This is a genomic window from Amycolatopsis sp. DSM 110486, assembly GCF_019468465.1.
In the GTDB taxonomy this organism is placed as follows: Bacteria; Actinomycetota; Actinomycetes; order Mycobacteriales; family Pseudonocardiaceae; genus Amycolatopsis.
Genome location: NZ_CP080519.1, coordinates 3,549,895 through 3,662,928 on the forward strand (window position 1 = coordinate 3,549,895; position 113,034 = coordinate 3,662,928).

At 69.6% G+C, this 113,034-nt stretch carries 112 protein-coding genes and 1 pseudogene (3 of these 113 running past the window's edge); 61 read left to right on the forward strand and 52 right to left on the reverse strand.

The window, feature by feature from the left end:
* On the forward strand, positions 1-3 hold the final stretch of the coding sequence (locus K1T34_RS17185) for a substrate-binding domain-containing protein (RefSeq protein ID WP_220245263.1). 1,023 nt of this gene lie to the left of the window's left edge; the window shows 3 of its 1,026 coding nt (coding positions 1,024-1,026); its start codon lies off the left edge, out of view; it ends in the stop codon at positions 1-3.
* A protein-coding gene (locus K1T34_RS17190; RefSeq protein ID WP_220245264.1) for an ABC transporter permease crosses the window boundary here: on the forward strand, positions 1-995 show its 3' portion. 1 nt of this gene lie to the left of the window's left edge; only the last 995 of its 996 coding nucleotides appear in the window; the start codon is cut by the window's left edge — 2 of its three bases fall inside, at positions 1-2; it ends in the stop codon at positions 993-995. Before K1T34_RS17185 ends, K1T34_RS17190 begins: the two co-directional genes overlap by 4 nt.
* Positions 992-1,834 carry an ATP-binding cassette domain-containing protein gene (locus tag K1T34_RS17195; protein ID WP_220245265.1) on the forward strand — a complete coding sequence of 281 codons (843 nt, stop codon included), beginning with the start codon at positions 992-994 and terminating at the stop codon, positions 1,832-1,834. Before K1T34_RS17190 ends, K1T34_RS17195 begins: the two co-directional genes overlap by 4 nt.
* Before the next feature lie 7 nt (positions 1,835-1,841).
* Entirely contained in the window at positions 1,842-2,705 is an 864-nt protein-coding gene (locus K1T34_RS17200) for a PfkB family carbohydrate kinase (protein ID WP_220247251.1), read from the forward strand.
* Positions 2,702-3,337, forward strand: coding sequence for a nucleoside/nucleotide kinase family protein (locus K1T34_RS17205; RefSeq protein WP_220245266.1), 636 nt, complete (start codon positions 2,702-2,704; stop codon positions 3,335-3,337). The genes K1T34_RS17200 and K1T34_RS17205 overlap by 4 nt, the downstream gene beginning before the upstream one ends.
* A complete protein-coding gene (locus K1T34_RS17210) occupies positions 3,334-4,080 on the forward strand; it encodes an SDR family oxidoreductase (protein WP_220245267.1) in 747 nt (248 codons plus the stop codon). Before K1T34_RS17205 ends, K1T34_RS17210 begins: the two co-directional genes overlap by 4 nt.
* 294 nt (positions 4,081-4,374) lie before the next feature.
* Complete coding sequence (locus K1T34_RS17215) at positions 4,375-4,788, forward strand: VOC family protein (protein WP_220245268.1); 414 nt, start codon at positions 4,375-4,377, stop codon at positions 4,786-4,788.
* A gap of 15 nt (positions 4,789-4,803) precedes the next feature.
* Here K1T34_RS17215 and K1T34_RS17220 read toward each other — a convergent pair whose 3' ends face one another.
* The 5 genes from K1T34_RS17220 to K1T34_RS17240 all read right to left on the reverse strand — a co-directional run bounded on the left by K1T34_RS17220 (position 4,804) and on the right by K1T34_RS17240 (position 10,726).
* Complete coding sequence (locus K1T34_RS17220) at positions 4,804-5,745, reverse strand: hypothetical protein (protein ID WP_220245269.1); 942 nt, start codon at positions 5,743-5,745, stop codon at positions 4,804-4,806.
* Positions 5,746-5,921: 176 nt separating this feature from the next.
* Positions 5,922-6,590 (reverse strand): DedA family protein, encoded by a 669-nt coding sequence (locus K1T34_RS17225; protein ID WP_220245270.1) that lies wholly within the window; start codon positions 6,588-6,590, stop codon positions 5,922-5,924.
* A 161-nt stretch (positions 6,591-6,751) separates the two neighbouring features.
* Complete coding sequence (locus tag K1T34_RS17230; protein WP_220245271.1) at positions 6,752-7,576, reverse strand: YceI family protein; 825 nt, start codon at positions 7,574-7,576, stop codon at positions 6,752-6,754.
* The gene (locus tag K1T34_RS17235; protein ID WP_220245272.1) at positions 7,573-10,194 is read right to left on the reverse strand and encodes an MFS transporter; all 2,622 of its coding nucleotides are present in this window, start codon (positions 10,192-10,194) and stop codon (positions 7,573-7,575) included. Before K1T34_RS17235 ends, K1T34_RS17230 begins: the two co-directional genes overlap by 4 nt.
* Positions 10,195-10,201: 7 nt before the next feature.
* Complete coding sequence (locus K1T34_RS17240; RefSeq protein ID WP_220245273.1) at positions 10,202-10,726, reverse strand: MarR family winged helix-turn-helix transcriptional regulator; 525 nt, start codon at positions 10,724-10,726, stop codon at positions 10,202-10,204.
* A 246-nt stretch (positions 10,727-10,972) separates the two neighbouring features.
* Between K1T34_RS17240 and K1T34_RS17245 the strand changes: the two genes are divergently transcribed.
* A complete protein-coding gene (locus K1T34_RS17245) occupies positions 10,973-11,398 on the forward strand; it encodes a PPOX class F420-dependent oxidoreductase (protein ID WP_220245274.1) in 426 nt (141 codons plus the stop codon).
* A 107-nt stretch (positions 11,399-11,505) separates the two neighbouring features.
* Complete coding sequence (locus K1T34_RS17250) at positions 11,506-12,900, forward strand: FAD-binding oxidoreductase (protein WP_220245275.1); 1,395 nt, start codon at positions 11,506-11,508, stop codon at positions 12,898-12,900.
* A 75-nt stretch (positions 12,901-12,975) separates the two neighbouring features.
* Here the strand turns inward: K1T34_RS17250 and K1T34_RS17255 are convergent, their stop codons facing one another.
* The 4 genes from K1T34_RS17255 to K1T34_RS17270 all read right to left on the reverse strand — a co-directional run bounded on the left by K1T34_RS17255 (position 12,976) and on the right by K1T34_RS17270 (position 16,039).
* Entirely contained in the window at positions 12,976-13,689 is a 714-nt protein-coding gene (locus K1T34_RS17255; protein ID WP_220245276.1) for a DedA family protein, read from the reverse strand.
* Positions 13,690-13,766: 77 nt separating this feature from the next.
* Positions 13,767-14,174 carry a hypothetical protein gene (locus K1T34_RS17260; protein WP_220245277.1) on the reverse strand — a complete coding sequence of 136 codons (408 nt, stop codon included), beginning with the start codon at positions 14,172-14,174 and terminating at the stop codon, positions 13,767-13,769.
* 39 nt (positions 14,175-14,213) lie between these two features.
* Positions 14,214-15,404, reverse strand: coding sequence for an N-acetylglucosamine-6-phosphate deacetylase (nagA, locus tag K1T34_RS17265; protein ID WP_220245278.1), 1,191 nt, complete (start codon positions 15,402-15,404; stop codon positions 14,214-14,216).
* A 59-nt stretch (positions 15,405-15,463) separates the two neighbouring features.
* The gene (locus K1T34_RS17270) at positions 15,464-16,039 is read right to left on the reverse strand and encodes a SigE family RNA polymerase sigma factor (RefSeq protein ID WP_220245279.1); all 576 of its coding nucleotides are present in this window, start codon (positions 16,037-16,039) and stop codon (positions 15,464-15,466) included.
* A gap of 170 nt (positions 16,040-16,209) precedes the next feature.
* Here K1T34_RS17270 and K1T34_RS17275 point away from each other — a divergent pair, with 170 nt between their 5' ends.
* Positions 16,210-16,491 carry a YciI family protein gene (locus tag K1T34_RS17275; protein WP_220247252.1) on the forward strand — a complete coding sequence of 94 codons (282 nt, stop codon included), beginning with the start codon at positions 16,210-16,212 and terminating at the stop codon, positions 16,489-16,491.
* Between the two features lie 3 nt (positions 16,492-16,494).
* Here K1T34_RS17275 and K1T34_RS17280 read toward each other — a convergent pair whose 3' ends face one another.
* From K1T34_RS17280 to K1T34_RS17300, 5 genes and pseudogenes are all read right to left on the reverse strand, one after another.
* Entirely contained in the window at positions 16,495-17,502 is a 1,008-nt protein-coding gene (locus K1T34_RS17280) for a PDR/VanB family oxidoreductase (RefSeq protein WP_220245280.1), read from the reverse strand.
* A gap of 10 nt (positions 17,503-17,512) precedes the next feature.
* The gene (locus K1T34_RS17285) at positions 17,513-18,385 is read right to left on the reverse strand and encodes a metal-dependent hydrolase (protein ID WP_220245281.1); all 873 of its coding nucleotides are present in this window, start codon (positions 18,383-18,385) and stop codon (positions 17,513-17,515) included.
* Positions 18,382-19,855, reverse strand: a pseudogene (locus K1T34_RS17290) (flavin-containing monooxygenase). The gene K1T34_RS17285 and the pseudogene K1T34_RS17290 overlap by 4 nt, the downstream one beginning before the upstream one ends.
* A gap of 81 nt (positions 19,856-19,936) precedes the next feature.
* Positions 19,937-20,410: a pyridoxamine 5'-phosphate oxidase family protein gene (locus tag K1T34_RS17295; RefSeq protein WP_220245282.1), complete on the reverse strand. Its 474-nt coding sequence runs from the start codon at positions 20,408-20,410 to the stop codon at positions 19,937-19,939.
* Between the two features lie 8 nt (positions 20,411-20,418).
* Positions 20,419-21,321, reverse strand: coding sequence for an SDR family oxidoreductase (locus K1T34_RS17300; protein ID WP_220245283.1), 903 nt, complete (start codon positions 21,319-21,321; stop codon positions 20,419-20,421).
* 106 nt (positions 21,322-21,427) lie between these two features.
* Here K1T34_RS17300 and K1T34_RS17305 point away from each other — a divergent pair, with 106 nt between their 5' ends.
* Positions 21,428-22,072, forward strand: a complete 645-nt coding sequence (locus tag K1T34_RS17305; protein ID WP_220245284.1) for a maleylpyruvate isomerase N-terminal domain-containing protein — start codon at positions 21,428-21,430, stop codon at positions 22,070-22,072.
* Here K1T34_RS17305 and K1T34_RS17310 read toward each other — a convergent pair.
* The gene (locus K1T34_RS17310; RefSeq protein WP_220245285.1) at positions 22,069-22,983 is read right to left on the reverse strand and encodes an aldo/keto reductase; all 915 of its coding nucleotides are present in this window, start codon (positions 22,981-22,983) and stop codon (positions 22,069-22,071) included. The genes K1T34_RS17305 and K1T34_RS17310 overlap by 4 nt on opposite strands.
* 61 nt (positions 22,984-23,044) lie before the next feature.
* Between K1T34_RS17310 and K1T34_RS17315 the strand changes: the two genes are divergently transcribed.
* Together K1T34_RS17315 and fbaA are read left to right on the forward strand one after the other, a co-directional pair.
* Positions 23,045-23,866: an LLM class F420-dependent oxidoreductase gene (locus K1T34_RS17315; RefSeq protein ID WP_220245286.1), complete on the forward strand. Its 822-nt coding sequence runs from the start codon at positions 23,045-23,047 to the stop codon at positions 23,864-23,866.
* A gap of 113 nt (positions 23,867-23,979) precedes the next feature.
* Complete coding sequence (gene fbaA, locus K1T34_RS17320; protein ID WP_220245287.1) at positions 23,980-25,011, forward strand: class II fructose-bisphosphate aldolase; 1,032 nt, start codon at positions 23,980-23,982, stop codon at positions 25,009-25,011.
* Between the two features lie 81 nt (positions 25,012-25,092).
* On the opposite strand, the gene K1T34_RS17325 is transcribed toward fbaA, so the two are convergent.
* Entirely contained in the window at positions 25,093-26,283 is a 1,191-nt protein-coding gene (locus K1T34_RS17325) for a hypothetical protein (RefSeq protein ID WP_370643708.1), read from the reverse strand.
* A 235-nt stretch (positions 26,284-26,518) separates the two neighbouring features.
* On the opposite strand from K1T34_RS17325, the gene K1T34_RS17330 reads away from it, so the two are divergent.
* The 3 genes from K1T34_RS17330 to K1T34_RS17340 all read left to right on the forward strand — a co-directional run bounded on the left by K1T34_RS17330 (position 26,519) and on the right by K1T34_RS17340 (position 28,172).
* The gene (locus tag K1T34_RS17330) at positions 26,519-26,929 is read left to right on the forward strand and encodes a DUF3151 domain-containing protein (protein ID WP_220245289.1); all 411 of its coding nucleotides are present in this window, start codon (positions 26,519-26,521) and stop codon (positions 26,927-26,929) included.
* A gap of 231 nt (positions 26,930-27,160) precedes the next feature.
* Entirely contained in the window at positions 27,161-27,658 is a 498-nt protein-coding gene (locus tag K1T34_RS17335) for a DNA topology modulation protein FlaR (protein WP_220245290.1), read from the forward strand.
* Positions 27,659-27,707: 49 nt separating this feature from the next.
* Positions 27,708-28,172, forward strand: coding sequence for an FxsA family protein (locus tag K1T34_RS17340; protein ID WP_220245291.1), 465 nt, complete (start codon positions 27,708-27,710; stop codon positions 28,170-28,172).
* Between the two features lie 79 nt (positions 28,173-28,251).
* Here K1T34_RS17340 and K1T34_RS17345 read toward each other — a convergent pair whose 3' ends face one another.
* A complete protein-coding gene (locus K1T34_RS17345; protein WP_255638554.1) occupies positions 28,252-28,704 on the reverse strand; it encodes a very short patch repair endonuclease in 453 nt (150 codons plus the stop codon).
* Between the two features lie 88 nt (positions 28,705-28,792).
* Here K1T34_RS17345 and K1T34_RS17350 point away from each other — a divergent pair, with 88 nt between their 5' ends.
* The gene (locus tag K1T34_RS17350; RefSeq protein WP_220245292.1) at positions 28,793-30,073 is read left to right on the forward strand and encodes a DNA cytosine methyltransferase; all 1,281 of its coding nucleotides are present in this window, start codon (positions 28,793-28,795) and stop codon (positions 30,071-30,073) included.
* Between the two features lie 40 nt (positions 30,074-30,113).
* Here the strand turns inward: K1T34_RS17350 and K1T34_RS17355 are convergent, their stop codons facing one another.
* From K1T34_RS17355 to K1T34_RS17365, 3 genes are read right to left on the reverse strand one after another with little or no spacing between them, the layout of a single operon-like run.
* Positions 30,114-31,088: a NaeI family type II restriction endonuclease gene (locus K1T34_RS17355; protein WP_220245293.1), complete on the reverse strand. Its 975-nt coding sequence runs from the start codon at positions 31,086-31,088 to the stop codon at positions 30,114-30,116.
* Between the two features lie 54 nt (positions 31,089-31,142).
* Entirely contained in the window at positions 31,143-31,742 is a 600-nt protein-coding gene (locus K1T34_RS17360; protein WP_220245294.1) for an SCP2 sterol-binding domain-containing protein, read from the reverse strand.
* 19 nt (positions 31,743-31,761) lie between these two features.
* Positions 31,762-32,394, reverse strand: coding sequence for an SCP2 sterol-binding domain-containing protein (locus K1T34_RS17365; RefSeq protein WP_220245295.1), 633 nt, complete (start codon positions 32,392-32,394; stop codon positions 31,762-31,764).
* Positions 32,395-32,510: 116 nt separating this feature from the next.
* Here K1T34_RS17365 and K1T34_RS17370 point away from each other — a divergent pair, with 116 nt between their 5' ends.
* The gene (locus K1T34_RS17370; protein ID WP_220245296.1) at positions 32,511-33,185 is read left to right on the forward strand and encodes a TetR/AcrR family transcriptional regulator; all 675 of its coding nucleotides are present in this window, start codon (positions 32,511-32,513) and stop codon (positions 33,183-33,185) included.
* On the opposite strand, the gene K1T34_RS17375 is transcribed toward K1T34_RS17370, so the two are convergent.
* Both K1T34_RS17375 and K1T34_RS17380 read right to left on the reverse strand, forming a co-directional pair.
* On the reverse strand, positions 33,174-34,010 hold the full coding sequence (locus K1T34_RS17375) for a MaoC/PaaZ C-terminal domain-containing protein (RefSeq protein ID WP_220247254.1): 837 nt from the start codon (positions 34,008-34,010) through the stop codon (positions 33,174-33,176). The genes K1T34_RS17370 and K1T34_RS17375 overlap by 12 nt on opposite strands.
* Positions 34,011-34,012: 2 nt before the next feature.
* Positions 34,013-35,347: a 3-oxoacyl-ACP reductase gene (locus tag K1T34_RS17380; RefSeq protein ID WP_220245297.1), complete on the reverse strand. Its 1,335-nt coding sequence runs from the start codon at positions 35,345-35,347 to the stop codon at positions 34,013-34,015.
* A 94-nt stretch (positions 35,348-35,441) separates the two neighbouring features.
* On the opposite strand from K1T34_RS17380, the gene K1T34_RS17385 reads away from it, so the two are divergent.
* Positions 35,442-36,731 (forward strand): acetyl-CoA C-acetyltransferase, encoded by a 1,290-nt coding sequence (locus K1T34_RS17385; protein ID WP_220245298.1) that lies wholly within the window; start codon positions 35,442-35,444, stop codon positions 36,729-36,731.
* A gap of 35 nt (positions 36,732-36,766) precedes the next feature.
* On the opposite strand, the gene K1T34_RS17390 is transcribed toward K1T34_RS17385, so the two are convergent.
* On the reverse strand, positions 36,767-37,270 hold the full coding sequence (locus K1T34_RS17390; protein WP_220245299.1) for a DoxX family protein: 504 nt from the start codon (positions 37,268-37,270) through the stop codon (positions 36,767-36,769).
* A gap of 197 nt (positions 37,271-37,467) precedes the next feature.
* Here K1T34_RS17390 and K1T34_RS17395 point away from each other — a divergent pair, with 197 nt between their 5' ends.
* The 5 genes from K1T34_RS17395 (at position 37,468) to K1T34_RS17415 (ending at position 41,878) form a co-directional block, all read left to right on the forward strand.
* Positions 37,468-38,217 carry a MerR family transcriptional regulator gene (locus K1T34_RS17395; RefSeq protein WP_220245300.1) on the forward strand — a complete coding sequence of 250 codons (750 nt, stop codon included), beginning with the start codon at positions 37,468-37,470 and terminating at the stop codon, positions 38,215-38,217.
* Positions 38,218-38,818: 601 nt separating this feature from the next.
* Entirely contained in the window at positions 38,819-40,009 is a 1,191-nt protein-coding gene (locus tag K1T34_RS17400) for an ATP-binding protein (RefSeq protein ID WP_220245301.1), read from the forward strand.
* 256 nt (positions 40,010-40,265) lie between these two features.
* Positions 40,266-40,415 (forward strand): hypothetical protein, encoded by a 150-nt coding sequence (locus K1T34_RS17405; protein WP_162836041.1) that lies wholly within the window; start codon positions 40,266-40,268, stop codon positions 40,413-40,415.
* Between the two features lie 245 nt (positions 40,416-40,660).
* Positions 40,661-41,590 carry a bifunctional helix-turn-helix transcriptional regulator/GNAT family N-acetyltransferase gene (locus K1T34_RS17410; protein WP_220245302.1) on the forward strand — a complete coding sequence of 310 codons (930 nt, stop codon included), beginning with the start codon at positions 40,661-40,663 and terminating at the stop codon, positions 41,588-41,590.
* Positions 41,591-41,878, forward strand: coding sequence for a hypothetical protein (locus tag K1T34_RS17415; protein ID WP_220245303.1), 288 nt, complete (start codon positions 41,591-41,593; stop codon positions 41,876-41,878).
* Here the strand turns inward: K1T34_RS17415 and K1T34_RS17420 are convergent.
* Positions 41,866-42,435: a peroxidase-related enzyme gene (locus tag K1T34_RS17420; protein ID WP_220245304.1), complete on the reverse strand. Its 570-nt coding sequence runs from the start codon at positions 42,433-42,435 to the stop codon at positions 41,866-41,868. The genes K1T34_RS17415 and K1T34_RS17420 overlap by 13 nt on opposite strands.
* Positions 42,436-42,608: 173 nt before the next feature.
* Between K1T34_RS17420 and K1T34_RS17425 the strand changes: the two genes are divergently transcribed.
* Positions 42,609-43,262 carry a hypothetical protein gene (locus K1T34_RS17425; protein ID WP_220245305.1) on the forward strand — a complete coding sequence of 218 codons (654 nt, stop codon included), beginning with the start codon at positions 42,609-42,611 and terminating at the stop codon, positions 43,260-43,262.
* Positions 43,263-43,277: 15 nt separating this feature from the next.
* Here K1T34_RS17425 and mctP read toward each other — a convergent pair whose 3' ends face one another.
* Positions 43,278-44,939 (reverse strand): monocarboxylate uptake permease MctP, encoded by a 1,662-nt coding sequence (gene mctP / locus K1T34_RS17430; protein ID WP_220245306.1) that lies wholly within the window; start codon positions 44,937-44,939, stop codon positions 43,278-43,280.
* Positions 44,936-45,214: a DUF3311 domain-containing protein gene (locus K1T34_RS17435; protein WP_220245307.1), complete on the reverse strand. Its 279-nt coding sequence runs from the start codon at positions 45,212-45,214 to the stop codon at positions 44,936-44,938. The genes mctP and K1T34_RS17435 overlap by 4 nt, the downstream gene beginning before the upstream one ends.
* A gap of 282 nt (positions 45,215-45,496) precedes the next feature.
* Between K1T34_RS17435 and K1T34_RS17440 the strand changes: the two genes are divergently transcribed.
* On the forward strand, positions 45,497-45,784 hold the full coding sequence (locus K1T34_RS17440; RefSeq protein WP_220245308.1) for a helix-turn-helix domain-containing protein: 288 nt from the start codon (positions 45,497-45,499) through the stop codon (positions 45,782-45,784).
* On the opposite strand, the gene K1T34_RS17445 is transcribed toward K1T34_RS17440, so the two are convergent.
* From K1T34_RS17445 to K1T34_RS17485, 9 genes are all read right to left on the reverse strand, one after another.
* Positions 45,781-46,356 (reverse strand): EndoU domain-containing protein, encoded by a 576-nt coding sequence (locus K1T34_RS17445; RefSeq protein ID WP_220245309.1) that lies wholly within the window; start codon positions 46,354-46,356, stop codon positions 45,781-45,783. The genes K1T34_RS17440 and K1T34_RS17445 overlap by 4 nt on opposite strands.
* A 45-nt stretch (positions 46,357-46,401) precedes the next feature.
* Positions 46,402-47,679 carry a DUF6297 family protein gene (locus K1T34_RS17450; RefSeq protein WP_220245310.1) on the reverse strand — a complete coding sequence of 426 codons (1,278 nt, stop codon included), beginning with the start codon at positions 47,677-47,679 and terminating at the stop codon, positions 46,402-46,404.
* A 43-nt stretch (positions 47,680-47,722) separates the two neighbouring features.
* Positions 47,723-48,328, reverse strand: a complete 606-nt coding sequence (locus tag K1T34_RS17455) for an ABC transporter ATP-binding protein (protein ID WP_220247255.1) — start codon at positions 48,326-48,328, stop codon at positions 47,723-47,725.
* A 140-nt stretch (positions 48,329-48,468) separates the two neighbouring features.
* Positions 48,469-50,289: a phosphoenolpyruvate carboxykinase (GTP) gene (locus K1T34_RS17460; protein WP_220245311.1), complete on the reverse strand. Its 1,821-nt coding sequence runs from the start codon at positions 50,287-50,289 to the stop codon at positions 48,469-48,471.
* A 347-nt stretch (positions 50,290-50,636) separates the two neighbouring features.
* Positions 50,637-51,332 carry a hypothetical protein gene (locus tag K1T34_RS17465; protein ID WP_220245312.1) on the reverse strand — a complete coding sequence of 232 codons (696 nt, stop codon included), beginning with the start codon at positions 51,330-51,332 and terminating at the stop codon, positions 50,637-50,639.
* A gap of 99 nt (positions 51,333-51,431) precedes the next feature.
* Positions 51,432-53,258 carry a dynamin family protein gene (locus K1T34_RS17470; RefSeq protein ID WP_220245313.1) on the reverse strand — a complete coding sequence of 609 codons (1,827 nt, stop codon included), beginning with the start codon at positions 53,256-53,258 and terminating at the stop codon, positions 51,432-51,434.
* On the reverse strand, positions 53,255-53,668 hold the full coding sequence (locus K1T34_RS17475) for a nucleotide exchange factor GrpE (RefSeq protein ID WP_255638556.1): 414 nt from the start codon (positions 53,666-53,668) through the stop codon (positions 53,255-53,257). The genes K1T34_RS17470 and K1T34_RS17475 overlap by 4 nt, the downstream gene beginning before the upstream one ends.
* Positions 53,669-53,788: 120 nt before the next feature.
* Complete coding sequence (locus K1T34_RS17480) at positions 53,789-54,415, reverse strand: hypothetical protein (protein ID WP_220245314.1); 627 nt, start codon at positions 54,413-54,415, stop codon at positions 53,789-53,791.
* A gap of 32 nt (positions 54,416-54,447) precedes the next feature.
* Positions 54,448-55,947 (reverse strand): dynamin family protein, encoded by a 1,500-nt coding sequence (locus K1T34_RS17485; RefSeq protein ID WP_220247257.1) that lies wholly within the window; start codon positions 55,945-55,947, stop codon positions 54,448-54,450.
* A 200-nt stretch (positions 55,948-56,147) separates the two neighbouring features.
* Between K1T34_RS17485 and K1T34_RS17490 the strand changes: the two genes are divergently transcribed.
* The 8 genes from K1T34_RS17490 to trmB all read left to right on the forward strand — a co-directional run bounded on the left by K1T34_RS17490 (position 56,148) and on the right by trmB (position 63,436).
* On the forward strand, positions 56,148-57,350 hold the full coding sequence (locus tag K1T34_RS17490) for a sensor histidine kinase (RefSeq protein ID WP_220247258.1): 1,203 nt from the start codon (positions 56,148-56,150) through the stop codon (positions 57,348-57,350).
* The gene (locus tag K1T34_RS17495; RefSeq protein WP_220245315.1) at positions 57,347-58,003 is read left to right on the forward strand and encodes a response regulator transcription factor; all 657 of its coding nucleotides are present in this window, start codon (positions 57,347-57,349) and stop codon (positions 58,001-58,003) included. The genes K1T34_RS17490 and K1T34_RS17495 overlap by 4 nt, the downstream gene beginning before the upstream one ends.
* Before the next feature lie 214 nt (positions 58,004-58,217).
* Positions 58,218-59,159, forward strand: a complete 942-nt coding sequence (locus K1T34_RS17500; RefSeq protein ID WP_220245316.1) for an ABC transporter ATP-binding protein — start codon at positions 58,218-58,220, stop codon at positions 59,157-59,159.
* A 38-nt stretch (positions 59,160-59,197) separates the two neighbouring features.
* Positions 59,198-59,947 carry an ABC transporter permease gene (locus tag K1T34_RS17505; RefSeq protein ID WP_220245317.1) on the forward strand — a complete coding sequence of 250 codons (750 nt, stop codon included), beginning with the start codon at positions 59,198-59,200 and terminating at the stop codon, positions 59,945-59,947.
* A 160-nt stretch (positions 59,948-60,107) separates the two neighbouring features.
* Complete coding sequence (locus tag K1T34_RS17510; RefSeq protein WP_220245318.1) at positions 60,108-61,016, forward strand: ABC transporter ATP-binding protein; 909 nt, start codon at positions 60,108-60,110, stop codon at positions 61,014-61,016.
* Positions 61,013-61,756: a hypothetical protein gene (locus K1T34_RS17515; protein WP_220245319.1), complete on the forward strand. Its 744-nt coding sequence runs from the start codon at positions 61,013-61,015 to the stop codon at positions 61,754-61,756. The genes K1T34_RS17510 and K1T34_RS17515 overlap by 4 nt, the downstream gene beginning before the upstream one ends.
* Positions 61,757-62,112: 356 nt before the next feature.
* Positions 62,113-62,607: a hypothetical protein gene (locus K1T34_RS17520; RefSeq protein ID WP_220245320.1), complete on the forward strand. Its 495-nt coding sequence runs from the start codon at positions 62,113-62,115 to the stop codon at positions 62,605-62,607.
* A gap of 121 nt (positions 62,608-62,728) precedes the next feature.
* Entirely contained in the window at positions 62,729-63,436 is a 708-nt protein-coding gene (gene trmB, locus K1T34_RS17525; protein WP_255638557.1) for a tRNA (guanosine(46)-N7)-methyltransferase TrmB, read from the forward strand.
* Positions 63,437-63,560: 124 nt separating this feature from the next.
* On the opposite strand, the gene K1T34_RS17530 is transcribed toward trmB, so the two are convergent.
* Together K1T34_RS17530 and K1T34_RS17535 are read right to left on the reverse strand one after the other, a co-directional pair.
* Positions 63,561-65,822, reverse strand: a complete 2,262-nt coding sequence (locus tag K1T34_RS17530) for an ABC transporter permease (protein WP_220245321.1) — start codon at positions 65,820-65,822, stop codon at positions 63,561-63,563.
* Entirely contained in the window at positions 65,819-66,529 is a 711-nt protein-coding gene (locus K1T34_RS17535; RefSeq protein ID WP_220245322.1) for an ABC transporter ATP-binding protein, read from the reverse strand. The genes K1T34_RS17530 and K1T34_RS17535 overlap by 4 nt, the downstream gene beginning before the upstream one ends.
* A gap of 179 nt (positions 66,530-66,708) precedes the next feature.
* On the opposite strand from K1T34_RS17535, the gene K1T34_RS17540 reads away from it, so the two are divergent.
* Both K1T34_RS17540 and K1T34_RS17545 read left to right on the forward strand, forming a co-directional pair.
* On the forward strand, positions 66,709-68,508 hold the full coding sequence (locus K1T34_RS17540; protein ID WP_220245323.1) for a sensor histidine kinase: 1,800 nt from the start codon (positions 66,709-66,711) through the stop codon (positions 68,506-68,508).
* Positions 68,505-69,158 carry a response regulator transcription factor gene (locus K1T34_RS17545; protein WP_220245324.1) on the forward strand — a complete coding sequence of 218 codons (654 nt, stop codon included), beginning with the start codon at positions 68,505-68,507 and terminating at the stop codon, positions 69,156-69,158. Before K1T34_RS17540 ends, K1T34_RS17545 begins: the two co-directional genes overlap by 4 nt.
* A 60-nt stretch (positions 69,159-69,218) precedes the next feature.
* Here K1T34_RS17545 and K1T34_RS17550 read toward each other — a convergent pair whose 3' ends face one another.
* Positions 69,219-70,232, reverse strand: a complete 1,014-nt coding sequence (locus K1T34_RS17550) for a CHRD domain-containing protein (RefSeq protein WP_220245325.1) — start codon at positions 70,230-70,232, stop codon at positions 69,219-69,221.
* Positions 70,233-70,373: 141 nt separating this feature from the next.
* On the opposite strand from K1T34_RS17550, the gene K1T34_RS17555 reads away from it, so the two are divergent.
* Both K1T34_RS17555 and K1T34_RS17560 read left to right on the forward strand, forming a co-directional pair.
* The gene (locus tag K1T34_RS17555; protein ID WP_220245326.1) at positions 70,374-70,853 is read left to right on the forward strand and encodes a hypothetical protein; all 480 of its coding nucleotides are present in this window, start codon (positions 70,374-70,376) and stop codon (positions 70,851-70,853) included.
* A gap of 34 nt (positions 70,854-70,887) precedes the next feature.
* Positions 70,888-72,195: an amidohydrolase family protein gene (locus K1T34_RS17560; RefSeq protein WP_220245327.1), complete on the forward strand. Its 1,308-nt coding sequence runs from the start codon at positions 70,888-70,890 to the stop codon at positions 72,193-72,195.
* Between the two features lie 24 nt (positions 72,196-72,219).
* Here the strand turns inward: K1T34_RS17560 and K1T34_RS17565 are convergent, their stop codons facing one another.
* The 6 genes from K1T34_RS17565 to K1T34_RS17590 all read right to left on the reverse strand — a co-directional run bounded on the left by K1T34_RS17565 (position 72,220) and on the right by K1T34_RS17590 (position 80,098).
* Positions 72,220-72,897 (reverse strand): SDR family oxidoreductase, encoded by a 678-nt coding sequence (locus K1T34_RS17565; protein WP_220245328.1) that lies wholly within the window; start codon positions 72,895-72,897, stop codon positions 72,220-72,222.
* A gap of 17 nt (positions 72,898-72,914) precedes the next feature.
* Positions 72,915-74,585: a hypothetical protein gene (locus tag K1T34_RS17570; RefSeq protein ID WP_220245329.1), complete on the reverse strand. Its 1,671-nt coding sequence runs from the start codon at positions 74,583-74,585 to the stop codon at positions 72,915-72,917.
* A gap of 88 nt (positions 74,586-74,673) precedes the next feature.
* Entirely contained in the window at positions 74,674-76,125 is a 1,452-nt protein-coding gene (locus K1T34_RS17575; protein ID WP_220245330.1) for an SdrD B-like domain-containing protein, read from the reverse strand.
* Positions 76,126-76,180: 55 nt separating this feature from the next.
* Positions 76,181-78,289 (reverse strand): PhoX family phosphatase, encoded by a 2,109-nt coding sequence (locus K1T34_RS17580; RefSeq protein ID WP_220245331.1) that lies wholly within the window; start codon positions 78,287-78,289, stop codon positions 76,181-76,183.
* A gap of 92 nt (positions 78,290-78,381) precedes the next feature.
* Positions 78,382-79,602: an MFS transporter gene (locus tag K1T34_RS17585; RefSeq protein ID WP_220245332.1), complete on the reverse strand. Its 1,221-nt coding sequence runs from the start codon at positions 79,600-79,602 to the stop codon at positions 78,382-78,384.
* The gene (locus tag K1T34_RS17590; protein WP_220245333.1) at positions 79,592-80,098 is read right to left on the reverse strand and encodes a MarR family winged helix-turn-helix transcriptional regulator; all 507 of its coding nucleotides are present in this window, start codon (positions 80,096-80,098) and stop codon (positions 79,592-79,594) included. The genes K1T34_RS17585 and K1T34_RS17590 overlap by 11 nt, the downstream gene beginning before the upstream one ends.
* Positions 80,099-80,163: 65 nt before the next feature.
* On the opposite strand from K1T34_RS17590, the gene K1T34_RS17595 reads away from it, so the two are divergent.
* Positions 80,164-80,805, forward strand: coding sequence for an HAD family phosphatase (locus tag K1T34_RS17595; RefSeq protein WP_220245334.1), 642 nt, complete (start codon positions 80,164-80,166; stop codon positions 80,803-80,805).
* A gap of 58 nt (positions 80,806-80,863) precedes the next feature.
* On the opposite strand, the gene K1T34_RS17600 is transcribed toward K1T34_RS17595, so the two are convergent.
* Together K1T34_RS17600 and K1T34_RS17605 are read right to left on the reverse strand one after the other, a co-directional pair.
* The gene (locus K1T34_RS17600) at positions 80,864-81,952 is read right to left on the reverse strand and encodes an inositol-3-phosphate synthase (RefSeq protein WP_220245335.1); all 1,089 of its coding nucleotides are present in this window, start codon (positions 81,950-81,952) and stop codon (positions 80,864-80,866) included.
* 72 nt (positions 81,953-82,024) lie between these two features.
* Entirely contained in the window at positions 82,025-82,570 is a 546-nt protein-coding gene (locus K1T34_RS17605) for a PadR family transcriptional regulator (RefSeq protein WP_220245336.1), read from the reverse strand.
* A gap of 267 nt (positions 82,571-82,837) precedes the next feature.
* Between K1T34_RS17605 and K1T34_RS17610 the strand changes: the two genes are divergently transcribed.
* The 3 genes from K1T34_RS17610 to K1T34_RS17620 all read left to right on the forward strand — a co-directional run bounded on the left by K1T34_RS17610 (position 82,838) and on the right by K1T34_RS17620 (position 89,249).
* Entirely contained in the window at positions 82,838-83,239 is a 402-nt protein-coding gene (locus K1T34_RS17610; RefSeq protein WP_220245337.1) for a DUF5318 domain-containing protein, read from the forward strand.
* Between the two features lie 502 nt (positions 83,240-83,741).
* Entirely contained in the window at positions 83,742-86,357 is a 2,616-nt protein-coding gene (locus K1T34_RS17615) for a transglycosylase domain-containing protein (RefSeq protein ID WP_266118257.1), read from the forward strand.
* Between the two features lie 261 nt (positions 86,358-86,618).
* Positions 86,619-89,249: a transglycosylase domain-containing protein gene (locus K1T34_RS17620; protein ID WP_220245338.1), complete on the forward strand. Its 2,631-nt coding sequence runs from the start codon at positions 86,619-86,621 to the stop codon at positions 89,247-89,249.
* A gap of 131 nt (positions 89,250-89,380) precedes the next feature.
* Here K1T34_RS17620 and K1T34_RS17625 read toward each other — a convergent pair whose 3' ends face one another.
* Positions 89,381-90,445, reverse strand: a complete 1,065-nt coding sequence (locus tag K1T34_RS17625) for a Gfo/Idh/MocA family oxidoreductase (protein ID WP_220245339.1) — start codon at positions 90,443-90,445, stop codon at positions 89,381-89,383.
* A gap of 57 nt (positions 90,446-90,502) precedes the next feature.
* Between K1T34_RS17625 and K1T34_RS17630 the strand changes: the two genes are divergently transcribed.
* Together K1T34_RS17630 and K1T34_RS17635 are read left to right on the forward strand one after the other, a co-directional pair.
* Complete coding sequence (locus tag K1T34_RS17630) at positions 90,503-91,570, forward strand: ROK family transcriptional regulator (RefSeq protein ID WP_220245340.1); 1,068 nt, start codon at positions 90,503-90,505, stop codon at positions 91,568-91,570.
* A 36-nt stretch (positions 91,571-91,606) separates the two neighbouring features.
* The gene (locus K1T34_RS17635; protein ID WP_220245341.1) at positions 91,607-93,181 is read left to right on the forward strand and encodes a glycosyltransferase family 87 protein; all 1,575 of its coding nucleotides are present in this window, start codon (positions 91,607-91,609) and stop codon (positions 93,179-93,181) included.
* On the opposite strand, the gene K1T34_RS17640 is transcribed toward K1T34_RS17635, so the two are convergent.
* Positions 93,178-93,951: a deoxyribonuclease IV gene (locus K1T34_RS17640; RefSeq protein WP_220245342.1), complete on the reverse strand. Its 774-nt coding sequence runs from the start codon at positions 93,949-93,951 to the stop codon at positions 93,178-93,180. The two genes, K1T34_RS17635 and K1T34_RS17640, sit on opposite strands and share 4 nt — an antisense overlap.
* A gap of 111 nt (positions 93,952-94,062) precedes the next feature.
* On the opposite strand from K1T34_RS17640, the gene K1T34_RS17645 reads away from it, so the two are divergent.
* The 13 genes from K1T34_RS17645 (at position 94,063) to K1T34_RS17715 (ending at position 104,741) form a co-directional block, all read left to right on the forward strand.
* Positions 94,063-94,905 carry a hypothetical protein gene (locus K1T34_RS17645; protein WP_220245343.1) on the forward strand — a complete coding sequence of 281 codons (843 nt, stop codon included), beginning with the start codon at positions 94,063-94,065 and terminating at the stop codon, positions 94,903-94,905.
* 129 nt (positions 94,906-95,034) lie between these two features.
* Complete coding sequence (locus tag K1T34_RS17650; RefSeq protein WP_220245344.1) at positions 95,035-95,970, forward strand: hypothetical protein; 936 nt, start codon at positions 95,035-95,037, stop codon at positions 95,968-95,970.
* A gap of 85 nt (positions 95,971-96,055) precedes the next feature.
* Complete coding sequence (locus tag K1T34_RS17655) at positions 96,056-96,955, forward strand: hypothetical protein (RefSeq protein ID WP_255638559.1); 900 nt, start codon at positions 96,056-96,058, stop codon at positions 96,953-96,955.
* Between the two features lie 92 nt (positions 96,956-97,047).
* Entirely contained in the window at positions 97,048-97,374 is a 327-nt protein-coding gene (gene rpsF, locus K1T34_RS17660; RefSeq protein WP_220245346.1) for a 30S ribosomal protein S6, read from the forward strand.
* Between the two features lie 17 nt (positions 97,375-97,391).
* Positions 97,392-97,910, forward strand: a complete 519-nt coding sequence (locus K1T34_RS17665; protein WP_220245347.1) for a single-stranded DNA-binding protein — start codon at positions 97,392-97,394, stop codon at positions 97,908-97,910.
* A gap of 43 nt (positions 97,911-97,953) precedes the next feature.
* The gene (rpsR, locus tag K1T34_RS17670; protein WP_003098744.1) at positions 97,954-98,202 is read left to right on the forward strand and encodes a 30S ribosomal protein S18; all 249 of its coding nucleotides are present in this window, start codon (positions 97,954-97,956) and stop codon (positions 98,200-98,202) included.
* An 11-nt stretch (positions 98,203-98,213) separates the two neighbouring features.
* Complete coding sequence (gene rplI / locus K1T34_RS17675) at positions 98,214-98,675, forward strand: 50S ribosomal protein L9 (protein ID WP_220245348.1); 462 nt, start codon at positions 98,214-98,216, stop codon at positions 98,673-98,675.
* Between the two features lie 211 nt (positions 98,676-98,886).
* Positions 98,887-99,246, forward strand: coding sequence for a hypothetical protein (locus tag K1T34_RS17680; RefSeq protein ID WP_220245349.1), 360 nt, complete (start codon positions 98,887-98,889; stop codon positions 99,244-99,246).
* Positions 99,247-99,253: 7 nt separating this feature from the next.
* Positions 99,254-99,853 (forward strand): DUF3558 domain-containing protein, encoded by a 600-nt coding sequence (locus K1T34_RS17685; RefSeq protein ID WP_220245350.1) that lies wholly within the window; start codon positions 99,254-99,256, stop codon positions 99,851-99,853.
* 36 nt (positions 99,854-99,889) lie between these two features.
* Positions 99,890-101,266 (forward strand): hypothetical protein, encoded by a 1,377-nt coding sequence (locus K1T34_RS53385; RefSeq protein ID WP_255638560.1) that lies wholly within the window; start codon positions 99,890-99,892, stop codon positions 101,264-101,266.
* 11 nt (positions 101,267-101,277) lie between these two features.
* A complete protein-coding gene (locus K1T34_RS17705; RefSeq protein WP_255638561.1) occupies positions 101,278-102,081 on the forward strand; it encodes an ESX secretion-associated protein EspG in 804 nt (267 codons plus the stop codon).
* A gap of 700 nt (positions 102,082-102,781) precedes the next feature.
* Entirely contained in the window at positions 102,782-104,188 is a 1,407-nt protein-coding gene (dnaB, locus tag K1T34_RS17710) for a replicative DNA helicase (protein WP_220245354.1), read from the forward strand.
* Positions 104,189-104,225: 37 nt separating this feature from the next.
* Positions 104,226-104,741 carry a GNAT family N-acetyltransferase gene (locus K1T34_RS17715; protein WP_255638562.1) on the forward strand — a complete coding sequence of 172 codons (516 nt, stop codon included), beginning with the start codon at positions 104,226-104,228 and terminating at the stop codon, positions 104,739-104,741.
* An 81-nt stretch (positions 104,742-104,822) separates the two neighbouring features.
* On the opposite strand, the gene K1T34_RS17720 is transcribed toward K1T34_RS17715, so the two are convergent.
* On the reverse strand, positions 104,823-105,278 hold the full coding sequence (locus K1T34_RS17720) for a MarR family winged helix-turn-helix transcriptional regulator (protein WP_220245355.1): 456 nt from the start codon (positions 105,276-105,278) through the stop codon (positions 104,823-104,825).
* 104 nt (positions 105,279-105,382) lie between these two features.
* Complete coding sequence (locus K1T34_RS53390; RefSeq protein ID WP_255638563.1) at positions 105,383-105,529, reverse strand: hypothetical protein; 147 nt, start codon at positions 105,527-105,529, stop codon at positions 105,383-105,385.
* Between K1T34_RS53390 and K1T34_RS53395 the strand changes: the two genes are divergently transcribed.
* Positions 105,528-105,728: a hypothetical protein gene (locus K1T34_RS53395; RefSeq protein ID WP_255638564.1), complete on the forward strand. Its 201-nt coding sequence runs from the start codon at positions 105,528-105,530 to the stop codon at positions 105,726-105,728. The two genes, K1T34_RS53390 and K1T34_RS53395, sit on opposite strands and share 2 nt — an antisense overlap.
* A gap of 69 nt (positions 105,729-105,797) precedes the next feature.
* Positions 105,798-106,565, forward strand: coding sequence for a dioxygenase (locus K1T34_RS17730; RefSeq protein WP_220245356.1), 768 nt, complete (start codon positions 105,798-105,800; stop codon positions 106,563-106,565).
* A 64-nt stretch (positions 106,566-106,629) separates the two neighbouring features.
* Here the strand turns inward: K1T34_RS17730 and K1T34_RS17735 are convergent, their stop codons facing one another.
* A complete protein-coding gene (locus K1T34_RS17735; RefSeq protein ID WP_255638565.1) occupies positions 106,630-109,767 on the reverse strand; it encodes a PE-PGRS family protein in 3,138 nt (1,045 codons plus the stop codon).
* Positions 109,768-109,988: 221 nt separating this feature from the next.
* Entirely contained in the window at positions 109,989-111,035 is a 1,047-nt protein-coding gene (locus K1T34_RS17740; RefSeq protein ID WP_220245358.1) for a hypothetical protein, read from the reverse strand.
* A gap of 311 nt (positions 111,036-111,346) precedes the next feature.
* On the opposite strand from K1T34_RS17740, the gene K1T34_RS17745 reads away from it, so the two are divergent.
* The gene (locus tag K1T34_RS17745; RefSeq protein ID WP_220245359.1) at positions 111,347-112,588 is read left to right on the forward strand and encodes an AI-2E family transporter; all 1,242 of its coding nucleotides are present in this window, start codon (positions 111,347-111,349) and stop codon (positions 112,586-112,588) included.
* On the forward strand, positions 112,585-113,034 hold the start of the coding sequence (gene macS, locus K1T34_RS17750) for a MacS family sensor histidine kinase (RefSeq protein WP_220245360.1). It continues 753 nt past the right edge of the window; 450 of the gene's 1,203 nt are visible here — the first part of the coding sequence; its start codon is at positions 112,585-112,587; the stop codon falls past the right edge of the window. Before K1T34_RS17745 ends, macS begins: the two co-directional genes overlap by 4 nt.

The window sequence follows — 113,034 nt, forward strand, 5'->3', positions numbered from 1 at the left end:
TGACCACCGCGACGGTGAACGGGACCCGTGAGCGCGAGTCGCTCGGCGAGTTCCTCCTGCGCGCGCCCGCGGTCGGCCCCGCGCTCGCGCTGATCGTGGCAATCGTGGTCTTCTCACTGGCCACGGACACGTTCTTCGACCTCGACAACCTGTCCACAGTGGTCCAGCAGTCACTGGTCGTCGGCACGCTCGCGCTCGGCCAGACGCTGATCATCCTCATCGCCGGCATCGACCTGTCCAACGCGTCGTCGATGGTCGTGGCCACGCTGATCATGGCGAAGCTCGCCGCGGCGGGCACCAACGGCTTCGTGGCGCTGCTCGCCGGAATCGCGCTGACGGTGCTCGTCGGTCTGTTCATCGGCACTCTCGCCACGCGGATCAAACTGCCCGCCTTCATCATCACGCTCGGCACGTTCACCGGCCTGACCGCCGTGGCGAAGCTGATCGCGGGCGGCCAGGCCGTGCCGGTCACCGACGGGCTCCTGCAGTGGCTCGGCACGAAGCGCTACCTCTTCGGCGGCATCCCGATCACCTACGGCATGACGCTCGCGCTGCTCATGTTCCTCATCGTCTGGTACTCGCTCACGAAAACCGCGTGGGGCAAGCACGTCTACGCGGTGGGCAACGCGCCGGAGTCCGCGCGCCTGTCCGGCATCAAGGTCAACCGCACGGTGATCTCCGTGTACCTGGTCGCGGGTTTCTGCTTCGGCATCGCCGCGTGGCAGGCGCTCGGCCGCACACCCAACGCCGACCCGAACCAGTTCCAGCTCGGCAACCTCGACTCGATCACCGCCGTGGTCCTGGGCGGCACGAGCCTCTTCGGTGGCCGCGGTTCGGTGCTCGGCACGCTGTTCGGCGCACTCGTCGTGGCGGTGCTGCGCTCGGGCCTCACGCAGATGGGTGTGGACGGCAACTACCAGGACCTGGCGACCGGCGCGCTGCTCATCGCCGCCGTGGTCGTCGACCGGATCGCACGGAGGCAGCAGCAGTCATGACTTCCACAGAGCAGTCCGTAGAGCACAACGGGCAGCAGACCACGCTTTCCGCGCGCGGCCTCGTGAAGCGCTACGGCCGCGTAACCGCCATCAACGGCGCCGACTTCGACCTCTACCCCGGCGAGGTGCTCGCCGTCGTCGGCGACAACGGCGCCGGGAAATCCAGCCTCATCAAGGCGTTGTCCGGTGCGCTGATCCCCGACGAGGGCGAGATCCGCGTCGACGGCCAGGTCGTGCACTTCAAGTCCCCTTTGGACGCTCGCCACCACGGGATCGAGACGGTGTACCAGGACCTGGCCGTGGCTCCGGCGCTCGACATCGCGTCGAACATGTTCCTGGGCCGGGAAAAGCGCCTGCGCGGGCCGTTCGGCGGGCTGGCGCGCAAGCTCGACACGGGCGAGATGCGCAAGGAGGCGCAGCGGATCCTCGACCAGCTGGGCATCAACGTCAAGTCCATCTCGCAGCTCGTGGAGACGCTCTCGGGCGGCCAGCGCCAGGGGGTCGCGGTGGCGCGCGCGGCGGCGTTCGGCACGAAGGCCGTGATCATGGACGAACCGACGGCCGCGCTCGGCGTCGCGGAGTCGGCGAAGGTGCTGGAGCTGATCGGGCGCATCCGCGACCGCGGGCTGCCGGTGGTGCTGATCAGCCACAACATGCCGCACGTGTTCGACATCGCCGACCGGATCCACGTGCACCGGCTCGGCAAGCGCGTGGCCGTGGTGTCGCCGAAAACACACACGATGAACCAGGTCGTCGGCCTGCTCACCGGTGCGCTGCAACTCGACGACGGTGGCGAGGTCGTGGAGGTCGCGGCCGCCACGCACGCCGGGCTGACCTGACGTGCGCGTGCTGCTGGCGGGGCTGTGCACCGTCGACGTCGTGCAACGGGTGTCGCACTTCCCGGCGCCGGGCGAGAAGGTGCAGTCGCTGCGGGTGGACGTCGCGGCCGGTGGGCCGGCGACCAACGCCGCGGTGACCGTGGCCGCGCTCGGGGCCGCCGCGACGCTCGTGACGGTCGTCGGCGCCCACCCGCTGGCAGCGCTCGCGCACACCGACCTGATCGCGTACGGCGTCGATGTCGTGGACCTCGATCCGGCCCGCACCGATTCGCCGCCGGTGAGCGCCGTGGTCGTGCGCGATTCCGACGGGGAGCGAACGGTCGTCTCGCGCAACGCGGCTTCCGGTGCGCCGGTGGCGGTTCCGGATCTCACGGACCTCACAGGGCTCGTGCGCGAAGCGAATGCGGTGCTCGTCGACGGTCACCACCCCGAGCTCGCGCTGGCCGTCGCGCGGGCCGCACGATCACTCGGCGTGCCCGTCGTGCTCGACGCCGGCAGCTGGAAACCGGTGCTGGAAGACCTGTTGCCGCTGGTGGACGTCGCCGCGTGCTCCGCGCACTTCGCCATGCCCGGGCCGGGCCTGCGTGAACGCGGAGTACCCGTCGTGATCAGGACCGCGGGGCCGGATCCCGTTCGCTGGAGCACTGCGGAAGACTCAGGCCAGGTGCCTGTCAACGATGTCGAGGCGCGAGACACACTGGCGGCCGGTGACGTGTGGCACGGCGCGCTCGCGCACGCGGTCGCGGCCGGTGGAAGCTCAGTGGACGGGTGGATCCGGCACGCGAACGCGGTGGCCGGCGAGCGCGTCCGCCACGTGGGGCCGCGGTCTTGGACGGCGGCGATCTCGAAGTTGGGACAAGGAGTGCGATGACGGCGTTCGAAGACCTCCTGGCACGGGCCGAAGGGCTCGCCAAGCCGCGGCAGCGCAGCGTGCTCGGCATCATCGGCGCGCCCGCGTCCGGCAAGACCACGCTGGCCTGGGCGATCGCCAACGCGCTCGGCTCCCGCGCGGCCGTCGTCGGGATGGACGGGTTCCACCTCGCGCAGGTGGAGCTGCGCCGGCTCGGGCGAGCCGAGCGCAAAGGCGCGCCCGACACGTTCGACGCGGCGGGCTACGTCCACCTCATCCGCCGGCTCGCGAAGGGCAAGGAAACCGTTTACGCACCGGAGTTCCGCCGCGAGATCGAGGAGCCCATCGCCGGTGCGGTCGCGGTGGCACCCGAGGTGCAGCTCCTGATCACGGAGGGCAACTACCTGCTGCTGCCCGACGACCCGTGGAGCGGCCTGCGCCAGTACCTCACCGAGGCGTGGTTCCTCGCGCCCGACGAGCCCGAGCGGATCGAACGGCTGGTTTCGCGCCACCGTCGTTACGGCCGGTCACTCGTCGAGGCGCGCCAGCGTGCGCTCGGCTCGGACCAGCGCAACGCCGACCTCATCGCGAGCACCCGTGACCGTGCCGACCTCGTGCTGGAGAACCTGCCGCTCGTGAACTTCGCCCTGTGAGCGGAGTTCTCGTCGTCACGGGCGGCAGCCGGGGGATCGGCGCGGCGATCTGCACGCTCGCGGCCGAGCGCGGCTACGACGTGGTGGTCAACTACTCCGGCGACTCCGAGCCGGCGGCCGAGGTCGTTTCGCAGGTCCGGGCGCACGGACGCAAGGCGCTGGCGGTGCGCGCCGACGTCGCCGACGAGCGGCAGGTCCGCAAGCTCTTCGGCACCGCCGGGGAGATGGGGTCGCTGGTCGGCGTGGTCAACAACGCGGCCATCACCGGCAACACACCGGGGCGCCTGGACGAGCAGAGCGCGGCCACCGTGCGGCGCGTGCTGGAGGTCAACGTCGGCGGGGTGTTCCTGTGCTGCCGCGAGGCCGTGCGGCGGCTCTCGACGCGGTACGGCGGTCCCGGCGGCGCCATCGTCAACGTCTCGTCCACAGCCGCGCGCACGGGCTCGGCGGGCGAGTGGGTGCACTACGCCGCGACGAAGGCCGCGGTGGACACGCTCACGTACGGGCTCGCGCAGGAGGTGGCGGGCGAGGGAATCCGGGTGAACGCCGTCGCGCCGGGCCTGGTGGCCACCGGCCTGCACTCCGCGGCCGGCCTGCCGGACCGGCTGTCGAGGCTGGCGCCCGGGATTCCGCTCGGCCGGCCGGGCGAACCGGGGGAGATCGCCGAAGCGGTGCTGTGGCTTCTGTCACCGGCGTCGTCGTTCACGGTCGGCGCCGTCCTGGAGGTCGGCGGCGGCCGCTGAATAGCGTCCCACCATGTGGTCTTCGCCCATTTCGGCGTTCCGCTGGGGTGGTACTCGTGTTCACGTCATCCCGGCTTGTGGGACGCCGGGCGACGAGGAGATCACGATTCGTGGCGGAAGTCGGTGAATCCGTCCGCCCGATCGGAGCGGCTGTGTCACTCTGGTGGAGCCTCCGGGGCCAGTTGGACGACCGGGGCCGCGGCGGCGCCGGTTCACGGGGTGGGTGACGAGCGCCCCGCGTCGCAAACGCACGGAGTGCGCAGCCGGGGGTCGGAAAGGACGGCCGCAAAAGTCATGCCCAAGCTCACGTCTGTGCACCATCTGGCGCTCACCGTGACCGATGTCGAACGCAGCGTCCCGTGGTACGCCCGGGTGCTCGACCTCGAGGAGAGCCACCGCCGCGAAGACCCTGAAACCGGGGTCCACAAGGTCGTGCTGAGGTCCGCCGGCGACGGGTTTTCCGTCGTCCTGGTCCAGCATCCGGACACCGACCGCCGTTGTTTCGACGAGCGCCGGACGGGGCTGGATCACGTCGCGTTCTCGGTGTCGTCGAAGGCGGAACTCGGTGAGTGGGAGGACCGGCTCTCGGAGTACGGGGTGTCGTACCTGCCGCCTCGGGAGTCGCGGACCTTCGAGGGGTCGTCGGTGATCGTGTTCCGGGATCCGGATGGGATTCAGCTGGAGATCTGGTCGGATCCGGAGTTGTAGGGCGGGTTTCGCGGCTCAGCCGTTGTGCGGCAGGGCGAACATGTGCGTCATCGCCGAGTCGTGTGTGCCGGCGCTGCCCGTGCTGTCCGTGAGTTTCGACCCGCCGCCGAGGAGCCCGACGTTGCCGGCCAGATAAGTGCTCGTCACCTGCGCGTGCAGGTGCGTGCACCCGGGCTTGACGACCACCGTCGTGTACAGCGGGATCGCGGCGTGGTTGACGCCTTGCTGCACGTACTCGTCGGTCTGCGCCACCGGCCCACTCGCGCAACTCGCACCGCCGGAGGTGGTCGCGGTGAGCGCGAAACGGGCCTGCGAGAAATTCGGATCCGTCGGAGGGCTGCAACGCCCAGCGCACCAATGGAACTCCACGTCCGCGACCACGTCGACCTTGCTGTAGCCGGCCGGGATGTCCCGATCGATCACCGGCGCCACGAGCGTTGAGCTGAGCGGAGTGGTGCCCACCGGGAGCGACGTTTGCATCGCCACGCCATTCACGTCACCGGGGATCGAGTACGACGCGAACCGCACGTTCCCCTGAACCGTCTCCTGGGAGCCTGCTTTCCCCGTCGACGAGGTGCGCAGGTAGAGCGTGCACGTGATCACGCCCGCGTGGGTCGCGGTGACCAGGAACCGGGTGACGACCGTGATATTCCGGTGCGCGGCGTCGCCGGTCGGCGGAAGCACGTTTTCGCCCATCACAACGCTGGACCCACCCGCACCCGAGCAGCGGATCTCGTTGTCGATCAGGTTCACGTCGGTGGCCCCGGAAGCCTTCAGCTCGGAGTACACGTACGCGTTCGAGCCCGCGGCCAGCGCCGGTGAATCGATCGTCGCCAGCGGGATGACCTGTTGCGTGGTGGGAATGCCGCTGATGACTTTCGGCCCGAAGTCCTGTGACTCCGCGGCTAGTGCCGGCGTCGCGGCAACTATGAGGGCGGCGAGTGACAAGCCTGCCACGGCCAGTTTGCCAAGTCTGCTACTGAACCCCAGGATCACGACGTTTCCCCCTCGGCACGATCGCGCCGAGTCATTGTCGAGTTGGCTGGGCAGCCCGTCAATGGGGCCGGTGTCAGGTTGGTCCGATCAGGCGGTGCGCCCCGCAGCTGAACGGTTGGGCAGCCGCACCAACCGCGTCACGCGTGCGCGTCGTCCGGTTCGTCGACCGGTCGGCGCATCTCCTGCCGGTACCGCAGCACCCCGTACCCCGTCCCCAGCACGAAGAACGCCACCGAAATCCACAGGGCCGCCGTCTTCAGCCACGGCAGGGCGTCCAGCAGGCCGGCGCCGTAGTAGCCCAGCAGGACCAGAGTGGGGACCCACAGCAGGCCACCCAGGCTGGTGGCGAGCAAGAACCGCCGGGGGTCCATGCGGGCGGCGCCGGCGATGAGCGGGGCGAGTGTGCGGATCCACGGGATCCACCGCGCCGCGACGATCGCGAAGAAGCCCTTGCGGTCCAGAAACCGTTGGGCGCGGTCGAGGTTGTGGCGATTGAGCACCTTGCCGCCGCGGCGGGCGATGAAGCGGGTGCCCGTGCTGCGGCCGATGTAGTAGCCCACCTGGTTGCCGCCGACGGCCACCACGAGTGCGGCGCCGGACAGGAGCCACGCGTTCGCGTCGGAGCCGTGCTGGGCGAGCACCACGCCGGCACCGAAGAGGAGCGAGTCGCCCGGCAGGAAGAGGCCGACGATGAGCGCGCATTCCACGAACACGAAGGAAAGCACGATCACCCAGACGAGCAGCGGGCCGGCGGTGTCGAGCCAGCTCACGCCGACTCCGGCGGCCTCGATGCTTGCGGGGTTCACGCGAAGAGCCTACGTGGCCACGATCGACGGAAAAAAGGAACCATCGAATCCAGCCTTCCGGTCACTTTCGGTATTCCTGGAATGAACTGCGCGTTCACCAACGGCTCAAACGAACGGGCCGCCCGGGACAGTTCCCGGGCGGCCCGAATCGAACAAAACGTCTAGAACTGCGGCAGGGACTCGCCTTGCACCGCTTCGATGTCCAGCTCCACCTTGACCGTGGTGCCGATCGCGGCGACGCCCGCGCGGACCATCGCGCTGTAGTTGATCGCGAAGTCGTTGCGGTGCAGCTGGGTCTCGGCGTGGAACGCGGCGCGCACGCCGCCCCACGGGTCCGGGCCGTGGCCCTGGTAGCGCAGGTCGAGCTCGACCTGGCGGCGTTCGCCGTGCAGGGTGAGCTCGCCGAGCAGCGCCCAGGTGTCCGTGCCGCGCTGCGAAATGCCCGTGCTCTCGAACGTGATCAGCGGGAAGGCCTCCACGTCGAGGAACTCGGCCGAACGCAGGTGGTCGTCGCGCATTTTGATGCCGGTCTCGATGCTGCCCGCCTTGATCTCGGCGAACACCGTCGAACGCTCCACCGGGCGGCGGATGTCGATGCGCCCGCCGACGTCGGGGAACCGCACCTTGATGCTGGCGATGCCCATGTGGCGCGCGGTCGCGACCACCGACGTGTGGACCGGGTCGATCGTCCACGGACCGGGCGGTGGCAGCTCCACGGCCTCGGCCACGGGGGCCAGGGCGATGTCGCCGAGCAGCCCGGCGCCGTCGGAACCGACCTGCACGGTGCGGGCCATCGGCGTGTACCCGGGCGCCGTGATCACGGCGGTGTAGACGCCCGGGGGCAGCGGATCAGTCGCCACCGCCCCCTTCGCGTCCGTGACCTGGCGCGCGATCTGACGGCCGTTGAGGTCGGTCACCGTGAGCACGGCGTTCTCGACCGGCCAGCCCCCACTGGCGCGGAGCTGTGCGCGCAGGCCCCCGCTCATGAGCGGTCGACCAACTCGTCGAGAGCCTGGTCGTAGCTCAGGCGGACGTCGTGCTCTGCCTCGCCGTCGGTGAGGCTCACCTGGCTGGTGGCCGGCGGGTAACCGCTCGCCACCACCGTGTACGAGCCCACCGGCAGGTCGCTCACCACGTAGCGGCCTTCACCGTCCGTGCGCGCGACCGCCGCGACGTTGCCGTTCGCGTCGAGCACGGTGATCCGCGCGTCCGGCACGATCCGGTCGCCCTCGGTGCGCGCGATGCCCTGCATCAGCACGGCACCGGCCAGCTCGACGTCGTGGCGCAGCACGCCGCTGTCGGGCACGGTCAGGGTGACCGCCACCGGGCGGTACTGCGGGCCGCTCGCGACCAGCGTGTACTGCCCGGCACCGACACCGCTGAAGGTGTAGACGCCGTCGTCGGCCGTGATGAACGCGCCGTTGACCTCTCCGCGCGAATCGGTGAGCGTCACGGTGGCGTTGGCCAGCGGGGAACCGATCCCCACGGACCGCACGACACCGGTCAGCTCGCCCGAGCCGGTGAGCGTCACGTCGAGCTTCGCCGGTCCGCCACCGACCACCACGCTGGAGGCCTGCGGCTGGTGGCCGGGAGCGGCCACGATCAGCACGTAGGTGCCCGGGCCCTGCGTCGGCACGGAGTAGCTGCCGTCGCCGTTACCGGTCGCCCGGGCCACCTGACGGCCCTGCTGGTCGATCAGCGTCAGCGCGGCGGCGGCCACGTGGCTGCCGTCCTGCCGGCGCACGTGCCCGGTCACCGGGGGACCGCCCGCGCCCAGCGGGAGGTCGATGCCCGCACCCGCGGCCGAGTTGGTGATCGGCATGGGCAGTGAGCCCGAAATCGCCTGCGGGTCGCCGTGACCGTTGCCGTTCATCGAATGCCTTCCCCCTGCGCCGACGAGAACGGGTTCTCGCGACTGTTCTTCGAAGAGCGAGCCCGGCTTGGCCGCCTGGTCGACGATGTCCGTCGGCGTCTCGCTCTCCTCGAGCAGCGCCTCGCCGCCCTCCACCGCCGCGGCGGCCGGGTTCATGCCCGCGAGCGGGATCTCCTTCAGGAAACACAGCACGATCGTCGCCAGCAGCGCGACCGCGCCTGCCACCCAGAAGACCGTGGTGATCGACTCGGTGAAGCCGATCAGGATCGGCGTCTTCAACGCGTCGGGCAGGGTCTGGATCACGCTGGTGTTGGTCTGCAGGTCGGCCAGTTGCGCACCGGCACCAGCCGGCGGGTTGCCGCCGAACGCCTTGGTGATGTTGCCCGGCAGCACGTTGAACAGAATCGTCAGGAACACCGCGACACCGGCCGTACCACCGATCTGGCGGAAGAACGTGGCCGACGCCGTGGAGGCGCCCATGTCGCTGCGCGGGCCGGCGTTCTGCACCGCGATGACCAGAGTCTGCATGCACTGGCCGAGGCCGAGGCCGATGATGGCCGCGGCGACCAGCGGGTGCCACAGCGGCGAGTTGTACTGCACCTGCGCGAAGAAGAACGCGCCGCCGGCGATGAGCAGGGTGCCGACGATCGGGAACACCTTGTAGCGCCCGGTCTTCGACATGATCCGGCCGGAGCCGATCGAGCTCAGCATCAGGCCGCCCATCAGCGGCAGCATCAGCAGACCCGACTCGGTCGGCGTGTAGCCCTGAACGACCTGCATGAACTGCGGGATCATCGTGATCGCGCCGAACATGGCGACGCCGACGATGACACCACCGATGATCGCGACGGTGAACGTCGAGTTCTTGAACAGCCGCAACGGGATCAGCGCGGCGTCCTTCATCAGCTTCTCGACCACGATGAACGAGATGATGCCGATCGCGCCGACGGCGTAGCAGAGGATCGCCTTGCCGTCGCCCCAGCCCCAGGTCTGGCCCTGTTCCGCGACGATCAGGAACGGCACCACAGCCACGACGAGCGAAAGCGCGCCCCACCAGTCGATCTTGTGCTTCTGTGGCACGTGCGGCACGTTCAGCACCTTGGCGACCACGAACAGCGCGACGATGCCGATCGGCACGTTGATCAGGAAGACCCAGCGCCAGCCGGAGATGCCGCCGAGCGTGTCGAAGCCGGCGAAGAAGCCGCCGAGCACCGGACCGAGCACAGTGGACAGACCGAAGACGGCGAGGATGTAACCCTGGTACCGCGGGCGTTCGCGCGGCGGCACCACGTCACCGATGATGGTCATCGCCAGCGACATCAGACCGCCGGCGCCGAGGCCCTGCACCGCGCGGAACGCGGCGAGCTCGTACATCGACTGCGAGAACGTCGAAGCCAGCGAACCGGCGACGAAGATCGAGATCGCGGCGAGGTAGAACGGCTTGCGGCCGTAGATGTCCGACAGCTTGCCGTAGATCGGCGTGACGATCGTCGACGTGATCAGGTACGCCGTGGTGGCCCACGCCTGCAGGTCGAAACCGTGCAGGTCGTTGGCGATCTTGACGATCGAGGTACCCACGATCGTCTGGTCCAGTGCGGCGAGGAACATGCCGCACATGAGTCCGCTCAGGATCGTCACGATCTGGCGGTGACTCAGCCGCGGCACACCGGCCGCGTCGACGACGGGTGCTCCCCCCCGCTGCTGAGGTTGTTTCTCGACGGTGGTGCTCATGCTGTTCCTAGGCCCCCTTGGAGTGCACCGAGTCCGCCGGCGCGGAGTCGGTCATGTCTGGAAAGTTGTTCTCGATACCGGTGTTGAGCCGCCCGAACAGCTCGTTGAGGGTCTCGCGATCCTCCTGGGTCCAGTCGCCGAGCACGTCGGCGAGCCAGAGGTTGCGCTGCTTGCGGTTCTCGTCGAAGACCCGCAGGCCTTCGGCGGTGGGCGCCAGCAAGCAGGCGCGGCCGTCTTCGGGGTCGGCCTGACGTTCCACCAATCCGTGCTGCACGAGCGCGCTCGACTGCCTGCTGATGGTGGAGATCTCGGAGTGCAGGAACTCGGCGAGCTTGCTGGTGCGCTGCGGCCCCTCGTGGATGAGGCAGAAGAGGATCGCGTACGCGGCCCGCTCGATGCCGTCCGGACCCTGCTTGGAGACCTGCGACTTCGCCTTGGTGATCAGGCGCATGAAACGGACCAGCTCGTGTCCGAGCTGGTCGGCCAGGTCGAGCTCGTCCTTGGGCCGGGTGGCGGCGCTGTTCGGTGCCATTCGGTCGATCTTTCTCGCGGTGAAACGAACCGTTGTTTGGCGGCTGCAACTAGTTGCCTTTAGCAAGAGTGTGCCTGATCCGTGCTTCGCGCAAGCTCGCGGACCCCGGTTGTGTCGCATCACACTTTAGTTGTTGCATGCAAGCAGATATTCACCGGAGGGTGTTCGTCCGTTTTCTCCCGGGTCCGAAGGCCCTGGTCAGGGTCCCGGCGGAACAAGACGCAGGGTGACGGGTTGGATAGGGGTATGACCGACGACACACCGCTGTACGACCTCATCGGCTCCCGCCGCAACGGCGTGCTGGCCACGCTCAAGCGCGACGGGCGGCCCCAGTTGTCCACCGTCAGCCACCACTTCGACGCCGCCGAGCGCAAGATCCTCGTGTCGATCACCGAGACGCGGGCGAAGACGAAGAACATGCGCCGCGACGCGCGCGTGAGCTACCACGTGGGCAGCGAGAACGGCTGGTCGTACGCGGTGGCGGAGGGCGAGGCCGTGCTGACGCCGGTCGCCGCGGCCAAGGACGACGCGACGGTGGAGGCCCTCATCGACCTGTACCGGAAGGTCGGCGGCGAGCACCCCGACTGGGACGAGTACCGCGAGGCGATGGTCGCGGACCAGCGGCTGGTGCTGACGATCAACGTCGACCGGGTCTACGGCGTGGTGCGCTGACGGGTCGGCTGGATGCGCAGCCGGATGGCGCCGGGCAAGTCGCCATCCGGCTGAAATCCGGAAATTCTATTCCGCACTGCGGAGATATTTGTGCCTACGATGAAGCCATGAGCACTGACGCCCTCCTGCAGCGACTCCGCGACGAGCTCGGCAAGGAGGCCGTGCTCACCGACGCCGACGTGACCGCGAGCTACTCGCGCGACATGATGCCGCTCGCCCCGTCCGGGAAACCGCTGGCCGTGGTGCTGCCCGCGAACACCGCGGGGGTGCAGGCCGTGGTCAAGGCGTGCGCCGAGGCGAAGGTGCCCGTCGTGCCGCGCGGGGCGGGCAGCGGCCTGTCCGGCGCGGCCAACGCCATCGACGGCTGCGTGGTGCTCGTGCTCACGAAGCTCGACGAGATCGTGGAGATCGACCCCGGCAACCGCCTCGCCGTGGTGCAGCCCGGAGTGGTCAACCTTGACTTCCGCAACACCGTGGAGAAGCACGGCCTGTTCTACCCGCCCGACCCGTCGAGCTACGACTGGTGCACGATCGGCGGCAACCTCTCCACCAACGCCGGCGGCCTGTGCTGCGTGAAGTACGGCGTGACCACCGACTCCGTGCTCGGCCTCGAGGTCGTGCTGGCCGACGGGTCGCTGCTCAAGACCGGCCGCCGCACCGTGAAGGGCGTGGCGGGCTACGACCTGACGAAGCTGTTCATCGGCAGCGAGGGCACGCTCGGCGTGATCACGCAGGCCACCGTGGCGTTGCGCCCGCTACCGCAGGCGCCGGCGACGCTCGTCGCGGGCTTCAGCACCACGGAGGCGGCGGGTGAGGCCGTGGCTCGGGTCGTGCGCGAGGGACTCGTGCCGTCGCTGCTGGAGATCATGGACGCGGCGTCGATCAAGGCGTCGGAGACCTACCTCAAGACCGACCTCGGTGCGGGTTCCGACTGCCAGGCGCTGCTTCTCGCGCAGTCCGACGTCGGCGGCGAGGCCGCGCTGCGCGAGCTCGCCGTGCTGGAGCAGATCTGCGCCGACTGCGGCGCCGACCTGGTCTACGCCACCGATGACCTCGAAGAGGGCAAGATGCTGCTGCAGGCCCGGCGCGTGGTCCTGACCGCGCTGGAGACTTACGGCATCTGGCTCACCGACGACGTCAGCGTGCCGCGCACCCGCATCGCCGAGCTGATCCGCGGCTGCGAGCAGGTGAGCGAGAAGGTGGGCCTGAAGATCGCCGTGGTCGGCCACGCCGGCGACGGCAACATGCACCCGACGATCGTCTACGCGCCCGACAACGAGGACGAGTTCGCCCGCGCGCGGCAAGCGTTCGACGACATCCTGGAGATCGGCCTCTCGCTCGGCGGCACGGTGACGGGCGAGCACGGCGTCGGCAAGATCAAGCGCGACTGGCTGGCGCGCGAGATCGGGCCTGTCGGGATGCGAGTGCACCGGCAGATCAAGCAGGCGCTGGACCCGGAGAACCTGTTCAACCCGGGGTCGATGTTCTCGATGACGGACTGAGGTCTCACGAAAACGGCGCCGGTCCCTTGCTCGGGGCCGGCGCCGTTTTCTGCGTTTCGGTCAGTCGCGTTTCGGTCAGTCGCGCACGCGCGGGATCCGCTGCGTCACCTCGGCGGCGTTCTCCTCCGGCGCGCCCGCGCGGGCCTTCTTCTCGCGGCGGCTCTTGAGGTACTCGAGCAGGATCGGCACCACGGACACGAGCACGATCAGCACGAAGATGGCGTCGACGTTGTCGCGGATGAAGCCGATGTTGCCCAGCAGCGAGCCCAGCACCGTGATGCCCGCGGCCCAGACGATGCCGCCCAGCACCGTGTAGGTGAAGTACCGCTTCGGGTCCATGCGGCCGATGCCGGCGATCCAGGTGATGAACGTCCGCACGAACGGCACGAACCGCGCCAGCACCACGGCTTTGGGCCCGTGGTGGTCGAGGAAAGCGTGCGTCTTGTCGACGTATTCCTTCTTGAAGAACTTCGAATCGGGCCGGTTGAACAGCTTCGGGCCGACGAAGTAGCCGATGTAGTACCCGCAGACGTTGCCGAGCAGCGCCGCCACCGTCACCAGCACGCACACCACCCACAGGGGCGCCTGCAGCGTGCCGTTGGCGATGAACAGGCCCGCCGTGAACAGCAGCGAGTCACCCGGCAGCACCGGGAAGATGCTGCTCTCGATGAAGATGATCAGGCAGAGCACCGCGATGACCGGCACGGTCAGGCCGGACAGCAGCTGCTCCGGGTCCAGCCACGACGGCAGGATGGACATGGTCGTCACTGTGCTCTGGGCGAGAATCACACCGAAAACGGTACAGGGTGACGCTGAGTGCCTTCACAGGGAGAACCACCGCAGGTAATGGGGGTTTTCCGGAATTGTCAGACGAGGGTGAGCAGTCCGATGACCGAGCCCGCGGCCAAGCCCAGCAGGAGAGCCAGCAGCAGCACCCAGTGCGCGGGCAGCGGCGCGGGGCCGGGCGCGGCCTGGCGGACCGTCGCGGGGTCCGGTGCGGGAACGGGCCGAACTCCCGAAGAGACCGGCGTCGTCCGCTGGCCGGAGGCGTCGTCCAGGGCCGCGCGTTCGCGTTCGAGGGAGTCGGCGCCCGCGCCGGAGAGCAGGCCGTAGCGGGGTGGGAGCTCCTCGGTGGGGCCGGTCGCGCCGGCGGAGCCCGTGGAGTCCGGGGAGCCGGAAGACGCGGCGGGCTGCGAGCTGGTGTGCGGGGCGAACACGGCCTGGGCGCGCAGGGCGTCGGCGAGCAGTCGCTCCGGGTCCTTCGGCTCGCTCATCCCTCTCCGTACTTCCCCGCGGGCGGCCCGCGTAGTCGCTTACGTGCTCAAGGTAGCCCGGCCGACCTCGGCGACCCACTCGCCCCGGCGCAGCACCCGGACCGGCCGCAGGTCGTCGTCGAGGATCACGACGTCGGCGGCGAGGCCCGGCCGCAGCGAACCCGTGCGGTCGGCGATGCCCAGCAGCTCGGCGGGCCGGCCGGAGGTCGCCCGGACGGCGTCGAGGACACCGAGTTTGGCACCCTTCACGAGGTTGCGGAAGGCGTTGTCCATCGTCAACGTGCTGCCGGCCAGTGATCCGTTGTCCAGCGTCGCCACGCCGTCGTGCACGTCGACTTCGAGGCGGCCCAGCGTGTAGCGGCCGTCGGCGGCGTCGGTGGCCGACATGGCGTCGGTGATCAGCACGGTCCGGCCGCGGCCCGCGTGCTGTGCCGCGAGGCGGACCACCGTCGGGTGCAGGTGCACGAGGTCGCAGATGAGCTCGACCGTCACGCGCTCGTCGTCCAGCAGCACGCCGACCGGGCCCGGTTCGCGGTGGTGCAGGGGGCGCATGCCGTTGAACAGGTGCGTCGCCACGGTGGCGCCCGCGTCGATGGCCGGCACGAGCTGCTCGGCGAGGCCGTCGGTGTGCCCGATCGCGGCCGTCACGCCCGATTCGGCGAGCTGGCGCACGGCCTTCACGCCGCCGTTGAGCTCCGGCGCGAGCGTGACCATGCGGATCGCGCCGGCGCCCGCGCGCAGCAGCTTCTCGACGGTGCCGGTGTCCGGTTCACGCAGCGTGTCCGGATCGTGCGCGCCGCAGCGGGCGCGTGAGATGAACGGCCCTTCCAGGTGGATGCCGGCGAGCTCGCCGTCCTGCACGAGTTCGCGCAGGGCCGCGATCTGCTCGGTCAGCAGGTCGATCGGGTCCGAGACCAGGCTCGCGAGCGTGGTCGTGGTGCCGTGGCGCCGGTGCGCGCGCACTGCCGTGAGGATCTCGTCGGGGTCCAGTGTGGAGAACGAAGCGCCGCCCCCGCCGTGGCAGTGGGTGTCGACGAACCCGGGCACCACGAGTGCTCCGCCCACGTCGACGACCTCGGTCTCGGGGCCGCCCGGCGGCGTCCCCGTGCCGACCGCGGCGATGCGCCCGTCGGAGACGGCGAGCCAGCCGTCGTCGAGTACGCGGTCCGGGGCGACGACCCGGCCGCCCGTGATGACGAAGTCTCCGGCGTGCTTCACGCCCTCCAGCATATATTGGTCTGGACCAGACATGGCTACGCAACTCGGTGATCGGGATTGGTCCACCCGGGTCACTGTGGGGTCTGCATCGCCTTCTGCAGGGCCTCCAGCGCCCGGCTGGCGGTCGATTTAACGGTACCCTTCGAGATGCCCGCGGCCTCTGAAATCTCGGCCTCGGAAAGCCCCCCGTAGTACCTGAGCACCAGCACCTCGCGCTGGCGCGGCGGGAGCTTCGAAAGGGCGCTGACCACGGCTTGGTGCTCGCTCGACAGCATCGCGAGGCTCTCCGCGGAACGCGCGTTCACGGCGTGCGGAGGCACGTATTCACGGGCGGTTTTCCGCCGTCGCAGCACGCTGCGCGAGCCGTTGACCACGGCCGTGCGCAGGTATCCGACGGCCGCGGCCGCGTCGCGCAGCCGGCCCCAGTTGCGGTGCAGACCGGTGAACGCCTCCTGCACCACGTCCTCGGCCGTCGCCGGCTCGTCGACCAGCAGGATCGCGAGCCGGACGAGCCGCATCCGGTGCTGGCGGTACAGGTCCTCCAGGTTCAGCGGTGCGGCCGGCTGCTGCGGCGGCACCGGCCCGTCCATGGTCCGCAGGTGTCCGAGGGTCGCCTCGACACTGCGTTCCGCGTTGCCCTCCAGCATGTACCCCTGCCTGCCTGTTCTCGACCCCTGTGGTGCCCCTGCGCCAAGCTGCTGACGCAGCCCTAGCGTATCGGGTGAGCTCTGTCCCGCCACTGGTCGGATGCTGGGACCACAGGGTGTTGCCCGGTAGCGTCGACAGCGTCACCAACGCACCCACCCGGGAGATCCACATGGCCTGGTACCTGGTCGAAATCCGTTACGTGCAGGAGAAGGTGGCCGACGTCCGGCCCCGTCACCGTGAGTGGTTGAGCCAGCACGCCGCCGACGGCCGCGTGGCCGTCGCGGGACCGCTCGCCGACGGCTCCGGTGGTCTGGTCCTGTGGCAGGCCGAGGACGAGGCGGCGCTCGAGGAGCTGATCGGCAAGGACCCGTACCAGCTCGAAGGCGTGGTCGCCGATCGCTCGATCCGCGAGTACAAGCCGGTGCTCGGCGCTTGGGTCCCGCAGGCGTAGCACCTAGAGCTCCAGGACGGCGGGTCCGCGGTCCACGCAGATCCGCACCGACCCGCCGTCCGGGGTCGCCACGGCGCACGTGCCGCAGAAGCCCTGGCGGCAGGAGAACGCCACGTCAGGCAGCACTTCGCGCACGACGTCGAGCGTCGAACGGTCCGCCGGCACGGCGAGCGTGTGACCGCTGCGGCGCAGGACCACGGTGTACGGCAGGCCGCCGACGATCGGCGGGGTCGAGAAGCGTTCGAAGTACACGGCCTTGGCGCCGGTGAGCTCGAGGTCCACGCGGACGCCGGTGATCATCGGCGCCGGCCCGCAGCAGTAGACCGAGGCGCCGTCGGGGACGCCCTCCAGCAGCTCCGCGCCCGAGGCGGGGATGCCGTACTCGGTGTCCGGGCGGAACCACACGCGGCCCCCGGGCAAATCCGAAAGTTCTTCCACAAACGGCATCGACTCGCGGCTGCGTCCCGTGTAGACGAGCCGCCAGCCGGCTCCGCGGGCGTCGGCCGCGCGGACCATCGGCAGGATCGGCGTGATGCCGATGCCGCCGGCGATGAAGACGTACGAGTCCGCCGCGACGAACGGGAACGCGTTGCGCGGGCCGCGCACGTCCAGCTTGGTGCCGGGTTCGAGCGTGTGGACCTCACCCGAGGCCGCACCGATCCGCCGGACGGCCACGCGGTAGTGCGAGAGGTCGCCGGGGTCGCCGCAGAGCGAGTACTGCCGCACCAGCCCCGACGGCAAGGTGAGGTCGAGGTGCGCGCCCGGCCGCCAGCTCGGCAACGGCTCACCTTCGGGCCGCGCGAGGCGAAGGGACACCACGTCGTCGGCTTCCGGCCGGACGGTGGTCACGACCAGCGGCAACGTCCGGTCCACCGCCTGCACGGGCGGGCGGCGCCGGCCGGAGTACCGGGCGAGCCGGCGGTAGGCCGCGCCGACACCGACCAAAGTGGACATCAGCCGGTCGCGGCGGCCCGTTCCGTCGAGCCGCGGCGGGAACTCCGGTGCTGTCATTGCGGTGCAGTCACTTCGGTGCGTCGGCCGCCCGGGCCGCGGGGGAGCTCGCCAGGTACGCCACGGCCTGGTCGGTGTTGCCGGTCTCCGTCGGGTGGTACGAGCGCCGGAAATACGGCCGGATCTCCCGCAGCAGCTCGCGCGGCGCGGGCACCACGCCCTTCTTCGCGGCCTTCAGGTAAGCACGCCAGGACGCTCGACCCGGCCGCGTCGGGTCGTTGCGCATCAAGAACTTGGTGCCCCGCACGAAAACCCACGCCAGCGCCGGCGTCACCACAGCCATGCTGCGCACGCGACGCGAGTAGCGGCCGTCGAGGTGGCAGAACAGGTCGTAGGCCACGGACCGGTGCTCGACTTCCTCCGCGCCGTGCCAGCGCAGCAGGTCGAGCATCGTCGGGTCGGAGCCCGCGGCGTCGAGCGCCTTCGCGTCGAGCACCCACTGGCCGAGGAACGCGGTGTAGTGCTCGATCGCGGCGATCAGCGCGAGCCGTTCGACGAGCCATTCCTCGCCGGCGCCCGGACGATCGCCCAGCAGCCGGCGGAACAGCCACTCCATCTGCGCCACGTACGGCCGCACGTGCAGGCCCGCGGCTTCGAGGTGCTCCGCGGCGCCGTCGTGGGCCTCGGCGTGCACGGCCTCCTGGCCGATGAAGCCGAGGACGTCCTCCTTGAGCCGCTCGTCGCGGATCAGCGGCACGGCCTGCTTGAAGACCTCGACGAACCAGCGTTCGCCTTCGGGCAGGGCGATGTGCAGCACGTTGATGCTGTGCGTGGCCTGCGGTTCGCCGGGGATCCAATGCATTGGCAGCGCAGCCCAGTCGAACTTGACGTCGCGCGCGTGCAGCACGATCTGTTCGTGCTCGAGGGGATTCGCCGGGTTCATGAGGGCCTCCCGGACAGCTCGTAGTCGCTCGGCTCCACCCGGCGCGTCTCGAGCCAGTACTTCCACGTGAAGCCGGGCCAGATCGTGCGGTTCACGCCGTTGGTGTCGAGGTACCAGCTCGTGCAGCCGCCCTGCGTCCACACGCCTTTCACCAGCTTGTCCTGGATCTCGGCCTGGAACCGGTCCTGCACAGACGGGCGCACGTCGAGCGCGGCCGCGCCGTGGGAGTCGGCGAGCTTGATCGCGTCGACGACGTAGCGCGACTGAGACTCGATCATGAACACCACGGAGTTGTGGCCCAGCGCGGTGTTCGGGCCCAGCAGGAAGAACAGGTTCGGGAACCCGGCGACGGTGATGCCCTTGTGCGTGCGGATCCCGTCCGTGGCCCAGGTTTTCGCGAGGCCGCGGCCCTCGACGCCCGTGATGTCGAGGTACTCCAACGCATCCGTGACGTGGAAGCCGGTGCCGTAGATGATCGCGTCGACCTCGTGCTCGACACCGGCCTCGTCGACCACGCTGTTCGCGCGGACCTCGCGGACGCCTTCGGTGACCACGTCGACGCCTCCGCGGTTCAGGGCCGGGTAGTAGTCGTTGGAGATGAGCACGCGCTTGCAGCCCATCGTGTAGTCCGGCGTCACCTTGCGGGCGCAGCTTCGCGTCGCTGATGCCCTTCGCGATGTGGCGGCGCGAGATGGATTCGGCCGCGTGCATGAGCTTCGGATGCCCGTTGAAGCCGATGGCGCGCGCTTCGAGCAGCCAGTACAACGCGTTGCGGTACAGGCGTTGCGTGCCCGGCACGTAGCGGAACAGCTGCTTCGCCCAGCCGGGCATCGCGTGGTCCGGCTTCGGCATGATCCACGGCGGCGTGCGCTGGAACAGCGTCAGCTCGGCCACTTCCGGCGCGATCTGCGGCACGAACTGGATCGCGCTCGCTCCCGTGCCGACCACCGCGACCTTCTTGCCGCGCAGGTCGAACTCGTGGTTCCACTGCGCCGAGTGCCACGTCTGGCCCGTGAACTTCTCGATGCCCGGCAGCTTCGGGATCGACGGGATGTGCAGCCCGCCGACGCCGGAAACCAGGAACTGCGCGGAGAACTCGTCGCCGCTCTTGGTCTCGATGCTCCAGCGGAGTTCGCCCGCGTCCCAGTGGGCCCCGGTGATCTCCACGCCGAACCGGATCCGCTCGCGCAGCCGGTACTTGTCCGCGACGCCCTTGAGGTAGCCGAAGATCTCCGGCTGCGGCGAGAACGACCGCGACCAGTCGGGGTTCTGCTCGTAGGAGAACGAGTACATGTGCGACTGGACGTCGCAGGCGCACCCGGGGTACGAGTTGTCCCGCCAGGTGCCGCCCACTTCGTCGGCCTTCTCCAGGATCACGTAGTCCCGGATGCCGGCCTTTTCGAGCTGGATCGCCTGCCCGAGCCCGGAAAACCCGGTGCCCACGATCACGACCTTGAACCGCTCGGTCATCTGTCGGCCTCCGCTGCGCTGGGGGTCTGCCACAGATGACGTTACCTCAAGTAACAGTTACTTGAAAGTACCTGCTACCCGTCAGTACGTTCCGCCGAGCTTCGTGTGATCCCACGAGACGACCTTCGTCGGGTGGAAGATCAAGCCGATGCGCTTCGGGGCCTGGCGGCCGATGAACTCGCTGAGCTCGGCGGGCACGGGGTCACCCGGCTTGGCGCCCGCGTAGCGCTGCATGAGGGTGATGCCCATGCGGGTGACCTCGTCGGTGTCCTCGATGATCTGCACGTCGGCCTCGAGGGAGACCCCGCGCAGCTTCTCGTAGGAATCGCCGCTCTCGACGAGCACCGTGGCCTCCGGCAGACGGCGCAGGTTCTTGGCCTTCTGCGAGCTGCCGTACGTCCACGTCGCGACGCCGTCCTCGTACGGGAAGTACCACAGCGGCGCCAGGTGGGGCCGGTTGCTCGGCCCGACCGTGGCGACGTTGATGACCTTCTGCTCGTCGAGGTAGGCCCGGATCTCCTCGGGCGTCATGCGGATCTGGTCGCGACGGGACATGCGCGCTCCTATTCGGCTGTGGTCTGTTCGGGTCGGGTCGCAGCCCGGCCGCCGTGGCCGGTCACCGCCGACTCGTACGCGCCGCGCTGCTCGATGTCGTCGAGCGCGGCCTTGTCCGCCGCCGGCACGCGGGCCCGCGCGCCGAGCTCGACGATCGGCGGCAGGAACGCGCGCAGCAGCTTGAGGCCGCCGACCCAGCGTGGCACGTGGATCGTCCGCGCGCGCTTGAGGATGCCCGCCTCGAGGTCGTCGAGCGCCACGTCGAGCGGGTACGTCTTCCCGATCAGCCCCGGCATCGACGCCCGCAGCTTCCCGAACACCGGGTGCGCGTCAGCGCTTTCGACCAGGTCCGTGCGGATCCACGTGGGGTGCGCGACGCCGACCTTCACCCCGAGGTGCGCGACTTCGGCACGCAGGCTGTTGGAGAACGCCTCGACGCCCGCCTTCGCCGCCGCGTAGTTCGCCATGCCGGGCGCGTGCGTGATCGCGGCCAGCGAGGAGATCGCCAGCAGGTAGCCGCGCCGCTCGATCACGTGCGGCAGCGTCACGCGGAACGTGCGCCACACGCCGAGCAGATCGACCTCGATGACCTTCTCGAACGCCTTGGGGTCCACGCTTCGCACGAAGCCGGCCGTGGCGATCCCCGCGTTGGCGATGACGATGTCGATGCCGCCGAAATGCTCCACCACGCCCTGGGTGGCCACTTCGAGGTCGTCCCAGCTGGTCACGTCGGCTTCCCACGCCTTGGCGTTCGGCCCGATCTTCTCGGCGACCTTCGCCTGCTCGTCCGCCTCCAGGCCGACCAGCGCGACCTTGGCGCCGCGCGCGGCCAGCCGCTCCGCCAGCCCGGCCCCGATGCCCCGCGCGGCCCCGGTGATCAGCACGACCTTGCCGTCCACGTTCTTGACCACTGGTGCCCTCCTTGGCGTGCGTTTCCGCTTGCGAAGGGGACGGTACCGCAACCTACCCGGGGTAAGCTACTTCTCGGTAGGTTGCGGTCGGTGGCAGGCTTCGAGCATGGATGGTGCTCGTGTGGGGGATCTCGACCAGCCGTTTCTCGACGCCGCGGCGGTCTGTTCGACGCTGTTGCGGCTCGATGTCGTGCGCGAGCGCTGGGCCGAACCCAGCGCGTTGCCGGAGCTGTCGGTGGGCGCGCTGGCCTGCCACCTCGCCCGCCAGGTGACGCGCGCGGCCGAGCTGCTCGCGGCCCCGTCGACCCTGCCGGTGCTCGCCGCGGTCGACGAGCACTACGCGCGGGCCGCCTGGGTCACGTCGACGTCGCTCGCCGATCAAGCCAACGACCGCACCACCGACGACGCCGAGGCCGCCCTGGGCTTCGACTGGATGCTCTCGCGGTACGACGCCGACCTCGCCGCGGTCGCACGGCTCTTGCGCGGCGAGGCGACGGAGCGGGCCGACATTCCGTGGCAGGGCTGGTCGTTGCGCCGCGACGACTTCCTGCACACCCGCCTGCTGGAGCTCGTCGTCCACTCCGCCGACCTCGCCGCGAGCGTCGACCGGCCGCCGCCGGACTTCCCCGACGCGGCCTTCACGCCGGTACTCACGTTGCTGTCCCGGCTCGCCGTCCGCACGCACGGCCAGGGCGCCGTCGTCAGCACCCTGACCCGCCGCGAACGGGCGCGGAACATCAGCGCGTTCTAGACCGACGCCTTGTTCAGCGCCTCGACCTCGTCACCCGTCAGCTCCAGCACCACCGACGCCACGAGATCCGTCAGCTGCTCCGGCGTGCGCGCGCTCGCGATGGGCGCGGCGACCGTCGGCTGCACCCGCAGCCAGGCCAGCGCCACCGAGGCGACGGACGCGCCGTGTGCCGAGGCGATCGAGTCCAGCGCCGCCAGCACGCGCTCGCCGCGGTCGTCGAGGTACTTCACCGCGCGCGGAGCACGCGGGGAGTCGCCCAGCTCATCAGCCGAACGGTACTTCCCCGTCAAGAACCCCATCGCCAGAGCGAAATACGGCAACGTCGAAAGCCCCTCGCGCGAAACCGTCGGCGCGAGGTCGGTCTCGTAGCCCCGCTCAACCAGGTTGTAGTGCGGCTGCAGGGCCACGTAGCGCGCGAAGCCTTCCCGGTCCGAAATGGACAGTGCCTCGGTCAGCCGCTCCGCCGAGTAGTTCGAAGCCGCGATGTAGCGAACCTTGCCCGCGCGCACGAGGGCGTCGAACGCCGACAAAGTCTCCTCGAGCGGCGTGTCCTGGTCGTCCTTGTGTGCGTAGTACAGGTCGATGTGGTCGGTTTGCAGGCGCCGCAACGAATCCTCAGCGGCGGCCGTGATGTTGGCCGCCGACAGGCCCGGGCGCTGGTCCCACGCGCCGACCTTCGTGGCGACCACGATGTCGTCGCGGCGCCCGCGCTTGGTCAGCCAGTTGCCGATGATCGTCTCCGAACCACCGCCACCGCCGTACACGTCCGCGGTGTCGAGGAAGTTGCCGCCGGCTGAAGCGTAGGCGTCGAGGACCGCGTGGGAAGTCTCTTCGTCCGCGGTGAAATTGAAGACGTTGCAGCCGAGGTTGAGGCCGTACACGTCGAGGTCCGAGTTGCCGAGCTTGGTCATGCCACGAAACTAGCCTTCAGGCCCGGAAGAATCCGCCGGGCATCGGGTGTTGGGAAGGTTTATGGCTATCGAACTGGGCAGGGTCGGCATTTGGCGTAGTGCCACGCAGACGAACGGCGAGTTCGCGGCGGAGGTGGAGAGGCTCGGCTACGGCGCGGTGTGGCTGGGCGGTTCGCCCGGCGGCGACCTGGCGATCGTCGAAGAGCTGCTCGACGCGACCGACCATCTCGCCGTCGCGACCGGCATCGTCAACATCTGGGCGGACACGCCCGCGTCCATCGCGAAGGCGTTCCACCGCATCGAGGCGAAGCACCCGGGCCGCTTCCTCCTCGGCGTCGGCGCGGGCCACCCGGAGGCGACGCAGGAGTACAAGAAGCCCTACGCCGCCCTCGTTGAATATCTCGACGGCCTCGACGCGGCGGGCGTCCCCCAGGCGTCCCGCGCGCTGGCCGCACTGGGCCCGAAGGTGCTCAAGCTGGCGGGCGACCGCACGGCCGGCGCGCACCCGTACCTGACGATCCCGGAGCACACGCGCTCCGCCCGCGAGATCCTCGGCGCGGGTCCGCTGCTCGCCCCCGAGCACAAGGTGGTGTTCGACACGGACCCGAAGCGCGCGCGGGCGCTCGGCCGCAAGACCGTGCAGTTCTACCTGCAGCTGTCCAACTACACGGCCAACCTGCGCAAGCTCGGGTTCACGGAGGAAGACCTCGCCGGCGAGGGCAGCGACCGCCTCGTCGACGCCCTGGTCCTGCACGGCGACGCCCCGGCCATCGCGGCGGGCGTGCGCGCGCACCTCGACGCCGGTGCTGACCACGTGAACGTCCAGGTCCTGAACGAAGACCCGTTCCCGGCATACCGGGCGCTGGCGGCCGAGTTGTTCTGAATCGTTCCACGTGAGGATGTCCATAGGCGTCCCTAATGAGGTGGACCGGCCCACGCGGCCGGTCCACCTCGTACGATGCGGCTGAGAAGCCAGTCAGTTCCGAGGAGGAAACGATGCCCATCGCCACCCCCGACGTCTACGCGGAGATGCTCGACCGGGCCAAGGCGAACGAGTTCGCCTACCCGGCCATCAACGTGACCTCGTCGGAGACCGTGAACGCCGCGATCCGCGGGTTCGCCGAGGCGGAGAGCGACGGGATCATCCAGTTCTCCACCGGCGGCGCGGAGTTCGCGTCCGGGCAGAAGGTGAAGGACATGGTCACCGGCGCGACCGCGCTGGCCGAGTTCGCACAGGTCGTGGCGGCGAAGTACGACGTCAACGTCGCGCTCCACACGGACCACTGCCCGAAGGACAAGCTCGACGGCTTCGTCCGCCCGCTGATCGAGATCTCGGCCGAGCGCGTGAAGAACGGCCAGAACCCGCTCTTCCAGTCCCACATGTGGGACGGCTCCGCGATCGACCTCGACGAGAACCTGCAGATCGCGCAGGAGCTGCTCGCCAAGACGGCCGCCGCGAAGATCATCCTCGAGGTCGAGATCGGTGTCGTCGGCGGCGAGGAAGACGGCGTCGCGCACGACATCAACGAGAAGCTCTACACCGCCGAAGGCGACTTCCTGAAGACCATCGACGCCCTCGGTTCCGGCGAGAACGGTCGCTATCTGCTGGCCGCGACCTTCGGCAACGTCCACGGCGTCTACAAGCCGGGCAACGTCAAGCTCCGCCCCGACGTGCTGAAGGGCGGCCAGGAAGCGGCCGCCAAGAAGCTCGGCCTCGACGCGGGCGCCAAGCCGTTCGAACTCGTCTTCCACGGCGGCTCCGGCTCCCTCCCGGAGGAGATCCGCGAGGCGGTGACCTACGGCGTCGTCAAGATGAACGTCGACACCGACACCCAGTACTCGTTCACGCGCCCGATCGTCGACCACTTCTTCAAGAACTACGACGGCGTGCTGAAGATCGACGGCGAGGTGGGCAACAAGAAGTTCTACGACCCGCGCTCGTACCTGAAGGCCGCCGAGGGCGGTATGGCGGCCCGTGTGGTCGAGGCTTGCCAGGCGCTGGGCTCGGCGGGGACGAAGGTCAAGTAAGACCTGTTCGGCTGAGGTTGGTAACACGTGAAACGGCCCTTCCCCCGGGCGTCTCGGGGGAAGGGCCGTTTCTTGCTCTGACTAGGCGACCAGGTTCTCGGGGGTCACCTTCCGCCGCGCGGTCCAGCGGCGCGTGACCGGCCCGGCGCCCGCCCACAGGACGAACACACCGACCAAAGCCACCGCCACCGTCCAGTACGCCACCGGCGGCGCCGACTCGGTGTGCGCGTCACCCAGGAACCACACCCGGAACTGCGACTGCACCCACAGCGCCCCGTACCCGAACGCCGTCACCAGCAGCGCCCCGATCGCGGCCGTCGCGACGCGATGACCCGCGCCGATCGCGAACGCCAGATCCACCGCCAACCCGACGGCCAGCAGGTAGAACGGCACCGTCGACACCGGAAAACCCAGCCCCAGCAGCAACGGCCACATCACGCACCGATAAGCCACATAAGCACCGGCCACGGCCAGCCCCGCCCAGCGGAACCGCAGTGTGTGGCGGGCGAGGGCGAGGATGAGCGCGGTGACGGCGATGCCCCACAGCGGGTAGACCCATTCCGGGATGGGCATCGTGAAGTGCAAGATCGCCGTCCGGTCCACCGGATGCCCGATCTGGTTCGCGGCAAAGCTCAGCAGTGAAGGCTCCGCCTCCGGCGCCCCGCGCTCCCACGCGCGCAGGCCGAGGATGCCGTACTCCTGCTGGCCGTTGGGGAAAAATGTGTTCTCCAGGAAGAACGCCCACAGCGCCAGCAGCACACCCGTTCGGAAGCGCCCCGGCGGCGCGAGGCGCACCCAGCCGAGCAGGACGCCGGCCTGCATGATGCCCGTGCCGAGGTACAGCATCATGTGCGACGGGCTCCACGCGGTGAGGTCGAGGCCGTTCACGCGGTGGTTGATCACGTCCAGCGGCGCCGCGACGAGGAACACCACGAGACCCGTCTGCATCAGCCGCAGCGACGGTTTGTCGCAGCCCAGGCCCGTGTAGCTGTGGATCGCGACGAGCACGATGATGATCACCGTGCCGACGGTGTTGATCAGGTGCGGGGGCGCCAGGTCGTCGCGCAGCCACATGAAGTGCCACGACATGTCCCACGACGAGCCCACCAGCTTGAACCCGAACGCCGCCAGCCACATCCCGTAGCAGAACCGCAGCACCCACGTGGGCGTCGGCCGGCCTGCCGCGCCGCGGTGCCAGTGCCGCTGGAAGAACAGCCGGGTCTTCCCGACCGGGCTCCGCGGGATCACGTCTACCTGCGTCATGGCGGTCATCATTCCCGGCGCGCGGGCAGCGGTGGTGCGGAAGGTGCCAAACTGCTCGAAAACCAGGGTTCACCCCTACGGGTGGCGGATTTGCCTCGACGGTCTTTTTCACGGCAGGGTGTCGCGCCATGATGCCGAAACGAGTTGTCGCCGCAGTCGTCGTCGCCGCCCTCGTGCTGGCCGGCGGAGGCGTGCTGACGAGCCTGTTCCTCTGAGTCCGCGCGGGCGTAGGCAGAATGTCGGTATGACGCACAACCTGCTTGGCCCCGAGCCGACGTTGCTGCCCGAGCACACCGCCGCCCAGGCCGCCCTGGACGCGGGCACCGACCCGTCGGCCGTCGCCGCCGAACACCCCGAATTCAGCGCCGCGTGGGCCGCCCTCGCCGAGAACGCCCTCTCGGACGGCGAGACCGTCGCGGCCTATGCCTACGCCCGCACGGGCTACCACCGCGGCCTCGACCAGCTCCGCCGCGCCGGCTGGAAGGGCTTCGGCCCGGTGCCGTGGTCGCACCGCCCCAACCAGGGCTTCCTGCGCGCGTTGGCCGCCCTCGGCATCGCCGCGGGGCGCATCGGCGAGACCGACGAGTACGACCGCGTGAAGACCTTCCTCAACGAGTCCGACCCGGCCGCGGGTGAGGCGACGGGGCTGAAGTGACGGTTTCGGCCTGACACTGCTGCTGCGGAGGGCTCTGTCATTGCTTCGCCATTGCGCGCGGAGCCCTTCGCTGCGTGTTCTCGAGTGCGGGCCCGAGTGTCGACTTTTGAAAGGAACGCATAATCAACAGCGTTCTTGCGGAGAAGACAAAACGGTCGAGGTAAGCCGCTGCTGCACTATTGCCGCCCATCGCGATCGGAATGGTGCTGCGGGCTTCTCTAGTGTGGGCGCGTGCGTCGTGTCCTCATCCTCGGCCCCTCCGGCAGCGGCAAATCCACCCTCGCTCGCCGCCTGGGCGCGGCGCTGCACGTACCCGTCACCCACCTGGACCAGCTGTATTGGCGCCCCGGCTGGGTGCCGGCGCCGCCTGAGGACTTCCGCGCCGCGCAGGCCGCCGCCGTCGCCACGGACGGCTGGATCATCGAGGGCAACTACAGCTCCAGTTTCGACCTACGCCTGCCTCTGGCCGACACCGTCGTGTTCCTCGACGTCGGTCGGACGACGAGCCTGCGCCGCGTCCTGCTGCGCCACCTGCGCGAACGCGGCCGCGACACCCAGGCCCCCGGCTGCGTCTCGAAGCTCGACCTCGAGTTCGTCAGGTGGATCTGGAACTGGCCACGTACTCACCGCAGCCGCCTGTTGGCGTCGGTGGCCACGGACGCTCCGCTGGCGCGCCACCACCTGCTGTGCACCCACGCGGACGTCGCGGCTTTCCTGCTCTCGGTCTAGCCGTCTCGCGGCTCGGGAGAAAACCGGACACCTCGTTCGTTGAGAAGCTATGGCTGTCGCGTTCCTGCTCTACGTCATCGCCGAGGTCGCCGCGATCTGGGCCGTGGGCTCCCTGGTGGGCGTCCTCGGCACGATCGCGCTGCTCATCGCGGGCGCCTTCGTGGGCTCCTGGCTCGCCCGCCGCGAGGGCGCCAAGGCGATGCGCGCCTTCGTCACCAAGGCCCAATCCGGCCGCCCCGCCGACAAAGAACTCACCGACGGCATGCTCATCGCCGTGGGCGGCATCCTGATCATGGTGCCTGGGTTTGTCAGTGACCTGCTGGGGCTGTTCGTCCTGCTGCCGCCGTCACGCGCGCTCGTGCGCCGGTGGTGGCTGCGCCGGGCTGAGAAGCGCGCGATTCGGTACGCGAACACCCACCGCGGCCCGGTGATGGTGGTGGACAGCGAGGTCGTCGCCGAAGACCCGCGCCCGACCACCCACCCGATCATCGAGGGGCGCGTCGTCGAAGGCTGAACCGACTCGTACGGCGTGGCGTTTCAGCAGGTCACGAATTTTGTCAGTGGCAGCCGCTACTGTCGAACACGTGTTCCCACTAGTCCATGACGCCAGTGACTGCGGTCACCGCATCGACCAGCGGCACGTGCTCCCAGATGCGCACAACGTGCCATCCGGCGTCGCTCAGCGCACTCGTGACGAGCTCGTCACGAGCCATGTTGCGCTGCAGTTTCGGCGTCCAGTACCACTCGTTGCTCGTCGGCTGGCGCCCGTGCTCAGGGCAGACGTGCCAGAAGCACCCGTCGACGAAAACCGCGATCTTCCGCGCTGTGAACACGATGTCCGGTCGCACTCGAACGCCGCTTTCGAGGACTACCGGCAAGTCCTTTCGGTAGCGGTAGCCCAGCCGATGCAGCTCCTTGCGCAAGGCGACCTCCGGCTTGGTGTCCGTCCGGCGGTTTGCCTTCATGTTCCGGGATCGGCCCTCGTTGGCGGGCGCAGGGTAAAGACCCTTCGCATGCGCCTGCTCACGCGCGTCCTTGCCCGGCACACCTATCCCTCTCGTCGTGGGCCCCAAGCCATGGGGAAAGATACCGTTTCACGTCCGCGCACCTCCCGTGAGCCTGGAAGGGGTTACTATGAGTGAGACCTTCGAGGTCATCGAGATCTGCGCCGGCGCCGGTGGCCAGGCTTACGGCCTCGAAAAGGCCGGCTTCACCCACCGCCTCGCGGTCGAGCTGGATCACAACGCGTGCACGACATTGAGGGCGAATCTGCCCGAGGAAGTCGTTGCCGAAGGCGATGTGGCAGATCCCGAGGTGTGGAATCCAGCCGACCACGGCCCAGACAACGACCTGGGCAATCGAGAGCTCGACCTCCTAGCAGGCGGCGTACCCTGCCCCCCATTCACTATCGCCGGGAAACAGCTGGGCGCGAACGACGAACGCGACCTCTTCGCGTGGGCTGTCGAGCAGGTCGCCGTCGTACGCCCGCGAGCGGTGATGCTCGAAAACGTCCGCGGCCTCAGCATGCCAAGGTTCGCCGGCTACCGGCAGCACGTCCTCGACCGGCTGACGTCGTTCGGGTACGTCGCCGAATGGCGGCTGTTGCACGCCGCTGGTTTCGGCGTACCGCAGCTGCGACCGCGGTTCGTTCTCGTCGCCCTGCAGGCGGAGTACGCGGATTACTTCGAGTGGCCGGAAGAATCCGAGCACGAAACCACCGTCGCTGAGGCGATCAGCGATTTGCTGGGCAAACACGGGTGGAAAGACCTCGAAGACTGGAAGAAGAAGGCCAACAAGATCGCACCCACGATCGTCGGCGGCTCGAAGAAGCACGGTGGTGCCGACCTGGGCCCCACGCGCGCAAAGCGTGCATGGGCTGAGCTTGGCGTCGACGCGTTGGGGCTCGCTAATGATGCTCCTATGCCCGACGACAAGTTCGAAGGCAAACCCGGCCCCAAACTCACCAATGAGATGGTCGCACGCATCCAGGGCTGGTTCGGCGAGTTCAGCGACTGGACGTTCACCGGGCGAAAGACCTCAAACTACCGGCAGATCGGCAATGCGTTCCCGCCTCCTATGGCGTACGCCGTCGGCCAGGCGATCATGCGAGCCCTCAAAAAAGAGTCGGTCGCCAGCAATCGGCAGGTTGATCAAGAGCATGATCCGGTATACCGGATCCTTCGCGACGCCAAGGACTTCCTGTCAGCGGATCAGCTCGTGCAGCAAGCCGAGCTTCCACTGGGAATCCCTGAGCTGGAGAAGCGGATTAGCATGCTGCGCCACGATTTCCACGTGGTCACCAAGAAGCGGGACAACACTATCGTCTACAAGCTAGGCGAGTTCAAAGCATTCATCGGCCAGGAGGACCACAGTCGCCACGATGTCTTCTTGAAGAACCGCGCGAAAATCAGTTGAAATAGCCGCGCCGTTGCCGTTCGGGAGCAGCGGCGGTCGGCTACTTCTTAACGCTGGGAAGGTTCGGTGCGGGCGTGCTCACATTTTCGCTTGACGGCGCAACGACCCATTGGTCACCGTCAAGTTCCACCGAAGGTAGCAAAGCATCAGCTTCAGTCCGAGGTCGGAGCTTTACGCTCACGAACTCGCCAGGGCCTGGCTCCGCGATGGAGAGCACCCGCGCAAGTTCAACATGATTTCGGTAGTCGCCAAGAATGACGATTCCCTCCGCCTTCAGGTGCTGCCTCGCGCCACCGTTACCACGAACGCGCTTCATATAGTCGTCTTGCTTCGCGACGGTCGCGACAACATTCCTTGACACGATCCGTCCCTGAGCGCGCCGGAAGAGCTCATCGAGCCGCTTCTGCCCAGATCCGAATTCGAGAATCTTTTCAACCTCGCCCGCATCAAGTTTGAGGAGAAGGTTCTCCTGCAACGGTGCAGCAGAGAACAGCCATCGAATCTGGCCCTTCCCGTAGATGCTCAAGGTGCGCTTGCCGTCCCGGTTTCCTTTGCCGGCTTGGTTCAGGTGCCCAGCACTCGCACGGACAAGACCCGCTGACCACTGCGACTTCTGATCGCTCGCCCACACGACCAGCAGCAAGTAATCGCGTGCTTCCGGCGGGATCATCCAGCCGAACATGGACTGCGAAAACTTGCAGTCAACTTCATGCCCAATGATCGAGTAGTCCATATGATCGCCGCCATCAAAACCGAACTCGCGTTGCAAGTTGATCTCGATCAGGGTCCCAGCGTGGGTCTTCTCCGTCTTGTACAGCTGATCCCAGCTGTACCGTCCCGTATGCTGCCCGTCGAGCAGCATGTCGATGCTCCTGCGGATCGCCTTCGCAAACCTCTGCCCATCGGGATCGAGTCGCCTCAGCTCAGCGGCGACCTCATCCAATCCGGGATCCGGGTGCCATCTAGGGTCCTCGCCCCACAGTGGGAGCACGTTGTCGGCCGTGACGTCGGTCATGCATCCGACCATAGCCACGTGATCACGGTGACCGCACCGAATTTGCCAAATGGCCTAGCCACCTGTGGGCTTCGGGATGTCGAAGTAGCTCGAGAACCGCACCGCCGGCGCGTACTCGCCCTTGACCTTCACGCGGCCCGTCACGAACATCGCCGCGGGGGCGGAGGTGCCGGTGGCCATGCGGATGAAGTCGTCCACCGAGAGGGTGAGGGTGGTGTCCGGGGTGCGGGACAGGTCGGTGCTCGAGACGCACGCGCCGGATTCGATGACGGTTTGGAAGCGGTCGTAGCCGTCGTCGCCGGTGCCGCCGGAAAAGCGCCAGGAAACGACGAAGTCGACGTGGCGGGCGCGGTCGGCGCGGAAATGCTCGGACATTCTGCGGAAAATCTCGTCGAGGAAGGCCGCGCGTAACTCGGGGTGGTCGGCCAGGGCCTTGAGTTGGTCGCGGGAGGCGCGGTGGACGACGTCGACCAGGGCCTGGGTGGTCAGGCTGCTCAGTTCGATGCCGGCGCCCGCGTTTCCGAGCATGTGCAAGGTTTCCAGGACCTGCACGAACTGCGCGGGCGTGAGCTTGCCGAAGTCCAGCTTGCGGGCGAAGCCGTTGACCGCGTGCCCCTCGGAGGCGGTGGAACGGGAGCGCGAGAATCGGGGCACGGAAACGGAGTCTAACGGCTCAGGCGGGCTTCGGGAGGTCGAAATAGCCGATCAAGCCGGCCGCGAATGCGAGGTCGCCTTTCACCTTGATTTTGCCCGTCACGAACAACACGGCGGGCGTTGCCTGGTGCGTGATGAGGCGAAAGAAGTCGACTGGCGACAGGGTGATGGTGACGCGGGGGCGGGCGCCCTCGACGGTCCGCGAGACCGTGCACGCGCCGCCGGAGATGGTCGTCGCGTAGCGGTCGTAGCCGCCGGCGCCGGTGCCGCCGGAGAGGCGCCAGTGGATGACGGCGTCGAGCGCGCGGGCGCGGTCCACGCGGATGTGCGCGCCCATGCGGGCGAAGATCTCGTCGAGCACGCGTTCGCGAAGGGGTCGGGAGGCGACGACGGCCTCCAGCTGCGCTCGGGACGCGCGCGAGACGAGCGTGGCGAAGCGGGTCGGGTCGACCTTGGCCAGGGAGAACGCCGGGGCGTCTTCCGAGAGGCGGATGAGTGACGAGAGCAGACGGCGGAAGTCGTCGCGGCCGAGTTCGCGGGGGTCGATGGCGTCGGCGACGGTGTTGACGTCGAGGCCGTCGAGCGCGACGCGGTCGAGGGCGTCGAGCAGGGCGGCGCCGCGCAAGCCGGCCACGTCAGAACCGTCGGCCATCCCAAGCCCCTTCCGTGATCTTCCGGCAAAGGCTACCCATGAGTAGGTAAGCGGGCAAGCACGCGCCGACCACGGCGGCAGGTACCGTCTCCTGCTGGCGAGAGGGAGGTCGGAGAGTGCCCGACGAAGATCAGCGCCCGCCCGAGCGGGCCCGGCGGCTGCCACGCGCGGTGCGTGAGCGGCAGATCCTGGACGCCGCCGTGCGCGTGTTCTCCCGCCACGGCTACCACGCGGCCTCGATGGACGAGATCTCCGACGTCGCCGGCGTCTCGAAGCCGATGATCTACACCTACCTCGGCTCGAAGGAAGACCTCTTCGGCAAGAGCATCCAACGCGAGGCGACGCGCCTGCTCGAGGCCATCCAGGCGGGCGTCCAGCCGGATCTTCCGCCCGACATGCAGCTTTGGCACGGGCTGCGGTCGTTCTACCGCTTCGTCGCCGAGTACCGCGAGTCGTGGACGGTGCTGCACCGCCAGGCGCTGACGGTCGGCGGGACGTTCGCCGCCGAGATCACGGCGATGCGCGGGCGGGCGATCGAGTTGGTCGCCGCGTTGGTGGTGTCGGCGGGGACGCGGAAGGGCCTCGGGGAGCAGGCCGAGTTCTCGGGCGCCGGCTTGGCCGCCGCGCTGGTCGGTGCCGCCGAGTCGTTGGCCGACTGGGCGCTGGACCACCCCGAGATCTCCGACGGCGTGCTGGCGTCGTGGCTGATGAATCTCGTGTGGCTGGGGTTCAACGACCTCGTCGAAGGTCAGGTCTGGAAACCGCTGCCCGACATGGACTCAGAGGGCTGAGATCACGCCGTCCAGGTGCGGCTTCGGCTTGCGCGCCTGCCATAGCTCGAACGCCCAGCCCTCGTCCGTCGGCCAAGCGGTGAAGGCCGCGCGGGCCGGCAGCAGCACGGGCTGCTTGAAGCGGACGTCCACTGTGTACGCGTCGGGCAGGCGGCCCTCGAAGGACGCCAGGGCGTGGGCCTTCGTCCACATGCCGTGGGCGATGGCGCGGGGGAAGCCGAACAGGCGCGCGGTCAGCGGGTGCAGGTGGATGGGGTTGCGGTCGCCCGAGACCTCGGCGTAGCGGCGGCCGATGTCGCCCGGGACGGTCCACAGGGCGGTCGGCGTCGGGGGGACCAAAGCAGCGCGCGGCCGCGAGGAACCCGAGGAACTCGAGCGGCGCAGATACGTCGACACCTCCGACCACACCAGCTCCGTGCCCGCCCACAGCTCGCTCACCATGTCGAACTGCCGGCCCTTCTCGTGCGGCCGCAGGTTCTCCGCCCGCACCCGCGTGGAGAACGTCTCGCCCAGGGACAGCGGGCGCCTCGAAGTGATCGAGTTCGCCACGTGCACCAGGCCGAGCAGCGGGAACGGGAACCCGGGCTCCGTCATCAGCGCCATCTGCAGCCCGAACACCAGCATGTGCGGATAAGTCGCGGGCAGTACATCCGAATACCGAAACCCGCACACCTCCGCGTACGCAGCGACGTGCGCAGGGGAGACCGTGACCGACGGCCGCACCAGCTCCGTCTCCGGCAGTGTCGAACCGCGGCCGCGGCGCAGCAGGGCCTTCGGGTACAGCGTCGCCAGGCTGGGCGCGCTGGTCAGCTCGCGAACGGACATCGTCACGCCCCCAGCAGGGCCTGGCCGCACACGCGGACCACGTTGCCGTTGACCGCGGCCGACGCCGGGCTGGCGTACCACGCGATGGTCTCGGCGACGTCGACCGGCAGGCCGCCCTGGCCGAGGCTCGACAGGCGCCGCCCGGCTTCGCGGATGAACAGCGGGACGGCGGCGGTCATCTTGGTCTCGATGAAGCCCGGCGCGACGGCGTTGATCGTGCCGCCGTACTCCGCGAGCTGGGGCGCGCCGACGTTGACCATGCCGATCACACCCGCCTTCGACGTCGCGTAGTTCGTCTGGCCGACGTTGCCGGCGATGCCCGCGATGGACGAAACGCCGATAATACGGCCGTTTTCGCGCAGGACCTTGTCGGCGAGCAGCTTGTCGTTCACCGCGAGCTGCGCGGCGAGGTTCACGGTGAGCACGGCGTCCCAGCCGCCCTCGGTCATGTTGCCGAGAGTCTTGTCGCGCGTGATGCCGGCGTTGTGCACGACGACGTCGACGCCGCCGTGGCGCGTCGTGAGGTACTCGGCGAGCTTGGCCGGCGCGTCCGCTGCCGTGATGTCCAGCTGCAGCGCGGATCCGCTGATGCGATTGGCCACTGTGGACAGATCAGCGCCCTGCGCCGGGATGTCCAGGGCGACGACGTGAGCACCGTCGCGGGCGAGCGTCTCCGCGATGGCCTCGCCGATTCCGCGCGACGCGCCGGTGACCAGCGCGACCTTGCCCGCCAACGGCTTTTCCCAGTTCGCCGGGGCCGCGGCGGAAGTGCCGTGCGTGCCGACGCGGATCACCTGCGCGTCGACGAAGGCCGACTTCGCCGACAGCAGGAACCGCACCGTCGACTCGGCCGCGGCTTCGGCGCCTTCGGCCACGTACACGAGCTGCGCCGTCGCGCCGCGCTTCAGCTCCTTGCCGACGGAGCGCACGAAGCCCTCCAGCGCCCGTTGCGCGATCCGCTCGCGGCCCTCGACCAGCTCCGGCGGCGTGCCGAACACGACGACTCGGCCCGACGCCCCGACCTTGCGGATCACCGGGTGGAAGAAGCGGTAGACCTCGCGCAGGTCGGAGGGGTCCTTGATGCCGGTGGCGTCGAAGACCAGGGCGGCGTGGCGTTCGGCCGGGACTTCGAGAACCTCGATGCCGGCTTCGGAAACCTGACTCTTCAGGGTCTTTTCGAGCCGTCCGCCCGGCGCGGCGCCGAGGAGTGCGGGACCCTCGAGTGCGGGCTGGCCGGCGCCGTACCGGCGCAGCGTGGCGGGGTTGGGCAGGCCGAGCTTCGGCACCACGAACTTCCCCACCGGGGTTTTCGTGAACTGCTGGTACCTGTCAGCCATCGAGCGCCTCCCGTGCCGTCTGCGTCACGTCGCAATCTAACCTACTCGCTAGTAGGTTACAGTGTGAAAGGGACGACTCAGAGAGGTGGACGTCATGGCGACCAGGAAAACCGCCGCGGTCCGCAAGGTCGCGATCATCGGCGGCAACCGCATCCCCTTCGCACGGTCGAACGGCCCGTACGCGAAGGCGTCGAACCAGGACATGTTCACCGCCGCGCTCGACGGCCTCGTCAGCCGCTTCGCGCTGCAGAACGAGGTGATCGGCGAGGTCGCCGCGGGCGCGGTGCTCAAGCACTCCAAGGACTTCAACCTCGCGCGCGAGAGCGTGCTGGGCAGCCGGCTCTCGGCCGCGACGCCCGCGTCCGACGTCCAGATGGCGTGCGGCACGGGGTTGCAGGCCGTGATCAACGTGGCGCACAAGATCTCGCTGGGGGAGATCGACTCCGCCATCGCGGGTGGCGTGGACACGACGAGTGACGCTCCGCTGGCCGTGAACGCCGACCTGCGCAAGATCCTCGTGCAGCTCAACTCCGCGAAGACGCTGGGCGACCGGCTCAAGCTCCTCACGAAGCTTCGGCCGGGCCAGATCGTGCCCGAGATCCCGCGCAACGCCGAGCCGCGCACCGGTCTGTCGATGGGCGAGCACGCGGCGCTGACGGCGAAGGTCTGGGACGTCACGCGCGAGGCACAGGACGAGCTCGCCGCGGCCAGCCACCAGCACCTCGCCGCCGCGTACGACCGCGGGTTCTTCGACGACCTCGTGACGCCGTTCCTCAAGCTGGCCAAGGACCAGAACCTGCGGCCGGATTCGAGCGTCGAGAAGCTCGCCAAGCTCAAGCCCGTGTATGGCGGCGCCGACGGCACCATGACGGCCGGCAACTCGACGCCGCTCACCGACGGCGCGTCGACCGTGCTGCTCGCGACGGACGAGTGGGCGAAGGCGCACAACCTGCCAGTGCAGGCGTACCTGACGTTCTCGCAGACGGCCGCCGTCGACTACGTCCACGGCGCCGAGGGGCTGCTGATGGCGCCCGCGTACGCGGTGCCTCGGATGCTGGAACGCGCGGGACTTTCCTTGCAGGACTTCGACTTCTACGAAATCCACGAAGCGTTCGCGTCGCAGGTGCTGGCCACGTTGAAGGCGTGGGAGGACCCGGCGTTCGCCAAGGAGAAGCTGGGTCTCGACGCGCCGCTGGGCTCGATCGACCGGGCGAAGCTGAACGTCAACGGCTCGTCGCTCGCCGCCGGGCACCCGTTCGCCGCGACGGGCGGGCGGATCGTGGCGACGCTGGCGAAGCTGTTGCACGAGAAGGGATCCGGGCGTGGCCTGATCTCGATCTGCGCGGCCGGGGGCCAGGGCGTGACGGCGATTCTGGAGAAGTGAATCCGGACCCCTCGTGCGGGGCCCGGATCAGCTGTTCAGCTGAGCTGCTTTTCGGCCTTCTTACTCAGCTTTTCGGCCTGCTGGCCGGCCTTCTTCGCGGCGCGGCGGGCGCGCCAGCCGAGGGACGGCTTGCCCGCCGTGTCGCCCGCGGCGAGCAGCAGACCGCCGGCGATGCCCGCGTTCTTGAGGAACTGGACCTGCTGCGCCTGCCGCTCGGCGGGGTCCTTGATCTCCCAGAACCGGTGCCCGGCGGCCGTCGTCGGCACCAGTGTGCCCAGCAACGCGAGCGACGCCAGCCGCGGCGCCTTGCCCGCCGCGAGTGCGAGGCCGGCGCCGATCTTCACGGCGGCGTCGATGCGCACGAGCGTCGCGGGATCGCGCGGCACCTGTTCGGGGACGAGGCCCTCGACCTTGTCGAACGTCTCGGTGAGGAACGGCTCGATCGCCTTCGCGTGCCCTTGGGTGTCGCGGAGCATGCCGATACCGCCGTAGATGAACATCGACGCGAGCAGTGGACGGGCCACCCGGCGCAGTATCACGGTCGTCGCCTTTCCTGCGAGGTCTTCGGTGCTGGTCGAACCTACAACCGGGATTCCCCGTGGGCGGGTCGCCGAACCGCGCTAGCTTTACCTAGGTATTTATCGTGTTTTCACTAGATTTGCTTAGATGACTTTAGCGGCTCCTGGCAGTTCTGGTGCTTGACCTTGACGCAGCGTCAACTTCTACCGTTTACGGCATGGAGTGGTCGATCCAGGACATCGCCCGAGCAGCGGGCACGACCAGCCGGACACTGCGGCACTACCACGCCGTCGGGCTGCTCGCACCCAGCCGCATCGGCGGCAACGGCTACCGCTACTACGACACGGCCGCCCTGGTGCGGCTCCAGCGGATCCTGCTGCTCCGCGAGCTCGGCCTGGGGCTGCCCGCGATCGCCTCCGTACTCGACGGCGAGCGCGACAGCGTTGTCGCCTTGTCGACGCATCTCTCGCTGCTGGAACAGGAGCGGGCGCGGATCGGGCGGCAGATCGACTCCGTGCGGACCACGTTGAGGAAATTGGAGGGAGGTGAACCACTCATGGCGGAGGAAGTTTTCGACGGCTTCGATCACACGGTGCACGAGGCCGAGGTGACGTCCCGTTGGGGCGCATCGGCTTATCGCACTGGTGACCAGTGGTGGCGGTCGTTGTCGGCTTCGGAGCGGGCGGCGCATCAGCGGGAGCAGAGCGAGATCGCGGCTGCTTTCGGGGCGGCGCGGGCTTCGGGGTTGTCGGTTGAGTCTGCCGGGGTGCAGGCCGTTGTCGGTCGGCTCCACGCTTGGTTGAGGCCGGCGGTGAAGACGGTGTCTCGCGGATATTTTGTGGGATTGGGGCAGTTGTATGTCGATGATCCTCGGTATGGGGCCTACGACGCTGATTTTGGCCCCGGCACCGCGGAGTTCATCCGGGACGCGATGCGGATCTACGCGGAGCGGAACCTGGCGGAGTAGTGCGGCGTCGGAGTGAACGCTGGGGGTGGGGATGGTCGGGGCTGCAGACCCGCCCATCCCTCTGGCTTGGGTTGTTTGGGTTGGGTTGGCGAGTGGTCCCGTCGTGCCTGGGGACTGGCACGAACGGTCCACTCGCGCGGCGCCGTGCCGGCGAACGGTCCACTCGCGCGTGCGGCTCGGCACGAACGGTCCATTCGCGCACGCGGCATTGCACGAAACGTCCACTTGCGCACTCGACTTGGCGCGAGAGGTCCACTCGCGCATCGAGGCAGCGGCGAATGGTCCGTTCGTTCCGGCTGGGCACGAACGGTCCGTTCGCCCGCGCGGCTTGGTGCGAAAGGTCCGTTCGCACGGCGGCGCCGGTGTGGACGGTCCGTTCGCGTGGCGGACCGGGGCGAAAGGTCCGTTCGCGCGCGCGGCTGAGTGTGGGAGGACCGTTCGCGCGGCGGCGTCGGCGCGAAGGGGCCGGTCGTGCGGCCCGCGCGGGGTGAGGGGACCAGTCGTGAGGCCCACCAAGCCCGAGCGCGGCGATCGGCGACACGCGCTAGCGGGATATGGCGCAATATCGGACCCGCACTAGATACCCCGATACGGTGGCAAAGTGGACCCCATCCGCAATCCGTTCGCGCCCGGGGCTGGGCAGCGGCCGCCTGAGTTGGCGGGGCGGGAGCGTGAGCTGGGGGCGTTCGAGGTGGTCCTGGAGCGCGTCGCGAGGGGGCGGCCGGAGCGGAGTCTGGTGTTGACCGGGCTGCGGGGGGTCGGGAAGACCGTGTTGCTCGGGGAGCTGCGGTCGATGGCCATTCGGCATGGGTGGGGCGCCGGGAAGATCGAGGCGCGGCCGGACGCGGAGCTCAGGAGGCCGTTGTCGGCTGCCCTGCACAGGGCGATTCGGGATCTGGCGGTCAAGCACAGGGCGCCGGATCGGGTTGAAGAGGTCCTGGGGGTGCTGAAGGCGTTCGCGTTGAAGGCGAACAAGGCCGATGCGAAGCTCAGGGACCGGTGGCAGCCGGGGATCGAGGCGCCGGCCGCGCAGGGGCGGGCCGATTCCGGGGACATCGAGATCGACCTGGTGGAGCTGTTCACCGACGTCGCTGAACTCGCCGCCGACGTCGGCACCGGGGTGGCGCTCCTCATCGACGAGATCCAGGACCTGCAGCCCGACGACGTCTCCGCGCTGTGCGCCGCGTGCCACGAGTTGTCGCAGTCGGGGGCGCCGCTGGTGGTGGTCGGGGCCGGGTTGCCGCACGTGCCGGCCGTGCTGAGCGCTTCGAAGTCGTACTCGGAACGGCTGTTCCGCTACGCGCGCATCGATCGCCTCAGCCGCAAGGACGCCGACTTCGCCGTGATGGCGCCGATCGAACGCGAGGAAGCCGGCATCGAGCCCGAGGCGCTCGACGCGCTGTTCGACGCGTCCGGCGGGTACCCCTACTTCATCCAGGCCTACGGCAAAGCGGCGTGGGACGCCGCACCCGCGGATCCGATCACGGTGAAGGACGTGCAGGTCGCGGCGCCCGAGGCGGAGTCCGAACTGGCCGTGGGGTTCTTCGGCTCGCGTTACGAGCGCGCGACGCCCGCCGAGCGCGAGTACCTGATCGCGATGGCCGAGCTGACGCAAGGCCGCGACGAGGCCGCCGGCACCGCCGACGTGGCCGTCTACCTGGGGCGCAAGCCCTCCTCGCTCTCGCCGGCGCGCGACAGCCTCATGAAGAAGGGCCTGGTCTACTCCGCCGAACGCGGGCAGATCGCCTTCACGGTGCCCCACTTCGGGCACTACCTGCTCGGCCGCGACTGACGGCTGTCTTCCCCTCGCTACCGCTCTATGACGCTGCCTAGTTGTATCTAGCAAATTAGCTATACGGCCCAAGAAGATCCTAGCCCGTTACCTCTAAGTGACCCGCGACACGCGATCTGTCCGGTTATCACCTGATCATTGCCGATGATTCATCGGCAAGTAAGCCACGTCACCGATGATTCGTTGGCATCCTCGTGAAAAAAGGCGCATACTAGAGACACAACCACCGAGAACCTCCAAAGGGGATGCAGACACAATGAGCAACATCGCCGCCAAGCTCCGTGCTCGTCGCGCCGAGGCTCGTACTCGCCGGGCACTGAACCGGGCGATCGACACCGCGGCCACCTCGACGGTGCGCCAGGAGCTCATCGCCCTCGCCCAGGCGCGTCAGCCGTTCATGCGCTGACCCAGCCGCAACTGGTTAGTGTGTCACTCACATGAGTGACCTAGACCACAAAGTGCTGTGGGTGTAACGCCGCGCCTCGCGGCATCGATACCCACTACGACCCCGTGATGCTGGCGGACCCCCGACCTGGCAGCATCACGGGGTTTCCACATGTCTGGACCCTTTGTCCGATTTCCCAGAACCCTTGCGCGAACCGGCTTGCGGCGCGATGCTTGACTCCGTCAACGATTTGGTTGAGGTGGTCAATGAACGACGTGAGCCTGGCAGAGCGCGTCGCCACCGTGCGTGCGTTCAACCGCCTGTACACCGGGGTGATCGGCGTCCTCGACGAAGGACCGGCCGACGCCGAGTACTCACTGAGTGAGGCGCGGGTGCTGTTCGAGGTCGCCCAACAAACCGAGCTCCACGTGAGTGACCTGCGAAAACGCCTCGATCTCGACGCCGGCTACGCAAGCAGGCTGCTCAGCCGCCTGGAAAGCCGCGGCCTGGTCCTCCGCGAACGCAGCGGCGAAGACGCCCGCCGCCAGATCGTCCGCCTGACCGACGCCGGCCGCGAAGCGTTCGCCGACCTCGACAGCCGCTCGGTGCGCCAGATCGGCGGCCTCCTCGAACGCTTCCCCGACGAAGACCAGCGCCGCCTGCTCGGCGCGATGGGGACCATCACGCAGCTCGTCCGTGAGAAAACCGCAGATCCCACGCTCGTGTTACGCACCCCGCGACCGGGTGACCTCGGCTGGGTGGTCCACCGCCACGGCACCCTCTACGCCCGCGAGTACGGCCTCGACGAACGCTTCGAAGCCCTCGTCGCCCGCGTGGTCGCCGATTTCGCCGACCACCGCGACGACCCGCGCCAGGCCGCGTGGATCGCTGAGCTCGCCGGCGAACGCGTCGGCAGCGTCTTCTGCATGCCCAGCGCGGACGAACGCACCGCCAAACTCCGCCTCCTGCTGCTCGAACCCGGCGCGCGCGGACACGGCGTCGGCAAACGGCTCGTGCACGAGTGCGTCGAGTTCGCCCGCGGCCGCGGCTACGCGGCGATGGAGCTGTGGACGCTCTCGGCCCTCGACGCCGCCCGCGGCATCTACCGCAGCGCCGGGTTCAGGCTCGAACACGAGGAGCCCACCCGCGACTTCGGCCCGGCGGTGACCGGCGAGACCTGGCGGATGGAGCTCTAGATGTTCGTCGTCTACTGCGCCGTCTGCGACCGCCGCACGCTGCTCGGCGTCGACGAGGTCGAGTGGGTCGAGAACCTCACGCGCGGCGTGATCTCCGTGTCCGGCCACTGCCCGCGCGGCCACGACGTGGTGGTCCTGACCGGCGACGCGTTCACCCCGCACGAAGACCCGCGCTACTTCGGGCCGGCGCCGCGCATCTGGACGAAACCGATGAACAAGCTGCGCTCCTGGCTGCGCGGACATTTCGAGGTGAGCCGCGACCTGCCCGGCCCGTTCTACCGCTTCTGACGTCCCATCAGGAAGAACTCCGGGTTCGGCTTCAGCGCGGTGAGGTGCGCCAGCCGGTTGGACATCGCGAACAGCGCCGTGATCGCACCGACGTCCCAGATCTCGTCCTCGGTCAGCCCCGCATCACGCGCCGCCTCGAGGTCGGCTTCGCCGAACAACGCGGAATCCTGCGCGAGCGCCAGCGCGAGGTCGACGATCGCCCGGCCGCGCTCGTCGAGCTCCACGTGCCACGGGTTCGCGGCGACGTGGTCGGACAGCTCCGGGTCCTTCGCACGGATCCGCAGGATCGCCCCGTGCGCAACGATGCAGTAGGTGCAGTGGTTCGCGCCCGACGTCGCGACGACGACCAGTTCGCGCTCGGCCTTCGTCAGTCCGTCTTCGCGCTCCATCAACGCGTCGTGGTAGTCCATGAACGCGCGCAGCTCCGCCGGCCGGTGGCCCAGCGCGCGGAAAATGTTCGGTGTGAAGCCGGATTTCTCCGCGATCGCGCCGACGCGTTCACGCAGATCCTCGGGCAGGTCTTCGAGTTCGGTCACGGGGAACCGGCTATCGCTCATACCCCCCACGCTACTGCGCTGTTGGTTACCAATCCGACCACAGTCACGGCGGGAACGGTGCCGCATGCAGTACCGCCCGGTTGCGTGCCCGCCTACTTCCGGTCGGATTGGTAACGCGGGAAACTCGCCACCCTTGGCACCGCGCGTTCACCCGGGTGGAGTTTGCTTACCCCGTGAACTGGACCGCATACGTGGACGGTTACTGCGAACGCGTCGCGCCCGGGCTGTGGGGCGAGCCGCTGAACGACGTCACCAACCTGGCGTTCCTCGGGTCCGCCATCGCGGTGTGGTGGCGAGCCGACGGGCGGCGGACCGGGCGGACGCTCGCGGTGCTCGTCGGGCTCGTGTTCCTGGCCAGCACGGTGTTCCACCTGCTCGCGACGCGCTGGGGCGGGGCCGCCGACTCCGGCTTCATCCTCGTGTTCGTGCTCTACTACGCCGCGAAGTTCCCGCAGGTGTTCTTCGGTGTGCCCCTGCGCAAGTCGTGGCTGGCGGCGCCCGCGTTCGTGGTGCTCACGGCCGCGCCGGCGGCGCTCGGCGGCGGGCTGTACCTGCCGGCGCTGATCGGGCTGGCGGTGTTCGCGGGCGTGCTCGCGTATGCGCGCGACCCGTACTGGACGCACTTCGCCGTGGCGGGCGCGGTGTTCGCGTTGTCGCTGGCTCTCCGCACCATCGACGGCGTCGTGTGCGGGGATTTCCCCGTCGGCACGCACTTCCTGTGGCACCTGCTCAACGCCGTGGTGCTCTACGTGGTGTCGAACGCGATGATCGGCAAAGAGAAAGCCCCCTCACCGGAACCGGTGAGGGGGCCGTCCACAGTGGACTAAACCGTGGGCTGAATCTCAGTGCACGCCGATGGGCCGCAGGTCCTTGTCGTGCTCGTCCGCGTGGTAGTCCGCCGGCTGGGTCTCGTCGACGCCGGGGTTCCACTTCGCCGCGTGCGCGATGGCCGAGACGATCACGGCCACCAGCACGTTGGCGATCAGCGCCACGAAGCCCGGGTAGATCTGCACGGTCGCCAGGCCGGTGCCCGAGAACGGGTGCCAGCCGAAGATCGACAGGTTGCCCATCGCGAGCGCCGAGCCGCCGAAGTGCAGCTTTCCGTTGGCGGGGTTGGGGATCCCGTACAGCATGATCAGGCCCCAGCCCATGCCCACGACCCAGCCGGCGATGAGGCCGGCCTTGTGCAGCCACCGCGTGTACAGCGCGAGCGCCACGGCCGGCAGCGTCTGCAGGATCAGGACACCGCCGATGAGCTGCAGGTCGATGGAGAACTGCGGGTCGATCAGGATGATCACCAGCACCGCGCCGAGCTTCACGATCAGCGAAGCGAGCTTGGCCTGCTTGGCTTCCTGCTTCGGCGTCGCGTTCTTGCGGATGTACTCCTTGTAGATGTTGCGCGTCCACAGGTTCGCCGCGGCGATCGACATGATCGCGGCCGGCACCAGCGCGCCGATGCCGATCGCGGCGAACGCGATACCGGCGAACCAGTGCGAGAACTGCGAGTCGAACAGCAGCGGGACGATGGTGTTGCCGTCGGGCTTGCCGGTCGCGTTGTTGGTCAGCGGCTTCACTCCGGCGCTGATCGCGACGTACCCGAGCAGCGCGAGCAGGCCGAGCACCAGCGAGTACGCGGGCAGGGCGACCATGTTGCGCTTGATCACGTTGCGCCCGCGCGAGGCGAGCACGCTCGTGAGCGAGTGCGGGTAGAGGAACAGCGCGAGCGCCGAGCCCAGGGCCAGCGTGGCGTACTGCAGCTGGTTGGCCGACGTCAGCAGGATCGAGCCTGCCGGCTTGCCTGTGGCCGGGTTCGGCGTGGCCAGCTTCGTGGCGGCCTGGTTGAAGATGTGGTCCCAGCCGCCGAGCTTCGAGGGCAGGTACACGATCGCCACGATGATCACGATGTAGATCAGGATGTCCTTGACGAACGCGATCAGCGCGGGCGCCCGCAGGCCCGACTGGTACGTGTACAGCGCCAGGATCAGGAACGCGACCAGCAGCGGCAGGTGCCCGACGATGCCGGAGCCGTTGATGCCCATCGTGCGCAGCACGGCCTCGAGGCCCACCAGCTGCAACGCGATGTACGGCATGGTCGCGACGATTCCGGTGATGGCGATGAGGAACGCGAGCGTCGGCGAACCGAACCGGCCGCGGACGAAGTCGGCCGGCGTCACGTAGCCGTTCGAGCGGCTGACGGACCACATGCGCAGCGCCGGCAGCAGCACGATCGGGTAGACAACAATCGTGTAGGGCAGCGCGTACATGCCGAGCGCGCCGGCGCTGAACACCAGCGCGGGCACGGCGACGAACGTGTACGCCGTGTAGAGGTCACCGCCGAGCAGGAACCACGTGATCCACGCGCCGAACTTGCGCCCGCCGAGGCCCCACTCGTCGAGGTGGTCGAGGTTCGCGCCGGCCTTCCAGCGCGACGCGACGAACCCGAGCACGGTGACGAGCGCGAAGAGGATGATGAAGATGGTCAGCTGGACCCACTGGATGGTCATCGGCTCTCACCCTCGTCGAGGTCGTCCACGCTCAGCTTGTCCGGCTCTTCGATGGTCGGCTCCTTGCGGGTCGCCCAGTAGACGATGCCGGTGCACAGCACGCCGGCGGCGACGAACACGAGCTGGAACCAGTAGAAGAACGGCAGGCCGAAGAGCCGGGGGCCGTCGAAGTTGAACAACGGCGTGACCAGGATCAGCAGCGGGACGATCAGCAACAGGTTCCACGGGCTGAAGTGGAACCCGCGCACCCGCCCGTCCTGTTTGGTTGTGGACATCGGGACCTCACTTAACACTCACGCAACACACAACGGGCCTGACCCTAGGACGTCGGCCCCGTGGACGTCACACAAACCGGGCAACGATTTGGCCATTCCCGGTCCAGCTGTGGACAACCTCGTGGACAGCTGTCCGGGACCGGTTTCGGTGTTGATCTAGGGGCGGTAGTGGCGGTCAGCACAGGCCCCAGGTGTTGTGGTTGCCTGGCCGGAGCGAGTTTCCACACCTTGTGCACAGAGTTGTCCACAGGCAGTGGACAACTTTCGACTAGACTGCGGGGCATGGTTCGGGTGCCGTTGACGGATGAAGAGCGCTCCCGCGGTGAGCGCCTCGGGGTGGCGCTGCGCGCTGCCCGCGCGGGCCGCAGCATGGTCGACGTCGCGGCCGAGGCCGGGATCTCGGTGGAAACGCTGCGGAAGATCGAGACCGGGCGCATCCCGACGCCGGCGTTCTTCACGGTCGCGGCGATCGCCGACGCAGTGGGAGTGCCGCTCGACGTGCTGCGGACGGCGTGCGAGGACGCCGACGCGGACCCAGCGTTCAAGGCCGCGTTGTCCCAAGCCAGCTAGGCGCGCAGCTTCGTCAGGATGTGCTCCCGGTCGTTGATGAACGCGCACGCGCGGACCGGGAGGTCGAAGGAGTTCAGGAGCTTCTCGAAGTCCGAGATCTCGTCCGGGTTGAGTGGCACGTCGGCGATGGTGATGTGGGCGGCGAGAGTGTCGGTGAGTTCTTCCCACTCGCCGGACCACTGCAGCGTGCGGTAGTGGGCCAGGTCCTCGACCGGGAGGCGGTCGGCCAGCAGGTCGAGCAGGCTGTCGGTGAAGTAGCTGATGCGGTTCTCGGCGCGGTCGGCCACCGTCGGGTTCGCGGGGTCGCGCGCGGTGTCCGGGTTGCGGATCACGCCCGCGCCGGCGACGGGGTATCCCGTGTGGACGAAGCCCTCCGGGTCGACCAGCACCACGACCTGCACGCCGTAGCGTTCACCGACGCAGCGCCAACGACCGTTGTACTGCCGAGTGCGGGGTTCGCTCGGATCATTGGCGACGTCCTTGATCACCGCGATGATCTGCTCGTCGGTCCAGCCGGGTGGGAACTCGCTGGTTGCCCGGCGGCCGGTGCCCGGAGCGTGTGCACCGCCCACGTCAGCTCCTCTCGTCCGGTGGGAGCCTAACCCGCCGGGCGCGGCTCAGCCGAGCAGCGAGAGGGCCGCGATGCCGACCACGAGGAGGTCGGGTCCGCGGAAGAGCTGGCGGGCGAGGTTCGCGGGCAGCGGACCCGCTGGGGTGTCGACGAATCCGGCACTGCTGTAGTCCACGGGCTTGCGCGTGACCGTGCGCAACACCGACAGCACAGCGAGTGCCACGGTCACCCACGACAGCGCGTCGACCGACGTGCCGAGCGCCGCGAGCGCGGCCGCCAGCAGCGCCGACCACACGACGGCGACGACGGTGAGCACAACGCCGTGGGCGATGACGAGCTCGGAATCCGTGGAGCCCAGCCACCGCCGTCGGCCGGGGTTGCGCCACAGCACGCCGAGGCCCGCGCCGAACGGGGTCAGCGCGACGTAACCCCCGAGGCCGACGAGCACCGAACCCGGCAGCGTCGGCACGGCCACGTGCCCCACCGCCACGGCGAGCGCGACGAGCAGCAGCATCCCCGCGTAGCGCGAGCGCCCCGCGATGCCCGCGACGGCCAGCCTGAGCGGCGTCGGCCGGCTCAGCGACCACCGGCCCGACGCCGTGGCTTCGGGCAGCATCATCATCGGGTCGAGGAACGTGACGGCGACCGAGCGCAGCACACGCGCGTTCCAGCCGTCGAGCAGGTTCGCGCGGCCCGCGCGCGTAACCGGTTCACCGCCGAACGACAACGCGACGGCACAGAGCAGGATGCCGGCGCCCGCGTACTGCACCGCGATGGGCCCGAGGTGCGCGGCCGCGATCACGACGCCCAGCACGGCCAGCAACACCGGCCCGCCGATGTCGATGCGCAACGCCGTGCGCCGCGCGGTGGCGAACACCAGCACGGCGCTGCTCACGACCAGGGCGAGCGCCGCGCGCCACAGGTCGAGCGAACTGCCACCCACGGCCAGCATCAGTCCGGCGAGGTAGGCGACGACGATGACGAAACCGGTCAGACCGCCCGCCAGCCGGCTCGCCACCACGCGGCGGCGGTCTACGCGGGCGAAATCCATCCAGGTGAGTTCCGCGGGTTCGGTCCAGACGAAGCCTCGCCGGAGCAGGCTGCGCCAGCCCACCGCGCAGCAGAGCGTGACCAACCCGAGGACGGCGGGGTAGTCCACAGGGGACGGTCCGAAAAGGACTCGATGCCACGCGTCGGTGCGGAAGAACGCGGTGAAGAGGAAGCCGACGCCGAAGATGAGGACAAAGGTGGCGCTGTCACCGCTGAAGATCCCGCCGAAGCGCTTCCGGCCGGGGACGCGGAGGCGGGTACCGAGGGCTACCACGGAGCGACCCCGCTTTCGGCCGCGCGGGTGGGGGAAGCCGGGGTCACCACAGTTCGAGGACGCTGTCGGCCGCGTCGAGGAGGGGTTGGTGGTGGGTGGCGACCACGACGGCGGCGCCGGAGGAGGTGGAGCGTTTGATCAGGTCGACGAGCCAGTCTTTGCCCGCGGTGTCGAGGGCGCGTTCGGGTTCGTCGAGGAGGAGGACCTTGTGCGGGCGGGCCGTGACGCCGAGGAGCAGCAGGCGGCGGCGCTGGCCCGCGGAGAAGTGGCCGGCGGTGACGCGCGCGCGGTCGGCGAGGCCGGCGTCCGCCAGCAACGCGTCGAAGTCGCCCAGATCGACACCGAAAGAGCCGGCCAGGAGTTCCAGGTGCTGCATCGGTGTGAGCTCCGCGAAGAAGTCGGAGTCGTCGAAGAGCACGGAGACCTTGCGGCGGAAGGCGACGCTGCGTTCGTCGGGCTTCTCGCCGTCGATGTGGACGCGGCCGCGCTGGGGTTCCTGCATGCCGTACAGACAGCGGAGCAGGGTGGACTTGCCGACGCCGTTGGGGCCGACGAGCACGGCGCACTCGCCGGGGTCGACGGAGAAGTCCAGGTCGTCGAGCAGCCACAGGTCGCCGGCCTTCACGCCGAGGCCGCGGGCGTCGATGATCATCGGCGGGACCACCGTTGCGCGAAGGCTTCCATGCAGCTCACGCTACCGGGCACCCCTGACGATCTTGAGGCTGCCGGAGCACGAAGGGGACGTTCGCACCACAACGGCACGAACGTCCCCTTCGGACGGACAGAACGTCAGCTCAGGCGGTGGGCCAGCGCGTCGAGCTCGTCACGCAGCGAGGTGGGCACCTCGCCGATCTTCTCGAACCACTCCTCGATCAGCGGCAGCTCCGCGCGCCACTCTTCGGCGTTGACCTGCAGCGCGGCCTCGATGTCCGAAGCCGGCTCGGTGAGGCCCTCGGTGTCGAGGTCCTCGGCGCGCGGCACGAAGCCGATCGGCGTCTCGACGGCGTTGCCCTTGCCCTCGACGCGCTCGATGACCCACTTGAGCACGCGCGAGTTCTCGCCGAAGCCCGGCCACAGGAAGCGGCCGTCGTCACCGCGGCGGAACCAGTTGACGTAGAAGATCTTCGGCAGCTTGTTCGCGTCGGCGTTCTTGCCCAGCGTCAGCCAGTGCTTGAAGTAGTCACCGGCGTGGTAGCCGAGGAACGGCAGCATCGCCATCGGGTCGCGGCGCACGTTGCCCACCGCGCCGGCCGCGGCGGCCGTGGTCTCCGACGACATCGTGGCGCCCATGAACACGCCGTGCTGCCAGTCGCGGGCCTCGTTCACCAGCGGCACCGTGGTCTTGCGGCGGCCGCCGAACAGGATCGCCGAGATCGGCACGCCCTGCGGGTCGTCCCACTCCGGCGCGAGGATCGGGCACTGCGACATCGGCGTGCAGTAGCGCGAGTTCGGGTGCGCGGCCTTCTCCTCGGACGCCGGCGTCCAGTCCTGGTGCTTCCACGACGTGGCGTGCTCGGGCGTGTTCTCCATGCCCTCCCACCAGATGTCGCCGTCGTCGGTGAGGGCGACGTTCGTGAAGACCGTGTTGCCCTTTTCGATGGTGCGCATGGCGTTCGGGTTGGTGTGCCAGTCGGTGCCCGGCGCGACGCCGAAGAAGCCGAACTCCGGGTTCACGGCGTAGAGGCGGCCGTCTTCACCGAAGCGCATCCACGCGATGTCGTCGCCGAGGGTCTCGGCGCGCCAGCCCGGGATGGTCGGCTGCAGCATCGCGAGGTTGGTCTTGCCGCAGGCGCTCGGGAACGCCGCCGCGACGTAGTGGACCTTGTCCTCCGGCGAGATCAGCTTCAGGATCAGCATGTGCTCGGCGAGCCAGCCCTCGTCGCGCGCCATGACCGAGGCGATGCGCAGCGAGTAGCACTTCTTGCCCAGCAAGGAGTTGCCGCCGTAACCCGAGCCGTAGCTCCAGATCGCGCGCTCCTCGGGGAAGTGCGAGATGTACTTGGTGTCGTTGCAGGGCCAGGCGACGTCCTTCTGGCCCGGCTCGAGCGGCGCGCCCACGGAGTGCAGCGCCGGCACGAAGTCGCGCTCGGTGCCGTCGGGGTTGATGAACTTGTCCAGCGCCGCCTTGCCCGCGCGGGTCATCACGCGCATCGACGCCACAACGTAGGCGAAGTCGGTGATTTCCAGACCCAGCTTGGGGTTCTCGTCGGAGAGCGGACCCATGCAGAACGGGATCACGTACATCGTGCGACCCCGCATGCACCCGCGGTACAGCTCGGTCATCGTGGCCTTCATCTCGGCCGGCGCGACCCAGTGGTTCGTGGGGCCGGCGTCCTGCTCACGCTGCGAGCAGATGAACGTCCGGTCCTCGACACGAGCGACGTCGCCCGGGTCGGAAGTGGCCCAGTAGGAGTTCGGCTTGGCCTTCAGCTTCACGAAGGTCCCGGCCTCGACCAGCTCGTCGTTGATCTTCGCGGCCTCTTCGTCGGACCCGTCGACCCACACCACGCGGTCCGGGGTGGTCAGTTCGGCGACCTCCCGGACCCAGGACAGCACGCCACTGTGCGTCGTCGGCGCATTGTCCAGTCCGGGGATGGCGACTGCGGTCATCTCTACTCCTGACTTCCGACGACAAATAAGCCCACACGCCGGACCGCGGTGTCCGGGTGCGGGCCTCGTTGCCGGCGACCGAATGGCTTCGCACACCGGGGGTGAGCCGGTGTGCGGGTTTTGGGATTCCTCGACTGTAGCCGGATGACCGGCAGGTAACCGAGAGCTGACCTGTCGGTTCTCTCACAAGAACGATAAGGGAATCGATTCAGTTGTCACCGGATTGGTCCAGCGCCGGAAATTCTTTCGATGCGGGGTGCTCAATTCGGGCGAAGATCACCGCGTTCGGCGAAACGACAACGGGCCCGGCGAGTGCCGGGCCCGTTGTGACGTGAGTTACAAATGGGTCAGTTGGGACTGATCCATTGTCCGGTTCCCGAATCGATCTTCGCGACGCCCGAAAGAAGCTGCGTGCCGTCGCCGCCCCAGATCGAGTCGCTCGCCGGGTCGGCCGCGCGGACGCCGGCGCTTTCGGCCTCGGTCCACTGGCCGGCGCCGGTGTGCTCGTAAGTGGTGGTGCTGCCGTCGGCGCCGATCTCCACCGCGACGTCGGCCTCGCCGTCGCCGTCGGTATCGGTGAACGCCATCGTGCCGCCGTCCTTGGTCTCGACGATCGCGGTGTCGTTGTGCCCGTCGTGGTCGGTGTCGATCGTGGCGACGCCGGCGTCGACCTCGCCGTCGGGCAGGTCGGCGTGGATGTGGCCGGTCGTGGAGTCGTCCTGCGAGTGCGACTCGGTCCCGCCCGGGTGCTCAGCACCGCCGGACTCGACCCACACACCGCTCGATTCGTCGTAAACCGCCTGGTCCACGACGTGGCCGGAGCTGTCCAGCACGGCGTACTGGTCGGCGACGCCGTCGCCGTCCGAGTCGATGAACGCCTGCGCTGTGCCGTCGTCGTGCTCCACGATGGCGGTGTCGTTCACGCCGTCGGAGTCGACGTCGTAGTTGACCTCGGCCTGGTAGTCCTGGCCTTCGACGTGGACCGTCATGGCCTCGGGTCCGCTGGCGTCGGTGTCGGTGCCGCCACTCTCGTCGACCCACATGGGAAAAGCCCCCTTTTAGGACCGGGTCTCGCCGGCTGCGTTCAGCTGTCGATCGGTAGGACTCACGTTAGGCCGGTTCGGTTCCTGTCCACAAGCTGATCACCCCCGGTCACGCAGCGTTCGGATGCGCCCGAGCAGCGATTCCGCCCTCGCGTGGCCGTCGGTGGCCTCCTTCAGTCGCTTCGAAACGATCGCGATGTTCTTCGCCCGCTCCTGCGCGCCCATCTTGATCGTGCGGTCCACGTCCTTGAGCTCGGCCTCGATCGCCTCGATACGGCGGCTCAGCGCTTCGTCGAGCGCCATCGACAGCTGCTGCTCGGCTTCGATGAGCTGCTCGGCCACGAGCTGGTCGAGCGTGGAGCGCGCGTCGGCGATGGCCTCGACCAGCCATTGCTTCATGTGCTGCTTGTCGGCGGCGTGCTTGCGCGTGCGGGCCATCCACCAGCCGGCACCGAGACCGATGATGATCGTGGCCGGCAGCACCACCGGGTTCAGGATCGCGACGCCGGCCAGCGGCAACGCGGCGATCTTGCCCGCGCCGACACCACCCGAGATGCCCATGAACACCAGCAGCTTGTCCTCCGCCGTCGGCGGCTTCTTGTCCGGCGGCCGCAGCACCACGGGCGGCCCGCCGGCCCGCGCGAACTGCGCGCGGATCACGTCGAGCTCCTCGGGGGAGAACAGCTCGGACAACGCCACGTTGGTCACGTGGTTCAGCCGTTGCGACAGCAGCATCGAGACCCGTTGCGACGTCGTCTGCAACGCGAGGTCCACCTGCTGCGGCAACGCGGCCAGCTCGTCTCGCTTCGCCGAGTCGATGCGCTGGCGGAAGTGCGTTTGGGCGTCGCGCATTTCGCGGCTGCTCTCGTGGCCGACCTCCACGCGGGTGCGCTGGATCTCGCCCCGCAGCTTCAGCTGCCAGCCACGGGTGGACGAACGGCGTTCGGCCTGCAGGTGGTCGCGGCGTTCGCGCAGCTGCTCGGCCTCGGCCTCACCCGCCGAGAGCGCCCGGCTCTCGGCCTGAAGCTTCGCCTTGATGCCGGCCAGCGCGCTGGAGAGCGCGCGCAGGGCGTTGGCCTCGGCCAGCATCATCGAGCGGCCGACGAGCATTTCCTGCAGCGCGATCTGCACGGCGGCGATACCCGACTTCTCGCGCAGCATGGCCGCGACCTGCTCGTTCGGCGCTTTCGCGGCCGTTTCGAACACCCGGGCCGAGACGGGGTGGAAGACGGCGTCGGCGAAGCGCGGGGCGTGCTGGGCGAGCAGCTGCCGGTCGGCCTCGAGGATCTCGCGCCAGCCGCGGAACGCGTCGGTCTTGGCCAGCACGAACAGCACGGTTTCGACGCGGTCGGCCACATCGCGGAGGAACTGCAGCTCGGTGGACGTGAACGGCGCCGACGCGTCGAGCACGAACACCAGCGCCGTCGCGGTCGCCGCCGCCTCGCGGGCCAGCTCGCCGTGCAGCGAGTCGAGGCCGCCGACGCCCGGGGTGTCGACGAGCGTCACGCGCTCCAGCAGCGGCACCGGCCCGGACACCTCGACGTAGCGCGGCGGGATCTGACCCGGCGGCAGCTCGTGGGCGGCCGAGACCCAGTTGACCAGCTCGGTCAGCTGGATCGGCACCGGCGCGAGCTGCCCGGGGTAACAGGCCTGCGCGCCCCACTGCTCCGCGTGCTCGAAGACGAGGTAGGTGGCGGTGGCGACGTCGGCGTCCACAGGGGACAGTCCCGGGGTCGCGAGCAGCGCGTTGACCAGCGTGCTCTTGCCGCGGTTGGTCTCGCCGACGACCACGACCGACGGCTTCGCCGCGCGCGCCCGGCGCACGTCGTCCACCCACTTGGCAGCCTGCGGATCGGCTTCGCGGACCACGGTGAGCAGCTGCTCGCGCGCGGCCTGGACCTGGGCGGGAAGGCTGGGTGAGGTCACTGGGCTCGCTTCGCGTAGACGGTGACGATGGGCGCGCGCAACAGCCGCTCGCCCTCGGCGAACCCGATCACCTCGGTCTCGGCGACCACGCCGTCGAGCGCCGGGTCGTCGGTGGGGATCGCGCCGCCGGCCTCGTGGCACGCGGGGTCGAAGCGCTCGCCGTCGGGGCGCAGCGCGGTGACGCCGATGTCGGCGAGGCCGTGTTCGAGCCGCTGGACCACTCCACCGCTGCGGGCACGGTCGAGCGCGTAGAGGCAGAGCTGGATGAGCGCCTGACGATCCGCCAGCGCGCGTTCGAGATCACCGGGGGCAGCTACGACGTCCACATCCGTGTTCGACGCGGACGTGTCGGCGGTGGTTCCGGGCTCCCCGCCGGCGGGTTCCGCGCCGCGGTTGCGGAACCAGGCCACAGCCGTCACCCCCGCCTTGCCCCGCGGACCGCCCGTTCGGCCCGCCGGGATTCCACCAGTCTGGAGCAGATCTTCGCCAGTCGGGCGCGAATCCGGGAGCGCAAACGCTTGCGCGCGCCGTCAGGCGAGGTCGCGGATCACCGAGCGCATCGCCTGCTCCAGCGAAGGCACGTCTTCGGCGAAGCGCGAAGACACGAGGATCTGGTCCTCGGCCGTCCGCAGCCAGACGCGGCCCGCCACGGAGATCTCGATGACCGACAGTCGAAAGGGCCGCGCACGCCGGCCGAGGTCGACCTCGGTCTCGCGGACGAGCTGCCCCAGCCGGTCGCCCGCCACGATCTGCCGCCGGTAGAAGCCCGCGGCCCCCAATGCGGCGTGCAGAGCCGGCCGGCGGGCCTCCGTGAAGTGGCGCGCGGCAGCGGACGTGAAGTGCTGGATGGCCAGGTCGATGGCCGAGCCGTCGCCGGGAGCGGGCCGGCCGAAGCGGCTGCGGGGCTTCCGCGAACCCGATTCGCCGCGGAGCCGGACGAACTCCAGGAGATCGGTCCACCAGTCCGCCCACTGGGCCTGAACGGCGGCGCGGTCGATGGCCGGCGGCACGCGCACCGGCACCGCGGGCTCCACCGGCGGCAGCAGCTGGCCCTCGGCGACGGACAACGCGAGCACGTCCCGGAGGTACAGAGCGATGTCGATCTCCTGCTCGCTCCCCCAGGACGCCCGCCACGAGGTGGTGTTCTCCAGCCGCACGAAATCCACCCTACGCGTGAACGGCGACATTCCTACGGGATGCGGATCTGTTGCCAGATCAGGAAATAGGCCCGGTGCACGACGTGCGCCACGCGGCTCTGCGCGGGCGTTGCGCCGAACGAGGCAAAGGAGCGCCACCAGCCCGCGCGTTCGAGGGCGTGAGCGGTCAGTTCCGGCCGGGCGGCGCCGGGGAGGCCGAGCTGCGCGCCGAGGTCGGCGTTGCTGCCGACGCGCAGCACCTCTTCCGCGAGGTCCTCCGGCATGTCGACGGCTCCGGAGGCCACCAGCGTCAACGCCTCCAGCAGCCGCAGCTGGTGTGCCTCCGGCTTGGCGAGCAGGACCTCGATCGCGTCGTGCACGCGCTGGCGTTCGCCGGGATCGCCCGACGCGTGGGCCAGCGCGGTCACCGAAGCGAGCGCCGCGGCGGCCTTGATCCCGTCGGCTCGCGCGGCGAAGACGATGGCCAGGCGCTGGCGCACCGCGCCGAGGCCCGACGCGTCGAGCAGCACCCGACGCAGCGCCCCCGCGGTGATCGCGGGCTCTGCGCGGATCGCGTCGACTGCGCGGCGAACGCCGTAGAGGTCGAGCTTCTCCAGCAACCGCAGCCGGACGCCGGCGGGCACGTCGCACTCCCAGCTGGTGAAGATGTCGGCCGAGATGAGCATGGTCTCGAGGACGTCGTCGTCGACGTCGGCGAGCTGGTGCAGCGCGTCGGCGTCGGCCGAGGTGAAGCCGCCCGACTCGGCGGACTCGGCGATCAGGCCGATCACCGGCAGCACGTCGGCGACGCGCGGCTTGAGCGTGCTCGCCTGCTTTTCCGCGAGCAGCTTCGCCGCCAGCCAGATGTCGCCGCCCGAGCCCTCGACGGTCTCCGCGACGATCGTGTCCGCCTTGTTCAGCACGGCGATCGCGTTCACCGGGCCCGCCTCGCGGCTCGCGGTGGCGGCGGTGAACGCGGCGAGCGCCTGCTGGTCGTCGGCCCGCACGCCCTGCGTCACCACGTAGAGCACGGCTTCCGCGCCGGCGACGGCGTTGCGGGAGGTGTCGTCGAGGTTGTCCGAACCGGTGTCCTCCTGCGCGGCGCCGAGCAGCTGCTCGGTGCGCGAGACGGACGCGGCGTCGAGCGAGCCCAGGCCCGGGGTGTCGATCACGGTCATGCCCTGCAGCACCGCGTTGGTCAGGTAGGCCTCGAGGTGCGAGACCTTCGTGATGTCCACGCCGAGCTCGGCCGGGATCGACCCGTCGGCGGCGAAGGGCAGCACCTGCTTGGCGCCGTCGGTGAACACGACCTCGACGCGGTCGACCGTGCCGTACTGGAAGCGCGTGACGAGGCGCGTGCACTCACCGACGTCGGTGGGCGCGACCCGGCGGCCGATCAACGCGTTGACCAGCGTGGACTTGCCCGACTTGATCCGCCCGGCCACGGCCACCTGCAGCGGCGCGGCGAGCCGGCGCTGCACCTCGGCGAACCCGGCGGCCGTGCGCGGCGAAACCTGCGAGGCGAGCCGGTGGCACAGGTTGGCGACCGACATCGACAAAGGGCCCGCGAGGCGCCCCTGCTCCGTCACGCCCCGGTCCCCTCTCGTTCGCTGCTCTACTGCCGGGAAATCGTGCCATGTCCGACCACCGCGAGTGCGACCGACAGTGCTACCGGAGGATGACGCGGCGTGCCCGGTCGCCCACCTAATCTTGTCGGGTGCGACGGCTGAGCCTCTGGATGCGTGCCCACCCCATGGCGGGCGACACGCTGCTCGCCGTGGTCCTGCTGTTCATCGACTTCGTGCTGTTCGTCGACGGCAGCGTCGGCCACGAGAACCACCCGCCGCCGTGGTTCATCTCGCTGCCGATCGACGTCGCCATGGTGGCGCCGCTCGTGTTCCGGCGGAAGAAGCCGCTGGTCTCGGCCTACGTCGTGTACTTCGTCGCCATCGCGCACGGAGCGCTGTCGCTGGGCTTCTCCTCCGTCGCAGCGCTGGCGATGAGCCTGTACTCGATCCTGGTCTACATCGGCCGCAAGCAGGGGCTGATCTACGTCGGCGCGCTCGTGCTGATGACCGGCGTCGAGGTGTTCACCGACAAGTCGACGCCGTGGCTGGGCAACGCGCTGTTCACCGCCTTCGGCATCGCGCTGTGCTGGACGCTCGGCGAGTTCGTCGGTGCGCGGCGCGCGTACCAGCTGGAGGTGGAAGCGCGCCTGCACCTGCTGGAGACCGAACGCGACCAGGCCACGCGCATCGCCGTGGCCGAGGAGCGCGGCCGCATCGCGCGCGAGCTGCACGACGTGGTCGCCCACTCCGTGAGCGTGATGGTGGTGCAGGCCGACGGTGCGGCGCTCGCGTTGCCCACGAACCCGGAGCTGGCCGGCCGCGCGCTGCAGACGATCTCCGAAACCGGCCGCGGCGCCCTCGGCGAGCTGCGCCGGCTGCTCGAGGTGCTGCGCGGCGACCACGGCGACGGCGAGCCACGCGTACCGCAGCCCGACGCCAACGCGCTGGGCGAGCTGGCCGAACGCATGCGCGGCGCGGGCGTCCCAGTGGACCTCGAGGTGGGCGATGGCCTCACCGACCTGCCCGCCGGCGTCTCCCTCGGCATCTACCGCATCGTGCAGGAGTCGCTCACGAACACGCTCAAGCACGCCGGCACCGGCGCGCGCGCCGAGGTCCACGTGCACCGCAAGGGCGACAGCAAGACCGGCGACGTGGTCGAGGTGCTCGTCCGCGACGACGGCGCCGGCCGCGCGCGCCAGCTCGAACAGGTGACGGTGGGCGCGGGAGCGCCTTCGAAGAAGGCCCCGCGACTGCAGGTCGCGGGCGGAAACGGACTGATCGGGATGCGGGAGCGCGCGAACGTGTACGGCGGAACGCTGGAGGTGGGCCCCGCGCCCGCCGGTGGGTGGCAGGTGCGGGCCGTGCTGCCCGTTAGGTTGGCGCCGTGATCAAAGTGGTGGTCGTGGACGACCAGGAACTGATGCGCGTCGGCTTCCGCATGGTGCTGGGTGCGCAGGCCGACATCGACGTGGTGGGCGAGGCCGGCGACGGCGCGCAGGCCATCAAGCTCGCCGACGAGCTGCGGCCTGACGTCGTGCTCATGGACGTGCGCATGCCGGTGCTCGACGGGGTGGAGGCCACGAAGCAGATCGTGGCCGCCGGGACCGCGCGCGTGCTGGTGATGACCACCTTCGACCTCGACGAGTACGTCTATGCGGCCCTGCAGGGCGGCGCGTCGGGTTTCCTCCTCAAGGACACCCCGCCCGACCACCTCGTGTCGGCGCTGCGGTCCGTCGCGTCGGGCGACGCCGTGGTGTCACCCTCGGTGACCAAGCGGCTGCTCGACCGCTTCGTGGGCGCAGGCGGCTCGCCGGTGCGCGACGCGAGGGAGCTCGACGTGCTGACCGACCGCGAACGCGAGGTTCTCGTGCTCATCGCGAAGGGCATGTCGAACCTCGAGATCGCCGAAACGCTCTTCCTCTCCGAGGCCACGGTGAAGACGCACGTGGGCCGTATCCTGGCGAAACTCGACCTGCGCGACCGCGTGCAGGCCGTGGTGCTCGCCTACGAAACCGGCCTCGCGCGCCCCGGCCTCGGCTGAGGTCCCCACCCGCTCTTGATCCACTGTGCTGGTCTTCGACGCCGAAGTTCAGGGTCGTCTCAGGGGTTTCACCGATCGCACATCAACCGCCGAGGCGGTTGGGTACTACTCAGGTCGGGTGACGAGTTCGACCCACAGGATGACGCGAAGACCGGTCCACCTCGGTCACGATATGGCGGGTAAGCGGCACACAGCCGTCGAAGAGGGAGCAGGGATGATCGAGGCATCAGGTCTCACCAAGCGTTACGGGAACACGCTGGCGGTGAACAACCTGTCGTTCAGCGTGGCCACGGGGAAGGTCACCGGCTTCCTGGGCCCGAACGGCGCCGGCAAGTCCACGACCATGCGCATGATCCTGGGGCTCGACAACCCCACCGCCGGTGAGGTCCGCATCGGGGGCAAGCGGTACCACGACCTGAAGGACCCGCTGCGCACCGTCGGCGCGCTGCTCGACGCGAAGTGGGTGCACCCCAACCGCTCGGCCCGCGCGCACCTGATGTGGATGGCGAAGTCCAACCGCATCCCGGCGTCGCGTGTGGACGAAGTGCTCGACATCGTGGGTCTCACCAGCGTGGCCGGCAAGCGCGCCGGCGGGTTCTCGCTCGGCATGTCGCAGCGGCTGGGGATCGCGGGCGCGCTGCTGGGCGACCCGGAGGTGCTGCTGTTCGACGAGCCGGTGAACGGCCTCGACCCCGAGGGCATCCTCTGGATCCGCAAGTTCATGCACCGCCTGGCCGACGACGGCCGCACGGTGTTCGTGTCGAGCCACCTGCTCTCGGAGATGGCGCTGACCGCGAGCGAGCTCGTGGTGATCGGCAAGGGTCAGCTGATCGCGCAGTCGTCCACCGAGGAGTTCGTGGCGCGCGCCGCGGAGAACACCGTGAAGGTGCGCTCGCCGCAGCTGCCCGTGCTGCGCGAGGCACTGGTGCGCGCCAGCGCCCAGGTGACCGACTCGGGCGAAGCGCTCATCGTGTCCGGGATGGACAGTGCCAAGATCGGCGAGCTCGCGGCTTCCGCGAACGTCGTGCTCCACGAGCTGAGCCCGCAGACCGGTTCGCTCGAGCAGGCCTTCATGCAGATCACCGGCGACTCCGTCGAGTACCACACCGGGCTCGAGGCCGAGGCGCAGCAAGCCCTCCAGCCCACCGCCCGCTGACGACTACTCGTACAACAAGGATTCCGGGGAAAAGAACCATGACTCTGCTCGCGGTCGAACGCATCAAGCTGTTCACCACTCGCTCACCGTGGTGGTGCGCCCTCATCGCCATCGTCCTCACGGCCGGCTTCTCCGCCCTCGTGGCGAGCGCGGCGCCGAGCACGGCGACCATCGACGTCGGGACGACGCAGTTCGGCTACCAGTTCGGCATCGCCGTGATCATGGTGCTGGCGGCGCTCTCGGTGACCACCGAGTACCGCTTCGGCACCATCCGCACCACGTTCCAGGCCGTGCCGGGCCGCACCTCGGTGCTCATCGCCAAGGCCACCGTCGTCGCGCTGCTTTCGCTCGTGATCGGTGAGATCGGCGCGTTCGGCGCCTGGGCACTGGGCTACGCGATCCGCCCGTCGGACGCGCTGGCGCTCGACACCTCGGCCGAGTGGATCAACGTCGCCGGCGTCGGCGTGCTCTTCGCGCTCGCCGCGGTGATCGCGGTGGCCATCGGCATCCTGATCCGCCACAGCGCCGGCGCGATCGCGCTGCTGCTGATCTACGTGCTGGCCGTGGAAAGCCTGGTGCAGCTCATCCCGACCGTCGGCCCGAAGATCCACGAGTGGCTGCCGTTCAACGTCGCGGAGAAGTTCCTCCGCGGTGCGGGCGGGGCGGTGCAGGGGCCGCCGCCGTCCGACGCGGTGCTCTCGCAGGGCTGGTCGCTCGCCTACTTCGCGGGCATCGCGATCGTGCTGCTGGCCGTCGCGATCGGCGTCGCGAAGAAGCGCGACGCCTGACAGAAAGACCCACCACAGGGACGTTCGGGCGGAGGCGGCGGGGGCCGAAACCGGCTGAACAGGGGAAAAAGGGGATAGGAGAAAGATCCGGGTCGCCACTTCGGGGGGCGACCCGGATCTTTTCGTTTTCGGCACGCGCTCGGCTCGGTAGTGTTCGCGCGTGCTGGAGACCCACGGGCTGACCAAGTCCTACGGCGAAACCCTGGCCGTCGACGACCTCACCTTCACCGCCGAGGCCGGTCGCGTCACCGGCTTCCTGGGCCCGAACGGCGCCGGCAAGTCCACGACGATGCGGCTGCTGCTGGGTCTCGACACGCCCACGGCCGGCACCGCGCACATCGACGGCCGGCCCTACCGGCAGCTGGTCGATCCACTCCGGACAGTCGGCGCCCTGCTCGACGCGACCTGGCGCCACCCCGGCCGCAGCGCCCGGCAGCACCTGCGCTGGCTCGCCGCGACCAACGGCTTGCCCGACCGGCGCGTGGGCGAGGTCCTCGAGCTCGTGGGCCTCGGTTCCGTCGCGAAGAAGCGCGCGGGCGAGTTCTCCCTCGGGATGCTGCAGCGCCTCGGCATCGCGACCGCGCTGCTGGGCGACCCGAAGGTGCTGCTGTTCGACGAACCCGTGAACGGTCTCGACCCCGAAGGCGTGCTGTGGGTCCGGCAGCTCATGCACTCGCTCGCCGCCGACGGCCGCACCGTGTTCGTGTCGAGCCACCTGTTGCCGGAGATGGAGCAGACGGCGCAGGACCTCGTGGTGATCGGCCGCGGCCGGCTCACCTACCAGGGCACCATGGCCGATTTCGTCCAACGCGCCGGCTCGCGCGGCGTCCGCGTGCGCACGCCCCAGGCCGACGCCCTGCGCACGGCGCTGACCGAGCTCGGGATCGCGTTCACCGACGAGGGCGACGCGCTTGTGGTGTCCGAAGTGGACAGCGACACTGTGGGTGATCTCGCGTTCACGGTCGGTGCCACCCTCCACGAGCTGAGCCCGCTGGCCGGGTCGCTGGAGCAGGCGTACCTGGAGCTGACGGGCCAGACGGCCGAGTTCACGAGCGGAGGTACCCGGTGAACGTGCTGCGGGCCGAACGGATCAAGCTCTTCTCCACCCGCGCGCCCTGGTGGTGCGGCGCGCTGTCGGTGCTCGCGCCGCTGGCGTTCACGACGTTGTTCTTCGCGCTCGCCGGCTCGGAGGTCACCGCGAGCGTCGGCAACACCCAGCTCGCCACCGGCATCGGCCGCACGGTGGCGCTGGTGCTGGCCGTGCTCGCCGCGACGTCCGACGCGAGCTGGGGCACGCTGCGGCTCACGTTCCAGGCCGTGCCGACGCGCGTGCCCGCGCTGCTCGCGAAGGGTGCCGTGGTGGTGGTCGTCTGCGCGGTGCTCGGGCTGCTCGCGGGCGTGGGGTCGTGGGGCATCGCGTCGCTGGTCCGCCCGGACGCGGATCTCGCCCTGCACTCGGCGGGCGACTGGCGGCTGGTGCTCGGGCAGACGGTGACGTTCGCGCTCACCGGGCTGCTCGGCGTCGGCGTCGGGCTGCTGCTGCGGAGCACCGCGCTCGCGTTGACGCTCGTGCTCGTGTGGACGCAGCTCGTGGAGGGGCTGGTGCTGCTGATCCCGCGCGTCGGCCCCGACGTCTACCCGTGGCTGCCGTTCTTCGCGGCCGGGCAGTTCGCTGGTGGGGATTTCACGCAAGCGGCGCTCAACGTGACGCCCGCTTTCGGCCCGTGGGGCTACCTCGCGTATTTCGGCGGCATTTGTCTCGCGTTCTACGTCGCCGGCGTGCTCACCGCGAACCGCCGCGACGCCTGACGAGAGCACATTCGCGTTAATCTGCACGTGCAGAACAGGTGTCCACGAGGCAAACGGATTAAGACCGCGTTAAGTCGTTGTGGCTTCTCTCACAGGGAGCGGACATAATGGCAAAGTCACCAGGATATTCGAGATCAAGAGCGTGCTCGTCCGTCTCAGCTCCCCGGAGGTGAACCTTGACGGTGGACGCTGGTCAGGGGCTCATGAGTCCCATTCCCACAGCCCGCAGCGAAGCGGCACCACAAAGTCACAGCGAAGCGGCACCACAAAATCACGGCGAAGCGACACTTCGAAGTGACCGTGAAGCCGCACCCCAAAGTCACCGCGCAGCGCCGCGCCAACCCCGGCTCGAGCCGATGCTGGACCTCGAATGGTCGCAGGCGATCGAGCTGCCGCGGTTCGCGCAGCCCGCGATGAAACCCGGCGACCTGCGCCAGGCGTGGGTGCACCGCGCGGCCGAAGACCTCGTGCTCGCCCTCTACCGCAGGGCCAGCGGCATGCAGGGCCCGCTGCCCGCGCCGTGGTGGCTGCGCGCCGTCGCAAGCGGCCGGCTCGAGTCCCGTGAGCTGGGGTTCCGCATCGAAGACCGCATCCAGCAGCTGCTTTCCCGCCGCTCCGGCTGGGAGTTCGTGCCCTGGGCCGCCGACGGCGAATCGGGCTACTGGGAGTTCATGCCGTCCGAGCGCGGGAAGTCCGGGCACTCCGTCCCGACGACCGTGCTGAACACCGATCGCCACCCCGGCTGGATCGACGTGCTGCCGGCCCACACGGGCACGACGCCGCACCCGATCGCTGTGTCCGGGCTCGCCGGACTGCGCTCCCGGCTCGGGGAGTTCGAAGCCGTCCGCTGACCCGCCCGGCCGTGCCGACGGATACTGATCCGACCACAGTCACGGCCGAATGGCTTCGTTGCAACGGTTACGTGCCGCGTGGGGGTCGGCCTACTTTTGGCCGGATCAGTATCGTGTCCGGGTGGAGAACGAGGACCAGCCCCGGCTGCGCAGCGTGGTCAGCTTTGTCAACCGCGGCGGCCGGATGACCGTCGGCCAGCAGCGTGCCTGGAACGAACACTGGCCGCGGCTGGGCCGCACGGTCGCCGACCTGCCGGCCGGACCGGTCGACTTCGCCGAGTGGTTCGGCCGAGAGGCGCCGGTGATGCTGGAGATCGGCTCCGGCATGGGCGAGACGACGTCGCAGCTGGCGGCCGCTGCGCCCGAGCTCAACTACGTGGCCGCCGAGGTCTACGACCCGGGCCTGGGCCAGCTGATGCTGCGCGCGGAGAAGCTCGGCGTCGAGAACCTGCGGCTGATGCACGGCGACGCGGTGGTGCTGCTGACCGAGCACGTCGAGCCCGGCGCGCTCGCCGGCGTGCGGCTGTACTTCCCGGACCCGTGGCCGAAGAAGCGCCACCACAAGCGCCGGATCGTGCAGCCGGATTTCGTGGCTCTCGTCGCGTCGCGCCTCGCGCAGGGCGGCACGTTCCACCTCGCCACCGACTGGGAGCACTACGCCGAGCAGATGCTGGAAGTGTGTTCAGCCGAGCCCGCATTGCGCAACCGCTACGCGGACGAACCGGGTGGCTGGGCGCCGAGGCCCGAATGGCGGCCGCGGACGAAGTTCGAACAGCGCGCCGACGTCGAAGGCCGCGTGTCACACGACCTCATTTTCGAGAAACGCTGACGAATTGTCTTAAGAAAGATGGTGAAAAAGGGCCGCTGCCGGGTTCCCATCCCCGGCAGCGGCCCTTTTTCTCCCCTTTTTCACCCCCGGCGTCCGCCCAACCCCGCGAAGGGCGGACCGCCCGCTACTCGTCGGCCAGCGGCTCCGCCTGCACGCGCCGCAGGGCGGGCGTGCAGATCGAGGCTCCGAGCAGCGCCACCCCGACGCCGAGCACGACCGGAGCGAAGATCCACGGGCTGAACACGACGGAGCCTTCGTCGGCGGTGCTGAACAGCCCGATCCCGACGAGGATGCCGACCACGCCGGCGCCGATCGTCGCGACCAGCGCGGGCAGCGCCGTCTCCATCCGCAGCGCCCTCGACAGCACCTTCACCGGTGTCCCGGCCGCCATCAGGGCCCCGAACGTCCGGCGCCGGTCCATGATCGAGCCGGCCGTGGCGACGGCCGCGCTGCAGCCGGCGAGGATGCCGGCGGCCACCAGGCCGATCACGGTCACCCGGCGCAGGTCCGACAGCTGCGTCTGCTGGTCGTAGAGGTACTGGTCGCGGCTGCCGACCTCCGCGCCCGTCGCGGCCGAGGCCAGTGCGGTGCGGACGATCTCGCGGTCGGCGTCCGTCGTCGGGGCGATCACCGTGGCCGCGCCGAGCTTCACACCCGCCGGCAGCGCCGACGGGTCGAGCAGGTAGGAACTGCTCACGTCGTCGCCCATCTTGAACGTCCCGACCGGCACGGAGCCGAGCGGCTGCCCCGGGTCAGTGGGCTCCGGGTCGCCGACCACGTGGTACTCGGCGGCGTTCAGCTCGTACGGCGCGTACAGCCCGACGCCGGGCTTGCAGTCGGCCGCGGTAATCCCGAGCCGCGTCAGCCGGGCCGCGTCGGCGCACGACATCACGAGTGCCCGCTGGTACGACCGCTGTTCGCCCGTGCCCTGCACCAGATAGACCTGGCCCACGGCGATCGCGCGTTCCTGCTGGCCGTAGCGGGCCAGCGCGGAGTTGGCGTGGTCCACGACGGCCGCGGCCTTGTCCGGGCTGCTGTCGGCGTAGAGCACCGAGTCGGCGTACGTCCGCCCGCCACCGGCGAGCGACTCGAACGACGGCAGCAGCGTGAGCGCCATCGAGCCGGTGAACACCGCGAGCACGATGCCCGCCGTGGCGCGGTAGGCGCCCTTCGGGTCGTCGCGCAGCCGGCGTCCGGCCAGCAGCGCCGACGGCCCCCGCCACCCCCGCACGAAGGTGCCGCCGACCGCCGAGGTCACCCACGGACCGACCACGATCGCCGACGCGACCAGCAAGAACAGGCCGACCAGCACCATGGTGGGCCCGCCGTCACCGGTGCTGGACACCGCGTAGAGGAAGAACAGGCCCGCCACCGGCAGGACGAGCAGCCGCCACCAGCGCAGCGGCTTCACGCTGTGGCCGCCGGTCGCGAAGAGCGGGTTGCGCAGCACGCGCCGCAGGCCGAGCACGCCGGCCAGCACCACCAGCGCCGGGATGGCGATCACGATGAAGACCGCGAGCGCGGTCGGCAGCGTGAAGTCCGTGGCCAGCCAGGTGCCGCCACCCCATGGGACGAACGTCGCCAGACCGTGCAAAGCGGGACTGAGAGCCAGGCCGAGCAGGGCCCCGACGCCCGCGGACAGGATCGTTTCCCCGGCAACCATGGACGTGACCTGCCCCGGCGTGGCACCCGCCAGGCGGATCGCGGCGAGCCGGCGTTCGCGCCGGGCCGCGGTGAGCCGCGCCGACGACGCGACGAGCACCAGGCTCGGCACCAGCAGCACGATGATGCCGACCCACGCCAGCAGCGTCAGGAGCGGATCCGCCTTCGCCTGCTGGTCAGGGAACGCGCTCACCGGCTGCGCGACGGCCTCCGTCGCGCGTTCGGCCTCCGTCGCGCTGAGCTCCTGCTCGCTGTGGCCGACGAGCGCCACGAGCTGTTCCGGGTACTTCAGCGCCTGGTCGCCGAGCGCGGCGACGGGCTTGCCGAACCGGTCGCCGAGCTGGTTGGCCGGCGTGTTGTTCAGCAGGCGGCCCAACGCGGGCGACACGAGCGTCTCACCCGGCCCGGGCAGCTTCGAAATCCCCGCCGGCAGCTTCAGCCCGGCCGTGTTGCCGGTGACCGCGACGTCGACGCGGGTGATCTCCTGGCCGTGGAAGTAGTCCTTGGCCCCGCTGACGAGCATGACCGGCGTGCCACTGGTGTCGAAGTTGTAGTACGACTGCCAGATGCCGCGCTGTTCGCGGACCTGCGTCGCGAAGGGCAGTGACGCGAGCAGCAGCACGAGCCCGGTCGCGACCGCGACGCCGACCGCGGTGAGGATCGCCGAGGTGCGGGTCCGCCGGTCGACACGGAGCACGCGCAGGGCGAGCTGGAGCGAGTTCATACCGCCAACCTCTTTTGCTCAGACGCTGCCGCGATCAAGCCGTCGCGGATGGCCACGGTCTTGGGCATCGACTCGGCGAGCTCGCGGTCGTGGGTCACGACGATCACGGCGGCGCCGGACTCCTGCGCGGCACCGAGCAGCGCCTGCATAGTCTCGCGGCCGGTGCGCGTGTCGAGGGCGCCGGTGGGCTCGTCGGCGAAGATCACCTTCGGCCGGTGCGTGAGCGCCCGGGCGATGGCCACGCGCTGCGCCTCACCGCCGGACAGCTCACCCGGGCGGCGCGTTTCCTTGCCGGCGAGGCCGAGGCGCGCCAGCCACTCGCGGCCCGCGGCGACCGACTCGCGCCGGGCCTTGCCCGCGAGCAGCGACGGCAGCGCCACGTTCTCCTCGGCGGTCAGCTCGGACACGAGCATCCCGGACTGGAAGACGAACCCGAACTCCGTGCGCCGCAGCTCGCTGCGCTTCTTCTCGTTCAGGTTGTCGATGCGCCGGCCCATGAGGTGGATCTCGCCGCCGTCGGCGCGCAGGATGCCGGCCAGCACGTGCAGCAGCGACGTCTTGCCCGACCCGGATGGGCCCACGATGGCCACCGCGTCCCCGGGCTGGATGTCGATGTCGATACCGGCCAGCGCGTATTGCCCGCCGTACCGCTTCACCAGCCCCCGCCCCGACAGCACCGGGCCGGAAGTCCACTGTGGATTGCTCATCCGGGGGTCTCTCCCTCATTGGTCTGCGACTTCGTTGGGAACCACCTTCACGGATCGGGGCGGGTGTCCACTTCGGGCAGACGGCCAGTCCGACGATCACCGGCATCGGCCGATCGGCCGATGCGGCTCGAACCACCTGGCCAAGGTGCGCTCGGCCCGCGATCCTCTACCGTTCGGTTGTGTCCCAAGCTCCGCCGTCCTCGTCCTTTTCCGCACGCGTGACCGAGCTCGTGCGCCGCCTCGGCATGCCCGTGGTGGTGCTGCTCGCGGCGCTGCTGTTCGACCTCGTGTTCGTGACCGACGCGGCCCTGGACGACCACGGCCCCAAGTTCGTCGACTTCGCCTTGTTCCCCGGCATCTTCGCGATGGTGGGGTGCGCGATCTGGGCTCGCCGGCGCGCGGCGGTGGCGGCGATGGTCGCGGCCTTCGCGCTCGCGTTCTTCACGATCTTCCAGCGCTACCTGCACACGCCGGCGTATTCGAGCGTGCTCGCGAACCTCTCGATCACCGACGTGGTGGCGGGCACGGAGATGGTCTACTACCTCGCGCGCCGGGCCCGCCCCGGCGTCGCGTTCGCGGCGATCTCGTCGCTCGTGGTGGGCGCGCTGATCGCGGTGTTCGGGCGCTACAGCTACGGCGACGTCGCGTCCTCCTCGATCGTGTCCGCGATGCTGTTCGGCGCCACCCTGCTCACGGCGGCAGTCGTGATCGGGGTGGCGGGCCGCACGCAGTCGGACGGGCCCCGCGAAGTGCGCGAGCAGCGGCTGCGCAAGCTGCGCCGCGTCAACGCGCTGGCGATGGGGCAGTGGCCGCTGATCGTCGCGCTCGCGATCACGCTGCTGTTCGAGTTCGGCTTCACCTACGACGGCGGGGCGTCGGGCTTCCCGGTACTGTTCTGCTCTATCGGCGCCGCGGTGGTGGCGGTGCTTTCGCCCCGGCGGCCGGGCGACGCGATGCTCGGCGTGGCCGGGTTGATGCTGCTGTCCGCGCTGGTGATCCCCTTCCTGAAGCTGGGCTACGACTACCAGCTGGCAGGCGGGATCCCGCCGGCGCAGATGGTGGCCGGGATCGGCGTGGTGGTGAACCTGGTCCGCGCCGTGCCGCTGGTGAAGGCGTGGCCGCGCATCGCCGTGCTGTCGGCCGTGGTGGGCGTCGGGACCATCCTCAACACGCGCCAGTCGAGCTTCTCCCCGCTCACCGATCCGCAGGAGATCGGCTCGTTCGCGGTGGGCGCGGGCCTGGTGCTGGGCATCGCCATCGCGGTCGGCATGTTCCTGCGTTCACGCGATTCCGAGCGCACCCAGGTGATGAAGGCCGCGGTCACCGACGCCCAGACCACTGAGCGGATGGCACTCGCGCGCGAGCTGCACGACGTGGTGGCCCACCACGTCACCGGCATCGTGGTGCAGGCCCAGGCCGCGCGGATGATGGGCGAGAAGAACCCGCAGCTCGCGCTCGAAGCCATGGGCCGCATCGAGGACGCGGGCACGGAAGCGCTCGCGGCGATGCGCCGGCTCGTGCGCAGCATGCGCGGCGACGCGCCCGCCGGCGCGAGTGACCTGAGCGAGCAAGCCACCACCGATCTGGACGCCGACCTGCGCAAACTCGTCGACGGCGCCAACCACGGCATCAAGACCACGCTGATGCTGGACCTGCCGCCGAACCTGCCGCACGAGGTCGGGCGGTCGGCGCTGCGGCTGGTGCAGGAGTCGCTCACCAACGTCGGCAAGCACGCCGCCGACGCCACGGAAGCGCTGGTCCACGCCGAGGTCACCGGTCGCGAGCTGCACCTGTCGGTGCGCGACGACGGCCGGGAGAAGGCTCACCGACCGGCCGGTGGGTCGGGCGGCTACGGTCTGGTCGGCATGCGCGAGCGCGTCGCCCTGCTGCACGGCCGGATCACGGCCGGGCGCGGGCCCGACGGCGGCTGGCGCGTGGAAGCTTGGCTGCCACTCGAGGCGAACGGGGATGACGGGTGATCCGGGTACTGATCGCGGACGACCAGGAGATGGTGCGGATGGGCTTCCGCATGATCCTGGACGCGCAGGACGACATCGAGGTGGTGGCCGACGTCGCCGACGGCGTCTCGGCCGTCACCAAGGCGCGGGAGCTGCGCCCTGACGTCTGCCTGCTCGACATCCGCATGCCGGGCCTCGACGGCCTCGAGGTCACGCGGCAGCTTGCCGGCCCGGAGGTCACCGACCCGCTGAAGGTCGTGGTCGTGACCACGTTCGACCTCGACGAGTACGTGCACACCGCGCTGCGCAACGGCGCCAGCGGCTTCCTGCTCAAGGACGCCGGCCCGGCGCTGCTGATCGAGGCCATCCGCGCGGCCGAACGCGGCGACGCGCTCGTGTCGCCGCAGATCACCGTGCGGCTGCTCAAGCACTTCGACAGCGCCAACGGGCACAAGCGCGACGTGCCCCCGCCGTCCGAACCGCTCACCGCGCGTGAGCTCGACGTGGTGAAGGCCACCGCTCGCGGTCTGACGAACACGGAGATCGGCGCGGAGCTGTACTTGTCGCTGTCGACGGTGAAGACGCACCTGGCTTCGGTGCAGGGCAAGGTCGGAGCGCGCAACCGGGTGGAGATCGCCGCGTGGGCTTGGCGCAGCGGGGTTGTGGACTGAGTTTCTCGCGACGGAAAACGGGGGCCGGCTGGTGAGCCGGCCCCCGTTTTTCATGCTGGATCAGAAGAGCTGGCCACGCGCGGCGCCACCCGGGAAGGCGGCGTCGTGCAAGTTCGCGTAGTACGACAGCGGGTGCCGCGCGATGTCCTTCACCAGGGCCGAGTCGAGGCCGGTCGCGGTGCCGGACACGGCGAACACGCCCGCGGGCACGGTCGTGCCGATGAGGGGGACCACCACGGCGCCGTTCTTGCCGAAGTTGCCCTTGTGGATGTGGGCGAGCGTCGGCTGGAGACCGAACCACGCGAACGAGAACTGCACCTGCGTGCCGGTCGGGCGGACGAAGCCGACGGCGTTGGCCTTCGGGTCACCGGCCTTCGGCTCGCCCGGGGCGGCCTTGACCTCCTGGTTGCCGGACATGAACGCGTGCAGGCCACCGCCCTGCAGCAGCTTCAGCATGTCGACCGACGACCGCAGCGGGGTGAGCTGGCCGCGCACCGCGCCGCCGGGGAACTCCTTGGTGTGCAGGTTGAGGTAGAAGCCCGACGGGTTCTTGCGCAGACCGTCGGCCGTGGCCTGGTCGGTGATGGTGGCGGTGCCGGCCGCCGCGGTGACGGTGTCGGGCATCGCGGTGCCGAACAGCGGCACCTTCACGTCGCCGTTCACACCGGCTTTGCCTTCGTGGATGTGGCCCAGGGTGGGGGCGCTGATGCCCTTCCACGAGAACGCGTAGGTGACCTTGTTGCCCTGCACCTCGACGATGCCGGTGGCGCTGCCCTTCGGGTCGCCGACGGCGGGCTTGCCGGCGACCGGGACCTCGTTGGCGCCGGTCAGCTTGGCCTGCAGGAAGATCGGCTTCTGCTGGGAGCGCTGGATGGCCGTCGACAGGCTGGCCGGCGCCTTGGCCGGGGTCGAGGCACCCTGGCCGGACATGTCCATGCCCGGCATGTCCATGTTCATGCCGGGCATGTCGGGCGTGGTCGGGGTGCCGGGCATCGGGCTGGCGGTGGCGGTGACAGCGCCGAGCAGGCCGAGGCCGGCGGTCAGCGCGGCCAGTGCCGCGATTCGTGCTCGCATGGGGTTCGTCCTTTCACTTCGGATTCTCCAGCCGACACGGAATCCGGCGTTCGGTGGTTCAGGGGAAAATCCGGTTGAACCGTTTCGCCGCGCCCGCCGTGTCTCGTCCCGAATTCGACGTGAATCGGTGGAGGAGTTCTCATGCGTGTCTCGATCGTCCTGGCCGGTGCCGCCCTGCTCGGCACCCTCGCTGCCTGCGGAAGCACCGCGACCAGCGGATCTGCTTCCGCTCCCGAAGGTTCGTCACCGGCCTCACCGGCGTCGTCGGGTGAGGTGAAAATCGGCCAGTCCGGCCTCGGCCCCATTCTCACGGACTCCTCGGGAAGGACCCTTTATGCCTTCGCCGATGACATTTCGGGCACCAGCACGTGTGGCGACGATTGCCTCGCCACGTGGCCCGCGCTGACCGGCGACAAGGATTTCCACGCGGGCACGGGCGCGGATCAGAAATTGCTGACGGCGACCGAACGAACGCCGGGTGTCGAGCAGGCGAAGTACGGGAAGTGGCCGCTGTACTACTACGTCGGCGACCAGGGCCCGGGCGACGTCGACGGCCAGGGCGTGGACAACCTGTGGTTCGCCGTGGGCGCCGACGGCAAGCTGATCAAGAAGACACCCTGACCACAGCTGTCTGGGACGCCCGTACTATCTCCGCATGTCACACCGTTTCCACGCGCCCGTTGTCCTGCCCGCCGATCCCGCCTGCTCGCTGCTGCGCGACGCCGTCGTGGACGTCGACGACAGCGGCCGGATCTCGTTCGTGGGCCCGGTCGCCGAGGCACCCGAGTTCACCGGTGAGGTGACGCGGCTCGGCGGGATCCTGCTGCCCGGCCTGGTGAACACCCACGCGCACAGCCCCATGACGCTGCTGCGCGGCATGGGTGGCGACCTGCCGCTGCTGCGGTGGCTGCGCGAGATCATCTGGCCGGCCGAGGCGAAGCTGCGGCCCGAGGACGTGCGGACCGGCATGCTGCTGGGTTCCGTCGAGATGCTGCGCCACGGCGTCACGACCAGCGCGGAGATGTACTTCGAGGGCGAGCAGCTCGTGGACGCGGTGCTCACCACCGGCGGGCGCGTGCTCGTGGCGCCGCCGGTGATCGAGCTGCCGGGCATGGACTGGCGCACGTCGCTGGCGGCCATCGACCGCTGGATCGACACCGACGGCCTGCGCTTCGGCCCCGGCGACCGGGTCGAGCTGGGCTACGGCCCGCACTCCGCGTACATGCTCAACCCGGAGGGGTTGCGCGCCACCGCGGAATCGGCGGCCGCGCGCGGCGCGTTGGTGCAGATCCACGTGGCGGAGGCCGCGAACGAGGACCTCGCCCAGCGCAAGGAGTACGGCTCGGTGCCGGCGCTGCTCGACTCGCTCGGCGTGTTCGCCGGCCGCACCCTCGCCGCGCACTCCATCCACCTGTCCGACGAGGACATCGCGCTCTTCGCCGCCCGCGGCGTCGGCATGGCCCACTGCCCGGGCTCGAACGCGAAGCTCGCGTCCGGCATCGCCCGCATCAACGACCTGCGCGCGGCCGGCGTCGCCATCGGCCTCGGCACCGACGGCCCCGCGTCCAACGACGACATCGACCTGTGGGAAGAGCTCCAGCTCACGGCCATGCTCGCCCGCCTCGCCAACGACGACTCCACGGTCCTGACCGCCGCCGACGTCTTCGTCATGGCCACCCGCGGCGGCGCCGACGCGTTGGGCCGCACCGACATCGGCGCCCTGGAGCCGGGCCGCTGGGCCGACCTCGTCCACGTCGACCTCGACGACCCGGCCTTCGCCGCCGGCCTGGACGTGCCCGACGAGCAGCTGCTGTCCAACCTCGTGTGGGCCGCGGGTTCCCGCCGTGTGCGCGACGTGTGGGTCGCCGGCGAGCAGGTCGTCGCCGGCGCGGAGCCGACGCGCGTGGACCGCGCGAAGATCCAGGCGTCCGTCGCCGACACCGCGGCCCGGCTGCGCGCCTGACCTGTCAGCGCCCCTCAGTGCCGCTCAACGGGGGCGGAGGATCACTTCCGTCAGGTGTGCTTCCGGGCTCGCGCTCACCGCGGTGAGCACCGCCGTCGCCACGGAGTCCGGGCGGAGGAAGCGCGCCGGGTCGTACTCGCCGCCCTCGTGGGCGATGACGGCGCGCTGCATGTCGGTGTCGGTGCGGCCCGGGTAGACGGTGGTGACGCGCAGGTCCGGTTCTTCTTCGCGCAGCGCGTCGGCGAAGGCGCGGGCGGCGAACTTGCTCGCGGCGTAGGGGCCCCAGCCCGCGCGGGACGTCCGGCCCGAGCCGGAGTTGATCACGACGACGTGGCCGCGCGCGGCGCGCAGGGCGGGCAGCAGCAGGCGTGTCAGCTCGGCGACGGCGACGACGTTGACCTCGTAGTTCACGCGCCAGTCTTCGGCGGTGGCTTCGGCGATGGTGTTCAGCCGGGCGGCGCCGGCGGAGTGAACGAGGACGTCGAGGCGCTCGATCTGCGAAGCGGCGGCCGCCAGTGAAGCCGCGTCGGTGAGGTCGATGCGCCACGGCTCGGCGCCCGGCAGCTCGGCGGCCACCTTCTCGAGCGCGGCCTCGTCGCGGCCGCCGAGGAGCACGCGGTGCGTCGGGGCGAGCTGGTGGGCGACGGCGGCGCCGATGCCACGCGAGGCACCGGTGACCAGGGCGAGCGGAAGATCGGTCATGCGATCCACCGTAAGCGTCAGCAGGACGCCGCGACGCGGGGGTCGCGGTCGAACCGGATGCCCGTGCGGGTGAAAGATCCCGACAGATTGTCGACAAATCGACCGAAGGTCAACGGGCTCCGCGTCGAGATGAGCACGTCCTGCTCGCCCTGGCAGCGCAGCGCCTGCCGGGCGGCCTCGATCTCGGCCGGGGTGAAGACGTGCATCCGGCCGTCGGTCGCGACGTCGCCGTGGCCGGCGTCGGCGATCTCCCACGCGGCCGTGAGCCACTTCGAGTGCCCAGGCCGCCCGCCGGCGATCGACGTGGAGTGCGAGCCGAGGTCGCTGGCGAGGCCGTAGCCGTCGTGGACGCGCACGTCGAGCGACACCAGGTTGCTGATCGCGCCCATGCTGTCGGCCGCGAGCGTGACGTACGGCCGGTCCGTCGGGAACGTGTACCAGCGCTTTTCCCCGTAGCTGTACACGAGCACCGCCGGCGCGCGCGTCGCGTCGGTGACCTCGACGGCCGTGCGCATCACCGGCTCGCCCAGGAAGTCCGACGCCAGCACCGGGTGCTCGTGCCCGGTGACCCACGACCAGTACGCGCGCTCGTCGGTGACGCCGACAGCGGCGTGGTCGTTCGCGTACGGCACGCGCAGCCACCCGGCCGCGGCCACCGACCAGACGGCGACGCCCGCCAGCAGCGCGAACGTCTTGCGCGTCAGCGGCAGCGCCATCACCGGCAGGAGCAGCGCGAACAACGCGGGCAGCAGCATCCGGCCGTGCATGAAGTCGCCGCCGACGCGCACCACGTACGCGGCCAGCAGCACCGCGCCCGCCACCGGCGCGAGCGTGAGGATCCGCGACTTCCGGCTCAGGAACGCCGCGACCGCCAGCGCCGGGATCGGCAGCCAGAGGTAGTACGGGTCGACGAGGTCGAGCAGGTAGTCGAACCCGCGTGACCAGTTGCTCGTGCCCGCTTCCTTGGCCAGCGCGGTGTTCGGCACGAGCAGGCCGTAATAGCCCATGCGGAAGACCTGGTACGCCGCCGGCAACGCGATTCCGACGCCGAGCCAGCCGAGGCCGGTCCGCAGGCTCGGCCGCCGCAGCAAGACCAGCGCGGCGAACGCGACGATGCTGAACAACGCCAGGTCAGGCCGCACCAGCACCCCGAGGCCGATCACGAACGCCGTGGCCTTGGGCGCCTTGCCGCGCACGAGCAGCCACCACGTCAGGCCGATCCACAGCATCGCCAGCCCGGTTTCGAGGCCGGACGTCGCGAAGTCCCGGAACGGCGGCAGCGCGCACACGATCAGCGCCCCCGCCGGGACGACCGGGCCGTCGTAGAGGCGGCGGGCGCCGTCCATCGCTAAGAACAACCCACCGACCGCGCAGACCAGGCCGGTGCCGACCGACAGCCACTCCAGCGCCGGGCCCGGGATCGTGCCGAGCGCGGCCAGCAGCCAGGTCCACAACGGGCTGGTGCTGGCCTCGACCCGCTCGCCGACGTTGAACACGGGCCCGTGACCGGCGAGGATCTGCCGGACCGTGCGCAGGACGAGCAACCCGTCGTCCGACATCCAGCGGCGGCGCCACGAGAGGTACGCGTAGAGCGCCAGCGTCGCGAAGGTCAGCCAGGTGGTGGGGGACTTGAGCCACGTCGTGGGTGCCGCCACGGATTTCGTCGTGACGGTGGTGGCTGTGGTCATGGCCCCTCTCCCCGGTGGTCTTTTCCCAGTCTCGCATCCGGGGGAACGGGTGACTCGCGGCGCTGGTCGCGGCGATGCCGTGATTGTTTCAGTGCGTGGGTGCCGGACTCGCCGAAGGGGCCGGGGTTTCCGTAGGTGCCGGGGTTTCCGAAGGCGGTGGCGGAGTCGTGCTCGACGTCGGGGCCGGTGCCGGAGGCGGCGGGGGCGGCGGCGCCAGCCCCAGGTCCGCGTTGAGGTTCTCGTGCGTCGTCCCGCCGAGGGTGAACGCCGCCGTGCAGCCCGTGGCCGGGTCGACGTCGGAGTCGCGCGCCGCGTCGCCGGCGGCCTGCCGTGTCACGGTGAGCCCGTCCGGCAGGTGCGAGACGTCGAAGCAGACCTGGTAGGTCCCGTCCTTGCGCTTGTCGAACAGGTACGAGCCGTCGGCCGCGGTTTTCGTGGTGGCGAGGGTGCCGCCGGCGCCGTCCTTGAGCGTCACGGGAATGTCGGCGACGCCGGGCTCGCCGTCGTCCTGCAGGCCGTTGCGGTCGGTGTCGCGCCACACGCGGTCGCCGATCTTGTCGATCAGCGGCAGCGGCGTCACGGTGATCGTCGCCGTGGCCGACTGGTCGGTCAGCGTGCCGCTCGGCGAGGTGACGCCGGTGATCCGCACCTTGTTCACGTGGCCGGTGTCGTTCTCCGCCATGTTCGGGTGGTCGCAGGGCACGGCGTTCGACGCGCCGGGCGCCAGGCTGAACGCGGGCGGCAGCGACGAGCACCACGAGTCCTTCAGCAGCACGCCGGTCAGCGGCTGCGAGCCCGAGTTCGTGACGGTAGTGCGGTAGTGCGCGGTTTCGCCGGCGGGGATCGTGGCCGACGGGCCCCACTCGCCGGTCGCGGGGTTCTGCACCTCCAGCTTCACCGTGTACGCGGCGAGCTGCAGGTCTACGCAGTCCCACATCACCCAGTTGCGGTTGGTGGTCGCGAAGAACACCACCGACGTGGTCTTGTCCGGCGCCGTCTGCGAGGGGAAGTCCTGGCGCGAGAGCTTGCCGTCGGACTGCACGTCGTGCGTGACGTTTTGCGATTTCTCCAGCAGCGTGCGCCCAGCAGAATCGGTGAAACGCAGTCCGGTCGACTGGGCGTTGGCGCGGTCGGCCAGCGCGGAGCCGACGGAACCCGTCGCCGCCGAGAGCGTGTAGATGCCGCCCGGCGTCGCGGGCAGGGTCTGGGTGGCGGAGCTGGCACGGCCGTCGGGCGTCTGGATCTGCGCGTTGAGCGTGCCGTCGGACGCGTGCGCGGAGTTCGTGACGAGCTTCGGCACCTTGTCCGGCGGCGTGCTGCGCGGCACGGGCGCGGCAGGCGTGAACACATAGCCCGCCGGTGCTCCGTCGGGCGCGTTCGCCTGCTCCACGCTCGGGTTGGGGGCCACTCCGCCGCACGCCGAGGTGTCGGCCGCCGGCGCGGAACCCGGGAGGACGACGACGAGCGCGCCGGCCAGCACCAGGGTGCAGGCCGACGCGCCCGCCGAACGTCCGATCGCGACTTTTCCTGCCCGCCTCACCCACCGAAGCTATTACTCCGCACGGGTTCGGCGCAGTGGAAGCCACTCCAAAGAGTTACCGCACGCCGATGCGGCCGGCGAGCCCGAACCGGCCCTTCCGCCACACCGAGACGATGGCCGGCCGCGGCTGCGAGGTGCCGCCGTCGGGCCAGTGCGACGACGGGTTCGCCGAGCTCGCCGCGTTCTCACCGGGGTGCTGCACGGCCACGAGCACCAGGTGGTCGGTGACGACCGGCCCGCACGTCTCCGCACCGACCGGTACGGACAGGAACTGCTTCACGTGCCCGCGTTCGGGACCCGACACGGGCACGGAGAACAGGCCGTCGTTGGCGCCGAGCGTGTTGCCGTCGGTGGAGATCCACAGGTTGCCGTGGGGGTCGAACGCGACGTTGTCCGGGCACGAGATCGGGCTGACCTGGCTCTTCGGAAAGCCGCCGAAGTAGGTGTCGGCCGTGGCCGGATCGCCGCAGACCAGCAGGAGCCGCCAGGCGAACCGCGTCGACGCCGAGTCGCCGCGCGCTTCTTCCCACTCGAGCACGTGGCCGTTTTTGTTGCCGACCCGCGGATTCGCCTCGTCGACGCCCGCCTTGCCGGCCGCTCCGCGGTCGGTGTTGTTGGTCAGCGCCGCGTAGATCCGGCCGTTCACGGGGTTGGGCTCGATGTCCTCGGGCCGGTCCATCTTCGTGGCGCCCGCCTTGTCGGCGGCCTGGCGCGTGAAGACGTACACCTCTTCGGCGGTAAATCCGTCCACAAACGACTTGTTGCCGCTCGCCAGCGGGATCCACTCGCCGGCGCCGTCGAACTCGCCGTCTTCCGGGAGCTTTCCGGTGCCGTCGATCTCCGCGGCCGGGCTGTCGCCGGTGAACTTCGCGACGTAGAGCGTGCCGTCGTCCAGCAGTGCCGAGTTGTGGCGGCGGGCCAGGGCGGACGTGCCCTTCTTGTACTTGCCCTTCGACACGAACTTGTAGATGTACTCGAAGCGCTCGTCGTCACCGGAGTACACGGCGACGCGGCCGTCGGCGGTGATCTTCACGTTGGCGGCCTCGTGCTTGAACCGCCCGAGTGCGGTGTGCTTGACCGGCGCGGCGTGCGGGTCGTTCGGGTCGATCTCCACGACCCAGCCGAAGCGGTTGGGCTCGTTGGGTTCGCGTGGCACGTCCCAGCGCTTGTCGAAGCGTTCCCACTTGCGCGTGCTCTCGCCGGTGCCGATCACGTATCGCTTGAGCCGCGCGGCCTGCGTCGGGTCGGTCACCTTGTCGGCGTTGGCGAAGTACTGGTGGAAGTTCTCCTCGCCGGAAAGCACGGTGCCCCAAGGCGTGACGCCGCCGGAGCAGTTGTTCTGCGTGCCGCGCACGCGTTTGCCCGACGGGTCGGCCGACGTCTTGAGGTACTTCGAGCCGGCCGCCGGGCCGCGGACCTCGAAGATCGTGTCGAGCGTGATGCGGCGGTTCAGCGGGCTGGGCACGGTGCGCAGCCCGCCGCCGATCGGGTCGCGCAGCGTCTGGACCACGGACAGGCCGTGGGCCGCCCACGCGATCTTCACCTGCTCCTCGGTCGGGTTGGCCGGGTCGTACTGGTCGGCCGGGAACAGGTGCACCTCGGTGGTGTACTCGTGGTTGACCACGAGCAAGTTGCGCAGCCCCAGGGAATCCTGCGGGATCAGGCCGACGAAGTCGTTGTTGTAGCCGAACTGCTTGGCCTGCGCGGCCGCGGTCTGCGCGTGGAAGTCGAACTTCGGCGCACCCGGTGCCACGGCGTCTCCCCAGCGGATGACCACGTGCTGGTCGTAGCCCTCGGGGATGCTCACGCGGTCGAGCTTGTTGGGCGCCACGGCGTCGAAATCGGTGCCCGGCACCGGACGCGGGTGACCGCCACCGTGCCCGCTGTGGCCGCCGGGGTGTCCGCCGTGGTGGGCCGGCGAAGCCGCGGCCGCCGTGCCCGACAGCGCGGCGAACCCGCCGGCCGCAGCGGCCATCACGGCACCGGCCTTGAACACGCCACGCCGCGAAACGCCCTTCGCGACGTCACCGAAGTACTCATTGTCCGTGGGGTTCGGCGCTTCGTGCGCGCACGCGTTGCCACAGCGGTATTCGCAGGTCAGGGGAGAACGCCCGCCGGGGTGAGTGGCGAACAGGGGCAGCAGCCGCCCGCGTTCCGTGGACACAGGGCCTCCAGGTCGCTTCAGTAAGGGAACAAAGCGACCATATTCGGCCAAATCGGATCTTCAGGTGAACAATAGATGTATTCGACGGGGGTTCAGAGTTCCTCTTCGCCCACCAACGCGGCTTCCTTCGGCACCTCGTGCGGGTCGGTTTTCTTCTCCCGCAACGACAGCAGCACCGCGGCGATGACACACAGCGCGGCCGCGATCACGAACGGCCCCTGCTCCCAGCCCAGCCAGTCGGCGACGTGCCCCACGAGCGTGGCCGCGACGGCGCCGCCGAGCCACCGGCAGAAGTTGTAGCCCGCGCTGGCGACCGGGCGGGGCGCGTTGCTGATCGACATCGCGGTGCCCGTGAACAGCGTGTTCAGCAGCCCCGAAACCAAACCCGAGAGCACGATGCCGATCACCACGACCGTCTTGTTCGGCACGGCCAGCACCAGCATCAGCACGGTGTAGCCGACCACGGCGAGCGCGGCCGCATGCCGTTCACCGAACCGAGCGGCGAGCTTCGGTGCCAACGCGACGCCGGCCACCGCCACGCACAGGCCCCAGCCGCAGAAGATCAGCCCGACGGCGATCGCGCTCCAGCCGAGAACGAACGGCGACCAGGCCAGCACCGCGAAGAACGCCGCCGTGTACAGCGCCGACGCGACCGAAGTCCGCAGCAGACCCGGGTGCTTCAACGCGCGGATCGGGTCGAGCAGCTTGATCGGCTCGCGCTTCTCATGCGAATCGCTCTTCAGGAACACCGAGCACAGCACGAGCGCGCCGGCCATCAGCACCGCGGTGCCCAGGAACGGGCCTCGCCACGAGATCGTGCCGAGCAGCGCGCCCAGCAGCGGGCCGACGGACAGCCCGACGCCCAGCGCCGCCTCATACAGCAGGATCGCGCCGGACTGCCCGCCCGTGGCGGCGCCGACGATCACCGACAGCGCGGTAGCGATGAAGAACGCGTTGCCGAGGCCCCACACCGCGCGCAGGCCCACAAGCTGCTCGATCGAACCGGCCGCGGCGCACAGCGCGGTCGCGGCGACGATCAACGTCAGCCCGACCAGCACGGTGCGCTTCGCGCCGAAGCGCGCGGACATCGAACCGGTGAACAGCATCGCGATGACCTGCACGCCGAGGTACGACGTGAACAGCAGCGTGACCTGCGACGGTGACGCGTTCAGGCCCTTGGCGATCGACAACAGGATCGGGTCGACCAGACCGATGCCCATGAACGCGATGACCGCGGCGAACGCCGTGATCCACACCTGCTTGGGCTGACCCTTGATCGCGTCCAGCAGGCTCGAGTGGTGCTCAGCGTTCATCGCTGATCAGTTCCTCCTCCGGGTTTTCGGGTGACTCCTTCTTGGGTTGATCAGCCTTCGGTGCGTCACTGTGGAAATCGCTGATCAACTTCGTGAGGGCGGGCAACGCGGCGTCGATCGCGGCCCGCTCGGCGTCGTCGAGCACCATGAGCCGCTCGCGCAGCTGTGCCTCCCGCGCCGCGAGCAGCTCGGCGTAGAAGCGCTCGCCCGCCTCGGTGGCTTCCACGAGCACGGCCCGGCCGTCGTCGGGATCGGGGCGGCGGCTCACCATGCCGAGGCGCTCCAGCCGGCCGACGACGTCGGTCATCGAAGGCATCCGCACGCCTTCGAGCTGCGCGAGCCGGCTCATCCGGCTCGGGCCGCCGCCCACGAGCTCGGCCAGCACGGACCCCTGCGTGAGCGTCAGCAGCTGCGGGGTTTCGCGGCGCACCAGGTAGTACAGCCGGAACACGACCGGCCGGAGCCGGTGTGCGAGGTCGACGATCGGGGAAGTCACTTAGCCAGGCTAACAAATTTAGTTAGGCTAGCGAAGTAATTCGCCTCACAGACTAGGCTGCAGGCATGGACGCGGTGATCTTCGACCTCGACGGCGTGCTGGTGGACTCGGAAAAAACGTGGGACGAGGTGCGCCGCGCGGTGGTCGCGGAGCACGGCGGTACCTGGTTACCCGAATCGACCAGAGAACAGCAAGGGATGAGCACCCCCGAGTGGGCTGCCTACCTGGTCGGCACGCTCGGCGCGCGGCTGACGCCCGACGAGATCGCGCGGGCGGTGATCGACCGGATGGCGCAGCGCTACGCCTCGGGACCGCCCGTGATCGACGGCGCGCCCGACGTGGTCCGCGCCGTCGCCCGCCGCTACCCGGTGGCGATCGCGAGCTCGTCGCCGCCGGTGCTGATCCAGGCGTTCCTGCAGGCGTGCGACCTCACGTCGCTGGTGCCCGTCGCGGTGTCGAGCGAGGAGGTCGGCGCCGGCAAACCCGCGCCCGACGTCTACCTGCGCGCGGCGAAGCTGCTGAACGTGCCGGCCGCGCAGTGCGCCGCCGTGGAGGACTCGACCAACGGGCTGAAAGCCGCGCTGGCGGCGAAGATGGCCGTGTATGCGGTGCCGAACCCGCACTTCCCGCCGGACCCGGCCGTGCTGGAGCAAACCACCGCCGTAGTTCGCGACATCAACGAACTCCCGGCGGCGCTGGACCTCTAGACACCGAGAAGGGCTCCCCGGAACACCGAGGAGCCCTTCTGCCGGCGAGAAAAGCGCGTCAGCGCTCCAGCTCGCCGCGGATGAACTTGTCGACCGCGTCGCGCGCGGTGGAGTCGTCGTACTGCTCCGGCGGCGACTTCATGAAGTAGGACGACGCCGACAGGATCGGCCCGCCGATGCCGCGGTCCTTCGCGATCTTCGCGGCGCGCACGGCGTCGATGATGATGCCGGCCGAGTTGGGGGAGTCCCACACCTCGAGCTTGTACTCCAGGTTCAGCGGCACGTCGCCGAACGCACGGCCCTCGAGGCGCACGTAGGCCCACTTGCGGTCGTCGAGCCACTGCACATAGTCCGACGGTCCGATGTGGACGTTGCCCTTGCCGAGCTCGCGGTCGACCTGCGACGTCACCGACTGGGTCTTCGAGATCTTCTTCGACTCGAGGCGCTCGAGCTCCTTCATGTTCAGGAAGTCCATGTTCCCGCCCACGTTGAGCTGCATCGTGCGGTCGAGCTGCACGCCGCGGTCTTCGAAGAGCTTCGCCAGCACGCGGTGCGTGATCGTGGCGCCGACCTGCGACTTGATGTCGTCACCGACGATCGGCACGCCGGCGTCTTCGAACTTCTTGGCCCACACCGGGTCCGACGCGATGAACACGGGCAGCGCGTTCACGAACGCCACGTTGGCGTCGATCGCGGCCTGCGCGTAGAACTTGTCGGCCTCTTCGGAGCCCACGGGCAGGTAGGAGACGAGCACGTCGACCTTCGCGTCGCGCAGCGCGCCGACGATGTCGACGGGCGCCTCGTCCGACTCCGAGATGGTCTCGCGGTAGAACCGCCCGAGCCCGTCGTAGGTGTGCCCGCGCTGCACCGGCACGCCGAGCGGCGGCACGTCGGCGATCTTGATCGTGTTGTTCTCGCTCGAGAAGATCGCCTCGGACAGGTCGTGGCCGACCTTCTTGGCGTCGACGTCGAACGCGGCGACGAAGTCGATGTCGCTGACGTGGTACTCGCCGAACCGGACGTGCATCAAACCGGGCACGCGCGTGCCGGGATCCGCGTCGCGGTAGTACTGCACACCCTGGACCAGCGAGGAGGCGCAGTTGCCGACGCCCACGATGGCCACCCGAACGCGGCGGTTCTCGCCCATGCCGGTTTCTCCTTCAATCCGTTACTTCATCTGCAGGTCTGGCCGCGACGTTGCGGCCCGAGCGGCGCGCCCTCACTCCTGCGGGCCACGCTGCTCGGCTTGTTCGTGCGCGATCAGCTCGTTGAGCCAGCGCACCTCCCGCTCGCTCGACTCGAGTCCCAGCCGGTGCAGCTCGCGGGTGTAGCGGTCGATCCTCTCCTCGGCCCTGGACAGCGCCTCGCGCAAACCCTCGCGACGCTCTTCCACGCGACGCCGCCGGCCCTCCAGGATCCGCATCCTGACGTCGGCCGGTGTCCGCGAGAAGAACGCCAGGTGGACGCCGAACCCCTCGTCGTCCCAGGTCTGCGGACCCGCGTCACCGAGCAGCTCGGCGAACCGCTCCTTGCCCTCGGCGGTGAGCTTGTAGACGCGGCGGCCGCGCCGGGACCAGGCCCGGTCGTCCGCCTCGTCGAGCTCCTCGACGAGGAATCCCGCCCGCAGCAACCGACGCAAGGTCGGGTACAGCGAGCCGTACGAGAACGCCCGGAACATCCCGAGCGTCTCGTGCAAACGCTTGCGCAGCACGTACCCGTGCATGGGGGCCTCGTGCAGCAACCCGAGGATCGCGAGTTCGAGCACACCGCACCCCCTTACGGGAACAAACCGCAGCGGCCGCCGTTGCCCCAGTGGTTGGTGGGACCTACTGGGGCGACCGCCTCCGTCAACCTACTCGGCAACTATATCGCGCCGATACATCGAAGTGGCGGAAGTAACCCCAGGAAGTGGCCAGACCAGGGCGAACGTCACCAGAGAGTTATCGAATTTCCGGCGTGTCCGAATAGTCGCCCTGGGTGGCCTCCCGCAGGGGGCACTGCACACACAGGAAGAGCCCGTACTCTGTTCCTCGTGCTTACCCAGCGGCAGGTCGTGGACTACGCCTTGCAGCGCCGTGCGCTGCTGGCCGGCGTCCGCTCCGGACGCGTCGGCGACCATGAGGTGTGCGACGCGACCCCGTACCTGCTCCGTGCGGCGAAGTTCCACGGCAGGCCGGACGACCGCGCCTGTCCGATGTGCCGCCGGGCGCCGTTGACCCTCGTGTCGTGGGTCTACGGCGACGAGCTGAAGCACGTCTCGGGATCGGCGCGGACACCCGACGAACTGGCCCGCATGGCGGGGCTGTTCGGCGAGTTCACCGTCTACGACGTAGAGGTGTGCCGGACGTGCCACTGGAACCACCTGGTCCTGTCCTACGTCCTCGGCACGGGCGAGCCCCAGCCCACCCGGCCGCGGAGGACAGCCGGCCAGTGACGAGTACCGAAACCGCTGCAGAGCACAGGGCGGCGCGCACCGGTTCTTCCCGAACGCCGGCGCCGGCAGTCTCGCCCTCGGAGGCCCATTCGTGAACGACGATCGCAACCGCTCCTGGCCCGGCCAGGAGCCAGATGCACCTCGCCGTGCCCAATGGCCGGAGGAAGAACCGGGTCCCGCCTGGCCGGGCGAGGACGCCCCCCGCCGCCCGCAGCGGCAGGCCCCGCCGCGACGCGGCCCCAACGGGGGCGCGCAGCGGCAGCCGCGTGGTGCCACGCCCGAGTGGCCGAGCGGAGACGAGCCGCGTGGTGCAGACCGCCGTGGTCCAGACCCGCGCGGTGCGGATCCACGCGGTTCAGGTCCTCGCGGTCCGCGTGGTTCAGACCCACGTGGTTCAGACCCACGTGGTTCGGATCCACGCGGTTCAGATCATCAGTGGCCCGCGGACGAGCCCCCTCGCCGTCCCCAGCGGCCGCCGCAGCGTCCCCAGCAGTCCCAGCGCGTGCCGAACGCCAACGGCCAGGGCGGCATGCCGCCGCGCCGGCAGGCTCCACCGCCGCCACCGGGGCCGAACGGTCCCGCCGCGAGCCCGCCGCAGGGTTTCCGCCAGCCGGGCCCGCCCGGACCCGGTCGTCCAGGCCGCAACCCGTCCGGCCCCGTCCGCCGTCCGCCGCAGGGCCGGCCGGAGCCGCCGCCCCCCGCGTACCCCGACCGCGAGCCGGACCTGATCACCCACGCCGCGCACAACGGCACGGAGTTCGGCTACGACCCGTACGACGACCGTTACGACGATCGGTACGACAGCTCCGAACACCCCCAGTACTCGGACGAGGACGACTTCGAGGACGAAGGCCCGGAGCTCGACGAGAACGGCAAGCCGATCAAGCCGCCGCTCACGCCGAAGCAGCGCAAGAAGCGCCGCTGGAAGATCATCCGGCGAGTCGCGTACGCGTGTGTGGGTCTGTTCGTCGTGGTGCCGGCCGTCGCTTTCGTGATCACGTACTTCCTGGTGAAGGTTCCTTCCCCGCAGGACGTGAAAGCGTTGCAGAGCCAGCCCATCACGTTCTACTACGCCAACAATCAGGTGATGGGCCGCAGCGTCCCGCCTGGCGGCGACCGCGAGCTGCTACAGCCGAACCAGATCCCCGACGTCGTGAAGCACGCCGTGTACTCGGCCGAGGACAAGACGTTCGAGACCAACTCGGGCTTCGACGTCAAGGGCATCCTCGGCGCGGTGTACAACCAGGTCACCGGTGGTACCGGTGGTGGTTCGACCATCTCGCAGCAGTACATCAAGAAGGCCACGGAGAACGAAGCCCCGACGCTGACCCGTAAGTGGACCGAGCTCGCGAAGTCGTTCAAGCTCAACAACGAAGAGTCCAAATCGGACATCATCACGGGCTACCTGAACATCGTCTACTTCGGGCGCGGGGCCAACGGCATCGCAGCGGCCGCGAAGGCCTACTACGGCAAGGACGTGAGCCAGCTGTCCCCGTCGGAGTCGGCGCTGCTCGCCGGCCTGATCCAGCTGCCGAGCAAGTCGGAAGACCCGGCGTACACCCAGAAACGCTGGACCTACGTGATGGACCAGATGGTGGCCAACGGCTGGCTCTCGCAGGCCGACCGCGCCGCCGCGACGTTCCCGAAGCTCATCCCCAAGAACGCTCAGGCCAAGGAGAACGCGGGCACGCTGGACTACTTCATCCAGCAGCGCATCCTCGACGAGCTCGAGGCCAAAGGCTACGACCAGGACAAGCTCTACGGCAGCGGCGCGAAGATCTACACCACGATCGACCCCGCGGCGCAGCAAGCGGCGGTACAAGCCGTGCAGGACAACATGAAGGGGCAAACCGACGACAAGCTCTTGGGGGCACTCGTCGCTGTCGACCCGAGAACCGGCGGGGTCATCGCGTATTACGGTGGCCCGAACGTCGTGAAGGACGATGCCGGCAAGGACACACTCGGGCAGGACCGCGCGAACCAGGCAAGAAACCCCGGCTCGTCGATGAAGGCTTACGACCTCACCGCGTTTCTCAAGATGGGCAAGGGCCTCGGCGAGACCTTCGACGGTTCGAACAATCGGATGCTCGGTGGCCGCATCGTTCGCAACGCGGGTGAGAGCGCCAGCTGCGGCAAGGAGTGCACGGTCAAGAAGGCCATGGAGGTCTCCGCCAACACCGTGTTCTACGACATGGTGTTGAACGTGACCAAACCCGCGCCCGTCGCCGAAGCCGCGAAGGAAGCCGGGGTGCAGCCGGCGCCGGAGGGCAAGGCCAAGCTCGGCATCAACGACGCCAACATCGCGCTTGGCGGTGGTGAGACCGTAGTGACGCCGGAGGACATGGCAGCCGGGTATGCGACCTTCGCATCGGGCGGCATCTACCGCGAGCAGCACTTCGTGTCGAAGCTCACCAACTCGCAGGACGAGGTCGAGTTCGACGACACGACGCTGCAGGGCAAGCCGGCGTTCGACCCCGACGAGCAGAAGACCCAGCAGATCGCGGGCAACGTCACCGACGCACTCGAGCCGGTCATCAAGGAGTCTCACCTGAAGTGCCCGACCGGCCACGAGTGCGCGGGCAAGACCGGTACGCAGCAGTACACGCCATACGCCAAAGACCCGAAGTCATGGGCTGACCGCAACGCCCAGACCTGGATGGTCGGCTACACGCCGTCGGTGTCGGCGGCTGTCTGGGTTGGCGGCGACGGCAACTGGCCGCTACACGACGACAACAACAAGCCGATCTTCGGTGCCACGATCGCGGGCCCGGCGTGGCAGGAGTTCATGGACACCTACCTCAAGAGCAAGCCCGCCGAGAAGTTCCCGAAGGTCGACCCGATCGGCAAGGACGCGGACACGGTGACTCCCACGAGCCGCACCAGCAGCTCGGTGACCACCACGTCCAGCCCCACCACCACGCAGTCGACCCCGACCACGACGTCGAGCACCACGTCGTCGAGCGAGACGACCACGTCGGAGCCCACCACGACCAGTCGCCCCGGCGGCATCTTCGGCGGGGGCACCGGCAACGGCGGTGGTCCCGGGCGCAACGGCGGTGGCGGCGACGGCGGAGGCGGGGTCGAGGTGACCCCACCACCGAGACAGCCAGGCGGGTAGCACGTACCGAAGGGCTCCTCTCCGGTCAGGAGGGGAGCCCTTCGTCGTGTGCCGGACCCGCAACCCCGGCTCGAAGTGACCCAGCCGACATCGCTGAGCCGCCACCCTGGGCGTAGTTTTGTCCGGTTCACACCGCGCCGGGGCCGTTACCCAGAGATACGTCCCGCCGGTCGAGTGAACCGACCCCACCCGCGGTGCGTCCCCTTGTGGAGAGGGGATCTGCGCCCGCAGCACGCCCGCGTCCGAGAAGAGGATCCGCACGTGAACGACGACCGCAACCGCTCCTGGCCCGACCGGGATCCCGATCCGCGGCGTCAACCACCCCCTGCCGGCCGGCAGGGGCCACCACCGTGGGCCCGCAACCAGCCGCAGGGCGGCGCGCCTCGCACGCCCCCGCCGGGCAACCCGGCGCAGCCCGGCCAGCCCGGTCCCCGGGTGCCCCCGAACCGGCCCGGCACCCCGCCGCCCGGCTTCCGTCAGCCGCCTCCCGGCGCGCGCCGGCCAGGCCCGCCGCCGCCCGGACCGCGGCGTGAGCCGGAGCTGATGACGCACCACGTGCACAACGGCACCGCCAACGACCGCTACGACGCGGGTTACGACGCCGACGGCCCGCTCGACCCCGACGACGTCTACCCAGACGAGCCAGAGCTCGACAAGAAAGGCCGGCCGGTCCTCACCGCCGCCCAGAAGAAGAAGCGGCGCTGGAAGATCATTCGGCGCAGCGTCTACGCGTTCGTCGGCGTCTTCATCGTGATTCCCGCGATCGCGTTCGTGATCACGTACTTCAGCGTCGACGTGCCTTCGCCGCAGAGCGTGGCGTCGAGCCAGAACCAGGCCGTGACGTACCTCTACGCCGACGGCTCGCCGATGGGCAAGGACGTGCCGGCGGGCGGCAACCGGCAGATCCTCACCTCCGACCAGATCCCCGACATCATGAAGCACGCCGCCATCGCGACCGAGGACTCGTCGTTCGAGACCAACTCGGGCTTCGACGTCACCGGCATCCTGCGCGCGGTCTACAACCAGGTCACCGGCGGCACCGGCGGTGGTTCCACGATTTCCCAGCAGTACATCAAAAAGGCCACCGACAACGACGCGCCCACGCTCACCCGCAAGTGGACCGAGCTGGCGAAGTCGTTCAAGATGAACCAGACGTACTCGAAGCAGGACATCATCACCTCGTACCTGAACATCATCTACTTCGGACGTGGTGCGTACGGTGTCGGCGCGGCGTCGCAGGCCTTCTTCCACAAGGACGTGAAGGACCTCAGTTTCTCCGAAGCGGCGCTGCTCGCCGGGCTCATCCAGCAGCCGGGCCGGTCGGAGAACCCCAAGGTGGCAATGGACCGCTGGAACACCGCGCTCGACCGCATGGTGGAGAACCACTACATCACCGCGGCGGACCGCAAGGCGGCGCATTTCCCCACGCCGGTCCCGCTGTCGGAGGACAAGGAAGACTCGAGCGCGCCGTACCGCTTCATCTCCGACCAGGTGAGGGCGGAGCTCGAAGCCCACGGCATCTCGAGCGACCAATACTACTCGGGCGGCTACACGATCCAGACGACCATCGACAAGAAGGCGCAGGACCTCGCCCAGCAGGCGGGCGCCGACGCGCTGGCGAAGCAGTCGGACAACCGGCTTCTCGACGCGCTCGTGGCCGTCGACCCGAAAACCGGCGGCGTGCTCGCGTACTACGGCGGGCCCACGACCATCGATGTCAACGGCCAGAAGCAGAAAGCCCGTGACTGGGCCGACACCCCGCAGAACCCCGGTTCGTCGATGAAGCCGTACGACCTCACGGCGTTCCTCAAGATGGGCAAGGGGATCAACTCGACCTTCGACGGCCGCAACAACCGCGAGTTCGACGGGCGCATCGTGCGCAACGCCGGTGACAGCGACAGCTGCTCGGAGCAGTGCACCGTCGCCGAGGCCATGAAGATCTCGGCCAACACGGTGTTCTACGACATGGTCCTCAACGTCACCAAGCAGGGCCCGGTCGAGCAGGCCGCCGAGGAAGCCGGCGTGAAGACCAAGGACAACGGCGGCAAGTCGGTGATCTCCATCGCCGACAACAACATTTCCCTCGGTGGTGGCGGCACCCAGATCACACCCGCGGACCAGGCCTCGGCCTACGCGACGTTCGCCGGCGACGGCCAGCAGCGCGACCGGCACTTCGTGCTGAAGGTGACGAACTCGCAGAACGAGGTGGCCTACGAAGCCCAGGCGCAGCCAGCCAAGTCGGCATTCGCCGACGGCGACGCCGACCTGAGCAAGCAGATCGCGGGCAACGTGACCAAGGCACTGCAGCCCGTGATCGGCTTCTCGAAGCTCAAGTGCCCGACCGGCCACGAATGCGCCGGCAAGACGGGAACGCAGCAGCACACGAAGCGCCCGGGCGAGCCGGCTTCGGCAGCGAACGCCAACGCGCAGACGTGGATGGTCGGTTACACGCCTTCGGTTTCCGTGGCGGTGTGGGTCGGCGGCAACGGTGACCTCGACCTGCACGGCAAGGGCAGCACGCCGATCTTCGGGTCGACCATCGCCGGCCCGTTGTGGCAGAAGTTCATGACCACCTACCTCGCGGGCAAGCCAGCCGAACGCTTCCCGCAGGTGGATCTGATCGGCGACGCGGCCCCGCCGTCCGGTCCGCCGAGCGACCCGAACATCCCGCCGTCGGACATCACGCCGACCGACAACCCGAACGACCCGAACAACCCCGGCGGCGGCGACGGCAACAACCCGGTGAACCCCGGCGACCCGAACGGCCCCGGTGGCCCGGGCGGCAACTTCCCGTCGTTCCCCACGCAAACGCCGAAGCCGCCGAAGCACCCGCCGTCAGGTGACCCCACCGACACGGGGGATCCCGGCGACACGGGCGTTCCCAGCGAATAGTCAGGGCGTCGCAAGAGAAAAGGCTCCCCCCATCCGGGTTTCCGGACGGGGGGAGCCTTTTTTCGCGCCCGCAAAGGAAAAGCGGGGGAGGCCGCGAGCTCGGCACTGGGGGTTGCCGAAGTCGCGGCGAGCTACTCGAGCGTCATGACGCGGCCCTCGGCGCCGGAGCGGTGGGCGGCTTCGATCACGCGCAACGCGGCCACGGAACCGGCCGGGTCCACGGGGAACGCCGCTTCGCCACGCAACGCGTCGCGCACCTGGGCGTAGAAGTCCTCGTAGCGGCCGACCTCGGTGGGCACGATCTCGGTGTGGTCCGTGCCGTCGTCGACGCCGAGGGCGCCGGCGTCGGCCTCGGGCTCGACGCCCCAGCCCTCGTCGCCGGGGCGCAGGCCGTCCTTGATCTGGGGTTCCTGCACGTCGAGGCCGTACTTGGTGAAGGTGGCGCGGTCGCCGAGCACGCGGAACCGCGGGTTGCGCGTGGCCGCCAAGGCGGAGGCCCACAGGTGCGAGCGAACTCCGTTGGCGTGGTGCAGCGCGACGAACACGTCGTCGTCCACCTGCACGCCGGCGCGGCGGCGGTCGACCTCCGCGTAGACCTGCGTGACCGGGCCGAACAGCTGCAGGGCCTGGTCGACGATGTGCGCGCCGAGGTCGTAGAGCAGGCCGCCGGCCTCGGCGGGGTCGCCGAACTCGCGCCAGTTGTCCTTGATCTTCGGCACCCAGCGGTCGTAGCGGGACTCGAAGCGGAACACGTCGCCGAGCCGGCCGGACTCGATCACCTTGCGCACGGTGAGGAAGTCGGAGTCCCAGCGGCGGTTCTGGAAGACGGTGAGGCCGACACCCTTGGCCTTCGCCGCCGCCACGACCTGCTCGGCCTCGGCCGCGGTCGGCGCGAACGGCTTGTCCACGACCACCGGCAGGCCGAGCTCGACGGCGCGCAGCGCGAGCGGCACGTGGGTACGGTTCGGGGTGCTCACCACGACGAGGTCGAGGTCGCCCGCCTGGGCGAACAACGCATCGGCGTCGGGCACGATCTCGGTGCCGGGGTACTCCGCGCGGGCCTGAGCGGCGCGTTCCGGGTTCGCCGTCACGATCGCCGCGGGCACCAGACCCGGCGTCGAAGCCACCAGCGGCGCGTGGAAGACGCGGCCGCCGATGCCGTAACCGAGGATGCCGACTCGCAAGTCATCAGCCATGCCGCCCATTAAACAACACTGTTGCGTAACTAGCCAGTTATTCGAGAGGATCTCCGGATGGCCGAAACCGGAGTCAACCTGCGCGGGCTGCGCCGCTTCAACAGAGCGCTGCTGCTCGGTCACATCCTGCGCGCGGGCGGGCTCAGCCGCGTGGAGCTGGCCGAGCGCACGGGGCTGACGCAGCAGGCGGTGTCGAAGATCGTCGCCGAGCTGCTCGAGACGCAGCTGCTCGACGTCGAGCGCCAGGCCGCGGCCGGCGTCGGCAAGCCGCGCACGCAGCTGCGGATCCGGCCGTCGGCGAAGTGCGCACTCGGCGCGCAGCTGGACCGCGACGGATTCCTCGTGCTGCGCACGGGACTGTCCGGCGAGGTCGAGGACACCGTGGAAGGTCCGCTGCCCGTCGGCTTCACGCCCGAGCAGGCCGTGACCGCGGTGGTCGGCGCGACGCGCAAGCTGCTCGCCGACGTCGACCCGGCGCGCGTGCTGGGCCTCGGCGTCGGCGCGGTGGGACCGCTCGACCACCGCGAAGGCCGCGTCCGTGACGCCACGAACATGCCGGGCTGGCACGACGTGCCCCTTCGCAACCTCCTCGCCGAGCGCACGGGACTGCCCGTGACGCTCGACAAGAACACGAACGCCGCCGCGGTCGCCCACACGTGGCCCGACACGCCGGAGACCGCCACCGCCGTGGTGCTCGTGGGCACCGGTATCGGCGTCGGGCTGCTGGTCGACGGCAACGTCTACCGCGGCCCGCGCACCAACGCCGGTGAGTTCGGCCACACCACGATCGCGTACGACGGCCCGCGCTGCGCCTGCGGACGGCGCGGCTGCGTCGAGATCATGCACCGCTCCGCGGCCACCCCCGCCGAGGCCGCGCGGCTGCTGGGAATCGGGCTCGCCGACCTCGTGCAGGTCCTGGACCTGGAGCGGATCGTGTTGTTCGGCCGCGCCATCCGCGCGGAGCCCGACGTCTACCGAGACACGGTGGCGGCGCAGCTGAGCGAGCTGCTGCCGGTGCCGCACTGGCAGCGCATCGACGTGGAGCTGAGCGACCTCGGGGAGGAAGCCGTGGCCCTCGGTGGGGCTTTCGAGGTGCTTGCCGGGTTCTACTCCGACCCTAAATGACAGGCGCCTGACCTGCGGGCAGATAGCATCCGCGACGTGCCCGACCAAGCCACCGCCGAAGAGCCGGACGCGGCTCCCCGCACGCTGACGCCAGCGGAGCGGATCGTGCCGAGCTGGAACGACCCGCTGGCCGCCGCGGCGACGAGACCGATCGGCGGGCCGCTCGGCGAACACGCGGCCGTGGGCCGGCATTGGTTCTGGTCACCGCAGCGCGTGGGACTGGGCCTGGCGATCCTCGCGCTGGTGCTGTGCTGGTTCGGCAAGGCGTCCTGCATCCAGCAGTACCAGGACTCCACTGGCGCCAGCCAGCTCGACTGGCGTGCGGGCCGCCCGTTCGTCGCGATGTGCTACTCGGACATCGTGCCGCTCTACAGCTCCGAGCGGCTCAACGACCCGAAGACCTTCCCGTACGTCTCGTCCTGGCAGGAGGACACACAGACGGCGGACAACCAGACCCGCTACATGGAGTACCCCGTGCTCACGGGCCTGTTCCAGTGGGTCAACGCGAAGCTCGCGGCGGGCTGGCTCTCGGTCGCGAACTCCGGCTGGCTGCCCAGCGCGCTGCCGGTGGCGATCTACTTCAACATCTCCGCGTTCTGGCTCGCGCTCGCGTGGCTGATCACGGTGTGGGCGACCGGGCGCACGATGAAACGCCGGCCGTGGGACGCGGTCCTGGTGGCGATCTCGCCGCTGGTGCTGGTGCAGGCGTTCACGAACTTCGACGCCATCGCCACGGCGTGCACCGCCGCGGCGATCCTCGCGTGGTCGCGAAAACGGCCGGAGATCGCCGGCGTGCTGCTCGGGCTCGGTGCCGCGGCGAAGCTGTACCCGTTGCTGTTGCTCGGGGTGCTGTTCGTGCTCTGCCTGCGCGCGGGGAAGCTGCGCGCGTGGGGCAGAACGGCGGCGTTCACCGTGCTCACGTGGCTGATCGTGAACGTGCCGTTCATCCTCGTGGCCACGCACGGGTGGTGGGAGTTCTTCCGGCTCAACACGTTGCGGCCGATGGACCCGGACTCGCTCTACAACGTCATCTCCTACACCACGGGCTGGACCGGCTTCGACGGCGTGCTCCAAAAAGGACAGACGCCGGCGATCCTCAACACCGTGATCGCCGTGCTATTCCTGCTCTGCTGCGCCGGAATCGCGTACGTCGCCCTCACCGCGCCGCGGCGGCCGCGCTTCGGCCAGCTCGCCTTCCTCGTGGTGGCGGCGTTCCTGCTGACCAACAAGGTGTGGAGCCCGCAGTACTCGCTGTGGCTCGTGCCCCTGGCGGTGCTCGCGATCCCGCGCTGGCGGCTGCTGCTGAGCTGGATGGTGATCGACGCGCTGGTGTGGGCGCCGCGGATGTTCTACTACCTCGGCATCGACCACAAGGGACTGCCGGAGGGCTGGTTCCTCGGCACGGTCGTGGTGCGCGACCTCGCCGTGGTGGGCCTCTGCGTGCTGGTGATCCGCGAGATCTACCGGCCGCGCACGGACCTCATCCGGCTCGCCGGAGACGACGACCCGGCCGGCGGCGTGCTCGAACGGGCGCGTGACCGCGTGAAGTTCGCGGGCTTCAGGAAGCACCGCCGGGCTGTGCCGACGGTGCCACCCGTGCCCGAGTCCTAGGCGGTCTGCTTGCGCAGGAAGGCGATGTCGGCCGCCTGGCCCTCGCTCGGCGTCTCCACGACGACGGGCGCGCCGGCCTTGCGAACGACGTCGGCGAGCAGCTCGGGATCGATGGTCCCCTCGCCGCCGACGATGTTGGCGTGGCGGTCGCGGTTGGAGCCGAACTCGTCGCGCGAGTTGTTGAGGTGCACCAGGTCGATGCGGCCGGTGATGGCCTTGACCTTCTCGACGGCGTCGGCCAGATCCCAGCCCGCGGCGTAGGCGTGGCAGGTGTCGAGGCAGAACCCGGCGCCGAACTCGCCGACCTCGTCCCACAGGCGCGCGATCACGTCGAGCTCGCGGGTCATCGCGTTCTCGCCGCCCGCGGTGTTCTCGATGAGGATCGGCACGGCGAAGCCGCCCTTGTCCGCTTCGCGCTCGAAGAGCTTGCGCCAGTTGGCCAAGCCCTCGGCGACGTCGTCGCCGGCGCCCACGTGGCCGCCGTGCACGATGAGTCCCTTCGCGCCGATCACGGCGGCGCCGGTGGCGTGCTGCGCGACGTTCTTGCGCGACGGGATGCGGATGCGGTTGTTCAGCGACGCGACGTTGATCAGGTACGGCGCGTGGATGAACACCTCGACCGGCGACTCCTTGATCGCGTCCCCGAACGGGTGCGGTTTCGGAGCCTTCCACCCCTGCGGGTCGGACAGGAAGAACTGGACGACGTCGGCTTCTCGCTCGGCTACGGCGGCCAGCGGATCGTCGTCGCGGACATGGGCGCCAATCTGCATGAGAGCACGCTACCCCCGGGTGAATCCGCACCTGACGCCCCAGTTGGTGACGCTCGTGGAGTACCGTGAGCGCGTTCCGTGATCCAGTTCGGGCCGTCGGAGGGGTTTTGCATGGGGAAGCACGCCGCCCGGATCACCACGTTGGGGATCGCCGTCGCACTGCCGGTTCTCTCGGCCGCGCTCGCGCTCCCCGCCACGGCTTCCGCGGACCCGAGCCCCACGCTCGACGGCGACTGCTCGGCCACGCTGCAGAACGGCAAGACCGGCAAGGGTTTGTCACTCGACGCCGGCGCGCCGCTCAACGCTCCGAACCGGCTCACCGTCGGCCTCGACTCGAAGGCCAAGCAGGCCGACGGGAGCAACCCGCTCTTCACGCTCCCGGTGGGCGATGTCGTGCGCACGCTGGGCGTCGGCGAGGTGCCGGCGGTCGGTGACGCGGCGGCGAACAGTGTCTGCCCGCTCGCGCAGAACACGGCCAACAGCGTCGGCAACGCCACGGGGAGCCTGGTCGGTGGCGTGACCGCCCCGGTTGTGACCCCGCCCGGAGACAACCCTCCCGGTGACAACCCGCCGGGCGACAATCCCCCCGGTGGCACCCCGCCCGGCCAGACGCCTCCCGGCAGCACTCCGCCGGGCGCCCCCGGCAGCAGCCTCGACCCGGTGATCACCGGCTCGGGCGACCTGTCCGGCCTGGACTCCATCGCGGGCATCTTCACCAACGCCGCCATGCTGCCGTCCGGGCTCGTGCAGGCGCCGCCGGTGATCACGCAGGTCATCCCGGGTCAGCTGCCCGCGGACCAGGTGCCGACCGTCGACGCGAAGAAGTCGGGCACCGCCGAAGCGCTGCCGGCCGTGACGCCGCCGGCGAAGCTGCCGATGCTCATCGCGGTGCTCGCGCTGGCCATCGTCGCGGCGGCGCTCGTGCGCGCGTGGCTGCGCCGCAAGACCGCCTGATCGACACGGGCGGTGACACCCGCTTCCCACCCGAATGCCTGACATCGGTGGCTGAGCGGGCGTCACTCGTTCCCGTTACCGTCGTTGTCCAGGGGAGACAGGTTCAGACCGAACGCGGCGGAGGGCTCGATGGCCAGGCAGCACCGCACACGCAGGGCCACCGCGCTGGGAGCCGCCGCCTTCGTGCTGGCCGGCTCGGCCGCGCTCGCCGCGCCGAGTACGGCGTCCGCAACGTCCACTCCGACGACCATCGTGACCCAGTGCGGCTCGACGATCACCGCGAAGCCCGGGGACACGGTCCAGGTCAAAACGCTGCTGGGGCTGCCGGTCGACCTCGGTGTGGTCGGCCAGGTCTCCGGTGTGCTGACCGGCGCCGTCAACTCGGTTCTCGGTGCCCTCTGCAAAGTCACGGTGAACGTGGTCAACACCGTCGTCGCGCCGGTGCCCGTGGTCGGCGCGCCGGCCGCGGGGGCACTGAACCAGACCGTCGCGGGGACCACGAACACCCTGCAGCAGGGCGTCGATTCGACGCAGCGCGCGCTGACGGGCGGGGCGCCCGCGCAGCAGAACCCCGGCAGCCCGCAGCAGCCGCCGGCGACCGGTCCCGGCGCGCCGCAGGGTGGCACTCCCGCCGGCCAGACGCCGATCCCGCCGGTGAACAGCCCGTTGCTGCCGCTCTCGGGTGGTGGCGGCGGTCTCGCGTCGCTGTTCCCGGGCTTCGCGAACTTCTCGAACTTGCCGTTCAGCACCGGCTACGCGCCGATGCGCGACTACAGCGACATCCCGATGGCGATGGCCGGGCTGTTCTCGCCGTCGCCCGCGCTGCGCTACGGCAGCCAGATCCCGGGGTACGCACCGCAGTACGGCCTCTCGAACCCGGGTCAGCCGTCGGCCGGGAACGCGAGCGTGCAGAACGCGGGCGAGGCGCAGGCGTTACCCCCCACCGGGGATAACCACGCGAACGGGTTGGATTGGCCCGTGCTGGTGGCAGTTCTTGCACTCTCCGGAGTCAGCGCGGGCCTGGTTCGCACCTGGGTCCTCCGCCGAATGGCCGCTGCGAGTTAGGCCGACTCACCAGTATCTTTTCGGGGTCCCATTCGTTTCACCAGTCGCGATGGTCGACGCCCGAAGACCCTGGAGGACAGCGCTCGTGCCGAAGAACCCCACCTGGCTGAGAACTCGGCGCATACTCAGCGTCACCGCGCTGGCGGCCCTGGTGACCGGCGGCGCGTTCCTCGGCTCGGGCACTGCTTCGGCCGCCACGACCCTCGCCAACCAGTGCACGGGCTCGGTCAGCGGCAGCATGGGCGACACCGTCGCGTTGCCGGGCTCCTCCGTCAGCGCGCTCGCGAAGCAAGCCGCTGCTTCGAAGCAGCAGACGCTGCTGTGGATCATCCCGCTCAACGGCGTGAACCCCGATGGCGTCGCCAACGCACTGTCCGCGAAGACGCTCACGGTCGGCACCGTGCCCAGCTCGTCGGGCGGCGCCATCGACGGCAAGAGCATCGGCAACGCCGTCGGGCAGGCACTGCAGGGCAACGCCGCACTGGGCTACAGCGCGGACACGAAGAAGCAGGTGCTCGACGCGATCACCAGCTCGGTCACCTCGAACTGCGGCCTGACCACACTGGCCACGAACTACACGCCGCCGACCTCGTCGTCGACGCCGCCGAGCAGCAGCTCGCCCTCGACCAGCACCTCGCCCTCGAACTCCGAGGGCGGCCCGCTCGCGAACCTGATCCCCGGATCCGCCGGCACCGCGCCGCAGCGCGACTACAACGGCATCCCCACCGCGACACCCGGCACCGCCGTCGCCCCCGGCATCCGCTATCCGGCCAACGGCACGCTGCCCGGCTCGGCCGCGCCCGTGACCGGCGGCCAGGACACACAGAGCCAGGGCCCGGACGTGCTCAACGCCGGCAACGCGGAGTCGCTCGCGACCTCCGGCGGCGCGTCCGACATCCAGCTGCCGATGCTGCTCGCGGTGATCGTGCTGGCGGGTGTGACGGCCGGGCTGGTGCGCACCTGGGCGCTGCGCCGGGCCTCCTGACAGCTCTGTCGGTACCCCCAGGTAGTCTTACCTGGACAAACCCTCCTGCCACGGACAGTCCGTGGCCGCGAGCCCATAGGAGGTGAGTGGTTATGTCACGCCATTACGAGGTAATGGTCATCCTGGACCCCACGCTCGACGAGCGCACGGTCGCCCCCACGCTGGACAACTTCCTCAACGTGATCCGCACTTCGGGCGGAAGCGTCGAGAAGGTCGACGTCTGGGGCCGCCGTCGCCTGGCGTACGAGATCAAGAAGCACGCCGAGGGCATCTACGCGCTGCTCGACCTGAACTCCGACTCCGACGCGGTCAAGGAACTCGACCGTCAGCTGTCGCTGCAGGAGACCGTGCTGCGCACCAAGGTCATGCGCCGCGAGGTCAAGCGCGCCGCGGCCAAGCCCGTCGCCGCCAAGGCCTGAGCCGAAGGGACGTCCCCGTGGCTGGAGACACCGTCATCACCGTGATCGGAAACCTGACCTCCGACCCGGAACTGCGTTTCACCCCGTCCGGCGCGGCGGTCGCGAACTTCACGGTCGCGTCCACCCCGCGCACCCTCGACCGGCAGTCCGGCGAGTGGAAGGACGGCGAGGCGCTGTTCCTGCGCTGCAACATCTGGCGCCAGGCGGCGGAGAACGTCGCCGAGTCGCTCACCCGCGGCGCCCGTGTGGTCGTGCAGGGCCGGCTCAAGCAGCGGTCCTTCGAGACCAAGGAAGGCGAGAAGCGCACCGTCGTCGAGCTCGAAGTCGACGAGATCGGGCCCTCGCTGCGGTACGCCACGGCGAAGGTCAACAAGGTCAGCCGCGGTGGCGGCGGTGACTTCGGCGGCGGTGGCGGCGGCGGTGGCAACCGTGGAGGCGGCGGTGGCGGCGGCATGCCGGCCGACGACCCGTGGGGCTCCGCGCCCCCCGCAGGCGGCGGTGGCGGCGGCGGTTTCGCCGACGAACCCCCGTTCTGATCTCGCACTTTTACACCTCAAGATTTGAATCCAGGAGAAGACAGTGGCCAAGCCACCCATCCGTAAGCCCAAGAAGAAGGTCTGCGTTTTCTGCAAGGCCGAGAAGAAGGGCCGCCCGGAACTGATCGACTACAAGGACACCAACCTGCTGCGGAAGTACATCTCCGACCGCGGCAAGATCCGTGCCCGTCGCGTCACCGGCAACTGCAGCCAGCACCAGCGTGACATCGCCATCGCGGTGAAGAACTCGCGCGAGATGGCACTGCTGCCCTACACCTCGACCGCTCGCTGAGGAGGCTCGTCATGGCGAAGATCATTCTCACCACGGACGTGGCGAACCTCGGTGGCCCCGGCGACATCGTCGAGGTCAAGGACGGTTACGCCCGCAACTACCTGCTGCCCCGCGGCTACGCCATCGTGGCCAGCAAGGGTGCCGAGAAGAACGTGCGCACCATCCAGCGCGCGCAGGAGTCCCGGCGCATCCGCGACCTCGACCACGCCAAGGAAATCAAGGCGACGCTCGAGGGCCTCGGCGCCATCCAGCTGACGGGCAAGGCGGCGGAGGGCTCGAAGAAGCTCTTCGGCTCCATCACCGCCGGCGAGATCGTCGACGCGATCAAGGCCCAGGGCGGCCCGCTGCTCGACAAGCGCGTCCTGGACCTCCGCGACCACATCAAGACGGTCGGCAAGCACTCCGTCAACGCCCGCCTCCACCCCGACGTGAAGGTCGACGTCCGCCTCGAAGTCAAGGCGACTTCGGTCTGACGGTTTCAGTTGCTCCAGCAAAGCGCCCTCGGGTCTTTCCCGGGGGCGCTTTGCTGTGCGTGAACCATCCATTCGGGCGACCCACAAGATCGGTTCCGGCCTCCGCGCGAGGTCTTCCGAACCCGAGCGGGAACCAACGGCCGTGCGTTACCATCCAACCTGCTGATCTCGCCGTTTGGGGAGCGAGAGGTAGCCCAAGGGGGTAACGCCGATGACCGAAGTTCCACCCACTCCGCCGATCAAGGTCGGCAGCTACGGAACCGGCGGCGGTTACCAGTTCGATGACGACGAGGTCGACGGCGTCATCAACCAGTGGCAGGCCCTGGCTGACAACCTGCAGACCGACCTCAACCGCGCCACGACGATCTCCAAGGTGACGGCACCCGCGGACGAGTTCGCCAGTGGCGATTTCGTCAAGGGCGGTGCGAACCCGTCGGGGCAGACGCTGCTGGACCAGCACGATCGTATGGTCAAGTACGTCAACAACTTCATCACGGCGCTGAAGGCGGCTAAGAACAAGATCACGGTCGCGGAGCAGCAAGCGCGCGACAACATCAAGACTGGAGCCTGAGTCCCGCATGATCTCCCGCACCGTTCGCATCGCCGCCGGAACCGTCGCTGCGCTGGCCGCTCTCACGGCATGCAGCGGTGAGAGCAGTGGCGGTACCAGCCCCTCGTCTTCAGCGCCGGCGAGCAGCCCGGCAGCGGGGTCGGGCCCGAAGGTGCCGGCGGCACTGCCCACCGACGTACTGCTGAGCGACCCGTGCAGTGTGTTGACGGCAGACGGTGCCACCCAGGTCGGGCTGGCATTGCCGGGCAAGAAGGACACCGGCAGCAGCCAGCTCACCGGGTGCATGTGGAAGTCGACCCGCAGTGAGCAGAACTCCGTCGCGGTCTACCCCTTGCCGCAGAACAAGGGCGGCATCAGCGACATCTACGACCAGAAGGATCAGGACGTCTACTTCCAGCCGGTGTCGATCGACGGCTATCCCGGCGTGTTCGCCGACATCCACGACGGCCGTCCCGACGGCGGCTGCACCCTCTGGGTCGGCGTCACCGATCAGCTCGCGGTGTCCGTGATCTCGGCGATCAACGTGGGCGACAACAAGAACAACCCGTGTGCGATTTCGCAGAAGTTCGCGACCGCCATGGTCGGACACCTCAAGGGTGCGGCGTGATCGAGCACCTGAACACCTCAGAAGGAGTGGCTCATTATGGGGAATGATGCCAACACCATGGGCAAGGAGCTCAAGGGCATGGCGATCGGCGCCGGGTACGGCGCCGCGATCGGTTCCGTCGTTCCCGGTGTCGGAACCGCGGTGGGCGCCGGCGTCGGCGCGATCGCCGGTGGTCTGGTGGGCCTGTTCAGCGGTGGTCCCGAGGCGCAGCAGCAGTCAGCGGACCTGGGTGGCCGCTCGATCGACGCGTACTCGATCTACCAGAAGATCCACGCCGGTGACCCCGCATCGCTTGAGAACGGCTCGAAGGCCGCCGGCGAACTCAAGACGGTGCACAGCGATCGTGTCACCGAGATCGACAACCTGAACAAGAAGATGGACACTGCCTGGCAAGGTGGCGGCGCGACGGCCGCCCAGGCCGGTGCCCACCCGCTCGGCATCTGGCTGCAGGACTCGGCCGGCAACCTCGGCAAGAGCGACATGTACCTGGGCAACCAGGTCGACTGCTTCCACACCGTCAAGTCGAAGGTCCAGGACCTCCCGAAGGACCCGCCGTCGGCCGGTTTCCTCGACGGGATCAACCCGCTGAGCGACAAAGACGACGAGATCAACCAGTACAACGACAATTCGAAGGCGAACGTCCAGGCTTACACGGCCTACTTCAACGCGTCGAACAGCAACGCCCAGCAGCTGCCGCAGTACAGCGCTTGGCAGGGCAACAATTTGTCCGACGGCGGGGGCGGAAACAACTTCGGTGGTGGCGGCGGAGGCGGCAACTTCGGTGGCGGCGGAGGCGTCGGCGGGGGTGGAGGCGGCAGCTTCAACCCAGCCAACATGCCGAAGTTCGACGCGAAGCCGACCGACTTCACGACCGGCCACAGCGGCATCAACGATCCGAACAATCCCAACAACACCGGCATCCCGACCGGGACGTACACGCCGCCCGGTTCCGACAGCACGACCGCGCAGGGCTTCACGCCGTCGTCGTTCGACTCGAGTGGGTTCGGACCCGGCGGGGCCGGCGGGTTCGGGCCGGGTGGCGGCGCCGGGGGCTTCGGGCCCGGCGGTAGCGGCGGCGGGTTCGGCGGCGGCGGCGCCGGTTCGGGTGCCGTCGCGGGCTTTGGGCCCGGTGCGTTCGGTGGTGGCTTCGGGGCTGGTGGTGCGGCGTCCGGTGCCGCGGCCGGGCTCGGCGCGGGCGAAGGCGCAGCCGGTGCCGGTATGCGCGGCGGCGCCATGAGCGGCGCGGCCGGGAAGGCCGGTACGTCCGGGATGGGCGGCATGGGCGCGGGCGGCGCCAAGGGCGGCAAGGGCACCGAAGACGAGGAACACCAGACCAAGTACCTCGTCGAAGAGGATGCCAACGAGCTCTTCGGCACCGACGAGCTGACCGCGCCACCCGTGATCGGTGAATGAGGCCCCACGACGTGATCTCTCTCGACCAACCGACGAAATTCACCATCCCGACGCTGTTCACCCTGATCCGGCGTCGGGGCGGTGAGCCTCACCAGACCATCGCCGACATGGCGACCTTCTACGACCCGGTGGCGGAACGCCGGATCGACGAGGACGTCAACGCGGTGCTCACCGACCTCGGGCTGATGGGCCCGCGCGGCATGGACCGCGATCTGCTGGCGCTCATCGAGTCGATCTGCCACCCGCAGATCGAGTACTACGGGTGGTTCGACGGGCAGTTCGACGACGGCAGCCCCTCGAACTACGCCGTGCTGGTCGGCAGCGGCAACGGCGGCGGCTTCGCGCTGCTCCGGGTCATCGGAGACCAGACGGTCACCGTCGTCCGGCAACGGCCCGATCTGCTGCTCCCGACGTTCCTCGACATGATGCCCGCAGGCCAGGGTGCATCGGGGCAGCCGTTGGTCACCAGCAAGTCCGAGTTCGACAGTGGCCGCGCGGCGGGGTCCGAGGATGTGTCGCAGCGTTCGATCATGCAGACCGGGCCCGGGCGGAACGAGGCGCTCGCGCCGTTGAAGGAGATTCAGCGGATCCTGAAGGCACCGCGGACTGGGGCAGGGTCGTTGTACGTCGCGACGCGGCCGAACGGGGGGCGGCGCCGGCGGATTCCGAAGCCGATCAACTTCGTGGACACCGCCGAGGGGCGCTGGCTGATGGAGGAGCGGCCCGGGCGGGACGATTCGCTCGTCGTGTTCACGCCCGGTACGCCGAAGGCGATCGGGGATCGGTTGCGGACCGCACAGAGCGCGTTGGGCTGACCCGTCAGAGCGCTACTCCGGGTGGGGTTTCGAGTGCGGCACGTTCAGATTGCCGCCAGGTGAACCCCACCCGGTTTTTGTGTTGCGACCGGCCTACCAGCGTGTTCTCACTCAGCGGTTACTCAGAGCGCCGAAACACCGGTGCGCCGCCGGCGCGGCTGCTCGTTCAGCCCACCGTGTCCCGCCTCTACGCTCCGTAGCATTCATCCACAGGCATGTGTGCACGCGCCCGGGCGACACGCCGAACGACGCGCCACGCGCGACACGCCGGACGAGTTTCGACAAAGTTCTCCACAGTCTCTACACAGGCCTTGACCTGGGGATTCCTTGAAGCTGATCAGTACTGTCCCCAACTTGTCCACAGCGTGGCGGCTGCCTGTGACTGGTTACCTCCAGTCGTCCACAAGTTATCCACAGGACGGTCAACACCCTGAATTGCGCTCGTCCGTCCCGGGGATCTAGCGTGCCCTCTCGGCCAGCACTCACGGTGGCGCCCGGCGTGGCAAGTCATCGGTGAGGGGACGCCAGTCCATCATCAAGAAGGGCCCGGCGGTTGGGCTGGGAAAGTCGGAGAGGATCCGGCATACTCGAACAGGTGTTCGCACGAGGAGAGCTCGCGCGGCACCGTTCGACACAGGACGTGACGAGTGGCAGGGGATGACCGCGGCTTAGCCCGCCGGTCGAGGAGGTGTCCGGGGCGGTGGCGCTGACCGACGACCGCGGTCCGATGTACGACGCGGACTCCGACCCGGGGCCGAGTGACCCGGGTCCGGGCGGGTTCGACCGGCAGCCGCCGCAGGACATGGCGGCGGAGCAGTCGGTGCTGGGCGGCATGCTGCTGTCGAAGGACGCGATCGCCGACGTGATCGAAGCGCTCGGGCCCGGCGACTTCTACCGGCCCGCGCACCAGGCCGTGTACGACTGCATCCTCGACCTCTACGGCCGCGGCGAACCTGCCGACCCGATCACGGTGTCGGCGGAGCTGGAACGCCGCGGCGAGCTCGGCCGCGTCGGCGGCGCGCCGTACCTGCACACGCTCATCGCAACCGTCCCCACCGCGGCCAACGCCGGGTACTACGCCGAGATCGTCGCCGAGAAGGCGGTGCTGCGCCGGCTCGTGGAGGCGGGCACGCGCATCGTGCAGTACGGCTACGGCGCGGCGGCCGCCGACGGCGCGAACATCGACGAGGTCGTCGACCGCGCGCAGGCCGCCATCTACGACGTCACCGAGCGCCGCACCAGCGAGGACTACGTCGCGCTCGAAGACCTCCTGCAGCCGACGATGGACGAGATCGACGCGATCGCGTCGCGCGGCGGGCAGTCGCGGGGCATCCCGACGGGCTTCGCCGACTTCGATGAGCTCACCAACGGCCTGCACCCCGGCCAGATGATCATCGTCGCCGCCCGCCCCGGTGTCGGTAAGTCGACGCTGGGCCTCGACTTCGTGCGATCCGCGTCGATCCGCCACGGCCTGACCAGCGTCGTCTTCTCGCTGGAAATGAGCCGCACCGAGATCGTGATGCGCATGCTGTCGGCCGAGGCCAAGATCCGCCTCGCCGACATGCGCGGTGGCAAGATGTCCGACGACGACTGGACCCGCCTGGCCCGCCGCATGAGCGAGGTCTCGGAGGCGCCGCTGTTCGTCGACGACTCCCCGAACATGACGATGATGGAGATCCGTGCGAAGGCCCGCCGGCTCAAGCAGCGCCACGACCTCAAGCTCGTGGTCGTCGACTACCTCCAGCTGATGACGTCGGGCAAGCGCGTCGAGTCGCGGCAGCAGGAAGTCTCGGAGTTCTCGCGGCAGCTCAAGCTGCTCGCGAAGGAGATCGAAGTGCCGGTCATCGCGATCTCCCAGCTCAACCGTGGTCCGGAACAGCGCACCGACAAGAAGCCGATGCTGTCCGACCTCCGTGAGTCGGGCTCCCTGGAGCAGGACGCCGACATCGTCATCCTGATCAACCGCCCCGACGCCTGGGAACGCGACGATCCCCGCGCCGGCGAAGCCGACCTGATCCTGGCGAAGCACCGTGCCGGCCCGACGAGCACGATCGTCGTCGCGCACCAGCTGCACTACAGCCGCTTCGCCGACCTCGCGCACGACTAGCCCCGCTTTGTCCGACGCGGCCCCCACCTTCGGCGACGTGCGACTGCGCGCCTTCGAAGACCGCGACGTGGACATGATCATCGACTTGTCGACCGATCCCTACATCCCGACCATCGGGTCCCTCGTCGGCAACTCCAACCGGGACGACGCCCGCGCATACCTCAGGCGACAGCACGACCGCCTCGACGCCGGGCTGGGCTACGCGTTCTGCGTGGCGTCCGCGAGCACCGACGAAGCGCTGGGCACGATCGGCCTGCACCTCACCGCCCTCACCGCCGGCCGGGCGACCGCGGGGTACGCCATCGCCCCCGCCCACCGCGGCAGGGGGCTCGCGCGGCAGGCACTCACCGCGCTGACGTGGTTCGCCTGGTCGATCCCGGACCTGCACCGGATCGAGCTGTACATCGAACCGTGGAACGTCGCCTCCGTCCGCACGGCCGAGGCCGCGGGCTACGAGCGCGAAGGTCTGCTCCGCAGCCACCAGGAAATCGGCGGCCGGCGGGTGGACATGCTGCTGTACGCCGCGATCAAGCCGGCTGACCAGCCAAGGTAGCCAGGTGGTTCAGCTGGGACGCGAAAGGTTCGGCGCCCGGGCGGTCAGGGTCGATCACCCTGCCACTGTGACTCTCGGCGGTCAGCGGCCAAGAGCCTCGTAGTTCGTGATGAAGCTCGTCAGCAGGCGCGCGAACGTCGCACGATCCTCGGCACTCCACGGCGACATCGCCTCCGCGAAGACAGTCCTGCGGAACGTGTGCAGCGCGTCCAGCCGGGCGCGGCCGGCCGGGGTCAGCGCGAGGACCGTGCGGCGGCCGTCGGATTGGTCGGCTTCCCGCTGCAGGTCGTCCTGGTCGACGGCGCGGGCGACGAGACGGCTGGCGCGAGGCTGGTCGACGCCGAGCGCCAAAGCGAGCGACGTGACGGTGGCCGGATCGCCACGGTCCGCGAAGTCCTCGACGACGTCGAGCAGTTCGATCACCGGGTCCAGGGCGTGCTGGCCACGGCCACGGGCGATGCGCGTGAGAGCGCGGCGTTGCTGGCTCCGGCGGATGGCGATCATGGCGTGCTCGACGTCGGCCACCGGGTCCGGCATGGGTGTCCCCTCACGGAAATACATGTACCTTTACATGTAGTTGCTCTTCAACATAGGGAGTATCCATGAAACCCATCGGCTACTGGCTCCGGCACAACCACGAGTTACTCGAAAAGGCCTTCGACCAGCCGCTCGGCGCCTACCACCTCACGCGCCGGCAATGGCAGGTGCTCAACGCGGTCGCGCAAGGGGCGCACACCATCGAACAAGTCGACGAAGCGCTGAAGCCCTTTGTCCCAAGAAGGCAGCATGGCCCGGCACCTCGGCGAACTGCACCACCGAGGCTGGCTCACCCCGGACCACCAGCTCACCGCCGAAGGCCGGCAAGCCCACCAAACGATCGAGGCCGACGCCCGAACCTTCCGCGCTCGAGCCACGAACGGCATCGACGAGCAGGACTACCTCACCACCGTCCGCACCCTGGAACGAATGGCTGAAAACCTCACCTGAGGAAATATCGCCGGGCCACAAAGCGTCGCGTACTGTAGTAGTTGAAGTTTCAAACACTTGGAGGCACGCATGGCCCGCACCCCGGTTCTCTACCTCAGCCACGGTGCGCCGCCGCTCGCGGACGACGCGACGTGGACGCGGCAGCTCGCCGGCTGGTCCGCGGACCTGCCGAAGCCCCAGGCGATCCTCGTCGTCTCGGCGCACTGGGAGGAGGCGCCGCTGACGCTCGGGGCGACCGAGACCGTCCCCCTCGTGTACGACTTCTGGGGCTTCCCCGACCGCTTCTACCAGGTGAAATACGCCGCACCGGGCGCGCCCGAGCTGGCCGCGAAGGTGCGCAAGCTGCTGCACTCGACCACGCCCGTGCGCGACGCGCCGGACCGCGGCCTCGACCACGGCGCGTACGTGCCGCTCGTCGAGATGTACCCCGGCGCCGACATTCCCGTCTTGCAGGTCTCGATGCCTTCGCTCGACCCGCAGGTGCTGTTCGACCTCGGCCGCAAGCTCGCGCCGCTGCGCGACGAAGGCGTGCTGATCATCGGCAGCGGCTTCTTCACCCACAACCTCAGCGCCATGCGCGAGACCGACGGCACCGACGGCACGCCGCCGCAATGGTCCACCGAGTTCGACCACTGGGGCGACGAGGTCATCAACCAGGGCGACGTCGACGCACTACTCGACTTCCAGCACAAGGCGCCTGCCGCCGCCGTCGCGCACCCGCGCATCGAGCACTTCGCACCGCTGTTCGTCACGCTCGGCGCGAGCGAGACGACCGGCCGCACCGTGATCGACGGGTTCTGGCACGGCCTCGCGAAGCGTTCGCTCGAATTTTCCTGACGCACAAAGAAAACGGGCCCGGAAGCTGGCTGCTTCCGGGCCCGTTTCGGGATTGGCTACATGCTCACTTCTTGAAGAAGCCGGTCACCTTCGCCGCCAGCTGCTGGATCATCGCCAGGGGCGAGGAGTCCATGCCCGACAGCGCCGGGACCTGAGCCACGGGCAGCGCCGGGACGGCGGGCAGCGTCGGCAGAGCCGGCAGACCCGCGGTCGGCAGCGCCGGGACACCCGACGTCGGCAGCGTGGCGGGCACGCCCGGCAGAGCCGGCAGCGCCGTCACGGCGGGGAGCTGCTGCAGCGTCGGCAGGTTCGCCTTCACCGGGAGCTGAGCCGGGACGGCCGGCATGTCCGCGCGCTCGCCACCGAAAGGCAGACCCGGCAGCTGCACACCGCTACCCAGACCCGACACGGTCGGCAGGGAGGTGGCGCCCTTGAGCTGGCCCAGCTCGTTCAGGGCCGACAGCCCGCTGACCGGCAGGTCGGCGCGCTCGGCACCCGGCAGCATCGCCATGGCGGGCAGGCCCGGCAGAGCACCGGCGTCCGGCAGGGCCGGCAGACCCGGCAGCGCGGGCAGACCCGGGGTGGCACCGGCGGCCGGCAGCGCCGACAGGGCCGGCAGCGCGGGCAGCTGAGCCGCACCGAGCTCGTTGCCGAGCGGGGTGTCGATCGACGGCTCGGACACGACGGTGTTGTCGGTGCCCTCCGCGGTCGCGGTGCCCAGCAGCTCCAGCGGGACGCCGAAGACCGGGACGTTGACCGGCAGGTGGTGGTAGAAGTTGTAGCCCGAGAGCGCACTTCCGTCACCGTCGGTGGTGGGGGTGCCACCGTTGGTCGCGGTGATGTTGTTGTCACCGGTCGCGTGGGCGACACCGGCCGCGGAAACGGCGTTGGTCACCACGTGCGGCACCGCGCTGACGGGGATGTCGAGGATGTTGCCCGAAACCGAGCCCTCGAGACCCGACGTGGTGTCGTCACCGGCAGCGGTCACGTCCTGCGTGTTGGTGCTGTCGGCGGAGGACACGCCCGCCGCGGAAACCGAGTCCGCCACGACCGGGACGGCCGCCAGCGGGTCGGCACCGATGACGTTGCCCGCCACCGCGCCCGCGTCACCGTTGGTCAGCGCGGAGCCGCCCGCGGTCGACGCGACGTCGTTCGAACCGGCCGCGTGGCCCAGCGCCGCACCCGCGACACCGGTGCCCGACGGGTTCACCGCACCGGCGACCGGCGCCTTGATGATGTTGCCGGCGAGGCCGCCGCCCTGGCCGTCGGTGCTGGCGTGGCCGCCCGCGGTCGAGTCGGTCAGGTTGTCGGCCTGCGCGGTGCCGATGCCGGCCACCGCGCCGCCGATCCCGTGGCCCTGGACGGGCAGCGAGACCGGGGCTTCGATGATGTTGCCCGCGCCCGCGCCCTTGGTGCCGGTCGCGTGCGTGTCCCAGCCGGCACCCGAGGTGGTGTCGCCGGTGGCGTTGCCGTGGCCCTGGCCCACGAACGCGCCGCCGATGCCGAAGACCTGCACCGGGGCCGACACCGGGACGGTGCCGAGGTTCGAGCTCAGGAAGCCGTTGTCGTCAGCGGTGTTGCCGCCGCCGCCGGCCTGGACGACCTTGGTCTCGTGCGCGTCGGCCGAGCCCTGGCCGATGAACGAGCCGCCCACGCCGAAGACCTCGGCGGGCACGCCCACCGGGACCTGGACGACGTTGCCCGAGCCCGAGGAGTCGGTGCCCTGGCTGCCGTCGTAGCCACCGGCCGTGACGGTCTTGGTCTCGTTCGACGTGCCGGAGGCGTTGCCGATGTGGCTGCCGCCGATGCCGTGCACCTCGGGAGCGCCCGCCACCTGGCTGTTGACGACGTTGCCGCCCAGCACGGTGTCGTTGCCACGGGTGTAGCTGCCGTTGCCCGCGTTGGCGTCGGTCGTGTTGTCGCACGCGGCGTGCGCGTTACCGATGTAGGTGCCGCCGACGCCGCACGCCTCGACGGGCAGGGCGACGGCCGGGTCGACCACGTTGCCCGCGCCCGCGGCCTGCTGGCCCGAGGTCTTGACGAAGCCGCCGGAGTCGACGGTGCTCGAGTGCGAGCTGCCGACCGAGCGCTCGGGCGACATGCCCGTGGTCGCGTTGCCGATCCAGGAGCCCGCCACGCTCGCCACGTTCGCGATCGGGCTGAGCTGAGCCGCCGCGGCGTTGCCGCCGAGGAACGACTGGTCACCGTCGGTCTCGAGGTAGGTCGGCGTGCCGGCCAGGCTGCCCGGCCGCTTGTCGCCCGCCTTCGCGTCGGCCGAGGAGGAGGACGACGCGTCGGCGTCCGAGCCCCACACGCCACCGGCGTTGCCGTTGAACTTCACCGGCAGGGCGATGGGCGCGCCCACCACGTTGCCGGTGCCCGCGCCGCCCTTGCCGTCGGTCAGCGCGGAGCCGCCCGAGGTGGCCGTGGTGTCGGCGGTGTACTGGCTGTAGCCGTTGCCCAGGATCCAGGACGCGGCGTTGCCGGTCACCTGCACCGGGGTGGCGAACTGGCCGGCGACGACGTTGCCGGACAGGCCGGAGCCCTTGCCGGTGGTGTCGATGTTGCCGGTCTCGGTGGTGCTCTGGCTGGCCGAGCCGCCGTGCACCGCGCCGGACCCGCCCGCGAGGCCGACGCCGTTGCCGGCCAGCTGCACGGGGAGCGCCCAGTCGAGGGCGACGACGTTGCCCGCGAGCCCGGAGTTCTTGCCGGAGGTCGCGATGTCCTGGTTGTGCGAGTAGGTCTGCTCGTGCGACTTGCCGTCGACGTTCGCGTCACCCAGCACACCGACGGCGTTGTCGACGATCTGGATCGGCACGACGAGGTCGCCGGAGACCTTGTTGCCCTTGAGGGCGTCGTGGGTCGGCGTCAGCTGCCGCGGCGCGTCGGCCTTCGGCAGGCTGTCCGTCAGGTTGCTCGCCGCACCGCCGGGGCTCTTCGCCGAAGCGAGCGCGTCCTTCACGGCGGAGGTGACGGGCTTGGTGCTGACCTCACCCTGGTAACCAGGAACGTCCACCTGACCCAGCGGGGTGCCGATGGCGTTGTTGTCGACGTCGACCGGAACGGTGACGTTGAGGTCGAGCGGGGAGGCCGGGGTGTCAGGGTTGACGTTTTCGTCGGCCGAGGCGATGCCGGTGCCCAGCATCAACAACCCACCCGTGACCAACGCGGTCTGGAGTCCGCGCTTTGCCCAGGTCTGCATGGGGTTTTTCTCCTTCATTTCGGGTTCCCTTGCGGGCTTGTGGAGGTGCGCTTTTCGCCGTGTTCATCGAGGGGAAATGCGCACCAGAGGGGTGGTGCGGTGCGAGCGCGGAAAAGGGCGCATCGCGAGAAAACCCGCGGGGTTCAGTCGGTGACGCGAAGCAGGCACGACGAAGGTGCTCGAGCTTCAGGGCGCGTCAACGACCCCGCGGGTGAGGTGAATCAGTCAGGAGTGACGCCGGGCTGGTGGCCCGGGCTGAGCGGCGTGTGCCGCACACCGGCGCGGGTCGAACCCGCCACGGCGTTGTCGACGGCAGCGGTGACCCAGGAGGGGACGCCGAAGTTGAGGCCGTCGAGGTGACCACCGGGGGCGGTGTTGTTGCCGCCGCCGGGGACAGTCGGGATGGAGGGGGGCGCCATCGGGAGCTGCGCCGGGGAGAACGGGTCGGGCAGGTTGCGGTGGTCGCCACGCGAAGGCGTGTCGACGCCCGCGCCTGCTGCCGCGAAGTCCTCGTGCGCGGAGCGGGAGAAGATCGCCCGCAGCGCGTCGGAGGTGGAAACCGCTGCGGCGCCGAGGTTCTGCGCCGTGTCACCGGTGGTGCCGGTGACGGCCGAGACGGGTGCGGCCGGCTCGACGGGCGAGCCCGGGAGCTCGGGGAGGTCGACCAGCGACCCCGTGTGGCTCGGGTCGAGCAGGTCCCACACCTTGCGGCCGAAGTCCTGCGCCTCGAGCGACGGGGCCGTGGCCTCGTCGATCACGCGGCGGGTGTCCTCGGGCTTGCGGGCGATGTGCTCGATCGCGCCGAGCGTGCGCGACGCCGGGTGCAGCACGGCGTCTTCACCGAGGTCGGTCACGGCGTCGCTGACGCGCCCGGACACCTCGTGGTCGGCCGTGGTGCGTACCTGGTCGCGGTGCGGCCCACCGATGTGGTCGCGCGGGTCGAGCGAGCAGATCGGCCGGTCGTGGCCCGGCTCGGACCACGTGGTGGCGTCCTGCTCGCACGCGGAGACGTTCTGCACGGCGCCCGCGGCGGTTCCGGCGACGCTGCCGGCGAACTCCGAGGCACCGCCCGTGACGTCGCCGAGGTTGGCCACGGTCGCGTCGGTCACCGGGGTGACGCTGGGGATGGTGTCGGCCGAGGCAGCGGAGGAGGAGACGGCCCACGCGGCGGCGGTCGCGGCGACCGCGCCACCGAGGACGAACAGCGCACGCGACGCGAGACGGGCGACGCGCTTAGCGTCCCGCCTCTCGTTCGCCGCGTTCGTCACTCGTGCTTCTCCTCGACTCGAAACGTCTGACTCGAAATGTTTTCGGGCTTTCGCTTTCCGAGCGACACTGAATCGTCGGAATTGCGTTCCCCATCGCCGGGTGTGCGACCGAGAAAACCAGGAGCAACACCCGTCACGCATCCTTGACACGACTTGATGCCACCATCGTGTGAACAACACAGAGTGTGGCTCAATCTCACGTTCGGTGATCACCACTGGCGGAGCGCGGTTACTCCGCAGTCGGCTGTCAAGCGCCACTTCGGGCGAACCGACGGACGCGCCGCCGCCCGCAGCACTGCGATTCGCCCGGAATGACAGGGCGGACCGATACGGTGGGCTTCGTGAGCCAGCCACCACGCGGACGGCGCGAGCAACCGTTCCTCACCGAGCACAACGACATCACCGGCCTGGTCCCGCGCGGACTCCGGGTGGCCGCGGCACTGGGGTGGCGGTTCATCGTCGTGATCGCCGCGCTGTACGCGGTGGTCTGGCTGATGGGTTACCTGGCGGCGGTGGTCATCCCGGTGTCCATCGCGCTGCTGCTCGCGGCGCTGCTCGCGCCCGCCGTGGAAAAGCTCGTGCAGGTCCGGTTCCCGCGCGGGCTCGCGACGGCGATCGTGCTGATCGCCGGGCTGGCCGTGCTGGGCGGCCTGCTCACGTTCGTGATCACGCAGTTCTCGAGCGGCCTGCCGCAGCTGCAGCAGCAACTCAACAACAGCCTCCACCAGATCCAGCGCTGGCTCACCGACGGGCCGATACACCTGCGCCAGGAACAGATCCAGGACTTCCTGAGCAATGCGATCGGGTTCATCCAGAACAACCAGGCCTCGCTCACGAACACCGCGCTGACCACGGCGGGCACCGTCGGCGAGATCCTCACCGGCTTCGTGCTCACCCTGTTCATCACGATCTTCTTCCTGGCCGGTGGCAACCAGATCTGGTCGTTCCTCGTGCGCGGCGTCCCCACGCGGGTGCGCAAGCGCGTGGACGTGGCCGGGCGCCGCGGTTTCGCATCGCTCGTCAGCTACATCCGCGCGACAGCCGCGGTGGCCGTGGTCGACGCCGTGGGCATCGGCATCGGGCTGTGGATCGTCGGCGTGCCGCTGGTGATCCCGCTGGCGACGCTGGTGTTCCTCGGTGCGTTCATCCCCATCATCGGTGCGGTGATCGCGGGCAGCGTCGCGGTGCTGATCGCCTTGGTCACCAAGGGATTCATCGGCGCGATCATCGTGCTGGCAATCGTGATCGGCGTGATGCAGCTGGAAAGCCACGTGCTGCAGCCACTGCTGCTCGGGCGCGCCGTGCGGCTGCACCCGCTGGCCGTGGTGCTCGCGATCGCCACCGGCCTCGTCGCCGCGGGCATCGCCGGCGCGCTGCTGGCCGTGCCGCTGCTGGCGGTGCTCAACGCGGGCATCCGGTCGCTGCTCCACGAACACAATCCCGATCCCGAGGCCGTCGACGTGCTCCACGACCAAGCGGCGCAACCCAACGACGCCGAACCGGGCTCCGACGACGCCGAAGTGCCGACTCGGGGCGACGACGAGGAGAAGTGAGCACGCCGGCGACCCGCGACCCGGCAACGCCGCTGTGGCGCGGGGTCGTGCTGCTGCGCGTGGTCACGTGGGCGTTCGCGCTCGGCGTGGTGATCGCGCACCGCGGTGAGTTCCAGCGCGCGTGGCTGGCATGGGCCGTCGTCGGCGCGATGGGCGGGTGGACGCTGGTGTCGGGCGTCGCGTACCTGCGCGAAGGCGGCCGGTGGCGGTGGCTGGTGGTGCTCGACGTCGTGCTGACGACCGGGCTGATGTTGTTGTCGCCCTTCATCTTGTCGCCGACGCAGTACGCCGAGGCCGCGCCGCTGATCACCACGGTGTGGGCCGCGGTGGGACCGATCGCGGCGGCGACCCGCTTCGGCGCGGGCGGCGGTGTGCTGGCGGGACTCGTGGTCGCCGTCGGCACGGGCGTCGCGCGCGAACGCCTGGACCTCGACGTCTTCCGCGAC

Bases quoted from the DNA above. Each gene is read 5' to 3' on its own strand.
- K1T34_RS17195 (WP_220245265.1), top strand. From the start codon at position 992: ATGACTTCCACAGAGCAGTCCGTAGAGCACAACGGGCAGCAGACCACG.
- K1T34_RS17205 (WP_220245266.1), top strand. From the start codon at position 2,702: ATGACGGCGTTCGAAGACCTCCTGGCACGGGCCGAAGGGCTCGCCAAG.
- K1T34_RS17215 (WP_220245268.1), top strand. From the start codon at position 4,375: ATGCCCAAGCTCACGTCTGTGCACCATCTGGCGCTCACCGTGACCGAT.
- K1T34_RS17230 (WP_220245271.1), bottom strand. From the start codon at position 7,576: ATGAGCGGGGGCCTGCGCGCACAGCTCCGCGCCAGTGGGGGCTGGCCG.
- K1T34_RS17235 (WP_220245272.1), bottom strand. From the start codon at position 10,194: ATGAGCACCACCGTCGAGAAACAACCTCAGCAGCGGGGGGGAGCACCC.
- K1T34_RS17240 (WP_220245273.1), bottom strand. From the start codon at position 10,726: ATGGCACCGAACAGCGCCGCCACCCGGCCCAAGGACGAGCTCGACCTG.
- K1T34_RS17245 (WP_220245274.1), top strand. From the start codon at position 10,973: ATGACCGACGACACACCGCTGTACGACCTCATCGGCTCCCGCCGCAAC.
- K1T34_RS17250 (WP_220245275.1), top strand. From the start codon at position 11,506: ATGAGCACTGACGCCCTCCTGCAGCGACTCCGCGACGAGCTCGGCAAG.
- K1T34_RS17260 (WP_220245277.1), bottom strand. From the start codon at position 14,174: ATGAGCGAGCCGAAGGACCCGGAGCGACTGCTCGCCGACGCCCTGCGC.
- nagA (WP_220245278.1), bottom strand. From the start codon at position 15,404: ATGCTGGAGGGCGTGAAGCACGCCGGAGACTTCGTCATCACGGGCGGC.
- K1T34_RS17270 (WP_220245279.1), bottom strand. From the start codon at position 16,039: ATGCTGGAGGGCAACGCGGAACGCAGTGTCGAGGCGACCCTCGGACAC.
- K1T34_RS17275 (WP_220247252.1), top strand. From the start codon at position 16,210: ATGGCCTGGTACCTGGTCGAAATCCGTTACGTGCAGGAGAAGGTGGCC.
- K1T34_RS17280 (WP_220245280.1), bottom strand. From the start codon at position 17,502: ATGACAGCACCGGAGTTCCCGCCGCGGCTCGACGGAACGGGCCGCCGC.
- K1T34_RS17285 (WP_220245281.1), bottom strand. From the start codon at position 18,385: ATGAACCCGGCGAATCCCCTCGAGCACGAACAGATCGTGCTGCACGCG.
- K1T34_RS17295 (WP_220245282.1), bottom strand. From the start codon at position 20,410: ATGTCCCGTCGCGACCAGATCCGCATGACGCCCGAGGAGATCCGGGCC.
- K1T34_RS17305 (WP_220245284.1), top strand. From the start codon at position 21,428: ATGGATGGTGCTCGTGTGGGGGATCTCGACCAGCCGTTTCTCGACGCC.
- K1T34_RS17310 (WP_220245285.1), bottom strand. From the start codon at position 22,983: ATGACCAAGCTCGGCAACTCGGACCTCGACGTGTACGGCCTCAACCTC.
- K1T34_RS17315 (WP_220245286.1), top strand. From the start codon at position 23,045: ATGGCTATCGAACTGGGCAGGGTCGGCATTTGGCGTAGTGCCACGCAG.
- fbaA (WP_220245287.1), top strand. From the start codon at position 23,980: ATGCCCATCGCCACCCCCGACGTCTACGCGGAGATGCTCGACCGGGCC.
- K1T34_RS17325 (WP_370643708.1), bottom strand. From the start codon at position 26,283: ATGACCGCCATGACGCAGGTAGACGTGATCCCGCGGAGCCCGGTCGGG.
- K1T34_RS17330 (WP_220245289.1), top strand. From the start codon at position 26,519: ATGACGCACAACCTGCTTGGCCCCGAGCCGACGTTGCTGCCCGAGCAC.
- K1T34_RS17340 (WP_220245291.1), top strand. From the start codon at position 27,708: ATGGCTGTCGCGTTCCTGCTCTACGTCATCGCCGAGGTCGCCGCGATC.
- K1T34_RS17350 (WP_220245292.1), top strand. From the start codon at position 28,793: ATGAGTGAGACCTTCGAGGTCATCGAGATCTGCGCCGGCGCCGGTGGC.
- K1T34_RS17355 (WP_220245293.1), bottom strand. From the start codon at position 31,088: ATGACCGACGTCACGGCCGACAACGTGCTCCCACTGTGGGGCGAGGAC.
- K1T34_RS17365 (WP_220245295.1), bottom strand. From the start codon at position 32,394: ATGGCCGACGGTTCTGACGTGGCCGGCTTGCGCGGCGCCGCCCTGCTC.
- K1T34_RS17375 (WP_220247254.1), bottom strand. From the start codon at position 34,010: ATGTCCGTTCGCGAGCTGACCAGCGCGCCCAGCCTGGCGACGCTGTAC.
- K1T34_RS17380 (WP_220245297.1), bottom strand. From the start codon at position 35,347: ATGGCTGACAGGTACCAGCAGTTCACGAAAACCCCGGTGGGGAAGTTC.
- K1T34_RS17385 (WP_220245298.1), top strand. From the start codon at position 35,442: ATGGCGACCAGGAAAACCGCCGCGGTCCGCAAGGTCGCGATCATCGGC.
- K1T34_RS17395 (WP_220245300.1), top strand. From the start codon at position 37,468: ATGGAGTGGTCGATCCAGGACATCGCCCGAGCAGCGGGCACGACCAGC.
- K1T34_RS17405 (WP_162836041.1), top strand. From the start codon at position 40,266: ATGAGCAACATCGCCGCCAAGCTCCGTGCTCGTCGCGCCGAGGCTCGT.
- K1T34_RS17410 (WP_220245302.1), top strand. From the start codon at position 40,661: ATGAACGACGTGAGCCTGGCAGAGCGCGTCGCCACCGTGCGTGCGTTC.
- K1T34_RS17415 (WP_220245303.1), top strand. From the start codon at position 41,591: ATGTTCGTCGTCTACTGCGCCGTCTGCGACCGCCGCACGCTGCTCGGC.
- K1T34_RS17420 (WP_220245304.1), bottom strand. From the start codon at position 42,435: ATGAGCGATAGCCGGTTCCCCGTGACCGAACTCGAAGACCTGCCCGAG.
- mctP (WP_220245306.1), bottom strand. From the start codon at position 44,939: ATGACCATCCAGTGGGTCCAGCTGACCATCTTCATCATCCTCTTCGCG.
- K1T34_RS17435 (WP_220245307.1), bottom strand. From the start codon at position 45,214: ATGTCCACAACCAAACAGGACGGGCGGGTGCGCGGGTTCCACTTCAGC.
- K1T34_RS17440 (WP_220245308.1), top strand. From the start codon at position 45,497: ATGGTTCGGGTGCCGTTGACGGATGAAGAGCGCTCCCGCGGTGAGCGC.
- K1T34_RS17460 (WP_220245311.1), bottom strand. From the start codon at position 50,289: ATGACCGCAGTCGCCATCCCCGGACTGGACAATGCGCCGACGACGCAC.
- K1T34_RS17465 (WP_220245312.1), bottom strand. From the start codon at position 51,332: ATGTGGGTCGACGAGAGTGGCGGCACCGACACCGACGCCAGCGGACCC.
- K1T34_RS17485 (WP_220247257.1), bottom strand. From the start codon at position 55,947: ATGTCGGTCGCCAACCTGTGCCACCGGCTCGCCTCGCAGGTTTCGCCG.
- K1T34_RS17490 (WP_220247258.1), top strand. From the start codon at position 56,148: ATGGCGGGCGACACGCTGCTCGCCGTGGTCCTGCTGTTCATCGACTTC.
- K1T34_RS17500 (WP_220245316.1), top strand. From the start codon at position 58,218: ATGATCGAGGCATCAGGTCTCACCAAGCGTTACGGGAACACGCTGGCG.
- K1T34_RS17505 (WP_220245317.1), top strand. From the start codon at position 59,198: ATGACTCTGCTCGCGGTCGAACGCATCAAGCTGTTCACCACTCGCTCA.
- K1T34_RS17520 (WP_220245320.1), top strand. From the start codon at position 62,113: ATGCTGGACCTCGAATGGTCGCAGGCGATCGAGCTGCCGCGGTTCGCG.
- K1T34_RS17530 (WP_220245321.1), bottom strand. From the start codon at position 65,822: ATGAACTCGCTCCAGCTCGCCCTGCGCGTGCTCCGTGTCGACCGGCGG.
- K1T34_RS17535 (WP_220245322.1), bottom strand. From the start codon at position 66,529: ATGAGCAATCCACAGTGGACTTCCGGCCCGGTGCTGTCGGGGCGGGGG.
- K1T34_RS17550 (WP_220245325.1), bottom strand. From the start codon at position 70,232: ATGCGAGCACGAATCGCGGCACTGGCCGCGCTGACCGCCGGCCTCGGC.
- K1T34_RS17555 (WP_220245326.1), top strand. From the start codon at position 70,374: ATGCGTGTCTCGATCGTCCTGGCCGGTGCCGCCCTGCTCGGCACCCTC.
- K1T34_RS17560 (WP_220245327.1), top strand. From the start codon at position 70,888: ATGTCACACCGTTTCCACGCGCCCGTTGTCCTGCCCGCCGATCCCGCC.
- K1T34_RS17565 (WP_220245328.1), bottom strand. From the start codon at position 72,897: ATGACCGATCTTCCGCTCGCCCTGGTCACCGGTGCCTCGCGTGGCATC.
- K1T34_RS17570 (WP_220245329.1), bottom strand. From the start codon at position 74,585: ATGACCACAGCCACCACCGTCACGACGAAATCCGTGGCGGCACCCACG.
- K1T34_RS17585 (WP_220245332.1), bottom strand. From the start codon at position 79,602: ATGAACGCTGAGCACCACTCGAGCCTGCTGGACGCGATCAAGGGTCAG.
- K1T34_RS17595 (WP_220245334.1), top strand. From the start codon at position 80,164: ATGGACGCGGTGATCTTCGACCTCGACGGCGTGCTGGTGGACTCGGAA.
- K1T34_RS17600 (WP_220245335.1), bottom strand. From the start codon at position 81,952: ATGGGCGAGAACCGCCGCGTTCGGGTGGCCATCGTGGGCGTCGGCAAC.
- K1T34_RS17625 (WP_220245339.1), bottom strand. From the start codon at position 90,445: ATGGCTGATGACTTGCGAGTCGGCATCCTCGGTTACGGCATCGGCGGC.
- K1T34_RS17630 (WP_220245340.1), top strand. From the start codon at position 90,503: ATGGCCGAAACCGGAGTCAACCTGCGCGGGCTGCGCCGCTTCAACAGA.
- K1T34_RS17640 (WP_220245342.1), bottom strand. From the start codon at position 93,951: ATGCAGATTGGCGCCCATGTCCGCGACGACGATCCGCTGGCCGCCGTA.
- K1T34_RS17645 (WP_220245343.1), top strand. From the start codon at position 94,063: ATGGGGAAGCACGCCGCCCGGATCACCACGTTGGGGATCGCCGTCGCA.
- K1T34_RS17650 (WP_220245344.1), top strand. From the start codon at position 95,035: ATGGCCAGGCAGCACCGCACACGCAGGGCCACCGCGCTGGGAGCCGCC.
- rpsF (WP_220245346.1), top strand. From the start codon at position 97,048: ATGTCACGCCATTACGAGGTAATGGTCATCCTGGACCCCACGCTCGAC.
- rplI (WP_220245348.1), top strand. From the start codon at position 98,214: ATGGCGAAGATCATTCTCACCACGGACGTGGCGAACCTCGGTGGCCCC.
- K1T34_RS17680 (WP_220245349.1), top strand. From the start codon at position 98,887: ATGACCGAAGTTCCACCCACTCCGCCGATCAAGGTCGGCAGCTACGGA.
- K1T34_RS17685 (WP_220245350.1), top strand. From the start codon at position 99,254: ATGATCTCCCGCACCGTTCGCATCGCCGCCGGAACCGTCGCTGCGCTG.
- K1T34_RS53385 (WP_255638560.1), top strand. From the start codon at position 99,890: ATGGGGAATGATGCCAACACCATGGGCAAGGAGCTCAAGGGCATGGCG.
- K1T34_RS17720 (WP_220245355.1), bottom strand. From the start codon at position 105,278: ATGCCGGACCCGGTGGCCGACGTCGAGCACGCCATGATCGCCATCCGC.
- K1T34_RS53395 (WP_255638564.1), top strand. From the start codon at position 105,528: ATGGCCCGGCACCTCGGCGAACTGCACCACCGAGGCTGGCTCACCCCG.
- K1T34_RS53390 (WP_255638563.1), bottom strand. From the start codon at position 105,529: ATGCTGCCTTCTTGGGACAAAGGGCTTCAGCGCTTCGTCGACTTGTTC.
- K1T34_RS17730 (WP_220245356.1), top strand. From the start codon at position 105,798: ATGGCCCGCACCCCGGTTCTCTACCTCAGCCACGGTGCGCCGCCGCTC.
- K1T34_RS17735 (WP_255638565.1), bottom strand. From the start codon at position 109,767: ATGCAGACCTGGGCAAAGCGCGGACTCCAGACCGCGTTGGTCACGGGT.
- K1T34_RS17745 (WP_220245359.1), top strand. From the start codon at position 111,347: ATGACAGGGCGGACCGATACGGTGGGCTTCGTGAGCCAGCCACCACGC.